General features: G+C 69.6%; 104 protein-coding genes, 5 tRNA genes, 1 other RNA gene and 1 riboswitch (2 of these 111 running past the window's edge). Of the genes, 67 read left to right on the plus strand and 43 right to left on the minus strand.

What is annotated here, in order from left to right:
• The 4 genes from modA to rsmD all read left to right on the plus strand — a co-directional run.
• Positions 1 to 106 carry the final stretch of a molybdate ABC transporter substrate-binding protein gene (modA, locus tag AC4D12_RS05835; protein WP_490948976.1) on the plus strand. 722 nt of this gene lie to the left of the window's left edge, so the window shows 106 of its 828 coding nt (coding positions 723-828); its start codon lies off the left edge, out of view; the stop codon is at positions 104 to 106.
• Positions 107 to 247: 141 nt separating this feature from the next.
• Complete coding sequence (locus AC4D12_RS05840) at positions 248 to 1,075, plus strand: ABC transporter permease (protein WP_490948977.1); 828 nt, start codon at positions 248 to 250, stop codon at positions 1,073 to 1,075.
• On the plus strand, positions 1,072 to 2,247 hold the full coding sequence (locus AC4D12_RS05845) for a sulfate/molybdate ABC transporter ATP-binding protein (RefSeq protein WP_490948978.1): 1,176 nt from the start codon (positions 1,072 to 1,074) through the stop codon (positions 2,245 to 2,247). Before AC4D12_RS05840 ends, AC4D12_RS05845 begins: the two co-directional genes overlap by 4 nt.
• A gap of 9 nt (positions 2,248 to 2,256) precedes the next feature.
• Positions 2,257 to 2,829 (plus strand): 16S rRNA (guanine(966)-N(2))-methyltransferase RsmD, encoded by a 573-nt coding sequence (rsmD, locus tag AC4D12_RS05850; protein WP_490948979.1) that lies wholly within the window; start codon positions 2,257 to 2,259, stop codon positions 2,827 to 2,829.
• Between the two features lie 76 nt (positions 2,830 to 2,905).
• On the opposite strand, the gene AC4D12_RS05855 is transcribed toward rsmD, so the two are convergent.
• From AC4D12_RS05855 to AC4D12_RS05870, 4 genes are all read right to left on the minus strand, one after another.
• Positions 2,906 to 3,652: a YcnI family copper-binding membrane protein gene (locus AC4D12_RS05855; protein ID WP_490948980.1), complete on the minus strand. Its 747-nt coding sequence runs from the start codon at positions 3,650 to 3,652 to the stop codon at positions 2,906 to 2,908.
• A 132-nt stretch (positions 3,653 to 3,784) separates the two neighbouring features.
• A complete protein-coding gene (locus AC4D12_RS05860) occupies positions 3,785 to 4,396 on the minus strand; it encodes a hypothetical protein (protein WP_490948981.1) in 612 nt (203 codons plus the stop codon).
• Between the two features lie 578 nt (positions 4,397 to 4,974).
• A complete protein-coding gene (locus AC4D12_RS05865) occupies positions 4,975 to 5,919 on the minus strand; it encodes a spermidine synthase (RefSeq protein WP_490948982.1) in 945 nt (314 codons plus the stop codon).
• 11 nt (positions 5,920 to 5,930) lie between these two features.
• A complete protein-coding gene (locus tag AC4D12_RS05870; RefSeq protein WP_490948983.1) occupies positions 5,931 to 7,142 on the minus strand; it encodes an aminotransferase class I/II-fold pyridoxal phosphate-dependent enzyme in 1,212 nt (403 codons plus the stop codon).
• A gap of 63 nt (positions 7,143 to 7,205) precedes the next feature.
• On the opposite strand from AC4D12_RS05870, the gene coaD reads away from it, so the two are divergent.
• From coaD to AC4D12_RS05900, 6 genes are all read left to right on the plus strand, one after another.
• The gene (gene coaD, locus AC4D12_RS05875; RefSeq protein ID WP_490948984.1) at positions 7,206 to 7,715 is read left to right on the plus strand and encodes a pantetheine-phosphate adenylyltransferase; all 510 of its coding nucleotides are present in this window, start codon (positions 7,206 to 7,208) and stop codon (positions 7,713 to 7,715) included.
• 102 nt (positions 7,716 to 7,817) lie between these two features.
• Entirely contained in the window at positions 7,818 to 8,339 is a 522-nt protein-coding gene (locus AC4D12_RS05880) for a YceD family protein (RefSeq protein WP_490948985.1), read from the plus strand.
• 2 nt (positions 8,340 to 8,341) lie between these two features.
• Positions 8,342 to 8,545 (plus strand): 50S ribosomal protein L32, encoded by a 204-nt coding sequence (gene rpmF / locus AC4D12_RS05885; RefSeq protein ID WP_043445822.1) that lies wholly within the window; start codon positions 8,342 to 8,344, stop codon positions 8,543 to 8,545.
• A 54-nt stretch (positions 8,546 to 8,599) separates the two neighbouring features.
• Entirely contained in the window at positions 8,600 to 9,409 is an 810-nt protein-coding gene (rnc, locus tag AC4D12_RS05890) for a ribonuclease III (protein ID WP_490948986.1), read from the plus strand.
• Complete coding sequence (gene mutM / locus AC4D12_RS05895) at positions 9,410 to 10,372, plus strand: bifunctional DNA-formamidopyrimidine glycosylase/DNA-(apurinic or apyrimidinic site) lyase (protein WP_490948987.1); 963 nt, start codon at positions 9,410 to 9,412, stop codon at positions 10,370 to 10,372.
• Between the two features lie 114 nt (positions 10,373 to 10,486).
• Positions 10,487 to 10,692, plus strand: a riboswitch (cyclic di-AMP (ydaO/yuaA leader).
• 2 nt (positions 10,693 to 10,694) lie between these two features.
• A complete protein-coding gene (locus AC4D12_RS05900) occupies positions 10,695 to 11,540 on the plus strand; it encodes a C40 family peptidase (protein ID WP_490948988.1) in 846 nt (281 codons plus the stop codon).
• 168 nt (positions 11,541 to 11,708) lie between these two features.
• Here the strand turns inward: AC4D12_RS05900 and AC4D12_RS05905 are convergent, their stop codons facing one another.
• From AC4D12_RS05905 to AC4D12_RS05915, 3 genes are read right to left on the minus strand one after another with little or no spacing between them, the layout of a single operon-like run.
• Positions 11,709 to 12,680 (minus strand): NAD-dependent epimerase/dehydratase family protein, encoded by a 972-nt coding sequence (locus tag AC4D12_RS05905; protein WP_490948989.1) that lies wholly within the window; start codon positions 12,678 to 12,680, stop codon positions 11,709 to 11,711.
• A complete protein-coding gene (locus AC4D12_RS05910; RefSeq protein ID WP_490948990.1) occupies positions 12,677 to 15,370 on the minus strand; it encodes an alpha/beta fold hydrolase in 2,694 nt (897 codons plus the stop codon). The genes AC4D12_RS05905 and AC4D12_RS05910 overlap by 4 nt, the downstream gene beginning before the upstream one ends.
• A complete protein-coding gene (locus AC4D12_RS05915; RefSeq protein ID WP_490948991.1) occupies positions 15,364 to 16,389 on the minus strand; it encodes a 3-oxoacyl-ACP synthase III in 1,026 nt (341 codons plus the stop codon). The genes AC4D12_RS05910 and AC4D12_RS05915 overlap by 7 nt, the downstream gene beginning before the upstream one ends.
• A gap of 318 nt (positions 16,390 to 16,707) precedes the next feature.
• Between AC4D12_RS05915 and AC4D12_RS05920 the strand changes: the two genes are divergently transcribed.
• Positions 16,708 to 20,538, plus strand: a complete 3,831-nt coding sequence (locus AC4D12_RS05920; RefSeq protein ID WP_490948992.1) for an AAA family ATPase — start codon at positions 16,708 to 16,710, stop codon at positions 20,536 to 20,538.
• A 67-nt stretch (positions 20,539 to 20,605) separates the two neighbouring features.
• Here the strand turns inward: AC4D12_RS05920 and AC4D12_RS05925 are convergent, their stop codons facing one another.
• Positions 20,606 to 21,919, minus strand: coding sequence for an MFS transporter (locus tag AC4D12_RS05925; RefSeq protein ID WP_490949493.1), 1,314 nt, complete (start codon positions 21,917 to 21,919; stop codon positions 20,606 to 20,608).
• Positions 21,920 to 22,074: 155 nt separating this feature from the next.
• On the opposite strand from AC4D12_RS05925, the gene ftsY reads away from it, so the two are divergent.
• The 3 genes from ftsY (at position 22,075) to AC4D12_RS05940 (ending at position 25,141) form a co-directional block, all read left to right on the plus strand.
• Positions 22,075 to 23,268: a signal recognition particle-docking protein FtsY gene (ftsY, locus tag AC4D12_RS05930; protein WP_490948993.1), complete on the plus strand. Its 1,194-nt coding sequence runs from the start codon at positions 22,075 to 22,077 to the stop codon at positions 23,266 to 23,268.
• Between the two features lie 200 nt (positions 23,269 to 23,468).
• A complete protein-coding gene (locus tag AC4D12_RS05935; protein ID WP_490948994.1) occupies positions 23,469 to 24,806 on the plus strand; it encodes an ammonium transporter in 1,338 nt (445 codons plus the stop codon).
• On the plus strand, positions 24,803 to 25,141 hold the full coding sequence (locus AC4D12_RS05940; protein ID WP_043445797.1) for a P-II family nitrogen regulator: 339 nt from the start codon (positions 24,803 to 24,805) through the stop codon (positions 25,139 to 25,141). Before AC4D12_RS05935 ends, AC4D12_RS05940 begins: the two co-directional genes overlap by 4 nt.
• 154 nt (positions 25,142 to 25,295) lie before the next feature.
• Here the strand turns inward: AC4D12_RS05940 and AC4D12_RS05945 are convergent, their stop codons facing one another.
• Positions 25,296 to 26,735 (minus strand): glucose-6-phosphate dehydrogenase, encoded by a 1,440-nt coding sequence (locus AC4D12_RS05945; RefSeq protein ID WP_490948995.1) that lies wholly within the window; start codon positions 26,733 to 26,735, stop codon positions 25,296 to 25,298.
• Between the two features lie 203 nt (positions 26,736 to 26,938).
• On the opposite strand from AC4D12_RS05945, the gene ffh reads away from it, so the two are divergent.
• The 18 genes from ffh (at position 26,939) to AC4D12_RS06035 (ending at position 42,406) form a co-directional block, all read left to right on the plus strand.
• Positions 26,939 to 28,522, plus strand: a complete 1,584-nt coding sequence (gene ffh, locus AC4D12_RS05950; RefSeq protein WP_490948996.1) for a signal recognition particle protein — start codon at positions 26,939 to 26,941, stop codon at positions 28,520 to 28,522.
• A 33-nt stretch (positions 28,523 to 28,555) separates the two neighbouring features.
• A complete protein-coding gene (locus tag AC4D12_RS05955; protein WP_490948997.1) occupies positions 28,556 to 29,260 on the plus strand; it encodes an alpha/beta fold hydrolase in 705 nt (234 codons plus the stop codon).
• A gap of 140 nt (positions 29,261 to 29,400) precedes the next feature.
• Positions 29,401 to 30,294 (plus strand): VOC family protein, encoded by an 894-nt coding sequence (locus AC4D12_RS05960; RefSeq protein ID WP_490948998.1) that lies wholly within the window; start codon positions 29,401 to 29,403, stop codon positions 30,292 to 30,294.
• Positions 30,295 to 30,451: 157 nt separating this feature from the next.
• Positions 30,452 to 30,856 carry a 30S ribosomal protein S16 gene (gene rpsP / locus AC4D12_RS05965; RefSeq protein WP_490948999.1) on the plus strand — a complete coding sequence of 135 codons (405 nt, stop codon included), beginning with the start codon at positions 30,452 to 30,454 and terminating at the stop codon, positions 30,854 to 30,856.
• 1 nt (position 30,857) lies between these two features.
• The gene (locus AC4D12_RS05970; protein ID WP_490949000.1) at positions 30,858 to 31,103 is read left to right on the plus strand and encodes an RNA-binding protein; all 246 of its coding nucleotides are present in this window, start codon (positions 30,858 to 30,860) and stop codon (positions 31,101 to 31,103) included.
• Positions 31,104 to 31,209: 106 nt separating this feature from the next.
• The gene (gene rimM, locus AC4D12_RS05975) at positions 31,210 to 31,908 is read left to right on the plus strand and encodes a ribosome maturation factor RimM (RefSeq protein WP_490949001.1); all 699 of its coding nucleotides are present in this window, start codon (positions 31,210 to 31,212) and stop codon (positions 31,906 to 31,908) included.
• Positions 31,908 to 32,741, plus strand: a complete 834-nt coding sequence (trmD, locus tag AC4D12_RS05980; protein ID WP_490949002.1) for a tRNA (guanosine(37)-N1)-methyltransferase TrmD — start codon at positions 31,908 to 31,910, stop codon at positions 32,739 to 32,741. Before rimM ends, trmD begins: the two co-directional genes overlap by 1 nt.
• Before the next feature lie 212 nt (positions 32,742 to 32,953).
• Positions 32,954 to 33,313: a 50S ribosomal protein L19 gene (gene rplS / locus AC4D12_RS05985; protein WP_490949003.1), complete on the plus strand. Its 360-nt coding sequence runs from the start codon at positions 32,954 to 32,956 to the stop codon at positions 33,311 to 33,313.
• A gap of 10 nt (positions 33,314 to 33,323) precedes the next feature.
• Complete coding sequence (lepB, locus tag AC4D12_RS05990; protein ID WP_490949004.1) at positions 33,324 to 34,004, plus strand: signal peptidase I; 681 nt, start codon at positions 33,324 to 33,326, stop codon at positions 34,002 to 34,004.
• 86 nt (positions 34,005 to 34,090) lie between these two features.
• On the plus strand, positions 34,091 to 34,915 hold the full coding sequence (lepB, locus tag AC4D12_RS05995) for a signal peptidase I (RefSeq protein ID WP_490949005.1): 825 nt from the start codon (positions 34,091 to 34,093) through the stop codon (positions 34,913 to 34,915).
• Positions 34,912 to 35,655 carry a ribonuclease HII gene (gene rnhB, locus AC4D12_RS06000; protein WP_490949006.1) on the plus strand — a complete coding sequence of 248 codons (744 nt, stop codon included), beginning with the start codon at positions 34,912 to 34,914 and terminating at the stop codon, positions 35,653 to 35,655. Before lepB (AC4D12_RS05995) ends, rnhB begins: the two co-directional genes overlap by 4 nt.
• Positions 35,656 to 35,662: 7 nt before the next feature.
• Positions 35,663 to 35,989: a DUF2469 domain-containing protein gene (locus AC4D12_RS06005; RefSeq protein ID WP_490949007.1), complete on the plus strand. Its 327-nt coding sequence runs from the start codon at positions 35,663 to 35,665 to the stop codon at positions 35,987 to 35,989.
• Between the two features lie 177 nt (positions 35,990 to 36,166).
• On the plus strand, positions 36,167 to 36,523 hold the full coding sequence (locus tag AC4D12_RS06010) for a YraN family protein (RefSeq protein ID WP_490949008.1): 357 nt from the start codon (positions 36,167 to 36,169) through the stop codon (positions 36,521 to 36,523).
• On the plus strand, positions 36,523 to 38,058 hold the full coding sequence (locus tag AC4D12_RS06015) for a YifB family Mg chelatase-like AAA ATPase (protein ID WP_490949009.1): 1,536 nt from the start codon (positions 36,523 to 36,525) through the stop codon (positions 38,056 to 38,058). The genes AC4D12_RS06010 and AC4D12_RS06015 overlap by 1 nt, the downstream gene beginning before the upstream one ends.
• Positions 38,055 to 39,362: a DNA-processing protein DprA gene (locus tag AC4D12_RS06020; protein WP_490949010.1), complete on the plus strand. Its 1,308-nt coding sequence runs from the start codon at positions 38,055 to 38,057 to the stop codon at positions 39,360 to 39,362. Before AC4D12_RS06015 ends, AC4D12_RS06020 begins: the two co-directional genes overlap by 4 nt.
• Before the next feature lie 133 nt (positions 39,363 to 39,495).
• Positions 39,496 to 40,536 carry a methylated-DNA--[protein]-cysteine S-methyltransferase gene (locus AC4D12_RS06025; protein WP_490949011.1) on the plus strand — a complete coding sequence of 347 codons (1,041 nt, stop codon included), beginning with the start codon at positions 39,496 to 39,498 and terminating at the stop codon, positions 40,534 to 40,536.
• Positions 40,537 to 40,638: 102 nt separating this feature from the next.
• Positions 40,639 to 41,649, plus strand: a complete 1,011-nt coding sequence (locus tag AC4D12_RS06030; RefSeq protein ID WP_490949012.1) for a tyrosine recombinase XerC — start codon at positions 40,639 to 40,641, stop codon at positions 41,647 to 41,649.
• 253 nt (positions 41,650 to 41,902) lie between these two features.
• Complete coding sequence (locus AC4D12_RS06035; protein WP_490949013.1) at positions 41,903 to 42,406, plus strand: DUF3145 domain-containing protein; 504 nt, start codon at positions 41,903 to 41,905, stop codon at positions 42,404 to 42,406.
• Positions 42,407 to 42,570: 164 nt separating this feature from the next.
• On the opposite strand, the gene fabF is transcribed toward AC4D12_RS06035, so the two are convergent.
• From fabF to aceE, 6 genes are all read right to left on the minus strand, one after another.
• Positions 42,571 to 43,806, minus strand: coding sequence for a beta-ketoacyl-ACP synthase II (gene fabF, locus AC4D12_RS06040; RefSeq protein WP_490949014.1), 1,236 nt, complete (start codon positions 43,804 to 43,806; stop codon positions 42,571 to 42,573).
• A gap of 115 nt (positions 43,807 to 43,921) precedes the next feature.
• The gene (locus tag AC4D12_RS06045; protein ID WP_026552001.1) at positions 43,922 to 44,167 is read right to left on the minus strand and encodes an acyl carrier protein; all 246 of its coding nucleotides are present in this window, start codon (positions 44,165 to 44,167) and stop codon (positions 43,922 to 43,924) included.
• A 74-nt stretch (positions 44,168 to 44,241) separates the two neighbouring features.
• Positions 44,242 to 45,303, minus strand: coding sequence for a beta-ketoacyl-ACP synthase III (locus AC4D12_RS06050; RefSeq protein WP_490949015.1), 1,062 nt, complete (start codon positions 45,301 to 45,303; stop codon positions 44,242 to 44,244).
• Positions 45,300 to 46,265 carry an ACP S-malonyltransferase gene (locus tag AC4D12_RS06055; RefSeq protein WP_490949016.1) on the minus strand — a complete coding sequence of 322 codons (966 nt, stop codon included), beginning with the start codon at positions 46,263 to 46,265 and terminating at the stop codon, positions 45,300 to 45,302. The genes AC4D12_RS06050 and AC4D12_RS06055 overlap by 4 nt, the downstream gene beginning before the upstream one ends.
• Positions 46,266 to 46,343: 78 nt before the next feature.
• Positions 46,344 to 47,615, minus strand: coding sequence for a PucR family transcriptional regulator (locus AC4D12_RS06060; protein ID WP_490949494.1), 1,272 nt, complete (start codon positions 47,613 to 47,615; stop codon positions 46,344 to 46,346).
• A gap of 174 nt (positions 47,616 to 47,789) precedes the next feature.
• A complete protein-coding gene (gene aceE, locus AC4D12_RS06065) occupies positions 47,790 to 50,543 on the minus strand; it encodes a pyruvate dehydrogenase (acetyl-transferring), homodimeric type (protein ID WP_490949017.1) in 2,754 nt (917 codons plus the stop codon).
• 407 nt (positions 50,544 to 50,950) lie between these two features.
• On the opposite strand from aceE, the gene AC4D12_RS06070 reads away from it, so the two are divergent.
• From AC4D12_RS06070 to AC4D12_RS06080, 3 genes are all read left to right on the plus strand, one after another.
• The gene (locus AC4D12_RS06070; RefSeq protein WP_490949018.1) at positions 50,951 to 51,370 is read left to right on the plus strand and encodes a DUF3052 domain-containing protein; all 420 of its coding nucleotides are present in this window, start codon (positions 50,951 to 50,953) and stop codon (positions 51,368 to 51,370) included.
• A gap of 4 nt (positions 51,371 to 51,374) precedes the next feature.
• On the plus strand, positions 51,375 to 51,839 hold the full coding sequence (locus tag AC4D12_RS06075; protein WP_490949019.1) for a redoxin domain-containing protein: 465 nt from the start codon (positions 51,375 to 51,377) through the stop codon (positions 51,837 to 51,839).
• A gap of 107 nt (positions 51,840 to 51,946) precedes the next feature.
• On the plus strand, positions 51,947 to 52,810 hold the full coding sequence (locus AC4D12_RS06080) for an NAD-dependent protein deacetylase (RefSeq protein ID WP_490949495.1): 864 nt from the start codon (positions 51,947 to 51,949) through the stop codon (positions 52,808 to 52,810).
• 77 nt (positions 52,811 to 52,887) lie between these two features.
• Here AC4D12_RS06080 and AC4D12_RS06085 read toward each other — a convergent pair.
• Positions 52,888 to 52,960 (minus strand) — tRNA-Val (locus AC4D12_RS06085).
• 109 nt (positions 52,961 to 53,069) lie between these two features.
• Positions 53,070 to 54,296 carry a dual-specificity RNA methyltransferase RlmN gene (gene rlmN / locus AC4D12_RS06090; RefSeq protein ID WP_490949020.1) on the minus strand — a complete coding sequence of 409 codons (1,227 nt, stop codon included), beginning with the start codon at positions 54,294 to 54,296 and terminating at the stop codon, positions 53,070 to 53,072.
• Positions 54,297 to 54,540: 244 nt separating this feature from the next.
• Here rlmN and gnd point away from each other — a divergent pair, with 244 nt between their 5' ends.
• A complete protein-coding gene (gnd, locus tag AC4D12_RS06095; protein ID WP_490949021.1) occupies positions 54,541 to 55,980 on the plus strand; it encodes an NADP-dependent phosphogluconate dehydrogenase in 1,440 nt (479 codons plus the stop codon).
• A 64-nt stretch (positions 55,981 to 56,044) separates the two neighbouring features.
• Here gnd and epsC read toward each other — a convergent pair whose 3' ends face one another.
• The 3 genes from epsC to msrA form a co-directional block, all read right to left on the minus strand.
• Entirely contained in the window at positions 56,045 to 56,632 is a 588-nt protein-coding gene (gene epsC, locus AC4D12_RS06100) for a serine O-acetyltransferase EpsC (RefSeq protein WP_490949022.1), read from the minus strand.
• Between the two features lie 65 nt (positions 56,633 to 56,697).
• The gene (cysK, locus tag AC4D12_RS06105; protein WP_490949023.1) at positions 56,698 to 57,633 is read right to left on the minus strand and encodes a cysteine synthase A; all 936 of its coding nucleotides are present in this window, start codon (positions 57,631 to 57,633) and stop codon (positions 56,698 to 56,700) included.
• Between the two features lie 105 nt (positions 57,634 to 57,738).
• Positions 57,739 to 58,263: a peptide-methionine (S)-S-oxide reductase MsrA gene (msrA, locus tag AC4D12_RS06110; protein ID WP_490949024.1), complete on the minus strand. Its 525-nt coding sequence runs from the start codon at positions 58,261 to 58,263 to the stop codon at positions 57,739 to 57,741.
• Positions 58,264 to 58,377: 114 nt separating this feature from the next.
• On the opposite strand from msrA, the gene AC4D12_RS06115 reads away from it, so the two are divergent.
• From AC4D12_RS06115 to AC4D12_RS06125, 3 genes are all read left to right on the plus strand, one after another.
• Positions 58,378 to 59,256 carry a Nif3-like dinuclear metal center hexameric protein gene (locus tag AC4D12_RS06115; protein ID WP_490949025.1) on the plus strand — a complete coding sequence of 293 codons (879 nt, stop codon included), beginning with the start codon at positions 58,378 to 58,380 and terminating at the stop codon, positions 59,254 to 59,256.
• Between the two features lie 87 nt (positions 59,257 to 59,343).
• Positions 59,344 to 60,090 carry a zinc ribbon domain-containing protein gene (locus AC4D12_RS06120; protein ID WP_490949026.1) on the plus strand — a complete coding sequence of 249 codons (747 nt, stop codon included), beginning with the start codon at positions 59,344 to 59,346 and terminating at the stop codon, positions 60,088 to 60,090.
• Between the two features lie 11 nt (positions 60,091 to 60,101).
• Positions 60,102 to 61,094 (plus strand): reverse transcriptase-like protein, encoded by a 993-nt coding sequence (locus AC4D12_RS06125; RefSeq protein WP_490949496.1) that lies wholly within the window; start codon positions 60,102 to 60,104, stop codon positions 61,092 to 61,094.
• 15 nt (positions 61,095 to 61,109) lie between these two features.
• Here the strand turns inward: AC4D12_RS06125 and AC4D12_RS06130 are convergent, their stop codons facing one another.
• Positions 61,110 to 61,871: a YaaA family protein gene (locus AC4D12_RS06130; protein WP_490949027.1), complete on the minus strand. Its 762-nt coding sequence runs from the start codon at positions 61,869 to 61,871 to the stop codon at positions 61,110 to 61,112.
• A gap of 83 nt (positions 61,872 to 61,954) precedes the next feature.
• Between AC4D12_RS06130 and rnpB the strand changes: the two genes are divergently transcribed.
• Together rnpB and AC4D12_RS06140 are read left to right on the plus strand one after the other, a co-directional pair.
• Positions 61,955 to 62,348: RNase P RNA component class A (rnpB, locus tag AC4D12_RS06135), an RNA gene on the plus strand.
• A gap of 144 nt (positions 62,349 to 62,492) precedes the next feature.
• The gene (locus tag AC4D12_RS06140; RefSeq protein WP_490949028.1) at positions 62,493 to 63,785 is read left to right on the plus strand and encodes an MFS transporter; all 1,293 of its coding nucleotides are present in this window, start codon (positions 62,493 to 62,495) and stop codon (positions 63,783 to 63,785) included.
• 75 nt (positions 63,786 to 63,860) lie between these two features.
• Here AC4D12_RS06140 and def read toward each other — a convergent pair whose 3' ends face one another.
• The 4 genes from def to orn all read right to left on the minus strand — a co-directional run bounded on the left by def (position 63,861) and on the right by orn (position 66,551).
• Positions 63,861 to 64,433: a peptide deformylase gene (def, locus tag AC4D12_RS06145; RefSeq protein ID WP_490949029.1), complete on the minus strand. Its 573-nt coding sequence runs from the start codon at positions 64,431 to 64,433 to the stop codon at positions 63,861 to 63,863.
• 5 nt (positions 64,434 to 64,438) lie between these two features.
• Positions 64,439 to 65,611 (minus strand): acyl-CoA dehydrogenase family protein, encoded by a 1,173-nt coding sequence (locus AC4D12_RS06150; RefSeq protein ID WP_490949030.1) that lies wholly within the window; start codon positions 65,609 to 65,611, stop codon positions 64,439 to 64,441.
• 144 nt (positions 65,612 to 65,755) lie between these two features.
• Positions 65,756 to 65,828 (minus strand) — tRNA-His (locus AC4D12_RS06155).
• 120 nt (positions 65,829 to 65,948) lie between these two features.
• Positions 65,949 to 66,551 carry an oligoribonuclease gene (gene orn / locus AC4D12_RS06160; protein WP_490949031.1) on the minus strand — a complete coding sequence of 201 codons (603 nt, stop codon included), beginning with the start codon at positions 66,549 to 66,551 and terminating at the stop codon, positions 65,949 to 65,951.
• Positions 66,552 to 66,823: 272 nt separating this feature from the next.
• Here orn and mptB point away from each other — a divergent pair, with 272 nt between their 5' ends.
• The 6 genes from mptB to ettA all read left to right on the plus strand — a co-directional run bounded on the left by mptB (position 66,824) and on the right by ettA (position 72,296).
• Positions 66,824 to 68,344: a polyprenol phosphomannose-dependent alpha 1,6 mannosyltransferase MptB gene (mptB, locus tag AC4D12_RS06165; protein WP_490949032.1), complete on the plus strand. Its 1,521-nt coding sequence runs from the start codon at positions 66,824 to 66,826 to the stop codon at positions 68,342 to 68,344.
• 108 nt (positions 68,345 to 68,452) lie between these two features.
• Positions 68,453 to 68,869, plus strand: a complete 417-nt coding sequence (locus AC4D12_RS06170) for a DUF3224 domain-containing protein (protein ID WP_490949033.1) — start codon at positions 68,453 to 68,455, stop codon at positions 68,867 to 68,869.
• Between the two features lie 51 nt (positions 68,870 to 68,920).
• Positions 68,921 to 68,993, plus strand: a tRNA-Arg gene (locus AC4D12_RS06175).
• Between the two features lie 224 nt (positions 68,994 to 69,217).
• Complete coding sequence (locus AC4D12_RS06180; protein ID WP_490949034.1) at positions 69,218 to 69,805, plus strand: single-stranded DNA-binding protein; 588 nt, start codon at positions 69,218 to 69,220, stop codon at positions 69,803 to 69,805.
• A 104-nt stretch (positions 69,806 to 69,909) separates the two neighbouring features.
• A complete protein-coding gene (locus AC4D12_RS06185; RefSeq protein ID WP_490949035.1) occupies positions 69,910 to 70,500 on the plus strand; it encodes a DUF6993 domain-containing protein in 591 nt (196 codons plus the stop codon).
• Between the two features lie 113 nt (positions 70,501 to 70,613).
• Positions 70,614 to 72,296: an energy-dependent translational throttle protein EttA gene (ettA, locus tag AC4D12_RS06190; RefSeq protein WP_490949036.1), complete on the plus strand. Its 1,683-nt coding sequence runs from the start codon at positions 70,614 to 70,616 to the stop codon at positions 72,294 to 72,296.
• Positions 72,297 to 72,486: 190 nt separating this feature from the next.
• Here ettA and tesB read toward each other — a convergent pair whose 3' ends face one another.
• Entirely contained in the window at positions 72,487 to 73,413 is a 927-nt protein-coding gene (gene tesB, locus AC4D12_RS06195; RefSeq protein ID WP_490949037.1) for an acyl-CoA thioesterase II, read from the minus strand.
• A 319-nt stretch (positions 73,414 to 73,732) separates the two neighbouring features.
• Between tesB and AC4D12_RS06200 the strand changes: the two genes are divergently transcribed.
• Positions 73,733 to 74,203: an acyl-CoA thioesterase gene (locus AC4D12_RS06200; protein WP_490949038.1), complete on the plus strand. Its 471-nt coding sequence runs from the start codon at positions 73,733 to 73,735 to the stop codon at positions 74,201 to 74,203.
• The gene (locus AC4D12_RS06205; protein ID WP_490949039.1) at positions 74,152 to 74,856 is read left to right on the plus strand and encodes a DUF8185 domain-containing protein; all 705 of its coding nucleotides are present in this window, start codon (positions 74,152 to 74,154) and stop codon (positions 74,854 to 74,856) included. The genes AC4D12_RS06200 and AC4D12_RS06205 overlap by 52 nt, the downstream gene beginning before the upstream one ends.
• 83 nt (positions 74,857 to 74,939) lie before the next feature.
• Here the strand turns inward: AC4D12_RS06205 and AC4D12_RS06210 are convergent, their stop codons facing one another.
• From AC4D12_RS06210 to pepN, 4 genes are all read right to left on the minus strand, one after another.
• Positions 74,940 to 75,362, minus strand: a complete 423-nt coding sequence (locus AC4D12_RS06210; protein ID WP_490949497.1) for a globin — start codon at positions 75,360 to 75,362, stop codon at positions 74,940 to 74,942.
• Between the two features lie 137 nt (positions 75,363 to 75,499).
• Complete coding sequence (locus tag AC4D12_RS06215) at positions 75,500 to 76,195, minus strand: mechanosensitive ion channel family protein (RefSeq protein ID WP_490949040.1); 696 nt, start codon at positions 76,193 to 76,195, stop codon at positions 75,500 to 75,502.
• Between the two features lie 218 nt (positions 76,196 to 76,413).
• Positions 76,414 to 76,896, minus strand: coding sequence for an OsmC family protein (locus AC4D12_RS06220; RefSeq protein ID WP_490949498.1), 483 nt, complete (start codon positions 76,894 to 76,896; stop codon positions 76,414 to 76,416).
• Between the two features lie 6 nt (positions 76,897 to 76,902).
• A complete protein-coding gene (gene pepN / locus AC4D12_RS06225; protein WP_490949499.1) occupies positions 76,903 to 79,455 on the minus strand; it encodes an aminopeptidase N in 2,553 nt (850 codons plus the stop codon).
• Positions 79,456 to 79,638: 183 nt separating this feature from the next.
• Here pepN and AC4D12_RS06230 point away from each other — a divergent pair, with 183 nt between their 5' ends.
• Positions 79,639 to 80,109, plus strand: coding sequence for a ribose-5-phosphate isomerase (locus AC4D12_RS06230; RefSeq protein ID WP_490949041.1), 471 nt, complete (start codon positions 79,639 to 79,641; stop codon positions 80,107 to 80,109).
• A complete protein-coding gene (locus AC4D12_RS06235; protein WP_490949042.1) occupies positions 80,102 to 80,983 on the plus strand; it encodes an Fpg/Nei family DNA glycosylase in 882 nt (293 codons plus the stop codon). Before AC4D12_RS06230 ends, AC4D12_RS06235 begins: the two co-directional genes overlap by 8 nt.
• Before the next feature lie 78 nt (positions 80,984 to 81,061).
• On the opposite strand, the gene AC4D12_RS06240 is transcribed toward AC4D12_RS06235, so the two are convergent.
• Positions 81,062 to 81,132, minus strand: a tRNA-Gly gene (locus tag AC4D12_RS06240).
• Positions 81,133 to 81,244: 112 nt separating this feature from the next.
• Here AC4D12_RS06240 and AC4D12_RS06245 point away from each other — a divergent pair.
• The 5 genes from AC4D12_RS06245 to clpX all read left to right on the plus strand — a co-directional run bounded on the left by AC4D12_RS06245 (position 81,245) and on the right by clpX (position 86,036).
• Positions 81,245 to 81,318: transfer RNA gene (locus AC4D12_RS06245), tRNA-Pro, on the plus strand.
• A gap of 68 nt (positions 81,319 to 81,386) precedes the next feature.
• Positions 81,387 to 82,928, plus strand: a complete 1,542-nt coding sequence (gene tig, locus AC4D12_RS06250; protein WP_490949043.1) for a trigger factor — start codon at positions 81,387 to 81,389, stop codon at positions 82,926 to 82,928.
• Between the two features lie 343 nt (positions 82,929 to 83,271).
• On the plus strand, positions 83,272 to 83,898 hold the full coding sequence (locus AC4D12_RS06255; protein WP_490949044.1) for an ATP-dependent Clp protease proteolytic subunit: 627 nt from the start codon (positions 83,272 to 83,274) through the stop codon (positions 83,896 to 83,898).
• A gap of 46 nt (positions 83,899 to 83,944) precedes the next feature.
• Positions 83,945 to 84,619: an ATP-dependent Clp protease proteolytic subunit gene (locus tag AC4D12_RS06260; protein ID WP_490949045.1), complete on the plus strand. Its 675-nt coding sequence runs from the start codon at positions 83,945 to 83,947 to the stop codon at positions 84,617 to 84,619.
• A gap of 124 nt (positions 84,620 to 84,743) precedes the next feature.
• Entirely contained in the window at positions 84,744 to 86,036 is a 1,293-nt protein-coding gene (clpX, locus tag AC4D12_RS06265) for an ATP-dependent Clp protease ATP-binding subunit ClpX (protein ID WP_490949046.1), read from the plus strand.
• A 58-nt stretch (positions 86,037 to 86,094) separates the two neighbouring features.
• Here the strand turns inward: clpX and AC4D12_RS06270 are convergent, their stop codons facing one another.
• Positions 86,095 to 87,558, minus strand: coding sequence for a glyceraldehyde-3-phosphate dehydrogenase (locus AC4D12_RS06270; protein ID WP_490949047.1), 1,464 nt, complete (start codon positions 87,556 to 87,558; stop codon positions 86,095 to 86,097).
• 246 nt (positions 87,559 to 87,804) lie between these two features.
• On the opposite strand from AC4D12_RS06270, the gene AC4D12_RS06275 reads away from it, so the two are divergent.
• Positions 87,805 to 88,431, plus strand: a complete 627-nt coding sequence (locus AC4D12_RS06275; protein WP_490949048.1) for a mycothiol-dependent nitroreductase Rv2466c family protein — start codon at positions 87,805 to 87,807, stop codon at positions 88,429 to 88,431.
• Positions 88,432 to 88,500: 69 nt separating this feature from the next.
• On the opposite strand, the gene valS is transcribed toward AC4D12_RS06275, so the two are convergent.
• Both valS and AC4D12_RS06285 read right to left on the minus strand, forming a co-directional pair.
• Positions 88,501 to 91,131 carry a valine--tRNA ligase gene (gene valS / locus AC4D12_RS06280; RefSeq protein WP_490949049.1) on the minus strand — a complete coding sequence of 877 codons (2,631 nt, stop codon included), beginning with the start codon at positions 91,129 to 91,131 and terminating at the stop codon, positions 88,501 to 88,503.
• 98 nt (positions 91,132 to 91,229) lie between these two features.
• Positions 91,230 to 91,871 carry a class I SAM-dependent methyltransferase gene (locus AC4D12_RS06285; protein WP_490949050.1) on the minus strand — a complete coding sequence of 214 codons (642 nt, stop codon included), beginning with the start codon at positions 91,869 to 91,871 and terminating at the stop codon, positions 91,230 to 91,232.
• A 71-nt stretch (positions 91,872 to 91,942) separates the two neighbouring features.
• Between AC4D12_RS06285 and AC4D12_RS06290 the strand changes: the two genes are divergently transcribed.
• The 4 genes from AC4D12_RS06290 to AC4D12_RS06305 all read left to right on the plus strand — a co-directional run bounded on the left by AC4D12_RS06290 (position 91,943) and on the right by AC4D12_RS06305 (position 94,599).
• Positions 91,943 to 92,734 (plus strand): SDR family oxidoreductase, encoded by a 792-nt coding sequence (locus AC4D12_RS06290; RefSeq protein WP_490949051.1) that lies wholly within the window; start codon positions 91,943 to 91,945, stop codon positions 92,732 to 92,734.
• 34 nt (positions 92,735 to 92,768) lie between these two features.
• Complete coding sequence (locus AC4D12_RS06295) at positions 92,769 to 93,761, plus strand: diacylglycerol/lipid kinase family protein (RefSeq protein WP_490949052.1); 993 nt, start codon at positions 92,769 to 92,771, stop codon at positions 93,759 to 93,761.
• Positions 93,762 to 93,838: 77 nt separating this feature from the next.
• On the plus strand, positions 93,839 to 94,288 hold the full coding sequence (locus AC4D12_RS06300; protein ID WP_490949053.1) for a hypothetical protein: 450 nt from the start codon (positions 93,839 to 93,841) through the stop codon (positions 94,286 to 94,288).
• Complete coding sequence (locus AC4D12_RS06305; RefSeq protein ID WP_334210184.1) at positions 94,285 to 94,599, plus strand: winged helix-turn-helix domain-containing protein; 315 nt, start codon at positions 94,285 to 94,287, stop codon at positions 94,597 to 94,599. Before AC4D12_RS06300 ends, AC4D12_RS06305 begins: the two co-directional genes overlap by 4 nt.
• A 4-nt stretch (positions 94,600 to 94,603) precedes the next feature.
• On the opposite strand, the gene AC4D12_RS06310 is transcribed toward AC4D12_RS06305, so the two are convergent.
• Positions 94,604 to 95,932, minus strand: a complete 1,329-nt coding sequence (locus tag AC4D12_RS06310) for a cytochrome P450 (protein ID WP_490949054.1) — start codon at positions 95,930 to 95,932, stop codon at positions 94,604 to 94,606.
• Between the two features lie 216 nt (positions 95,933 to 96,148).
• Positions 96,149 to 96,343, minus strand: a complete 195-nt coding sequence (locus AC4D12_RS06315; RefSeq protein ID WP_490949055.1) for a hypothetical protein — start codon at positions 96,341 to 96,343, stop codon at positions 96,149 to 96,151.
• Here AC4D12_RS06315 and ileS point away from each other — a divergent pair.
• The 6 genes from ileS to AC4D12_RS06345 all read left to right on the plus strand — a co-directional run bounded on the left by ileS (position 96,342) and on the right by AC4D12_RS06345 (position 105,356).
• On the plus strand, positions 96,342 to 99,638 hold the full coding sequence (ileS, locus tag AC4D12_RS06320) for an isoleucine--tRNA ligase (RefSeq protein ID WP_490949056.1): 3,297 nt from the start codon (positions 96,342 to 96,344) through the stop codon (positions 99,636 to 99,638). The two genes, AC4D12_RS06315 and ileS, sit on opposite strands and share 2 nt — an antisense overlap.
• Before the next feature lie 73 nt (positions 99,639 to 99,711).
• A complete protein-coding gene (locus AC4D12_RS06325; RefSeq protein ID WP_490949500.1) occupies positions 99,712 to 101,115 on the plus strand; it encodes a bifunctional folylpolyglutamate synthase/dihydrofolate synthase in 1,404 nt (467 codons plus the stop codon).
• 9 nt (positions 101,116 to 101,124) lie between these two features.
• Entirely contained in the window at positions 101,125 to 101,568 is a 444-nt protein-coding gene (locus AC4D12_RS06330) for a DUF4233 domain-containing protein (RefSeq protein WP_490949057.1), read from the plus strand.
• An 82-nt stretch (positions 101,569 to 101,650) separates the two neighbouring features.
• Positions 101,651 to 102,067 (plus strand): nucleoside-diphosphate kinase, encoded by a 417-nt coding sequence (ndk, locus tag AC4D12_RS06335; protein ID WP_490949058.1) that lies wholly within the window; start codon positions 101,651 to 101,653, stop codon positions 102,065 to 102,067.
• Between the two features lie 72 nt (positions 102,068 to 102,139).
• Entirely contained in the window at positions 102,140 to 103,105 is a 966-nt protein-coding gene (locus AC4D12_RS06340) for an aldo/keto reductase (RefSeq protein ID WP_490949059.1), read from the plus strand.
• Between the two features lie 214 nt (positions 103,106 to 103,319).
• Entirely contained in the window at positions 103,320 to 105,356 is a 2,037-nt protein-coding gene (locus AC4D12_RS06345; protein ID WP_490949060.1) for a putative bifunctional diguanylate cyclase/phosphodiesterase, read from the plus strand.
• 37 nt (positions 105,357 to 105,393) lie between these two features.
• Here AC4D12_RS06345 and AC4D12_RS06350 read toward each other — a convergent pair whose 3' ends face one another.
• From AC4D12_RS06350 to AC4D12_RS06380, 7 genes are all read right to left on the minus strand, one after another.
• Positions 105,394 to 107,541, minus strand: coding sequence for a 3-hydroxyacyl-CoA dehydrogenase NAD-binding domain-containing protein (locus AC4D12_RS06350; protein ID WP_490949061.1), 2,148 nt, complete (start codon positions 107,539 to 107,541; stop codon positions 105,394 to 105,396).
• A complete protein-coding gene (locus tag AC4D12_RS06355; RefSeq protein WP_490949062.1) occupies positions 107,538 to 108,788 on the minus strand; it encodes a thiolase family protein in 1,251 nt (416 codons plus the stop codon). The genes AC4D12_RS06350 and AC4D12_RS06355 overlap by 4 nt, the downstream gene beginning before the upstream one ends.
• Before the next feature lie 88 nt (positions 108,789 to 108,876).
• Positions 108,877 to 110,226, minus strand: a complete 1,350-nt coding sequence (locus AC4D12_RS06360; protein WP_490949063.1) for an HRDC domain-containing protein — start codon at positions 110,224 to 110,226, stop codon at positions 108,877 to 108,879.
• A gap of 120 nt (positions 110,227 to 110,346) precedes the next feature.
• Complete coding sequence (locus AC4D12_RS06365; RefSeq protein ID WP_490949064.1) at positions 110,347 to 110,979, minus strand: DUF3000 domain-containing protein; 633 nt, start codon at positions 110,977 to 110,979, stop codon at positions 110,347 to 110,349.
• 122 nt (positions 110,980 to 111,101) lie between these two features.
• Positions 111,102 to 112,190 (minus strand): threonine aldolase family protein, encoded by a 1,089-nt coding sequence (locus tag AC4D12_RS06370; RefSeq protein WP_490949065.1) that lies wholly within the window; start codon positions 112,188 to 112,190, stop codon positions 111,102 to 111,104.
• 7 nt (positions 112,191 to 112,197) lie between these two features.
• Entirely contained in the window at positions 112,198 to 112,947 is a 750-nt protein-coding gene (locus tag AC4D12_RS06375; RefSeq protein WP_490949066.1) for an SDR family NAD(P)-dependent oxidoreductase, read from the minus strand.
• Positions 112,944 to 113,862, minus strand: partial view of a DUF6421 family protein gene (locus AC4D12_RS06380; protein ID WP_490949067.1) — the 3' portion only. 446 nt of this gene lie beyond the right edge of the window; only the last 919 of its 1,365 coding nucleotides appear in the window; the start codon falls outside the window, past its right edge; its stop codon occupies positions 112,944 to 112,946. The genes AC4D12_RS06375 and AC4D12_RS06380 overlap by 4 nt, the downstream gene beginning before the upstream one ends.

The raw sequence follows: 113,862 nt of genomic DNA on the forward strand, positions 1-113,862 counted from the left end.
GCTCGCGGACAGCGACGAGGCACGGACCGCGCAGGCATTCGTCGAGTTCGTGGCGGGGCTGGACGGCCGTGCCGTGCTCGAGGAAGCAGGGTTCGGTGCTCCGTGACGACGCGGTGGAGCACCGACTGCGGAAGCTGACGCGGGTGTCGACGCGGCTAGTGGCGCGGGGGCGGCTCCTCCTGTGAACCCTGCCGTCAGCTCCGCCGCGCCTCCCACTGCTGCTCCCGCCGGGCCTTCCGTGCCTTCCGTGCGGAGGTCGGGGAACCGTGCCCCCGACGGCGCACGGCTTCCGCGCTGGGTCCCGGCCGTCGCCGTCGTGGGTGGTCTGTTCGTCGTGCTGCCGCTGGTGGCCATGGCCCTCCGGGTCGACTGGCCGCGGTTCGTCCCCCTCGTCACGTCCGAGGGTGCCACGGCGGCACTGCTCCTCAGCCTGCGGACGTCCGTGACCGCCACCGCGCTCTGCGTGCTCTTCGGGGTACCGATGGCGCTGGTGCTCGCGCGGACGAGGTTCCGTGGTCAGCAGATCCTCCGCTCCCTCGTCCTGCTCCCGCTGGTCCTGCCGCCCGTGGTCGGCGGTATCGCGCTGCTCTACACGTTCGGGCGCCGGGGGCTCCTCGGCGAAAGTCTTGCCACGCTGGGTATCGACGTCGCGTTCTCGACCACCGCGGTGGTGATGTCGCAGACCTTCGTGGCGCTGCCGTTCCTCGTCCTCAGCCTCGAGGGTGCGCTCCGTACGGTCGGGACGCGCTACGAGGCGGTGGGAGCCACGCTCGGGGCCGGGCGGTGGACGGTGCTCCGGCGCATCACCCTGCCCCTCGTGCTGCCGGCGCTGGTCTCCGGCGCCGTGCTGTCCTTCGCGCGGGCGCTGGGCGAGTTCGGCGCCACGCTCACCTTCGCCGGCAGCCTCCAGGGCACCACGAGGACGCTGCCGCTCGAGGTGTACCTCCAGCGCGAGACCGATCCGGACGCCGCCGTGGCGCTGTCCCTCGTGCTCGTGGTCGTCGCGATCGCCGTCGTAGGGGTGGCGCACCGGGTGCGGCCGCTCGGCGGGGCGAGGGCGGGATTCCCTCGATGACCGGCCTCCGCTTCACGGCCGCCCTCCCCGACCGCGGATTCGACGTCTCCTTCGAGCTCGCGCCGGGCGAGACCCTCGCGGTCCTCGGACCGAACGGGGCCGGGAAGTCGACGCTGCTCGCACTCGTCGCGGGGCTCCTCGCCCCCCGCGAGGGCCAGGCGGAGCTCGACGGACGCGTGCTCTTCGACGTCGGGCCGGATCGGAGAAGGCTCACCGAAGCGAGACGGCGCGGTGTGGCGCTGCTCGCGCAGGAGGCCCTCCTGTTCCCGCACCTCAGCGTGCTCGAGAACGTGGCGTTCGGCCCGCGCAGCCGCGGCGTGGGGCGGGCGGACGCGCGGTCGACGGCGCTCGGCTGGCTCGAGCGCGCCGGCGCGAAGGATCTCGCGGAGCGGCGGCCCGGTCAGCTCTCCGGCGGGCAGGCGCAGCGGGTCGCGGTCGCCCGCGCGCTCGCGGCGGAGCCGTCGCTGCTCCTGCTCGACGAACCGCTCTCCGCGCTCGACGTGACGGTCGCCCCGGCTCTCCGTGCCCTGCTCCGGGAGGTCCTCGCCGAGCGCATGGCCATCATCGTGACGCACGACCCCCTCGATGCGTACCTCCTCGCCGACCGCGTGCTGCTCCTCGACGCGGGACGGGTGGTCGAAGCCGGACCCACCGGAGAGGTGCTCACACACCCTGTCAGCGAGTTCGGCGCGCGGCTCGCAGGGCTCAACCTGCTGCGGGGGCGGCGCACGAGCGAGGGTTTCGTCGCCGAGAACGGGCTGACGGTGCCCATGCGCGCCGAGCACGACGCGTCCGGGAGTCAGGCCGGGCAGGACCACCCCGCCGACACCGGCCGACCGGCCCCGGGGGCCCTGCCGTCGGCGGGCGCCGCCGATTCCTCCGGTGCCGCGTCGCTCCGCCTCGTGGTCCGTCCGGGGCGGGTGGGTGTGTCGCGCGTGCCGGTGTCCTCGCCGGGGACGGCATGCATCCCAGTGATCGTCAGCGACGTCGAGCACCGCGGTGACCTGGTGAGGGTCCACGCAGCGGGCATGGCCGCGGACGTGGCGCCGACGGACGTCGTCGCCCTGGGGCTCGAGCCGGGCCTCCCGGTCTTCCTGACGGTCCACCATGCGCATGCGGACGTCTACGCGGTACCCGGGAACGGTGGAGCGCGCCCTGACACCGGGCGATAGAGTCGGAGCATGACGCGCATCATCGCCGGAGCGGCGGGCGGTTCCACTCTCACCAGCGTCGACGGGAACGGCACGCGACCCACCACGGACAGGGTCAAGGAGGCATTGTTCTCCCGCCTCGAGTCCTACGGCATCCTCCACGGGGCACACGTCCTGGACCTCTACGCGGGCTCGGGATCGCTCGGCGTGGAGAGCGCCAGCCGCGGCGCAGCCACCGTGGACCTCGTGGAATCCGCGGAGCGGGCCGCCGCGGTGGCACAGCGCAACGCGGACCTCGTGAACCGTGTGCTGGGCTGGACCGCCGTCCGCGTGCACCGCTCGAAGGTGGAGACCTACCTCGAGCGGGTGGCCCCGGAGCTCACCTGGGATCTCGTCCTCATGGATCCGCCCTACACGGTCGACGCCGAGGGGGTGCTCGCCGTGCTGGCGGCGCTCGAGACCCGGCTCGCGGACGGCGCGGTGGTGGTGGTCGAGCGGTCCGCCCGGACCCCGGAACCAGCGTGGCCCGCATGGCTCGAGAGATTCTCGGACAAGAAGTACGGCGAGACGCGCCTGTGGTTCCTCGAACCTGCCGTCGACTGACGGCTGGAGCGGGTCAGGGCTCTCGCGGGGGCGCGGTGCCGGCTCGCACACCGGCACCGCGCCGGTATCGCGGGAGCTACGCCGTGGGTCGCGTCCGGGCCAGGGCGACGACGCCGGCCACGAGGCCGAGCAGCCCGGCGATCAGCCCGGCCCAGCCCGCGGCCGAGGACGAGCCGGTGTCCGTAGCCGTGGCCGCCTGCTCGGCGTCGATCGCCTCGGGGGTCTCGGCGGCGGTGTGCGAGCCCCCGTGGGAGTCCTCACCCTCGACGGCCGCGGTGGTCACGAACGACGGCGCGGGCTTGTCCGGCTCCTCGGCGCCCTCGACGGTCTCCTGGTCCCAGGCGACAACCTCGCCGTCGGTGTAGGACTGCGTCGCGGGGAGCATGACGGTCGCGCCGGCCTCGGGGAGGCGGCCCACGCTGATCGAGAACGTCTGGTACTCCTGCTGCGAGATCTCCGACCCCGCCTCGGCGGTCCAGACGACCGAGAGGGGTCCCTCGGTGAGCGTGGCGCCGTCGGCCGTCGTGACGGGCTCCGGGAAGGTGCCGGTGACGACCTCCGCCGTCCAGCCGTCCACGGGCTTGACCCGCACGGAGGTGAAGGGCTGCTCGATGGGGAGTTGCACCTCGAGCTTGTTGGTGGCGGCCGTCTCCGACTCGTTGGGGACGCTGAACGTGAGCTGCGAGTACCCGTTCTCGGTGGTGGACGCGGGCGCCACGGTGACGTGGGCGCTGGCCGCTCCGAGTCCGAGGCCCATCAGGCCGGCGGTGGTGAGGGCGACTGCGCCCGTGGTGAGGGCGTGCTTGCGGTGGAACGAGGTCATGGGAATGCCTTTCAGGGTGCTCCGCCCGCGGTGCGGGACGTCAGGGAGCAGGGGGTGTCGGTCATGAGGTTCGTGATCGCCGGGCGGCGAGGGGACCGTTCCGCACGGACCCGCCCCTGGAAGGAGTGCGGGTCAGGCGGGCAGCAGGAGGAGCTGCGGCGGACCGCGGAGTGTCGGGACGACGGCGTGGACCGACACCGGCGCTGCCGGAGCGGGTACCGCGACGACGGTGCGCCGGGGGGATGCCGGGAGGGTCACGGCGACGGGCAGGGAGACGAGAGGGGCCAGCCAGGCCCGCAGGAGAGCTCCGGCTTCCTCGCTCTTCGCCACCATCGCGGCGAGGAGCAGTGTGGCCAGCGTGTGGAGGAGGACCATCGCGAGGCCACCCGTCGCCGCTCCCATGGGCTCCTGGGCCACCGGTGAGCAGGCGAGCTCGAAGGCCGCGTGATGTCCGGGCATCGCGGACGAGCTCTGGCAGACGGCGGGCACGGCCGTGAGCTCGAACAGGGAGTGCATCGCGATCTGGCCCGCTCCCATCAGGGCGACGGCGGAGCGGAACGTCACCCGCCGGCGTCCGAGGAGCACCATCGGCGCGAGCAGGAGGACACCCAGCAGGAGTATCACGCCGAGGTGAGGCAGGTGACCGGCGGCGAGGACGTGCGAGGCGGATGAGACCGAGAGGACGAGGGACACGAGCACGATCGACCGCAGGTACGGCAGACAGGGGAGCCCTGACCGTGTCATGACCCTCCTTCTGTGCTGTCGTGGCCCGCGCGGCGCCGGGTCCGAGCCGTGATCCCAGGTGGCCCGGAGGCGCTGGGCCCGCAGGGACCCGGGGACTGTCGACGACGTCACGGCCGGTGCCCCGCACCGGCGACGCGTGGTGGTGTCGCTGGTGTCAGGGTACAGCGCGGGCAGCGCTCGCCGCCTGCCCGTAGTTCGGGCTGCATACCCTCCCGGATGGGCGCTGCCGCCGACGAGCGTACCGGACTGCGCCGCCCGTCAGCCGATCACCCTCCTGCCCCGCCGTCGGGCGTGGAGGCTCGCCACGAGGGCGACGGCCACGGCCGCGACGATCAGGCACCGTAGGCCCCGTGGAGGTCGATGTCCAGCCGGACGATGACGTGCAGTGTGTGGTTCATGGTGGGTGTCCCCCGGGGAATGACGAGTGTCCTTGCCCGACTTCTCAAGCTCTCTCAGGCCAGGAGCGCCCGGAACCCCATCGGTCAGCGAGAAGCCCTTGGCCCTTGCCTGGAATCTGTGATCGGGGACGGTTGCGCGCGCAGCCCTGCCCGATGGAACCGAGCGCCCAGCCCCGCGGTTCAGCCCTGCTCGGTGCTCGCGAACCGTTCGAAGGCCACGCGGTCCGCGCCGACGAGAACGGCCGCCGGGTGCGGCCCGGCGAGTTCCAGAGCGCCGGTCCACGCCTCGGGCCACGGCTGCCGGCGGGCGACGACGATCACGTTGCCGGCGTGCCCGCCGTTGACCATGCCCGCCTCCGTCAGGACGGCGGTCGACGCGGCGAGCGAGGAGAAGCGGCGGCTCTGCTCCCGTGCGAAGAGCAGCGGCGGGTCATCGCCCACGTTGACCAGGACCACGCCGTCCTCGGCGCAGACCCGCAGGAGATGTGCCGCGAAGTCCGGGGAGGTCAGGTGGGCGGGCGCGTCCGCTCCGGCGAAGATGTCCAGCACCACGACGTCGAAGGAGCCGTCGGGCTGCTCGAGTACGGCGTCGGCGGCATCCGCGGCGATGAGCTCGCAGAGGGTCCCCGCCGGCAGCGGCATGGTCTCGAGGACGAAGGAGAGGAGGTCGGCCTCGAGGTCGACGGCGACCTGACGGGAGCGGGGCCGGGTGGCTTCGATGTACCGCACGAGCGTGAGCGCTCCCGCCCCGAGGTGCAGGGCACGCAGCGGGGCCCCCGGTTCACCGACCAGGTCGACGACGTTCGCGACGCGCTGCAGGTACTCGTAGAACACCCGCTCGGGGTGCAGCACGTCGACGTGCGACTGCTGACTGCCGCCGATGCTGAGGATCAGGGCGCCGTCGATGAACGCGTCCTCGTCGAGTTCCGCGTAGGCCCCCGTGAAGGGGAGCCACCGCGTGGGGACGCCGGCGTCCTCGCCGTCGGGCTCGGGATACCGCCCGTCCGGCCCCGGGGCCGAGCCGTCCCTTGCACCGTCCGTGGCATCCTCCATGGCACCGTCCGTGCCGCCGTTCACGTGGACGCCGGTGTGGTCGTCGGTGGTCGAGTCCTGGTCACCGTCCATGGTCGCCCCGCTCATACCCGCTGCCGCAGCATGGAGAGCCGTCGGGCGCCCTCCTCGATGACGTCGAACTTCTTGCAGAAGGCGAAGCGGAGCAGGGAGCGCGTGCGTTCGGCGCCGTCGGCGTGGCAGAACATGGCGACGGGGATCGCCGCCACCCCGATGAGTTCCGGCAGACGCCGCGCCAGGTCCGTGGCGTCATCGATCCCGAGGGGTGCGGCATCCACCATCGTGAAGAAGGTTCCCCGGGGCTCGACGACGTCGAAGCCCGCGGCGCGCAGTCCCTCACCGAGGAGATCCCGCTTGCGGCGCAGGGTCTCCGCCGCTGAGGCGAAGAAGGAGTCCGGCAGCCCCAGCCCGAGTGCGACGGCGTGCTGGAAGGGGGTACCCGAGGTGTAGGTGAGGAAGGTCTTGACGGTGCGCACCTGCGCCACGAGATCTGCCGGCCCGGTCAGCCAGCCGACCTTCCACCCCGTGACGGAGAACGTCTTCCCCGCCGAACTGGCGGTGAGGGTCCTCGCGGCGGCTCCGGGGAGTGAGGCGAGGGGAAGGTGTGCCTGCCCGAACGTCTGGTGCTCGTACACCTCGTCCGTCACGATGACGGCGCCGTACCGCTCCGCGAGCGTGACGATCAGCTCCAGTGCGCTGCGGTCGAACACGGTGCCGGTGGGATTGTGCGGGTTGTTGACCACCACGATCCGCGTGCGCTCGCTGAACGCGGCCTCGAGGAGCGCGGCGTCGGGCTGGTAGTCGGGCGCGAGCAGCGGAGCGGTGGTGTGCGTGGCACCCGAGAGGCCGATCACCGCGCCGTAGGAGTCGTAGAACGGCTCGAAGGTGAGCACCTCGTCGCCGGGGCCCGCGAAGGCGAGGATCGCCGACGCGATCGCCTCGGTGGCACCGGTGCTGACGATCACCTCGGTCTGCGGGTCCACGTCGAGGCCGTAGAAGCGTTGCTGGTGGGCGGCGATCGCGTGCCGGAGCACCGCGAGCCCCTGACCGGGGGCGTACTGGTTGGCGCCGTCGGCGATGGCCGCGCGGGCGGCGTCGAGGATCTCCTGCGGGCCGTCCTCGTCCGGGAAGCCCTGGCCCAGGTTGATCGCCGAGTGGCGCTGCGCGAGTGCGGTGACCTCCTCGAAGATGGTGATCCCGAGCCCTCCGTCGGGGCCAAGCAGGTTCGCGCCTGCTGCCGTCCTCGCCCAGGGGGCGCTTCCTGCCTGCGTCGTCATCCCCCCAGTATCGCGGGCCGATCGCTCACGTGTCGCGGCGCGGACACTGGGTACCGTAGGGGCATGAACCGCGTCGTCTGCCCCGGATCCTTCGACCCGCTCCACAACGGGCACGTCGACATCATCACGAGGGCCTCCACCCTGTTCGACGAGGTGATCGTCGCGGTGTCCACGAATCCGGCGAAGACCTACCGGTTCGACCTCGACACGCGCCTGGGGCTCTGCCGGGAGAGCCTCGCCCATCTCGGCAACGCAAGGGTCCTCCCGATGGGCGGTGGCCTCCTCGCCGAGTTCTGCAGGCAGCACGGCGCGAGCGCACTGGTCAAGGGCCTCCGGTCCGGGCCCGACCTCGAGTACGAGCTGCCCATGGCCACCATGAACCGTCACCTCACCGGTGTGGACACCGTGTTCCTGCCGACGGCGGCGGCCTCGGGGCACGTCTCCTCCTCGCTGCTGAAGGAGGTCTTCGCCCTCGGCGGGGACATCGATCAGTTGGTGCCGGAGCCCGTGCTGCGGGCGCTCGCGGCCGGTGGGGGCCGGCCCGTTTTGGGGGAGGAACCCGCTTCGGGCTAAGATGGCACGTCGGTCACATGTTCTACAGGAGTCACCATCACCAGCGATCTCAGCGCGCCCCTGACGTTCAGTGTCAGGGACCTCGGACGAAGTCCGGGGAGTATGCGGGTACTCGAGGAGAACGTACCGGCGCCGAAGGATTTCGGTGTCGCCCTCGTCGGAGTGCAGGAGGGTTCGCCACTCGAACTCGACCTGCGGCTCGAATCGGTCCACGAGGGAATCCTCGTGTCCGGGACGGCCGGCATGGAAGTGACCGGTGAATGCGGCCGGTGCCTGGAGCCCCTGCGGTTCGACCGCGAGGTCGACATCCAGGAGCTGTTCTTCTACGACGACGCGGAATCGCTGTCGGAGGAGGACGAAGAAGTGCACAGGGTGGAGAACGAGACGATCGACCTGGAGCCCGTTCTGCGGGATGCAGTGGTCACCTCGCTGCCCTTCCAGCCGGTGTGCCGGGAGGATTGCCTGGGATTGTGCTCCGAATGCGGAGCACGCCTGAACGACGATCCCGATCACCACCACGAAGTTCTGGACCCCCGCTGGTCAGCCCTTGCCGGGTTGACGGGCACCGCCGCCGAGCATGACGCGGCACCCAAGTCAGAGTCAGACGAGAGAGAAAAGAGTTAGCCGTGGCTGTCCCGAAGCGGAAAATGTCCCGCGCGAATACCCGCGCACGCCGGTCCCAGTGGAAGGCAACCGCCCCCAAGCTGGTCAAGACCCTCGAGAACGGTCGCGTCACCTACAGCCTCGCCCACCAGGCCAAGGTCGTCACCGACTCGGCCGGCACGCCGCTGTTCCTCGAGTACAAGGGCCGGAAGGTCGCCGACGTCTGATGTCGGATCCGGTCCCTGCCTGGCGAAGGTCCGGCGGGGTCGGCTGAAGCTTTCATGAAGAACACCGCAGAACTCACGAAGCGTCTCGGGGTCGACATCGACTCCGAGACGCTTCGTCTTGCCCTGACACACAGGTCCTACGCCTACGAGCGCGGCGGCATCCCCACGAACGAACGCCTCGAGTTCCTCGGCGACTCCGTGCTCGGGCTGTCGGTCACCGATGCCCTCTACCGGGACAACCCCGACCTGTCCGAGGGTGAGCTCGCCAAGCGCCGCTCGGCGGTCGTGAGCACGAAGGCCCTCGCCGGAGTGGCCCGCAGCCTGGACCTCGGCAGCCACGTGCTGCTCGGGCAGGGCGAGAAACTGACGAACGGCCGTGACAAGGCCTCCATCCTCGCGGACACCATGGAGGCCGTGATCGGCGCCGCGTACCTCACGCACGGCATCGAGACGGCCCGCGCCATGGTCATGCGGCTGATCGCCCCCCTCCTCGCCGACTCCGCCGTCCTGGGTGGCGGCACCGATTGGAAGACACGCATCCAGGAGGCGGCTGCAAGCCGACGCCTGGGGCTCATCGACTACCGGGTCGCAGGCGTGGGCCCCGATCACGCGCGCACCTTCACCGCGCGTCTGGTGATCGGTGGCGTCGAGTACGGCTCCGGTACAGGGCCGTCCAAGAAGGAGGCGGAACAGGCCGCCGCCGCGGAGACCTGGGTGCTGCTGTCGGGCGGCGCGACCGACCCCGACGCGCCGCAGCCCGTCCTGCCGTCGGGCGCCCCGGAAGCCTCGCACCCCTCGGATTCCCACGCACCCCCGTCACTGCCCGGGGCCGTGATGTCCCGCACGCACGACAACGGTTCCTGAGTGCCTGAACTCCCGGAGGTCGAGGTCGTCCGGCGCGGGCTCGCGCGATGGGTGACGGGCCGGACGATCCAGGACGTGGAGGTCGTGGACCCCCGCTCCCTGCGCAGGCACCTCCTGGGCGCCGAGGACTTCCGACAGAACCTCGAGGGTGTCACGGTGCGGGACGTGGTGCGCCGCGGCAAGTTCCTGTGGATGCCCCTCGAGGAGGCGGCCGGCAGCGAGCAGGCGCCGACCGTCGCGCTCATGGCCCATCTCGGCATGAGCGGCCAGCTGCTCATCGAGGAGCCCGGGGCGGCACGGGAGAAGCACCTCAAGGTCCGGCTCGGACTGTCCCCGGCGACCGGACCGGACGGCGAGCGTCTGCCCACGGACCTCCGGTTCGTCGACCAGCGGATCTTCGGCGGCATGTTCCTCGCCGATCTCGACCCCACGGGCGACGGCGGTGCAGGCGGCCTCGGCGCCGAGCAGCTGACGCTGATCCCGAGGCAGGCCGCGCACATCGCCCGCGATCCGCTGGACCCGATCTTCTCCACCGCGACCTTCCACCAGCGGCTGCGTGCCCGCAGGACGGGGCTGAAGCGTGCGCTCCTCGATCAGGGCCTCATCTCCGGCATCGGGAACATCTACGCGGACGAGGCCCTCTGGGCGGCCCGGCTGCACTACGCCCGGCCGACCGACACCATGCGCCGCCCCGACACCGATCGGGTCGTCGACGCCGTGCGTGGGGTCATGGAGCGTGCGCTGGAAGCCGGCGGCACGAGTTTCGACTCGCTCTACGTCAACGTTAACGGTACCTCCGGCTACTTCGCCCGCGAACTGGAGGCCTACGGGCGCGAGGGTGAGCCCTGCCGCCGGTGTGCCGCGGCAGGCCGTGTCACCCTGATGCGACGAGAGTCCTTCATGAACCGTTCGTCCTTCTTCTGCCCCGTCTGCCAGCCGCGTCCGCGGTCGGCGAGATTATAGTCATCAGCGCCGCCGAGGCCAGACTGCGAGGCAGGCGTGATCCGAACGTGACAGGAACGTGATCGCCGCGTACCGTTGTTCCAGCGTCCGCCCACCTCGGGGGGTCGCCCTTCCTCTCTTTGCCTAACCCTGTCGATGAGGACGGACCGTTCGAACAACACATTCGACAGGGGCGGGGGAACCGAAAGCGGGCTTTCTCACAAGTCCTAGGGGTAAAGGCACGCATTGACCGGCACTGGGGCGGCGGTCGATGACATGACGTGTCCGGATGTCCCATCCGAACCCGACAGCTAACTTCGTAGGCATCGGGAAAGGCAACAACATGTCACAGAACCGTCATATCGCGCGCCACCGGGCCGTTCCGTCGCGCACCAACCCTCTCGTCACCGCCTCACGCGCCGTCGGCGCAAGCGCCTCGGCCGCAGGTAAGCCCGCCGTCGTCGTCGTCGCCGCCTCCGGCATCCTCTTGGGAGCAGCGCTCCCGGCCAGTGCCGCGGGCGAGGTGACCGTCGGCACCGCCGCCGCCACCACCGCACCGGTCACCACCGTCGCGGCTCCCGCGGCAGGGACCTACACGGTCCGGTCCGGCGACACGCTCGGCGGCATCGCAGCGGCCCACGGCGTCAGCCTGGACACGCTCTTCGCGGCCAACGGTCTCGGACACGGCTCCGTGATCTACCCGGGGCAGACGATCGCCCTGGGCGGCGCACCGGTTGCGCAGCAGTCGGCGGTCGCGGCTCCCGCAGCCGCTCCTGCTGTCTTCTCGGCGTCCACGTCGACGCAGGGCGCGGGCAACACGACCGGCCTCACCACGCAGTCCGCATCCTCCATCACTCCGATGTCCGGCATCGTCGGAACGGCGATGAGCGGCGAGGGTTCCGGTTACGTCTACGGGGGCACGTCCTTCGGCGCCTGGGACTGCTCCGGCTTCGTGCAGTGGGTGTACGCCCAGCACGGCGTACAGCTGCCCCGTGTGACCTACGCGCAGTTCGACGCGCTGCAGCCGACGACCACCCCGCAGCCGGGAGACCTCGTCAGCCAGAACGGCGGCAGCCACGTGGGAATCTACCTGGGCAACGGGCAGATGATCAGCGCGCTGAACCCCTCGCAGGGAACGCAGGTCCACCCCGTCACGGCGATGGCCGTGGATGGGTACTACACGCGCTAGGCCATTGGCCTGCAGCGCCGGGTACAGCGAAACGAAGGACGGGATGCAGAGCATCCCGTCCTTCGTCATTCCCAGCCGCTACGCGTCATGGCTGTTCTGCAGCGCGGCCGTAGTGCCGGATGATCCGCCGTCCGATGACCGGGGAGCAGACCCGAATGGCCGCGGTCCTCAGACGCCGCCGTAGTGGGCAGCGAGCCTCCGGAAGCCCTCGTCGATACTGACGGACGGGCTCCAGTCGAGCACCTGCCGCGTCCGCCGCTGGTCGAACCAGTGGGCGGTGGAGAGCTGTTCGGCAAGGAACCGGGTCATCGGTGGCTCGTCCTCGCGTCCCAGGCGCATCCACGCGCGTTCGATCACGGCGCCGGCCCCGCGGGCCACACTGCCGGGGATCGACCAGCGTGGAGGTTCCACGCCCCCCGCCCTGCAGATACCTGTGAGGAGTTCGGCGATGGGTCGGGGTTCGCCGTTGGTGACCACGACGGCCCGACCGGCGGCGGCGTCCATCCTGGCGAGGCACGCGACGATCGCCGACGCCGCGTTGTCCACATACGTGGTGTCGATCAGGGATGTGCCGTGGCCGAGCAGCGGGAGCCGCCCACGCCGGGCGCGTTCGATCACCCGCTCCACGAGCTGGGTGTCGCCGGGGCCCCAGACGACGTGCGGCCGGACCGCCGCCACGCGGAGGTCGGTCCCGGACCGACTGAGCGCCAGGACTTCGGCTGCGGCCTTCGTCCGTGCGTAGGTGCCCCGCGCCCGCTCGGGATCGGCGGGTCCGGCGGGTGCGCCCACCAGTGAGGCCCCGAGGTGCGCAACGGAGGGGGAGGAGACGTGGACGACGTCGGCGACACCATGCCGGACCGCGGCGTCGAGGACGTACCGCGTGCCATCGACGTTGATGCGCCGGAAGTCCTCGAGTGCACCCGTGAAGGAGACCTTGGCCGCGAGGTGGATGATCGCGCTGCATCCGCGTGCGGCGTCCTCCACCGCGCCGGCGTCGTCGACGGAACCCAGGACGTCCGTGGCCCCGACCACGTTCGAGGGCCTGCGCTGGAAGCACCGGACGTCCTCGCCGGCCGAGACGAGATGCTCGGCGACGGATCGGCCGAGCATCCCGCTCGCACCCGTGACGAGGACGGTCACGGCGTGCCGGCCCGCCGGCCCGCGAGGAACGTGGCGCTCCAGGCGGCCACCCGGGTGCGGTCGATCTTCGCGTTGTGCCGGACATCCACGGGAAGCGCGGGCACCGTGAGCACGGCGGCCAGCTCGATTCCGCGGGTACGCGCTGCAGCACGGGCAGCCTCGGCCAGGCTCGGTTCAGCCAGTGCGGGGCGCTTCGGGGTGGCGTCCGGCTCGACGACGGCGACGACCGCCTGGGTGCCGACCGGACCCACACCGACGACGGCCGCGAGCCGCACGCCGTCGAGCAGTTCCAGGGCCAGCTCGAGACCCACCGGGGTCACGACACCTCCCGGTGCGGTGATGACGTGCCCGAGACGGCCCTCGACCCAGAGGCGGCCCTCCGCGTCGAGGTGACCGACGTCCCCCGTGCGGTGCCAGGGGCGGGTACGGGAGGACTCCTGCTCCGTCCGCCAGAGCCGGAAGTACCGGTCCTTGACGTGCGGAGCGGCGACGAGGATCTCGCCGGTCACGCCGGGCGCGGTCGCCGGGTCGCCCGTGGCCGTCCCGTCGGCGGCCAGCGCGCTCACGGCCACCCGTGCGCCGCGTACGGGCCGGCCCACGCAGACGCCGTTCCCGGTGCCCTCTGCGCCGGCCTCGGCAGCTGCGGCAGCGCTCCGGATCCCGTCCAGATCGATGTCCGCGACGAGCAGTGATTCCGTCATGCCGTACGGGGTGTGCAGCGACGCCGAGGGTACGAGCTCCTGCACCGCCTCCAGGAGCGGCCGGGGGACGGGAGCGCCGGCGGAGAGCATGAGGGTGATCCGGCCGAGCGCGACCCTCCCGGCATCGTTCAGCCCGTTCGCTGATGCGACGACGTTGCGGAGGGCTGCCGGTGAGGCGAACACCACGGTGGCGTCGATCGCGGCGGCCGCCTGTGCGAGGGCCGTAGCCGTGAGAGTCCTCGGTGCCGTGACGTCCATCGCCGGGGTGACGGACGTCGCGCCCAGAGCCGGTCCCAGCAGTGCGAAGGGCGCGAAGCCCGCGACGAGCGCGCCGCCGGGCCCGAGGCCGATGGTTGATTCGACGGCGTCACGCATGGCGGCGAGTCGGCGATGCGTGTACACGACGCCCTTCGCCGGTCCCGTGCTGCCGGAGGTGAACAGGATGGCGGCGTCGTCGTCGGGCGCGGGCTCATCCACTGTGGACGGACCGGTCGACTCCCGCGCCGCGTCGGGGGAGGAGGCGGCCGGGAGCGAGGGGACGCGCGCCGCGCGCAGATCGCCGAGCGAGGCGTCCACCCCGAGGGCTCGCCGCAGTGTTGGCGTGAGCCGGGTCGCGCTGATGCGCCGTCCGGGCCAGCCGAGGGCTCGCGCGGCGACGAGCGCGCGCTGGATGCCGATCACGACGTCCGGCGAGGAGCCCTTGACGGCGCGGCTCAGACCGCGCGTGCCGAGGCCGGCGTCGGCGACGACGATCACCGCGCCGATGCGGAGGCACGCGTAGATCAGGACGGTCAGGTCCACTCCGGGTGGTACGAGGAGGCTCACCCTGCTGCCACGCCCGTAGCCGAGCGCGGTCAGGCCCGCGGCGACAGCCGTCACGTCGTCATCGAGCTCACGCCAGGTGAGACCGCGAACGCCGCCGTCCTCCAGCATCTCCGCCACGGCTCGTCGCGAGGCCTCGGGGCCGGCAGCCAGCTCGGAGATGCGCCGACCGAGGGGGACATACCCGGCGTCCGTGTCAGCCGGACCGCTCGCGTCGGGTGCGTCGGGTGCGTCGGCAGCGTCGTCGGGCAGGCCGACCCCGCGGACCTCCAGCCACTGGAATGCCGTGGCGGCCGTGTCCGCGTCCTCCTGAACCAGGTGGCCGGCTCGCTCGAAGCGATGGATGTCGGCCTGGGGGAGCCGCCGGGCCAGATCCTCGAGGTACGGGTCCGAGAAGATGGGATCGTGCGGGCCCCACATCATCAGGACGGGCACGTCGAGGGAGCGGATGCCCTCGGCCGTCGCCGTGAGGGTGGCATGGCTCGGATGGCCGGGCTCCGCCGGGATGTCGGAGACGAAGTTCGCGATGCCCTGGCGGTCCGAGGCGGTGCGGTAGGGCAGCCGGAACGCCGCGCGGACGTCGCGGTCGAGCGCCGGTCGCGCGAGGGCCAGGGTGACGTCGAGGAAGGCGCTGGTGGTCCGGGTGCCGAGCGCATGGACCCCGGGCGCCAACGCGAGCCGCAGCGGGGCCGGGATGTGCCGCTCGGGGTCCTGGTGGATCGCGGTGTTCGTCAGGATGACGCCGATGAGCTGCTCTCTGTTCCGTGTGGCGAAGCCCATGCTGACGACTCCGCCCCAGTCGTGCCCGACCGTGACGAGCGGACCGGTGAGGCCGGCCGCCGCCGCGAAGTCCTCGAGATCCGTGATCCGGTGCTCCAGCCGCCGGAAGACACCGGTGCGCGCCGAGAGGCCCATGTCGAGCTGGTCCACCGCGATGACCCTCCAGCCCGCCGCGAGCCCCGCCGCCAGGAAGCCACGCCAGAGGTAGGACCACGTGGGATTCCCGTGCACGCACAGGAGCGTGCCGGTCACAGTGCCGCCGTCCAGTCCCGCCCCGTTGTCGAGGTAGTGCCAGCGGTGCGTGGTCCCCGGTGTGTCGGCGGCACTGGTGGAGGGCACGTCGAGGAACGTCGACCACGAGGGATCGACGCCGGGGAGTGCTACCACGCAATCTCCATCATCGAGGTGTTGAGGCCGGACCCGACGCCGAGGCACAGGACGCGGTCGCCGGGCGCCAGTGACTGGGCCTCCTGCGCGAGCGTCATGGGGAGGGACGCCGGCCCCACGTTGCCCCAGTGAGGGAACGTGATGGGAACGCGCTCGCGCTCCAGGTCCACGGCCTTGATGATCGCGTTCGTGTAGCTGTTGGAGACCTGATGGGTGACGTAGCGGTCCATGGCGTCCCACTTCCAGCCGTCCGTCTGGGCCTCGTGCCAGGCGGTCACCACGAGTTCGAGGCCGCCGTCGAGCAGTCCCTTGGTGTCCGTGTACATGCCGTCGATCCCGCCGACGCACAACTCGTGGTGCTGCGTCCCGGCGCGGGACACGCCCCCGAGGATGCGGTGCGAACCGGGGTGGAGGTCTGCCGGACCGATCACCGCGGCAGCGGCGCCGGACCCGAGTGTCAGCGTCGCGAACTCGCTCAGGAAGTCCTCGCGGGTGGAGTCCTCACGGTTCAGCCGCGTGAAGGTCGCCTCCTGCGTGCGCTGGGCATCCTCGCCCGCGACGATCAGGGCGTACTTGATCTGGCCCGAGTCGATCATGTTCGCCGCGAGGGTCATGCCGTTGACGAAGCCGAGGCAGGCGTTGGCGAGGTCGAAGTTCATGGCGGAGGACGGCAAACCGAGGGAGTGGTGGATCTTGACGGCCACCGAGGGTTCGAGGTTGCGCCGCGTCACCGAGGTGTTGATGAGCAGGCCCACGTCACCCGGCTCGATGCCGGCTTCTGCCATAGCCTTCGCGCCGGCCTCGATGGCGGCGTCGTCGAAATCGGAGCCGGGTGACCACCAGCGCCGCTCCGTCACTCCGGCGACCCGCTCGAGGAGGCGCTTCGAGAGGCGGAGCCTCTTCAGGCTGGGCGCCAGCCGTTCGTCGAACTCTGCGGAACTGACGACGACCGGCGCCTCCACACTCGTGACGGCGAGCAATGCCGTGTTGTCATGTCGGAACGTCGCGTTACCGGTCAAATTTCCTGCCTCGTCAACTGGTCAGCGCCGGTGGGTGGCTGTGAAGGACCCACGGATGGATCGGCCTGGACGCCTCTGGATACTGCTGGATGGTGCTCAAACTTCGGTAAGCCTACTTGGTAGCAAGGAGGCTGGTCACTGCCGACTCCGAGCGGGCGCCGCGGTTCCCCTGCTGCTACGCGAGCGCCGCCCGTCCTGGTGACACGGGCACCGCGGAGGTCCTGGGTGCGTGGTGCCGAGCGGCGACCGGGAAACAGGTGCAGCCGGGACGGTCCAGTAGATTGAGGTCATTCCAACCCATCTGGAGAGCCTGACACCGTGCATCTGAAGAGTCTAACCGTGCGCGGGTTCAAGTCTTTCGCCTCGGCGACCACCTTCGACTTCGAGCCCGGCGTGACCGCCGTCGTCGGCCCCAACGGCTCGGGCAAGTCCAATGTGGTGGACGCCCTCGCCTGGGTGATGGGGGAGCAGGGCGCAAAGACGCTCCGCGGCGGCAAGATGGAGGACGTCATCTTCGCGGGTACCTCGGGGCGTCCGCCGCTCGGTCGGGCGCAGGTGTCGCTGACCATCGACAACGCGGACGGCGCCCTGCCGATCGAGTACACCGAGGTCACCATCTCCCGGACACTGTTCCGCGCGGGTGGCTCCGAGTACGCCATCAACGGCAAGAGCTGTCGCCTGTTGGACATCCAGGAGCTCCTCTCGGACTCCGGGCTCGGCCGCGAGATGCACGTGATCGTCGGCCAGGGGCAACTCGACAAGGTGCTGCACGCCACCCCCGAGGACCGGCGCGGGTTCATCGAGGAGGCCGCGGGCATCCTGAAGCACCGCCGCCGCCGGGAGAAGACCGTGCGGAAGCTCGAGTCGATGCAGGCCAACCTCGCCCGCCTGTCCGACCTCACCGCCGAGCTGCGCCGGCAGCTCACGCCACTCGGGAAACAGGCCGAGGTCGCTCGGCGTGCCCAGCAGGTCCAGTTCGCCGTGCGCGACGCGAGATCGCGCCTGCTCGCCGACGAGCTGGTGACGCTGAGGGAGGGCTTCGAGCGCGACGTCGCGGCGGAGGCCGCGTTGCAGGACCGCCGGGCGGAGGTGGAGCGGGCACTCGCGGCAGGCAGGGGACGTCAGGCCTCGCTCGAGGCTGCAGCCGCCGCGTCCGTCCCGGAACTCAACCGCGCCCGGGAGACCTGGTACTTGGTGTCGAGTGTGCGCGAGAAGCTGCAGGCGCTCGCCGTGCGGGCCGAGGATCGCGCAGCGCTCCTCCGGCAGACGGGCGGCGACGCGGACCAGGGCCGTGACCCCGAGCATCTCGAACGGCAGGCCGAGCGGGTCCGGGCGGACCTCCTCGGGTCGCGCAGCGAGGTCGAGGAGCTGGGTCGCGCCCTCGAGGTGGCACTGGCGGCCCGTGTCGACGCGGAGCAGGCCGCGTCGACGGAGGAAGCGCGTCTCGCGACATCCCTGCGGCTCGCCGCCGATCGACGCGAGGGTGAGGCGCGCATCGCGGGCGCGGTGGGCGCCGCCCGTTCTCGTGTGGAGGCCGCCGTCGCCGAACTCGACCGGCTCCGTTCGTCCATCTCCGCGGCGGAGGAACGACGCCGGACCGCCGAGCGGGAGTTCACGGCCCTGGAGGGCCAGGTCGCGGACACCGAGGAGGGCGAGGAAGGGCTCGACGCCGAGTACGAGGAGGCGTCGGGGATCCTCGCGACACTCGCCGAGGAACGCGTGGAACTGGCGGACGCGGAACGCGCGGCGGAACGGGAGCGCGCCGGTCTGGCCGCCAGAGCGGAGGCCCAGCGCGAGGGCCTGCAGCAGCGTGACGGCTCGGCCGACCTGCTGGCTGCCGGCCTCCCCGGGGTGGCGCGCCCCCTCGCCGAGTTCCTCCGGGTGGAGGCAGGCTTCGAGCGGGCCGTCGCTGCGGCGCTCGGGGCGGAAGCCGACGCGGTGACGGTCGACGACGCCGAGGTGGCGGTGCTGGCGCTCCGACGCCTCAGGAGCGAGGACGCCGGTCAGGTGTCCCTCGTCATCGCCGGGCGCCGCGGGCCTGTGGATGCAGCGGACGCCCCGGACGCCCTGGACGCCTCGGACGCCTCGGACGCCTCGGACGCCTCGGACGCACCGGATACGTCGGTGTCTCCCGGTGCACCGGGCACGCGAGGCGTCGGCGTCGCTGAAGGGGACGGGCACCAGGCACCGGCCGACGGCGTCGTCCCCCTCCTCTCCGTCGTGTCCGTGGCACCAGGCGCCTCCGGTCCGTCCAGCGGCATGGAGCTGTGGGCGGCGCTCCGCGCCCTGCTCGACGGCGTCGTCGTCGTGCCGGATCTGCACGCCGCACGCGCGGTGCTGGCGGACGCCGACGGAGAGGCCAGCGCGCAGGACAGCGCGGACGGCGCGGGCAGCGGCACGGGTCGGCAGAGGGGTACCGGCGCGAGCGTCGTCACGACGGCGGTGACCCGGGAGGGCGACGTCCTCACGCGGCACCTCGCCCGCGGGGGGAGCGCCGGGGCTGCCGGCGTCCTGGAACTCCGCGCGGCCGTCGAGCAGACGGAGGCTGGACTGGCCGACGCCGTCGGCCGCACCGAGCGCCTGCGGTTCGACCTCGCGAGGGTGCGGGCCGCGGAGGATGCGGCGCGGGAGCGGGTCGACGTCGCCCTGGAGCGGCTCCACGAGTCGGACGCCCGCATGGCCGCGGTCGCCGAGAAGCTGGGCCAGCTGAACGCAGGGGCGCGTTCGGCGGCGGGCGAGGCGGAGCGGCTCGCGTCACTCGTGCGGACGGCGGAGACGAATCTCACCCATGAGGAAGGGCGGCTGCAGGAGGCTGCGCAGCGCCTGACGGACCTCCGTGACCAGCCGGTCGAGGCCGAGCCGTCCACGGCGGAGCGCGATGCCCTCCAGCGCGCCGCCGTCGAGGCGCGCCGAGTGGAGATGGAGGCGCGCCTCGCGCTGCGGAGCCGGGAGGAGCAACTCTCCGCCCTCGAGAACCGGGCCGCGTCGCTGGAGCGCGCTGCCCAGTCGGAGCGTCGCGCCCGTGAACAGGCCGCGGAGAAGGCGCGGATCCGCGCGGCGCAGGGTCGGAAGGCGGCAGCCGTGGCCCGAGCCGCCCGCCGCGCCGAGGCGCTGGCCGCGGCATCGGTCACCGCTGCGGCGTCGCTACGCGACGAGGCCGAGCGCCTGCGAGCCGAGCAGGACGCCGAACTGCACGAGGTACGCGCGGCCGCCGCCGACCTCGCCGTCGAACTCGCGCGGCTCACCGATTCCGTGCACCGCGACGAGCTGGCGCGCGCCCAGCAGACGCTGCGCATCGAGGCCCTCGAGAACCGGGCCATCGAGGAGCTGGGCCTGACGCCGGACCACCTCGTCGCCGAGTTCGGTCCGCATCTCCCGGTCCCTGAGGACGCCCCGTCGAAGGACAAGTGGGCGGAACTCCGGGCGCCGGTGGACGACGACGGCGCTCCCGTGTCCCAGGGCATCCCCTTCGTCCGCGCGGAGCAGGAGAAACGGCTGAAGCGCGCGGAGCGCGACCTCGCCGCGCTCGGCAAGGTGAACCCGCTCGCGCTCGAGGAGTTCGCGGCTCTCGAGGAGCGGCACCAGTTCCTGACCACGCAACTGGCGGACCTCAAGGCGACCCGCAAGGACCTGCTCGACATCATCCGGGAGGTCGACGAACGGGTGGAGCAGGTGTTCACCGCCGCCTACCGGGACACGGCGGAGCAGTTCGAGCGCGTGTTCGCCACGCTGTTCCCCGGCGGGGAGGGCAGGCTCGTCCTCACCGACCCGTCGGACATGCTGACCACCGGGATCGAGGTGGAGGCACGCCCTGCCGGGAAGAGGATCAAGAGGCTGTCCCTGCTCTCGGGTGGCGAGCGCTCGCTCACCGCCGTCGCGCTCCTGGTCGCGATCTTCAAGGCCCGGCCCTCGCCGTTCTACGTCATGGACGAGGTGGAGGCAGCGCTCGACGACACGAACCTCGGCCGGCTCATCACGATCTTCCGTGAACTCCGGGAGTCCAGCCAGCTCATCATCATCACGCACCAGAAGCGCACCATGGAGGTCGCGGACGCCCTCTACGGTGTGACGATGAGGGGCGACGGCGTGTCCACCGTCATCAGCCAGCGTCTCGGGGCGGACGTCGAGCGGGTGCTCGACGCCCCCTGAGCGGCTTCGGTCAGACCGTTCGTCAGGCCCGGTCGCTGATCACCGGCTGTCGACTACCGGGTATGCATCACCGGCTCCTGGTGCCGTCGTCCGAGCTACCCGAGCTACCCGAGCTACCCGAGCTGGTCGTGCCATCTGTGTCGTCCTGGGCCGCCGCGCCCGGCAGGGTCTCCCGCGCCCCCAGCCACGCGAGGGCCGCGAGGACCCCGAGCGCACCGGTCACGACGAACGCGAGCGAGTAGGAGCCCACCACGAGGTAGTCGATGATGGCGCCCGCGACGATGGGCCCGAGGATGGCGCCCGCATCCGAGCTCATCTGGAAGGTCGCCAGGACCTTGCCGCCGCTGCGGTCGTTGCCCACGACGTCGGACACGGCGGCCTGCTGCGCGGGGTTCAGCAGCCCTGTCCCCACACCGCCCACCACGCAGATCGCGAGGAACACCACGGTGTTCGGCGAGAAGCCCAGCGCCGCCATCGCCGCGCCGTTGACCAGGAGCCCGGTGATCACCAGAGGACGTCGGCCCACGGAGTCGGCGAGCCGGCCGGAGACGGTGAGCGCCAGGGCGGTACCCGCCGCGAAGAAGGAGAGCGAGATGCCGGCGATCTGCGGTCCGGCCGCGAGCACCGCCGTCGCGAAGAGAGGGACGAGCGCCATGCGGATACCGAACGAGGACCACCCGTTCGTGAAGCTCGAGACCAGCGCCGCCCGGTAGGCGGAATCGCGCACGGCCTGGCGGACCGTGAGCGGCGCCTGCTGCGCCCCGCGGGCCGCCTTGCGGTCGGCGAGGGACGAATCCTTGAGCTGGAAGAAGACGACGGCGGAGGCGAGGAGCAACGCGCCGGCGTAGACGAGGAACGGTACCCGCAGGCCGAAGCCCGCGAGCAGCCCGCCGATGATCGGCCCTCCGATGCTCCCCAGCAGGAACGCTGTGGCATAGGCACCGGACACGCGTCCGCGGATCGAGGGCGGGGCGAGCCGGACGATCAGCCCCATGGCGGAGACCGTGAACAGGGTGGAGCCGATCCCCCCGAGCCCCCTGAACACGAGCAGCTGGCCGTAGGACCCGGCGAAGGCGCACGCGGCGGTGGAGAGGGCCACGATCAGGAGGCCGATGATGTAGACCGGGCGCTCCCCGAGGCGCTCGACCATCCATCCTCCGGCCGGCGCGAAGGCGAGGCGGGTGAACGCGAACGCGCTGACGATGATCGAGGCCGCCGTGACCCCGACGTCGAAGCTCTGCGCGAACTGCGGGAGGACGGGCGCCACGAGCCCGAACCCGATGGCGATCACGAAGGCCGCGGCGATGAGCACCCTGATCTCCTGCGGGATCCGCTGGGGAGGTGCCGCGGACCCGCCGTCGGGACCCGCCGGGCCGTTCATGCCTCTCCGGTTCTTCGTGCGGAGGAGGTCTGCGAGGGGGCGTCTGCGAGCGCGGGGGGAAGCAGCCATGGTTCTCGCATTCTGCCATCGCGGGGCACTCGCCCCTCACCGCGGAGCGCCGGTCGCGCCCCCGGGCTCTGTGAGAAGGTTGATCAGTGAACGAGATCCTGCTTCCCATCGTCTTCGTCGTCCTCGCGATCGCCGTGATCGGCTCGGTCGCCGTCGTTCTGCTCAAGGGCCGCCGTACACCGCCCGGCACGTACCCGACCCTGCGGGATCCCGACGACCAGGCGCCCGCCGCGGCCCACGGCGCCACGTCCACGGACGTCCTCGATCGCCCGGGCGGAACCACGACGGACGTCCTGGTCCCGGACGATCTCAGCACCCTCGACGAGACGCCCGCGACCGACCGCTACGACACGGTGGAACCGGTCCAGGGCAGGCTCGCCCGCCTGCGCGCCCGCCTCGTCCGGTCCAACAACGCTCTCGGGAAGGGGCTCCTCGCCCTGCTCTCGCGCGATCGGATCGACGAGGACGTCTGGGACGAGGTCGAGGAGACGCTCCTCATGGCGGATCTCGGCACCGAGCCCACCATGGAACTGGTCGATGCCCTGCGTGATCGCGTGAAGGTCGCCGGGAGCCGGAACCCTGCCGAGGTCAAGGAGATGCTCCGGGAGGAGCTCGTGAAGCTCGTCGATCCGTCCATGGACCGGAGCCTCGCCACGGCGCGTCATGCCGACCGTCCGGCCATCGTGATGGTGGTGGGCGTGAACGGCGTCGGCAAGACGACCACCGTGGGCAAGCTGGCGCGCGTCCTCGTCGCCGACGACAAGGACGTGCTCCTCGGGGCCGCGGACACGTTCCGCGCCGCCGCGGCCGAGCAGCTGGCCACCTGGGGTGCCCGCGTGGGTGTCCCCACCGTGAAGTCCGACGTCGACGGCGCGGACCCCGCATCCGTTGCCTTCGAGGCGGTGAAGGCCGGGATCGAGCAGGAAGTCGATGTGGTCCTCATCGACACGGCGGGCCGCCTGCAGAACAAGGTGGGGCTCATGGACGAGCTCGGCAAGGTCAAGCGCGTGATCGAGAAGCAGGGCACCGTGGACGAAGTGCTCCTCGTCCTGGACGCGACCACGGGCCAGAACGGGCTCAACCAGGCACGCGTGTTCGCGGAGGTCGTCAATATCAGCGGGATCGTCCTGACCAAGCTGGACGGCACCGCGAAGGGCGGGATCGTCGTCGCGATCCAGCGCAGCCTCGGCGTGCCGGTCAAGCTGATCGGCCTCGGCGAGGGCGCCGACGACCTCGCTCCGTTCGACGCCGAGAGCTTCGTCGACGCACTGCTCTCCTGAGGCCGCGTCCGTCCCGTGTCACGTTCGCTCCATTCAAAGCCGCGTAACGTGCGCGAAACATGCTGGTCACGCGCCTTTTACGACGTCGGATACCACGTAACGTGCGCGAAATGCCGGGCTCCTCAACCCGAAACACGGCCCGCGCATCCTGAAGAGGCAAGGTCGGGAAGTCCCCGTCCTCCTCGGAAGGATCGTGTGTGATGGATCTGACAGCAGGCAACGTCTGGGTGATGGTCTCAGCCGCCCTCGTACTTCTCATGACCCCCGGGCTCGCCTTCTTCTACGGCGGTATGACCCGCGCCAAAGCGGCCCTGAACATGATGATGATGAGCTTCATCGCCGTGGGGCTCGTCGGCGTCGTCTGGGTGCTCTGGGGGTACTCGATGACCAGCGGCGAAGGCGTCGCGCAACTCTTCGGCGATCCGTTCGCCTCCTTCGGCCTGACGGGCCTCATCGGCACCGAGGACCTCATCGGAGCCGGCTACGGCGTCACCTTCGCCATCATCACGGTCGCCCTCATCAGCGGGGCCATCGCCGACCGCGCCAAGTTCGGCGCGTGGACCATCTTCGTACCCATCTGGGTCACCCTCGTCTACTGCCCGCTCGCCTTCATGGTGTGGGGTGGCGGTCTCCTCAGCGAGGAGGGCGCAGTGGGTGCAGCCGTCGGTGAGGCCATCGACTTCGCCGGTGGCACCGTGGTGCACATCAGCGCCGGCGTCGCGGCCCTCGTGCTCGCCCTGATCCTCGGCAAGCGCCAGGGGTTCGGCAAGGACCCGGCGCAGCGCCCGCACAACATCCCGTTCGTCATGCTCGGCGCCGCGCTCCTGTGGTTCGGCTGGTTCGGGTTCAACGGCGGCGCAGCCGGAACGGCCGAGGAGGCCGGGCTCATCTGGGTCAACACGATGGCCGCACCGGCTGCCGCGATGATCGGCTGGCTCATGACCGAGCGCATCCGTGACGGTCGGCCCACCTCGCTCGGAGCGGCCTCCGGCATCGTCGCAGGTCTCGTGGCCATCACGCCGGCCTGCGCCAACGTGAGCCCCATCGGTGCCGTGGGCCTCGGCCTCGTCTCCGGTGCCCTGTGCGCGCTGGCCGTCGGCATCAAGTACCGCCTCGGCTTCGACGACTCGCTCGACGTCGTCGCGGTGCACCTGGTCGCGGGAATCGTCGGGACGCTGGCGCTCGGCTTCATCGCCCTGCCCGTCGACGGCGAGGGTGGCGGCCTGTTCTACGGAGGCGGCCCCGAGCAGCTCGTCGCGCAGATCGTCGCCGCAGCGATTGCCATCGCCCTGTCCGCGATCATGACGGCCGTCATCGGCCTCGCGATCCACAAGACCATCGGCTTCCGTGTCGCCTCCGAGGACGAGGTCTCCGGAGTGGATCTGTCGGAGCACGCCGAGACGGCCTACGAGTTCGGTGGACTCGGCGTGGGCGGATCCTTCCACCCGTTCGCCGAGCAGATGATGTCCCAGAAGAAGACCAGTCAGCACGTTGCGGACACGCCGCAGAAGACCGTCGCAGAGGATGTGCATTCATGAAGCTCGTGACAGCGATCGTTCGTCCGGACAAGCTCGACGGTGTCAGGGGGGCGCTGGAGAATTACGGCGTCCAGGGCCTCACCGTGAGCCAGGCCAGTGGTTACGGCCGTCAGCGGGGCCACACCGAGGTCTATCGGGGCGCCGAGTACACCGTGGACCTCCTGCAGAAGGCCCGGGTGGAGGTGCTCGTCGCCGATGCGTGGGTCACCGACATCGTGGACGTACTCGTCTCCACGGCCAACACCGGCCGCGCCGGTGACGGCAAGGTGTGGGTCATCCCTGTCGAGGAGGCCGTCCGTGTCCGCACGGGGGAGCGCGGCGAAGCCGCCCTCTGACCGAACCACGGTCGGCACCACACAGCAGCACCACACACGAAGGGCCGTCGCGCAGGCGACGGCCCTTCGTGTGTCCGGGGACATCCGTCCCGCTGTCGGTCCGGGGTCACCCCGCGATCAGTCCGCCGTCACGTGCTCGACGGCGGCGAAAGGGTCAGCGTTGGCCGTGCGAGGACGGCCACGCCTGCGGACCGGTGGAGCCCGCGGCGTATTCCTCGAGCGGGACGCGGTTCTCCGACCATGCCGTGAGGACCGGTTCCACGATCCGCCAGCAGTCCTCCGCGGTGTCACCGCGGACCGAGAGTGTCGGATCGCCCGCGAGGACGCCGTCGAGCACCTCGCCGTAGGGGAGGAGATCGGTCTCGTTGAGGTCGGCGCTGAGGGTGGCGCGGTCCAGCGAGAAGATGTCCCCGGGGCCGTTGACGTCGAGTTCGAGCTGCAGCGTGTCCGGACCGAACCCGATGCGCAGCTTCGTGGGGGCGTCCTGCCCGCTGAAGCCCACGGGCAGGTGACTCACGGGCTTGAAGGTGATCACCGCCTCCTTGCGCTTGGCGCCGAGCGCCTTGCCCGAGCGGAGCACGAAGGGCACTCCCGACCAGCGTTCGTTGTTGATCGACACGGTGACCTCCGCGAGCGTCTCGGTACCCCGGGAGGCGTCCACCCCCGGCTCCGCCGTGTAGTCCGGGATCCGGCGTTCGCCGACGGTGCCGGCCGTGTACCTGGCGCGGCGGCTGCTCGACGGATCCGTGAGGTCCACCGAGCTCGCGCGGAGGATGGACCCGATGTGGTCGCGGAGGTCTCGCTCGTGCAGGGTGGACGGCGCGTTGAGGGCCAGCAGCGCCATCACGTGCAGGAGGTGGCTCTGGATCATGTCCCGCAACGCGCCCGCGCCGTCGTAGTAGCGTGCCCTGTTCTCCAGGGCGAGGTCCTCGTCGAAGATGACCTCCACCTTCTCGATGTGCAGGTTGTTCCAGACCGGCTCCAGGATGCGGTTCGCGAAACGCAGGCCGAGGATGTTGAACACGGTCGCCTTGCCGAGGAAGTGGTCCACGCGGTGGATGTTCTGCTCCGGCACCAGCTTCGCCAGCTTCTCGTTGAGCATGTGCGCCGACGCCTGGTCGGTCCCGAAGGGCTTCTCCATGACCAGCCGCGTGCCCGCCGGCAGCGAGTCCGCGCCGAGGGCGCTGCAGGCACGCTGGCTGACCGACGGCGGCAGGGCGAAGTAGATGGCGACGGGTCCCTCGAGGGTCCGTACCAGCTCGCCCAGCCCGTCCTTCGTCACGTCGATGAGGTGGTAGGAGCTGTTGTCGCGGACCTGCTGCAGCGACGCGCGTCCGGCCTCGTCGGCCTTCGCCGCGGCTTCGCGGAACGCGCCGTCGATGCGCTCGCGCCAGTGCTCGTCCGTCCAGTCGTCGGAACCCGCGCCGACGAGCTTGAGTCCGTCGGCGCGGCCGAGGCGGATCAGGCGCGCCAGGCCGGGGAGCAGGAGGCGCCCGGTGAGGTCACCGGAGGCTCCGAGGATGAGCAGCGTCCGCACGCGCACGTCCGCCTCCGCGGGGATGGATCCGTGTTCTGCCAGAGAGTGAGTGTCCACGCCTTCACTGTGCCACTTATCCCCGCAGGTGTCCCGTGCCGATCGGCTGCCGGGCGACCACCGGCCCCGGTACGCGTGACGGGCCCCCTCTGCGGCGCGCGGCGGGGATCGAACCGGCGCCGTGCTCGCCGTCGGGCTCATCCCGCTTGATACCCTTGGGAGTTGAGTCATCAATGCTCCCCGATGAAAGTGGTTCACGGCACGTGTTCAATTCACTCTCCGACCGGCTGACCGCGACCTTCAAGAACCTCCGCGGGAAGGGGCGGCTCACCGAGGCGGACATCGACGCCACGGTGCGCGAGATCCGCCGCGCACTGCTCGACGCCGACGTCGCCGTCCCCGTGGTCCGCGCCTTCACCGCCGCGGTCAAGGAGCGCGCACTGGGCCTCGAGGTCTCGCAGGCCCTCAACCCCGGCCAGCAGATCGTCAAGATCGTCAACGAGGAACTCGTCGGGATCCTCGGCGGCGAGACGCGGCGCATCCGCCTCGCCAAGAACCCGCCCACGGTCATCATGCTCGCGGGCCTGCAGGGCGCCGGAAAGACGACGCTCGCGGGCAAGCTGTCCCTCTGGCTCAAGGGCCAGGGCCACAGCCCGCTGCTGGTCGCGTGCGACCTCCAGCGCCCCAATGCGGTCCGCCAGCTCCAGGTCAACGGTGAACGGGCCGGCGTCCCGGTGTACGCGCCGCACCCCGGGGTGAGCTCCGAGTTCGAGACCGCCACCGGTGATCCCGTGGCCGTCGCACGCCAGGGTGTCGCCGAGGCGCGCGCCCGCCTGCACGACGTCGTCATCGTCGACACCGCTGGCCGGCTCGGCGTTGACGCAGAACTCATGCAGCAGGCCGCGGACATCCGCGCGGCGATCGATCCCGACGAGGTCCTCTTCGTCATCGACGCCATGATCGGCCAGGACGCCGTCAACACGGCCCTCGCCTTCAACGAGGGCGTGGACTTCACCGGCGTCGTCCTCACCAAGCTCGACGGCGACGCGCGCGGCGGTGCGGCGCTCTCGGTCGCCTCGGTCACCGGCAAGCCGGTCATGTTCGCCTCGACCGGTGAGGGCCTGAAGGACTTCGAGCTCTTCCACCCGGACCGCATGGCGTCGCGCATCCTTGATATGGGCGACATCCTCAGTCTGATCGAGCAGGCGGAGCAGTCCTGGGACAAGGACGAAGCCGCCCGCATGGCGAAGAAGTTCGCCGACCAGGAGGACTTCACGCTCGAGGACTTCCTCGCGCAGATGCAGCAGATCCGCAACATGGGCTCCATGAAGAAGATGCTCATGATGATGCCAGGCGCCGCCGGCATGCGGGAGCAGCTGGAGAACTTCGACGAGCGTGAGATCGACCGCGTCGAGGCGATCGTGCGCTCCATGACCCCGCACGAGAGGCTCGCGCCGAAGATCATCAACGGTTCGCGCCGCGCCCGCATCGCGCGAGGCTCCGGCGTGCACGTGTCCGAGGTGAACGGATTGCTCGAGCGCTTCACGCAGGCGCAGAAGATGATGAAGAAGATGGCGTCCGGTGGCGGCATCCCGGGGATGCCCGGCATGGCCGGCCCCGGAGGCTTCGGTGGACCCCGCAAGTCGAAGGCCGTCGCGGCGAAGGGCAAGAAGAAGCCGCGCTCGGGCAACCCCGCGAAGGCTGCCATCGAGGCGAAGGAAGCCGAGGCGAGGCGCGCAGCGGCCCGCACGGCGGCCCCCACCGGTGCGGCGTTCGGAGGCCAGCATGACTTCGACCCGTCGGCGATGAACCTGCCCAAGGGCTTCGAGAAGTTCCTCGGGAAGTAGGCGCGTGCGCCCACCGGCGGGATCGGCGTCATCATGATGCCCGAACGCGTCGTCTTCGTCCACGGCTCCGGCGGCTTCGGAGCGGCGGCGTGGCCACGGCAGCACGGCCTCTCCCGCGAGTACGACTGCCTGTACGTGCGCCGTCACGGGTTCTCGACGGAGGAGGAGCCGCTCGCGACGGATTTCGCCCGCGACCAGGAGATCGTGATCGAGGCCCTCGGCGCGGGAGGTCACGTCGTCGCCCACTCGCAGGGTGCGGTCGCCGCGATGATGGCCGCCGTCGAGCACCCGGAACTCGTTCGGAGCCTGACCCTCGTGGAACCGGCCTGCTTCTCCCTCACGGCGGATCTCCCGGCCACCTCGGCGCACATCGCGCGCATGGGTCCGCTCCTCGACACACGGCAGGAGATGTCCGACGCCGACTACCTCCGGGCCTTCGTGCGGCAGGCGTTCGATGCCGCCGCGCGGATGCCCGTGACCGCTGACGAACGGCGGAACGCCGCGCGCCTGCGGCTTCAGCGCCCGCCGTGGGACGCACCGCTCACCATCGTGCCGGGCGTCCCGACCGTCGTCCTCACGGGGGGCTGGGAACCTCTCTACGAGGAGGTGGCGCAGTACCTCGTCACCACCGGAGCCGTGCATCGTTCCGCTCCCGGTGGTCACCGTCCTCACGACACGGATGAGGGCGCGGCGATCATCCGCGACGCCCTGCGGGCAGGTCCGGTCGCGAGCAGATGACTCCGGTCCACGGGGCTACCGGCAGGTAGCCGCGTTCGGGTCGCCCTTCCGATCCAGGACTGAGAGCCCGGCGTACATCCGGCGGAATAACTTTAAGCTTCAAGTAGTTATGCCGGTACTGCCATGACAAGGAGTGATCGATGCCGGACCTGCTGCCCGACGACACCGCCATGGGAACGCTGACCCTCCGGGTCGGCGACCTCGACGGGATGTCCGCCTACTACCGAACGGCCCTCGGGCTCGCCGTGCTCGTCGACGGCCCGGATGCCGTCGTCCTCGGCCGCGGCGCGAACGCGGTCCTCCGCCTCGAGCATGCTGGCCACCTGCGCCTCCCGGCACCCGGCCAGGCGGGTCTCTTCCACACCGCGCTCCTCTTCGAGGACCGCGCGGACCTCGCCGCCGCCGTCGCCTCCGCCGCGCGCCACCCGCGGAGTGCCTACGTCGGTAGTGCCGACCACCTCGTGAGCGAAGCGTTCTACTTCACGGATCCGGAGGGGAACGGGATCGAGTTGTACGTCGACCGCCCTCGGGACACCTGGAGCTGGACACAGGACGGACGCGGCGAGCGGACGGTGGTGATGGACAGCCTTCCGCTCGCACCGCACGAGTACCTCGAAAGGCACCTGACCGAGGACGCCGTCACGCAGGCCGCGATGCGGAACGCCGGCGTCGGGCACGTGCACCTGCAGGTCGGCGACGTCCCGACCGCGCACCGCTTCTACGTGGACGTGCTCGGCTTCGAACGGACCGCGGGATGGCACGACCAGGCGCTCTTCGTCTCCGCCGGCGGGTACCACCACCACATGGCGATGAACGTCTGGAACAGCAGGGGTGCGGGCCCCCGGCGCGACACCCTCGGTCTGGGGGAGGTGCTCCTCCGTGTCCCGGCGTCCGACGACGTCGCGGCGCTGGCCGACCGCCTCTCAACGGCCGGCATCCCGAGCCTGCACACGGGGGAGGAACTGCGCTTCGAGGACCCGTGGCGGAACAGCTTGCGCGTCGCGGTCCGGGGGGATTCGGCCCGAATCGCCTAAAGCGACGCGGGTCTGGCACAATGGTCAGGTACTCGAGCCGTACGGCCCCTCTCTCCGTGTGCGCTTCGTGTCCTCGAGAACCCCCATGAATGGCCCGCCCCACGGGAGCAGGATGACGGGTTCGCCCCCTTTTCATGTACAAGGAGTGACCACACAAGTGGCCGTAAAGATTCGCCTCAAGCGCATGGGCAAGATCCGCGCACCGTTCTACCGTGTCGTCGTCATGGATGCGCGCTCCAAGCGTGACGGCCGTGCCCTCGAAGAGATCGGCAAGTACAACCCCACCGAGGAGCCCTCGTTCATCGAGATCAAGTCGGATCGCGCGCAGTACTGGCTCGGCGTCGGCGCACAGCCGACCGAGCAGGTCTCCGTGCTGCTGAAGATCACCGGTGACTGGCAGAAGTTCAAGGGACTGAAGGGCCAGGAAGGCACGCTGCGCACCAAGGCTGCCAAGGAGACCTTCGTCGCCCCCGAGAAGGGCTCGGTGATCGTCCCCGAGGCCATCACCCCGAAGGCGAAGAAGACCGACGACGCCGCCGCGGAAGCCACCGAGGCCGAGTAACATGCTGGCCGACGCACTCGAGCATCTCGTCCGCGGCATCGTGGACAACCCCGACGACGTCCGGGTGTCCGCGAAGAACAACCGCCGCGGTGAGACGCTCGAAGTGCGCGTCCACCAGGAGGACCTCGGCCGGGTGATCGGCCGTCAGGGCCGCACGGCTCGCGCCCTGCGCACCGTCGTCGCCGCTCTCGCAGCAGGCGAGCCGGTGCGCGTCGACGTGGTCGACACGGACCGTCGCCGCAGCTGACCACCCGCACCACCGATACGTTCGACCGCCGTCGGCCCCACCGCCAGTACCTGGAGGTGGGGCCGAGTGCGTGAAGGGCCATTCCAACCCCAGCAGGAGCACCAGCATGGACGTACTCGTCGCCAGGATCGGCAAACCCCACGGCATCAAGGGTGAGGTGACGGTCCAGCTCTTCACCGATGCCCCCGAGGATCGCTTCGACGCCGGTGAGGTCTTCCGGGTCGAGGGTGCCGCCGTCACGGAACTGACCGTCGCGAGGGCCCGCTGGAACAAGGACATCCTCATCGTCGGGTTCGAGCAGGTCGCGGACCGGAACCAGGCCGAGACCCTGCGCGGCGCTCAGCTGTTCATCGACACCACCGGTGGCGAGGACGACGAGGACGACGCCTGGTACGAGCACGAACTCGTGGGACTCGACGCGCGCGTCGACGGCGCCTCGGTCGGAACGGTGACCGCGCTGCGCACCATGGCGGTGCAGGATCTCCTTGTCGTCGAGCTCGCCGACGGCCATGAGGCGTTCGTGCCCTTCGTCGGCCACATCGTGCCCGAGGTGAACATCGAGGAAGGCTTCATCCTCATCGCCCCGCCCGCCGGGCTGTTCGACCTGAACACCCCTGGCTCGAACCAGGCGCCCGACGACGGCGACGACCTCGGCGGGGCTCCCGAGACCTCAGATACTTCAGCGGCCGCGTCCGACGCCGCGTACGACGCCGCGTACGACGCAGCGTCCCCTGCCGAGCCGGCCGCCGAGCCCGCCTCCGAGCCCGCTGCCTCCGAAGCGGACGCCGGACGGGCCCGCGACTAGTGCGCATCGACGTCGTCTCCATCTTCCCGGAGTACCTGGCCGCACTCGATCTGTCGTTGATCGGCAAGGCTCGCCAGGACGGCGTCCTGGACGTGCGCGTCCACGACCTCAGGTCCTTCACGACGGATCGCCACCGCACCGTCGACGACACCCCGTACGGCGGCGGCGCCGGCATGGTCATGAAGCCCGAGCCGTGGGCGCAGGCACTCGACGCCGTGCTCGCCGACGTCGCGCATCCTGCAGACCCCGCTGGGGCGGGCGCCACCGGCGCTGCTGGAGACACCTCCCGGCCGACCCTCATCGTCCCGTCGCCCGCGGGCGCGGTCTTCGACCAGGCGATGGCTCACGAGCTGGCCGAACTCGACCACCTCGTGTTCGCCTGCGGCCGGTACGAGGGCATCGACGAGCGCGCCATCGACTGGGCGCGCGGCTCCTTCGACGTCCGGGCCGTCTCGCTGGGCGACTACGTCCTCAACGGCGGGGAGGTCGCGGTCCTGGCGATGGTGGAGGCGGTGGGCCGGCTGATCCCCGGCGTCGTCGGCAATCCGGAGTCACTCGTGGAGGAGTCCCACGCCGACGGACTCCTCGAGTACCCCGTCTACACCAAACCCTCCTCGTGGCGCGGTCACGATGTCCCGGAGGTGCTCCTCAGCGGCAACCACGCCCGGATCGCCCAGTGGCGACGGATGGAGCAGTTCCGGCGCACGGCGTCCCGCCGTCCCGACCTCCTGGCGGACATCGACACCGGCGCCCTCGGTGCAGCGGACGTGCGTGCGCTCCGCGACGCGGGGTTCGACGTCGTCGACGGCCGGTTGACGCGACCACCGCATTAGGGCGGGACCGCTTCGTTGTGGAAGAATGGTGCCTCGTGTCCACTGGGCCGCACCCTGCCACAGGGGGCGTGAGGTCAACAGTTCAGCACACCGGCACCCGGATCACCGGAACGGCCGGAAACCTTCTTCGGCAGCATGGCCCGGACCTAGTGTCCGGTCCCTGGCCGCCGCGACCGACGTGGGTGACCTGTGGCGTCCACCAGGAGCATGACATGCACATTCTCGACTCAGTCGACGCAGCGTCCTTCCGGGACAACGTCCCGGACTTCCGCGCCGGCGACACCGTCAACGTCCACGTGAACATCATCGAGGGCAAGAACACCCGTGTTCAGATCTTCAAGGGCTTCGTGCTCGGGCGCCAGGGCGACGGCATCCGCGAGACCTTCACCGTCCGCAAGGTGAGCTTCGGTGTCGGCGTGGAGCGTACGTTCCCCGTCCACAGCCCCGTCCTCGACAAGATCGAGGTCGTCTCGCGAGGCGACGTCCGTCGCGCCAAGCTGTACTACATGCGCGAACTGCGCGGCAAGGCCGCCAAGATCAAGGAGAAGCGCGACCCGAAGACGGTCAAGTAACTCTCTGGACGTGCACCGCAACTCCGCTTCCCGGCCCCCGGCCGGAGAGCAACCGGAACGCCGGCCCCGCTTCGTGGGCTGGCGTTTCGTGTTATCCGCCGTCGTCGTCGCGGCGCTCGTCACCGGGCTGGTGCGGGCGTTCCTGGTGGATGTGTACTTCATACCCTCCGCATCGATGGAACCTCTGCTCACCCGGGGCGACCGCGTCCTGGTGGACAAGCGGGTCGGTGAAGGGGATGTCGAGCGTGGTGACGTCGTGGTGTTCGATGGTCGCGGGTCACTCGACCCGATCACCGATCCGCGGGGTGTTCCCGAACGTGTCCTCGGTGGGATCGGGCAGTGGCTCGGGGTGACCGGCAGTGACACCGTGTACGTGAAGCGGGTGATCGGCGTCGGGGGTGACCGTGTGGTGTGCTGCTCGGAGGACGGCCGGCTCGAGGTGAACGGAGCGCCGTTCGAGGAACCGTACGTGTTCGCGGGGGACACCCCGAGCGACGTCGCCTTCGACGCGGTGGTGCCCGAGGGCCGGCTGTGGCTGATGGGCGACCACCGGTCGGAGTCGAGGGACTCACGGGCGCTCCTGGGAGCTCCGGGCGGCGGCCTCATCGCCGAGGACCGCATCATCGGGCGTGCCTTTCAGCTACTCTGGCCACTGGACCGGCTCGCGCCGATCGACGAGCCACACACCTGACGACAGCCAGGGAACGGCCGGTGACGCAGTCGCTGCTCGAATCGCGACCGATCCGGCCGACCATCGACGACAGAGGAATTCAACGCATGGCACGGAGCTTCCGCAGGAAGTCGTCCTCGGGAGCAGCGGCGACCGACGCACGGGCCGCAGATTCGACCACGAGTGGTGACGGGACGGCGGACCATCCGGGCGACGCCACGCAGGACGCGAAGAACGCCGACCGCGGCTTCGGCGCGTGGCTGAAGGAGATCGCGACCATCGTCGTGATCGCGCTCGTGCTCTCGTTCCTCATCAAGACCTTCCTGTTCCGCGCCTTCTTCATCCCCTCGGGCTCCATGGAGGAGACCCTCGAGATCGACGACCGCATCTTCGTCAACCAGCTGGTCCCGCAGCCGTTCGACCTGCAGCGGGGCGACGTCGTGGTGTTCCGCGACGCGGACGGATGGCTGCCCCCGCAGGTGGAGCAGAGCGTAGGGTTCGTCAAGGAAGCCCTGATCTTCATCGGACTCGCACCCGACGAGTCCCAGCAGCACCTCGTGAAGCGGGTCATCGGGCTGCCGGGCGACCACGTCATCTGCTGCGACGCCGACGGGCGGATCACCGTGAACGGCGAACCGCTGGACGAGCCCTACCTCTTCCCGGGCGCCAACCCCTCCGACGTCCCGTTCGACGTCATCGTCCCCGAGGACTCGGTCTGGGTCATGGGCGATCACCGCAACGCGTCCGCGGACTCCCGGGCCAACAGGGACAAGCCCGGCGAGGGCTTCGTCGACATCGAGGACATCGAGGGGAAGGCAGCCGTCATCGCCTGGCCGCTCGACCGCATCGGTTTCCTGGGCAGTTATCCGGAGGTCTTCGCGGGGGTACCCGACGCGCGTCCCATCGGCCGCTCCACGCCAGCGGGACCATGACCGCACGCGGCACCCGGGGGTCGAAGGCGCCGACGCTCGCCCTCGAACGATCCTTCTCCGACGCGGGCCATCGGTACGTCGCCGGGTGTGACGAGGTGGGGCGCGGTGCGCTGGCGGGCCCGGTGTCCGTGGGAGTGGTCGTGCTCGATCTCGCAGCGGTCCGGCCGCTGCGCGGGGTCCGCGACAGCAAGCTGCTCTCCGCCGCGGCCCGGGAGGCGCTGGTCCCGCGGATCAGGGCCTGGTCGCTGGCGTCGGCGGTCGGACACGCATCGCCCGCCGAGATCGACGCATGGGGGCTGATGGCCGCGCTGCGGACCGCCGGCGCCCGAGCCTGGCAGGCGGTGCTGCAGTCGGTGACACCCGACGTCGTCATCCTCGACGGCAATCACGACTGGCTGTCGAAGCGTTCCGAGGACCTGCTCTTCGGCCTCGACGACGGCCGTACAGCATCCGTGGAGACGATCGGGTGCACAGCGTCCGTTCAGACGAGGATCAAGGCCGATCTCACGTGCCTGAGCGTCGCGGCCGCCAGCGTGCTCGCCAAGGTCGAACGCGATGCGTTGATGGTGTCCCTCGCGGAGCACCACCCCGCCTTCGGCTGGGAGGTCAACAAGGGCTATGCGACGAGCGCCCACCGGGCTGCGATCGACGTCGTGGGGCCGAGCGAGCACCATCGAAGGACCTGGCGCCTGGGGAGCCTGGAGCGGCCAGAACTGTCACACGCGGAAAGTGGAGGATGATGAGCCGATGAGTGCCGAAGATCTTGAGAACTACGAGACCGACATGGAGTTGCAGCTGTACCGCGAGTACCGCGACGTCGTGGGCCTGTTCAGCTATGTGGTGGAGACCGAGCGGCGCTTCTACCTCGCCAACACCGTGGACCTCCAGGCGCGATCCGCCGACGGCGAGGTCTACTTCGACCTGACGCTGCAGGATGCCTGGGTCTGGGACGTCTACCGGTCCGCCCGCTTCGTGAAGAACGTCCGCGTCATCACGTTCAAGGACGTCAACGTCGAGGAGCTCACCAAGTCCGACGACATGGCTCTGCCGAAGGACGGCCCGCTGGGTACCTGATGCCGGGGCACCGGTCCGGTGCTGCCAAGGGCCGTCCCCTGAGTCGGTGACGCCCGTGCCGGCCGTGCTGTGGAGCGGAGAACGGAAGCAAGGACTGCGCCTCCGGTTGTCCACATAGCGCGATGATCCACCGGCATCATCACGCCCTTCCCCGAGGCTGGGGGAGGAGGTGACGCCATGCTGGCGAAAGATCAATTGGGACGTCGCGGTGAAGCGACGGCAGCTCGGTATCTCGAGCAGGCCGGTCTGAGAATCGTCGACCGGAACTGGCGGTGTCCGTCGGGCGAGATCGACCTCGTGGCCGTCGAGGGCTCCACCCTCGTGATCGTCGAGGTGAAGACCAGGAGCTCGGACGACTTCGGGCAGCCCCTGGAGGCGATCAGCGCGGGCAAGCTGGAGCGGCTCTACGTGCTCGCCTCGAAGTGGGCGAAGGCGCACAACCTTCGCTTCAGCGGATTCCGGATCGATGCCGTCGGCGTGCTGGACGATGGCCGGAGTGCACCGCGTGTCGAACACGTACGGGCCGTGATCTGATGGCGCTCGGGCGTACGTACGCCGTCTCGCTCGTCGGCATGAACGGCTACGTCGTGGAGGTCGAAGCCGACATCGGACAGACCCTGCCCGCCTTCGTCCTGCTCGGCCTGCCGGACGCATCGCTGAACGAGGCGAAGGATCGCATCCGGGCAGCCGCGCGGAACGCAGGCGTGCCGCTGAGCCGACGCAAGATCACGGTCAACCTCATTCCCGCCTCCCTCCCGAAGCGAGGATCGTCCTTCGACCTCGCCATCGTGATGTCGGCCCTCGCCGCGTCGGGGGACGTCCGAGGCTGCGGCAGTGCGGTCTTCATCGCGGAGCTCGGGCTGGACGGGCAACTGCGCCCCGTCCATGGTGTACTCCCCGCGGTCATGGCGGCGGTGGACGCCGGTCATACGAGCATCGTGGTGGCGGAGGAGAACGCTGCGGAAGCCGCTCTCGTCCCCGCCGCCGACGTGCGTGCTTTCCGCACGCTCGCGGAGGTCGCTCTGGCCTACGGAGCGGACGCGTCGCAGGTCCGCCTTCCCGACCCGGACGTGCGGGAGGAGTCCCGTGCGATTGATCCGTCCGTTGCGCCGGTCCTGGATCTATCGGACATCGCGGGCCAGCACGAGGCACGGTTCGCGCTGGAGGTTGCGGCAGCCGGCGCCCACCATCTCCTCATGGTCGGACCGCCCGGCGCCGGGAAGACGATGCTCGCCGAGCGCTTGCCCGGGATCCTGCCCGACCTCACGGACGACCACGCCATGGAGGTCACGGCGGTCCACAGCCTGAGCGGCACGGGGTACTGCACCGAGTTGGTGCGGCGGCCCCCGTTCGAGAGCCCCCACCACACCGCGACCCCGGCGTCGATCATCGGTGGAGGAAGCGGCATTCCGAGGCCGGGTGCTGCATCACGGGCGCACCGCGGCATCCTCTTCCTCGATGAGGCCCCCGAGTACGAGCGGCGCGTGCTCGAGGCCTTGCGTGAGCCGCTGGAGAGCGGTCGGCTCGTGCTGCACAGGGCGTCGGGTACGGCGTCCTATCCGGCACGCTTCCAGCTCGTGCTCGCGCTGAACCCTTGTCCGTGCGGCCTGGCCAGCGGGAAGGGGATCGAGTGTGTCTGCACCGCGCAGCAGCGTCGACGCTACTTCAATCGCCTGTCCGGTCCGCTCCTCGACCGCGTCGACCTCCAGCTCGCCGTGCAGCGTGTGGGCCTCGCCGACTACCTCGGCGGAGCGACCTCCGAACGGTCCGCGGTCGTCGCCGCCCGTGTAGCGGCTGCCCGTGGCGCCCAGCACGAGAGGTTGGGCCGCTGGCATCACTCCACCAATGCCGAGGTGCAGGGTCGCGTGCTGCGCGGCGAACTCGCGCTCCCCAGATCGGTGACCGCATCGCTCGACCGCGCCCTGGAACGGAACCTCGTCAGCGCCCGCGGCTGGGACCGTGTCCTGCGGGTTGCATGGACCATCGCCGATCTCGCCGGTCGGGAGCGCCCCGGAACGGACGACGTCACCACGGCCCTGAGCTTCCGCCTGCAGGAGCGTGCGGCATGAGCGACACCGGGAAGGTACGGATCGCACGGGCGGCGCTCTCACGACTCTTCGAGCCCTCCGACGCCGTCGGTATGGCCCTCGTCGCGCTCATGGGTCCACAGGACGCCCTGCGGCTGGCGAGCGGGCAGGTGAGAACCGGCGCGCAGGAGTCGCGGCTCGTGTGCGAGGCCCTCGGCGCCGACTACGGCCGGAAGGACCTCCTCGGAGAGGGGATGCTCCGCTGGGCGCCCCGTCTGCCCGACCTGGCGCCGGAGCGCGACCTCGCCACCCTCGATCGTCTCGGTGGGCGCCTCGTCGTCCCGGAGTCCCACGAGTGGCCGGCGGCGCTCGATGAGCTGCAGGCCGCGGCGCCCCTGTGTCTGTGGGTCCGGGGCGAGGGCGCCGTGCCGTCGTCGCGCCGACTCGCGGCGATCGTCGGTTCGCGGGACAGCACCTCGTACGGTTCGGCCGTCACGGCCGATCTGGCGTCGGGGCTGACGATGCGCGGTTTCGTCATCGTGTCAGGCGGTGCCTACGGCATCGATGCGCAGGCGCACCGTGCAGCTCTCGCGACCCGAGGTGGCGGTGAACACCGGAGCGGTGCCGACGGCGCCCCGCGCCCGCTGCACTCCGACGGGGCCGACATCGTCCCGCCACCTTCCGCAGGTTCGGGCCCGGCGCCCGACACGGACCGCGAGGACCCGCACGCGACCATCGCCGTCCTCGCCTGCGGTGTCGATCGGTACTACCCGGCCGGGAACGAGGACATGCTGCGTGTCATCGCCGAGCAGGGGCTCCTGATCTCGGAGGTCCCGCCCGGCAGTTCCCCGACGCGGTGGCGGTTCCTTCAGCGCAATCGGATCATCGCCGCGATGAGCGCGGTCACCGTCGTCGTGGAAGCGCGATGGCGCTCAGGGGCACTCAATACGGCGCACCACGCCGCAGGCCTGGGTAGACCGGTCGGAGCGGTTCCCGGTCCGGTGACGTCGGCCAATTCAGCGGGCTGCCACCGGTTGCTGAGGGACGGCACAGCAGTCTGCGTCACCGATGCCGCCGATGTGGCCGAGCTGGCCGGCCCTATCGGGAACGAGGAGTCGGGTGATCGCGCCAAGGAGGAGGCGTCGTACCGCAGGCAGCACGACGGACTCAGCATCCCGGACCTGCTGCTGTTGGACGGGCTCCCGGTTCGGGCGTCCACGACAGTCGACAAGCTCGCGAGAGTCGCAGGCTTGTCCGGTCAGGACGTGATCCGGGGCTTGGCGCGTCTCGAGATCCAGGGCCTTGCCGTGCGCACCGAGGACGGATGGCGACGCGGGAAGGGGTGAGACCTCCCGGCGGACTTTCGGATCCACGGAACAGGGTCTCCACCTGCCGGGCAGGACATTGTTCCCGGCGGCTCGCTCCAGCGAAGGCGCACATGACGACACAACGGATGAACGGATGAACAGGAGCAGTGAGATGAACACCAGCACGACGGACAGCATGGAGCCACAGGTCGGTACAGGCGCGGGTACGGACACCGGCAACACAACGAGCATTGGTGGCACAACGAGCATTGGTGACGGCGCGAGCATTGGTGCAAAGGCGAGCACCACGTCAGACACGAGCAGGCACGCACGTCCGAGCGGCGACGAGGGCACGGGTGCTGATACGGGTGCGAGCGCTGACCTCGGCGTCGCGGGTGCAGGAAGCGCGGTTGGTGGCCGCGTGCACACGGAGGCCGTACCTGAGCCGATGGGGGATGTCGCAGGGCGGCGGCCATCGGCACTGCGGTCCACGTCGTCGGAAGCATCGACAGCGGACGCCCGGCACTATGCAACCGTCCCCTCGCCGCTGGGTGTGTTGCGGATCGTCGTCGCCGGAGGGGTTCTCGTCGGTGTGTATCACCACGAGCACGCCCCCGAACCCTCGCCCGCCCTCCTCGGGTCGTACTGCGCACCCGGCCCGGCAGGCGAAGCCAATCACACGGCGGCGTACCCGACCGGAGCGCATGATGAACTCGGGTCCAGCGGGGGAGCGGGTGGCACGGTGCACGGTGTAAGCGGTGCCTCGGACCCGACCCTGCCCCGCCCGGGCGCGGAGCAGGCAGGTCGACGGAACAGCGCCGTCCTTGACCAAGCCTGCCGCGAGCTGACCGAGTACTTCGACGGTCGCCGCCACGGTTTCGACGTGCCGTTCTCGGCGGAGGGCACCCCCTTCCAGAGAACCGTGTGGGACGTCCTCGGGCAGATCCCGTTCGGGGAGGTCCGGAGGTACGGCGAGGTGGCCACTGCCCTTGGTAACCCGGGTATGGGCCGAGCAATCGGGGCAGCCGTGCGAGCCAATCCGCTGTCCATCGTCATCCCCGGTCACCGCGTCGTGGGTAGCAAGGGCGCGGTCACGGGATACGCCGCCGGGGTGGAAGCGAAGGCGGCGCTCCTCGAGCACGAGCGGCTGTATCTGACCGCGATCACGCCCGGCGACGACGAACAGGAGGACGCGCGTCGAAGCGGCGCGTAGCGGGTTGCTGCGGCGAGCCCCGCGGCACTCGGCAGGTTCGGGTGTCCCGCTTCGCGCACGAGCCCCGGGCGGCCGGGCATACTGGGTCCGATGGAACCGACGATGTCCGAGCGAGCCAAGCCTGCAGGAGAGCTGGCAGCTGAGCTCGAGGACGCCCGGCGCGGATTCGAGCAGTACCTCACGCTCGAGCGGAATCGCTCGGAGCACACTGTTCGTGCCTACCGCACGGACATCGCTCTGTTCCTCGCGCACGCGGCGGGTACAGGGGTCGAACGGCTCGACCAGCTGCAGCTCAAGCACTTCCGCTCATGGCTCGGAGCCCTGGACGCCTCAGGCCTCGCGAGGTCGACCGTGGCGCGTCGTGCCGCCAGCGTCCGGAGCTTCATGGACTGGGCGGTCCGCGAGGACAGGATCCAGGTCAATCCCGCCCTCCGACTGCGGGCGCCCAAACGAGCGCGCTCGCTGCCCACGGTGCTCACCCAGGATCAGGCCCACTCTCTGTTCGCGGGCGCGAAGGAGAATTCCGACCGGGACACAAACACCGACCCGGACGTTCACACTGGCCCTGACACCGGGCCTCACCCCGCCGCCGACGATCCAAACGCTCCTCAGGCACTCCTGACGAGCGCGATGCTCGAGGTGCTGTACGGGACCGGAATCCGGGTGGGCGAGCTGGTGGGACTCGACATCGACGACATCGACCTGGAACGCCGCACGCTGGTGGTCCTCGGCAAGGGGTCGAAGGAGCGGACAGTCCCCTTCGGGGTCCCGGCCGGTCAGGCCCTCGAACGCTGGATGTTCGGCGGCCGGCCCAGGTGGGTCACCGCCCGGAGCGGTGCTGCACTGTTCCTGGGTCGGCGCGGCGGGAGGATCGACCAGCGGGCCGTTCGTACTCAGGTACACGACGCTCTCCAACTCGTGGGGGACACGGCAGCTCGTGGCCCGCACGCCCTGCGCCACAGCGCTGCAACCCATCTGCTTGACGGCGGGGCGGACCTGCGCGCTGTCCAGGAACTCCTGGGGCACGCGAGCCTTGCCACGACACAGCTGTACACGCATGTCTCGGTCGACCGCCTCCGACGGAGTTACGAGCAGGCACACCCGCGCGCCTGACAAACGCCGTCCCAGCTTCCCGGGTCGGACATCACCCGAGCCTGGACTGGGGCTCACCGTCCGGCACGGCTGCCGGCATCACACCTGAGTAGTTACAGTGGCGGAATTCCATGCCCTGGTGCACAATGACAATAGTTCGAAGGAACCCGTACCACGTGCGGGTGGGTCTCAGTAGGTCCCGGTCCGTCGTCGAGCAGAGCATCATCCACTGAAGGTCGTTGGGGAAGACGTACCTACAGCTATGGAGGATGGAATGTCTGTTGTGATGGCGCGCGGTGTCCTGTATGTGCACTCAGCCCCTTCTGCGCTGTGCCCCCACGTCGAGTGGGCCATCGGCTCAGTGCTCGATAAGCGTGTCGACATGGAGTGGACCGCTCAACCCGCCGCGCCCGGAATGCTCCGTGCGGAGATCTCCTGGATCGGTCCGCAGGGCGCAGGTGCGCTTCTGGCGTCGGCACTGCGCGGCTGGGCCCATCTCCGTTACGAGGTGACCGAGGAGCAGAGCGCCGGTGCTGACGGCGGCCGCTGGTCCCACACTCCCGAGCTGGGGATCTTCCACGCCACGACAGATGTCCACGGCAACATCATGGTGACCGAGGATCGCATCCGCTACGCCTACGAGGCGGGCGCAGGTGATCCGGCGGCGGTCTACCACGAGCTCTCACTGGCACTAGGTGAATCGTGGGACGAGGAACTCGAGCCCTTCCGCCACGCCGCCGAGGGCGCTCCTGTGCGGTGGCTGCATCAGGTCGGCTGACCTCCTCGACATTCCTTCCGCACAGGTCGGGGTCGCGGCAGCGATATTCGCCTGGTCCGGACCTGTCACATCTCCGAGCCTGTCAGGCTCGATCGACGCCGATCAGGACGAAGGCGCCGCCCCCGGGGGCGGCGCCTTCGTCGGTCCTGCAGTCGTGCTCCGGATCAGACGCTCCGCAGCACGATCACCGCGTTGTGTCCGCCGAACCCGAACGAGTTGCTGAGCGCGACGATGTCACCCTTCGGCAGGTCCCGGGGTGACGTGACGACGTCGAGCGGGATCTCCGGGTCCTGGTTGTCGAGGTTGATGGTGACAGGGACCTTCCGGTCATGAAGAGCGAGGACCGTCATGACGGCCTCGACCGCACCGGAGGCACCCAGGAGGTGGCCTGTCTGCGATTTCGTCGCCGACACCGCGACCTGGTCGACATGGGCTCCGAGCGCCGACTTGAGGGCCGTGTACTCGGGCTTGTCACCCACCGGGGTGGACGTCGCGTGGGCGTTCACGTGGACGACGTCCTCGGGCTGGGCCCGGGCGTCGAACAGCGCGGCTTTCAGCGCGCGCGTCGCTCCGAGACCCTGCGGGTCCGGGGCGGTGATGTGGTAAGCGTCGGCCGTGACCGATGTGCCGCCGAGCTCGGCGTAGATCCGCGCGCCCCGAGCGAGGGCATGCTCCTCGGCCTCGAGGACCAGGGCGCCGGCGCCTTCACCCATGACGAAGCCGTCGCGGCCCGTGTCGTAGGGGCGTGATGCCAGCTGCGGTTCGTCGTTCCGGCGGGACAACGCGTGCATGGAGGCGAAGGCGGCGATCGGCATGGGATGGATGGCAGCTTCCGCACCGCCGCAGACGACGACGTCGGCCTTACCGGAGCGGATCAGCTCGAGGCCCTGGTGCACTGCCTCGGTTCCCGAGGCACAGGCTGACACGGGGGTATGGGCCCCGGCGCGCGCACCGAGGTCGAGGCTGACGGCGGCGGCGGGGCCGTTCGGCATCAGCATGGGGACCGTCATGGGTAGGACCCTGCGGGGGCCCTTCTCCCGGAGCGTGTCCCACGCGTCGAGCAGCGTCCACACCCCGCCGATACCTGTGGCGAAGGCGACTGCGAGCCTGTCCTTGTCGATGTCCTCGATGCCCGAGTCCCGCCATGCCTCGCGGGAGGCGATGACGGCGAACTGCGTCGACGGGTCCATGCGCTTCGCCTCGACCCGCGAGAGGACCTCGGACGCAGGCACGGAGATCTGCGCGGCGAACGTCACCGGGAGTTCGTACTTCTCCACCCAGTCCGCCTCGATCGTGCGGGCGCCGGACACGCCCTTGAGCGCGTTAGCCCACATGGTGGGAACGTCCCCGCCGATCGGGGTGGTTGCACCGAGTCCGGTGATGACGACTTTGCGTGGCATGGTCACTCTTTCGAAGCTGAGGCGTACACCGGCGGAATCCGGGACGGAGGAACGACGACTACGGCCGCTCACGGCGATGACGCCGGGAGCGGCCGCAGCGCGTGAACGGCAGGAACTAGGCCTGTGCGCCCGAGATGAAGGTGACGGCGTCGCCGACGGTCTTCAGGTTCTTGACCTCTTCGTCCGGGATGCGGACGCCGAACTTCTCCTCGGCGTTCACGACGATGGTCATCATGGAGATGGAGTCGATGTCGAGGTCGTCCGTGAAGGACTTGTCCATCTCGACCGACTCGGGGGCGAGACCGGTCTCTTCGTTCACGATCTCGGCCAGACCGGCCAGGATTTCTTCGTTGCTAGCCATGAGGGCTCCTTTTCTGTTCTGCCGGTGGACCGGCGGGATGATCAGACCGCACTGTCGCGGTCTGGGCTTGGGGGTTAGGGAAGGACCACGACCTGCGCTCCGAAGACGAGGCCCGCGCCGAAGCCGATCTGGAGTGCGAGCTTGCCGCTGAGCGCTGGTTGCTCCTTCAGCGTGCGGTGCATCGCCAGAGGGATCGAGGCCGCGGAGGTGTTACCGGCGTCCACGATGTCCCTCGCGACGTAGACGTGCGCGGGGAGCTTCAACTGCTTCACCATCTCATCGATGATACGGATGTTCGCCTGATGGGGCAGGAAAGCGGCGAGATCGTCGGCGGTGATTCCGGCGGCGTCGAGGGCACGCTGCGCTACCTTCGCCATCTCCCACACGGCCCAGCGGAAGACGGTCGGTCCGTCCTGACGCATCGTCGGCCAGAGGCTCTCACGCCCCGACTCGGCATCCTCCTCACGTTCGGCGTCGGTCGCGACCGAGCCGAGCGAGTAGTCGCGGGTGTCGATCAGGGAGCGCGTCATCCGGATGGCCTCGTGCTTGCTGCCGTCGGAGCCCCAGACCGACGGGCCGATACCCGGCGAGTCGCTGGGTCCGATCACCACCGCTCCGGCGCCGTCCCCGAGGAGGAAGGAGATGGTGCGGTCCGAGTTGTCGATGAAGTCCGAGAGCTTCTCGACGCCGACCACCAGGACGTAGTCCGCGGTACCGGAGTGGACGAGTGAGTCACCCTGCGCGATCCCGTAGCAGTACCCTGCACAGGCGGCCGAGATGTCGAAGGCGGGAGCAGGCGTGGCGCCCAGCCGGTCCGCCACCTGTGCCGCGGCGGAGGGCGTCGCGTAGGGGTGGGTCACCGTCGAGACGAGGACGGCCCCTAGCTGTGAGGCCTCGATCCCCGAAGCGACGAGTGCTTCCTGCGCTGCGGCGACGGCCATGTCGATGACGCTGACGTGGCGGGGAGCCCGGTGGCGCGTGACGATGCCGGTGCGCTGCCGGATCCACTCGTCCGAGGAGTCGATCCACTGGCAGACGTCCTCGTTCGTGACGACGACCTCCGGCCGGTACGCGCCGACGCCGAGGATGCGGGTGTGCTCGCGCAGGGGCGCTTGCTTGAGTGCGGGGGTGCTCACTGACGTCCTTCAGACAGGGGGGACGGATCCTGGTCCGTGGTGCGGGAGTGTTCCTCGACGAACAGTCGAGCGGCGTCGAGGTCCTCGGGTGATTTTACGGCGAGAGCGGCGGTGCCCCGCATCCCGCGCTTGGCGAGCCCGGTGAGGGTGCCCGCGGGGGAGAGCTCGATCATGCCGGACACTCCCATCGACTGCAGCGCCTCCGTACAGAGGTCCCACCGCACTGGTCGCGAGACCTGCGCGATGAGGCTGTCGAGATTCGCCTCGCCGCCGGCGACGGGTGCGCCGTCGTGGTTGGACAGCAGGGTCGCGGACGGTTCGGCGGGTGCGAGAGAGGGGCGGAGGTCCTCGAGGGCCGTGACGGCGGGTGCCATGTGCTTGGTGTGGAAGGCGCCTGCGACCTTGAGGGGGATGATCCGTGCCTTCGCCGGGGGCTCCGCGGTCAGGGCACTCAGCTGCTCGAGCGTCCCGGCGGCGACGACCTGCCCGCCGCCGTTCGCGTTCGCTGCGGTGAGGCCGAGTGCGGAGAGCCGTGTGAGGACCTCCTCCGGGTCCCCGCCGAGCACGGCGCTCATGCCGGTGGGTGTCGTGGCCGCGGCGGCGGCCATCGCGGTCGCACGCACGCGGACGAAGGTCATGGCATCGTCCTCGCCGAGGGCACCCGCGACGGCGGACGCGGTGATCTCCCCGACCGAGTGGCCAGCAAGGACCGTGGAGGCCGTCAGGGTCTGCCCGGCCAGGAGGATCCTGGCGGTGACGAGTCCGGCGGCCACGATGAGCGGCTGGGCAACGGCGGTGTCACGGATGGTGTCCTCGTCCGACACCGTGCCGTGGAGAACGAGGTCGAGCTGTGCGAGCTCGCTCAGCTGGTCGAGATGCTCCCGCACGCCGGGCAGCTCGAGCCAGGGGGCGAGGAAGCCGGGGGTCTGTGACCCTTGTCCGGGGCAGGCGATGGCAAGCACTAGTCCAGCTTTCCAGTCAGGCGAGGTATTCTCGGGTGTTCGGCTGAACCAAGGTGGTTCCGCGGCTTTGTAGAGAGCCTACAAGGAAGCGGGGCCGGGCGGAGACGCTCGTGCGCTCCTCGCCGTCGTCGTCCGTGCGGGCCGCCCGCGTTCGGGAACCGGCGGGCCGCCGGGCGGCGCGGTCGGGGGTGGGGTGGAGAGCCGCCCGACCACGAGGGCCGTCTGCAGCACGTACGCCTCACGCGGCAGCAGGGGGTCCCACCCGGTGACGTCGCAGACGCGACGCAGCCGGTACCGCACTGTGTTGGCGTGCACGAAGAGCTCGCGCGACGTCGCCTCCAGGGAGTGCCCGAGGCTGAGGTAGGCGGACAGCGTCTGCTCGAGTCCATTCGATGCGGCGAGCAGCGGCCTGTAGATCTGGCGGACGAGCGCCCGGCGAGCGGTGTCGTCCCCCGAGATGACCCGCTCCGGCCACAGGTCCTCGGAGCACACCGGGCGGGGAGCGCCCGGCCAGGCCCGGGCGGCGGTCAGGCCCGCGAAGGCCGCCTGGGCCGAGCTGCTGGCACTGACGAGGGACTCCGCCTCGGGCCCGTACACCACGGAACCGGCGCCGAAGAGTTCGCTGAGGCGGGGGTAGGCCTTGTCGGGGTCGCGCACCCCTCCAAGGACGAGGATGAGCCTCTCGCCCTGGATGCCCACGAGGACGTCCTCGGCGAGCCGGGCGGTCACGCGCCGCAGTTCGTTGAGGAACCCGGCGTTGGGCTCTGCCGGCGCGCTGCCGACCATCACGGTGATCGGCGCCTGGGTGGTCCACCCGACGGCCGCGATGCGCGATCGCAGGGCGTCCGAGCTCTCCCCGCGCAGGATCGCGTCGACGACGAGGGCCTCGAGCCGGGTGTCCCATGAGCCACGCGTCTCCGCCGCACGCGCATAGACGTCGGCGGCCGCGAAGGCGACCTCGCGGGAGTACCGGAGGACGGACTCGCGCAGGGCTGCCTGATCCGCGGCGGGTGCCAGGAAGGGCACGTGGTCCTCGACCACCTGCACGACGACGCGGATGAGCTGCAGTGCCTTCTGCAGGCTGATGGAGCGCGTCAGCTCCGTCGGAGCGGTGCCGAAGACGTCGCTGAGGACCCAGGCCGGTGATGCGGGTTTCTGGTACCAGTTCACGAAGGACGCGATGCCCTTCTGGGCCACCAGCCCGAGCGCCGACCGCTCGTCGGGCCGGAGGCCGCGGTACCACGGCAGGTCCGCGTCGAGCTGCTTGAGCGTCGCGGTGGACAGCGAGCCGATCGTGGACCGGAGCTTGTCGACCGTCGCCGGATCGGGAGGGGAGGAGCCCGCGTTCATCGCGGCGGGGCTCCGCGGGCCGTCACCGGCGGAAGCGGCGGTTGTGGACATGGACCGAGCATACGGTCACCCCGCTCGTCGTCCTGAATTTGTGGAGGAGCTACAAAAGGCGACGGCGTGCAGGGCTGTGGAGCCGTGCACGCCGTCGCCCCCGGTGGGAACTACCCGCGAGTCCTAGGCGTCGCCACCGGCGTTGCCCGTGGTGCCCGCGTTGACGTCGAGGAGGCGGTACTTCTCGATGGCCTCCTTGGGCGCATCGGCGTCGACCTCGCCACGGCGGGCGAGCATCTCCAGCGCGCGGACGACGACGGAGTGGCTGTCGATCTTGAAGAACCGGCGCGCCGCAGCCCTGGTGTCGGAGAACCCGAAGCCGTCGGCGCCGAGCGTCGCGAACTCGTTGGGCAGGAACTGACGGATCTGGTCCGGGACCGCCTTCATGAAGTCGGAGACGGCGACGATCGGACCCGTGGCACCTTCGAGCTGGTGGGTGACGAACGGCTTCCGCGCCTCGGCCCCGGGATTGAGGAAGGCCTCCTCCTCGGCGTCGAGGGCGTCACGCCGCAGTTCGTTCCAGGAGGTCACCGACCATACGTCAGCGGACACGCCCCAGTCCTTCGCGAGGATCTTCTGCGCTTCGAGGGCCCACGGCACGGCGACGCCGGACGCCAGCAGCTGCGTGCGCGGACCGTCCACCTTCGCGGGCTTGAGGAGGTAGATCCCCTTCAGCACGCCCTCGACGTCCAGGTCCTCCGGCTCGGCGGGCTGCACGAACGGCTCGTTGTACACGGTGATGTAGTACATGACGTTGCGGTGGGACTCCGGCCGGTCGCCGATGTCGCCGTACATCCTGTTCAGGCCGTCCCGCATGATGTGGCCGATCTCGTACCCGAAGGCGGGATCGTACGTGACGACGGCGGGGTTGGTCGACGCCAGGATCGGTGAGTGACCGTCGGCGTGCTGCAGACCCTCACCGGTCAGGGTGGTACGTCCGGCCGTCGCGCCGATGATGAATCCGCGCGCCATCTGGTCCGCAGCGGCCCAGATCGAGTCGCCCGTGCGCTGGAAGCCGAACATCGAGTAGAAGACGTAGATCGGGATGAGCGGCTGCCCCTGCGTGGCGTAGGCGGTACCCGCGGCGGTGAAGGCCGCCATGGAACCGGCCTCGTTGATGCCCGCGTGCAGGATCTGCCCCTCGATCGACTCCTTGTACGCAAGCACCAGGTCGCGGTCCACCGAGAGGTAGTTCTGTCCGTTGGGGTTGTAGATCTTCGCCGTGGGGAAGAACGAGTCCATGCCGAAGGTCCGTGCCTCGTCCGGGATGATCGGCGCGATGCGCTTGCCGAACTCCTTGTCGCGCATGATGTCCTTCAGGATGCGCACGAAGGCCATGGTGGTGGCCGCCATCTGCTTACCCGACCCGCGCTTGGCCATCTCGTAGGCCTTGTCACCCGGCAGGACGACCTCGGCGTGCTTCGTCCGCCGTTCCGGGACGAATCCGCCCAGTTCGCGGCGACGCTCCATGAGGTACTTGATTTCGGGTGCGTCGGCTCCCGGGTGGTAGTACGGCGCGTTGTAGAGGTCGTCGTCGATCTGCTCGTCGGTGACGGGGATGCGCAGGTGGTCACGGAACGCCTTGAGATCGGCGTTGGTCAGCTTCTTCATCTGGTGGGTCGCGTTGCGCCCCTCGAAGTGCGAGCCGAGCCCGTACCCCTTGACGGTCTTCGCGAGGATGACGGTCGGCTTGCCCTTGAACTCCGTGGCCGCCTTGTACGCGGCGTAGACCTTGCGGTAGTCGTGCCCGCCGCGCTTGAGGTTCCAGATGTCGGCGTCGGAGAGGTCCTCCACCATCGCCTTCGTGGCGGGGGACTTGCCGAAGAAGTGGTCCCGGACAAATCCGCCGGATTCCGCCTTGTACGTCTGGTAGTCGCCGTCGGGCGTCTGGTTCATGATGTCGACGAGCGCGCCGTCGGTGTCCTTGGAGAGCAGGCTGTCCCACTCCCGACCCCAGACGACCTTGATGACGTTCCAGCCGGCGCCGCGGAAGAATGCCTCGAGCTCCTGCATGATCTTGCCGTTGCCGCGCACGGGGCCGTCGAGGCGCTGCAGGTTGCAGTTGATGACGAAGTTCAGGTTGTCGAGGTGCTCGTTCGCCGCGAGCTGCAGCAGACCGCGCGACTCGGGCTCGTCCATCTCACCGTCACCGAGGAACGCCCAGACCTGCTGGTCGGACGTGTCCTTCAGACCGCGGTTGTGCAGGTAGCGGTTCGACTGGGCCTGGTAGATCGCATTCATCGGGCCGATGCCCATCGACACGGTCGGGAATTCCCAGAACTCCGGCATGAGGCGAGGGTGCGGGTAGGAGGAGAGCGCGTGGCCCTCCTTGGACTTCTCCTGGCGGAAGCCGTCGAGGTCCTCCTCCGTCAGGCGTCCCTCGAGATAGGCCCTGGCGTACATACCGGGGGAGGCGTGGCCCTGGAAGAAGATCTGGTCGCCGCCGCTCGGGTGGTCCTTGCCCTTGAAGAAGTGGTTGAAGCCCACCTCGTAGAGCGTCGCCGCTCCGGCGTAGGTCGAGATGTGTCCGCCCACCCCGATCTCGGGGCGCTGCGCGCGGTGCACCATGACGGCGGCGTTCCAGCGCAGCCAGGCACGGTACTTCCGCTCGATCTCCTCGTCACCCGGGAATTCGGGTTCCTGGTCCACGGGAATGGTGTTCACGTAGTCGGTGGTGGTCACCATCGGCACACCGACCGACTGGGCGCCGGCCCTCTGGAGCAGCGAGCGCATGATGTACTGCGCGCGCTCCGTCCCCTGGGAGCGGATGAGCTGGTCGAGGGATTCGATCCACTCCGCGGTCTCCTCCGGATCGGCGTCGGGCTTGCCGACCGTCAGACCGCTGAGGATGTCCGCTGTTCCTTGTTCTGCAGCCACGCGATATCTCTCCACTTCCACGGAGCTTGGTCCGTGTTGCTCGACGCCTGCGCTCGGCTCTTGTGGGCCCGCGCAGCGATCCATGCCCGGTGCAGTCACCGCGCCGTCTACCGACTCACTCTATCGTCGCCGCGGACCCGATGCGTAGCGGGATCAGGGCTGCGCGACCGATTACGCCGAGGGCTTGCTCACTCCGCCCGAGTAGGGTGCGTGTGCCGTCTGGTGGGGTCGCAGGAACCTGGTCCCGCCATGCACCACGTACCCGCCCGGAGCGGCTCCTACGCCCTGGCGCGCCCGGATGCGTCCCCCGGCTTGATGCATGGCGCATAAGGGTGTTGGCTGTAGGCCATGGGTACCCTTAAGCCGGGCGGTTCGTACGACCGCCCCGCCGTTTCAGGAGGAGTCAAGTGAGCGAGGCTGAAGCCGCCACGGCAAGTGAAGTGGCAGGCAAGTTGGGTTTCAAGGAGGGGAGCCTCGTCCAGGAGCTCGGCTACGACGACGACGTCGACTTCGATCTCCGCGACGAACTCGAGGACGGGATCGGTTCCGAGCTGTTCACCGAGGACGACCAGGAGGTCGTCGACGGGGTGATCCTCTGGTGGCGGGCCGGCGACGGCGATCTGGTCGATGCCCTCGTGGACGCCCTGACTTCGCTCGAGGCAGGAGGAGTGATCTGGCTCCTCACCCCCAAGTCCGGACGCCCCGGATATGTCGCCGCCGCCGACGTGCAGGAGTCGGCGCCAACCGCCGGTCTCCACTCGACGTCGTCGGCCGGGGTCTCCAAGGAATGGGCCGCGACGCGGCTCGTCAGTCGCAGGAAGCAGTAGCCGCGTGCCACTCGCCATCGGCTCACTCGCCCCTCCCTTCGCCCTCGCCAACCAGTTCGGGGAGACGGTCGAGAGTTCGTCGCTCGTGGGCGGCTCCGTAATCGTCTTCTTCCCCTTCGCCTTCTCCCGCGTGTGCACCGACGAACTCGGGCAGCTGCGGGACAACCAGGACATCTTCGACGCCGCCGGTGTCTCGCTGGTCGCGGTCTCCGTCGACCACAAGTACACTCTTCGCGCCTTCGCCGATGCCAATGACATCTCCTTCGACCTCCTGGCGGACTTCTGGCCGCACGGGGAGGTCACGCGCGCCTACGAGGCCTTCGACGACAGTCACGGGTACGCCGAGCGGATCAGCTACGTGCTCGACGGGTCCGGGGCGGTCCGTGCCGCCATCTCCTCGCCCCACGGCCAGGGCCGGCCCATCTCCGACTACGCACGCGCATTGAGCTCGGTCGAAGCGGCACTGTGAAGCAACGGGGACCCGAGGGGCGTCCTGACGACGGCTTGCCGGGGCCCGAGACGAATCCTCGCCTCGGTCTGACCGGCTTCGTCAGCGAGAGCCCTGCCTCCGATCTCCTGCCTCTGGCCCCTGCCGAGCAGTCGGCCCTGGCGCAGGCGGTCGAGCTGCTCGCAGGGCGTCGTCTCGCCGTGCTCACGGGCGCGGGCCTGAGTACCGACTCCGGGATCCCCGACTACCGGGGCCCGCAGTCCGTCCCCCGCAACCCCATGACCTACCAGCAGTTCGTCGGCGACGAGGCACTCCGGCGCCGTTACTGGGCCCGGAACCATGTGGGCTGGCGGCATCTGAAACGTGCGGATCCGAACGCGGGCCACGCGGCCATCGCGGTGCTCGAACGCAGGGGACTGCTGTCGGGCCTGATCACGCAGAACGTCGACAAGCTGCACTCGTCGGCAGGCAGCAGGAACGTCATCGACCTGCACGGGACCTTCGACCGCGTGGTGTGCCTGCAATGCGGTACGGCCTTCCCCCGGGCGAGGATCGCCGAGCTGCTCGAGGACCTGAACCCGGGCTACCTCGAACGCGAGTCCGACGCCGGTGACGTGGCGCCCGATGCCGACGCGGACGTGGACGACACGGGCGATTTCGTCATGGCTCCGTGCCCGGTGTGCGGCGGGATGCTCAAGCCGGACTTCGTCTACTTCGGGGAGAACGTCCCCAAGGACCGGGTGGGCGAGGCCTACGCCATGGTGGACGCCGCCGATGCACTGCTGGTCGCCGGTTCCTCACTGACCGTCATGAGTGGCCTGCGCTTCGTCCGGCACGCGTCGAAGGCCGGCAAACCGGTGGTCATCATCAACCGGGGGTGGACCCGCGGGGATGATCTCGCGACCCTGAAGATCGAGGCGGGCGTCTCCGAGGCGCTGACGTTCCTGGCGGACCGGCTGCCGGACCTGCCGTCGGAATCCTCCGGGTCCTGACGGTCGGGACCACGGGGCCGGAACGCAGAAGGACCCCACCGCCCCGCTGTGTGGCGGGAGTGTGAGGTCCTGTTCGGTGGGTCCTACCGGGATCGAACCGATGACATCCACGGTGTAAACGTGGCGCTCTACCAGCTGAGCTAAAGACCCGTGGGGCGTGAGCCCCGGTGCTGCGACCGACGCGTGGTCGGCGTCGTCACGGACATCGACTATACCGGCCGCGCGGAGGGCCGCGCGAATCGGGGTGCCGGGCTGACGGCTACTCGCCCGCGGCGAGCTGCCCGCAGGCGCCGTCGATCTCCTTGCCCCGGGTGTCACGCAGGGTCGTGGGGATGCCCGCTGCACGCAGGCGGTTGATGAACTCGGTGGAGACGCTCTTCTCCGAAGCGGTCCAGATGGAACCCGGCGTGGGGTTGAGCGGGATCGGGTTGACGTGCACCCAGCCGCGGCCACGCTGGTTCAGCTTCTTGGCCAGGAGGTCCGCACGCCAGGCGTGGTCGTTCATGTCCTTGATCAGCGCGTACTCGATGCTCACGCGTCGGCCGGTGGTCCTGTAGTAGTTGTACGCGGCGTCGAGCGCCTCGTCGACCTTCCACTTCGTGTTGACCGGGATGAGCTCGTCGCGGAGCTCGTCGTCGGGCGCGTGGAGGGACAGGGCGAACGTGACCGGCAACGACTCCGCCGCGAGCTTGTTGATCGCGGGGACGAGGCCCACCGTGGAGACAGTGATGTTGCGCGCTGACATCCCGAGGCCCTCGGGGGAGTCGTCGACGAAGCGGTGCAGCGCGGCCATGACGCGCTTGTAGTTGGCGAGCGGCTCACCCATGCCCATGAACACGATGTTCGTGACGCGGTCGGCGTCGTGCCCGCCGTCGGTACGGAGAGCTCCCAGCGCTCCCTCCGCCAGGGCGCGGTTCGCAGCGACCACCTGATCGACGATCTCCGCCGTCGACATGTTGCGGGTGAGCCCCGCCTGACCCGTGGCGCAGAACGGGCAGTTCATGCCGCAACCCGCCTGCGAGGAGACGCAGAGCGTCACGCGGCCGGGGTAGCGCATGAGCACGGACTCGACGAGCGCGCCGTCGAAGAGCCGCCACAGGAACTTGATGGTGTCGCCGTTGTCCGTGGTCAGGCGCTTCACCTCGGTGAGCAGCGGCGGGAACATCGCGGTCACGAGCTCCTCGCGGCCGGCCTTCGGCAGGTCGCTCATCGCGGCGGGATCCGTCGTGAAGTGGGAGAAGTAGTGCGTGGACAGCTGCTTCGCCCGGAAGCCCTGGTGGCCCAGCTCCTTCAAACGGTCCTGCCGCTCGGCGAGCGTGAGGTCGGCGAGGTGGACCGGGGGCTGGCTGACGCGGGGCGATGTGAACTGCAGCAGGGGCCGGCCGTCACTCGCGACGATGGGCTGCGCGCCTTCCACTTCGGGGCGCACCTGAGGGCGCGCTGTGGAGGGGGTGAGGGCGGCGGGGGTAACGGTAACGTCGGACATCACTACCATTCTTTCATGGATGGCGCCAGCGACCCAGCCGGAACGGTTGTCGATCGGGACACACGCGTGATGCGCCGGGGTCCTACCGGCAGGGCGAAACAAGCAGTCCTCACCGGCCGGTGGTGTAGCGGGGGGCGTTCCGACGGTAATAGTGTGAAAGTGACCGGACGACCCCCGCGGAGACGCGCCGAGTGCCGGGACCTGCAGCGCACACGCATGCAGCTGACAAACGACGGAGAACACATTGAGCGCACAGATCGGCGTCACAGGCCTGGCAGTCATGGGAGCCAACCTCGCACGGAACCTCGCCCGCAACGGGTACACCGTGGCCCTGCACAACAGGTCGATCGAGAAGACCGACACCCTGCTGCAGAAGCACGGGGGCGATGGTGACTTCATCCGCACCGAGACCCTGCAGGAGCTGGTCGATTCACTCGAGAAGCCGCGACGCGTGCTCATCATGGTGAAGGCCGGCAAGCCGGTGGACTCCGTCATCGACCAGCTCACGCCGCTGCTGGAGCCGGGCGACATCGTGATCGACGGCGGGAACTCCCACTACGAGGACACCCGCCGCCGCGAGGCCGCCCTGTCGCAGCACGACCTCCACTTCGTGGGCGTCGGTGTCTCCGGCGGTGAGGAGGGCGCACTCCTCGGACCCTCGATCATGCCCGGCGGATCGCGTGAGTCCTACGACTCGCTCGGCCCGATGCTCGAGAAGATCTCCGCGAAGTACGACGGCGAGCCCTGCTGCCGCTGGATCGGCACCGATGGCGCGGGACACTTCGTGAAGATGGTGCACAACGGCATCGAGTACGCCGACATGCAGGTGATCGGCGAGGCCTTCGACCTGCTGCGTTCCGGCGCCGGGATCGAGCCGGCCGACCAGGCGAAGATCTTCACGGACTGGAACTCGGGCACGCTGTCCTCGTTCCTCATCGAGATCACGGCCGAGGTCCTCGGGCACATCGACGAGCGGACGGGCAAGCCCTTCGTGGACGTCGTCGTCGACGCGGCGGGCCAGAAGGGTACCGGTCGCTGGACCGTCGTCTCGGCGCTCGAACTGGGCAGCCCGACGTCGGGCATCGCCGAGTCCGTGTTCGCCCGGGCCTTGTCCTCGCAACTCGACCAGCGCCTTCAGGCGCAGGAGATCCTGCAGGGCCATGAGGGCACGGTGGAACTGCCCGAGTCCTTCGTCGAGGACGTCCGCCTGGCGCTGTACGCCTCCAAGCTCGTCAGCTACGCCCAGGGCATCGACATGCTCACCGCCGCGGCGAAGGAGTACGGCTGGGACCTCAGGCTCGACGAGATCGCGTCCCTGTGGCGCGCGGGCTGCATCATCCGCGCGGAGCTGCTCGACGACATCATGAAGGCCTACGCCGACGCGGACGAGCGCCCGGCGAACCTCCTGCTGGCACCCGCGTTCGCCGAGGCCATCGCAGGAGCCGTTCCCGCATGGCGTCGCGTGGTCTCGACGGCCGTGCAGCTGGGCATCCCCGTGCCGGTCTTCTCGGCGTCGCTCGCCTACTACGACGGACTGCGCCGCACGCGCCTTCCCGCCGCGCTGACGCAGGGACTCCGCGACCTCTTCGGTGCGCACACCTACAACCGGGTGGACTCCGACGGTACGTTCCACACCCTCTGGGGCGAGGACAAGTCGGAGATCGAGGCCGTGGACACGCACTGACGGACCCGAACACGACGGAACCCCCGGACTTCTGTCCGGGGGTTCCGTCGTCCTGCGGTGAGGCCTAGATGTAGATGGCGGGGTCCACGTACTCGGCCGGGTCCACCGCCGGCTGAGTCTCCCGCCGCGAATCGCGGTGCCGGAACGTGGCCGGGATACCGGTCACGATCGAGTCGGGCGGGGTGTCCTTGACGACGACGGCGTTCGCACCGACCGCGCTGCCGGCGCCGATCGTGATGGGACCGAGGATCTTGGCGCCCGCACCCACGGTGACGCGGTCGCCGATGGTCGGGTGGCGCTTGACCTTCTCGAGCGAGCGCCCGCCGAGCGTGACGCCTTGGTACAGCATCACGTCGTCGCCGATCTCCGAGGTGCTGCCGATGACCACGCCCATGCCGTGATCGATGAAGAACCGGCGCCCGATGGTGGCGGCGGGGTGGATCTCCACGCCCGTGAGGACCCGCGCCAGTTGGGAGAGGGCTCGCGCCGGGAAGCGAAGCCCCTCCGTGCGCCACATCCGATGTGTCAGACGATGCACCCAGATCGCGTGGAGGCCCGAGTAGACGACCGTGGTCTCGAGCGACCCGCGGGCGGCGGGGTCGTGGGTGCGCGCGGTCTCGAGATCCTCGCGCAGTCGTTCCAGAAAGCTCACCGGGTACCTTCTCGTGCTGCTAGATGCCCAGCGACAGCTGGATCAGGAAGTCATTCGGGCCAGGATCAGCCGCGGATGTCGTCGAAGAGCACCGTGGAGATGTAGCGCTCGCCGAAGTCGCAGACGATGGCCACGATGAGCTTACCGGCGTTCTCCGGACGCTTCGCGAGCTCCAGCGCGGCCCAGATGATCGCACCCGACGAGATACCGCCGAGGATCCCCTCCTGCGTGCCCAGCGCGCGGGCTACCCGCACGGAGTCCTCCACGGTGGCATCCATGACCTCGTCGTAGATGGTGCGGTCGAGGTTCTCGGGGACGAAGTTCGCGCCGAGTCCCTGGATCTTGTGCGGGCCGGGGGCGCCACCGTTGAGGATGGGGGAGTCCGCGGGCTCGACGACGACGATCTGCACGCCGGGCTTGCGCTCCTTGAGCACCTGCCCGACTCCGGTGATGGTGCCACCGGTGCCGACGCCGGCCACGAAGATGTCCACCTCGCCGTCGGTGTCGTCCCAGATCTCCTCAGCGGTGGTGGCCCTGTGGATGGCCGGGTTCGCGGCGTTGGCGAACTGCTGGGCCCAGATGGCGTTCTCCGTGGTCGCGACGATCTCCTTCGCGCGGTCGACGGCGCCACGCATGCCCTCGGACCCGGGCGTCAGGACGATCTCGGCCCCGTACGCGCGCAGCATGACCCGCCGCTCGGTGGACATGGTCTCGGGCATCGTGAGCACCACCTTGTAGCCGCGGGCGGCTCCGACCATCGCCAGGGCGATCCCCGTGTTCCCGGAAGTGCCCTCGACGATCGTGCCGCCGGGGGCCAGCGCACCCGCCTTCTCCGCGGCGTCGATGATGGCGACCCCGATGCGGTCCTTCACGCTGTTGGCGGGGTTGTAGAACTCGAGCTTCACGGCGACCTGCGCGCCGAGACCCTCGGTCAGGCGGTTGAGCCGGACGAGCGGTGTGCGCCCCACGAGCTGCGTGACGTCGTCGTAGATCTGTGCCATGGGGTGCCTGCCTGATTCGCTGGGTGGTCGGGATGGGGTGGCCGGGACGGACGGGGCGATCCCCGACCGATCGGCGGTCAGCCTAGTGCGGCGGGCGCCAGCCTCCTAGGCGGCGAGCCACTGCGAGTAATATTTCCGCGCCTTCGAGAGCTTGGGATTGATGATCACCTGGCAGTAGCCCTGCTCCGGGTGCTTCGCGTAGTAGTTCTGGTGCCAGTCCTCGGCGACGTGGAATTCGGGCAGCCGGCTGACCTCGGTGACGATCGGGTTCTTCCAGTTCTCCTGGTTTCGGGCGATGGCGTCCTCGAAGAGGGCCTTCTGCTCGGCGTCCTGGTAGTACATGACGCTGCGGTACTGGGTCCCGACGTCGTAGCCCTGACGATTCAGGGTCGTGGGGTCGTGCGAGACGAAGAACATGTCCAGCACGACGTCCTCGGGGATGACCGTCTCGTCGAAGCTGACGGCCACGACCTCCGCGTGACCCGTCATGCCCGAGCAGACGGAATCGTAGTCGGGATGCTTCGTGTGCCCTCCCGTGTAGCCCGAGACGACCTCGGTCACGCCGCGGGTCTTCTGGTACAGGGCATCGAGGCACCAGAAGCAGCCTCCTCCAAGCACGAATGTCTTCATGCCTGTTCCAATGCGTGGCGTGCGTCGAAGATTCCCGGCGCGGGGGAGCGGACGGCTCCGTGGCCGACCCTCCCCGACTTGGAGTGCTCCACGACGGCGGGTATTACTGGACACATGGACGAGAACGAGCACGACGGCGGGTCCCCCGAGGCAGGCCCGCCGCGCGTGGCGGACGTGCTCCTGGCCATCGAGGAGTTGTGGCCGGAGAGCCTCGCCGAGGGGTGGGACGCCGTGGGGCTCGTCGCCGGACGGGCGGACAACGCCGTGGAGCGCATCCTCTTCGCCGTCGACCCCACCGCGGCGGTGCTGGACGAGGCACTCGCCTGGGGTGCGACCATGATCGTCTCCCACCACCCGCTCCTCCTAAAACCCGTCTCGAGCATCGCCGCCACCGGCTTCAAGGGCGACGTGCTGCACCGGCTCATCGAAGCGGGCTGCGCCCTCGTCACGGTGCACACCAACGGGGACAGCGCCGTCGGTGGTGTCTCGGACGTGCTCGCGGACGCCTTCGGCCTGCAGGACGTGGAGCCTCTGGCGCCCGCGGCGGACGGACTGCCCGAGGAGGGGATCGGCCGGGTGGGCCTGCTCGGCGCGGCGACCACCCTCGGCGCCTTCGCCGAAGTGGTGTTCTCGATCCTCCCGGCCGTAGCCGGTGGAGTGCGCGTCGCCGGCGACCGCAACGCCGTCGTGCGCCGTATCGCCGTCTGCGGAGGGGCGGGCGATTCGCTCTTCGACCGCGTACGGGCCGCCCGGGCCGACGTCTACGTGACGGCCGACCTCCGGCATCATCCGGCGTCGGAGGTACGGGAGGCCGCAGCGGGCGGGCCTCCGTTCCTGATCGACGTCTCGCACTTCGGCAGCGAATGGCTGTGGCTGACACCCGCTGCCGACGCCCTGACCAACGTCCTCGCGGATCAGGGCTTCCGCGCCGACATCCGCGTGAGCGGCGTCAACACCGATCCCTGGGACTTCGTCCTGACACCCGGGCGCTGACGACGGCCCACCCGGGTCCCGTGACCTAGGCTTGGACGACGCCCGCGCCCGTCCGTCGCGCACCCCGACCGACCCCTGGAGGCTCACGTGGCCAAGGCCGCTCCCGAGGAACAACGCCGCTTGCTGGACCTGCAGGCGCTCGACTCCGCACTGAACAAACTGACACGGCAGGCCGCCGTCGCGCGGGCCGAGCCGAAGCTCGCGGCCACCGCCGCCCAGGTGGCCGTGGTGGACGCCGAGCTCGTGCGCGCCACGACGGAGCTCGGTGACCTCCAGCGCGAACTCACCCGCGCCGAGGACGAGGTGCAGGCCGTCGTGACGCGTCTCGAGCGCGACGAGAAGAGGCTGAACAGCGGGACGGGGACGTCGAAGGACCTCACCGCGCTGCAGCACGAGATCGTGTCCCTCACCAGGCGCCGCTCCGACCTGGAGGACGTTGAACTCGACGTCATGGAGCGGGTCGAGGCCGCTCGCGAGGCGCAGGCCACCGTGCAGGCGCGGACCAACTCCGTGCGGGCGGAACTCCTCGCCCTCGAGGAGGCGCGCGACGCCGAACTGGCCGACATCGAGGCGCAGCGCACCCGCGTCCAGACGGAGCGCGAGGAACTCGCCGACACCTTCGACCGCGCACTTCTCGCCCTCTACGAGCGGATCCTCGCCAAGCGGGGCGTGGGAGCGGCGAGGCTGTTCCACGGCACGTCGGAGGGCTCGGGCATGCACCTCAGCCCGGGCGACCTCGCGGACATCTCCGCTGCCGCGCCGGACGACATCGTGTTCTGCCCCGATTCGGGCTGCATCCTCGTCCGCTCGGCGGACTGGGGTCAGCCCCAGTGACCGATCCGCACCTGTTCGAGGCGGCCGAGAGCGGCGCACGGGACGCGGGCGGCGACCGTCGGCGACTCGTCGTCGAGGCCGACGGCGGATCGCGGGGGAACCCCGGCCACGCCGGGTACGGGGCCCTCGTGAGGGACCCGGACACCGGGACGATCATCGTCGAGAAGGCCGAGTACATCGGGAAGGCCTCCAACAACGTTGCGGAGTACTCCGGCCTCGTGGCGGGGCTCGAACTGGCCCGCGACCTCGACCCGACGGCCTCCGTCCATGTGAAGATGGACTCGAAGCTCGTGGTGGAGCAGATGTCCGGGCGATGGCAGATCAAGCACGCCGACATGCGTGTCCTCGCGGCGAAGGCGCGGAAGGTCCTCGACCCGCGGCGCGTGAGCTACGAGTGGATCCCGCGCGAGCGCAACAAGGACGCCGACCGGCTGTCCAACGAGGCGATGGACGCCGGTATGGCAGGTGTTCCATGGAAACCCAAGCGGGCAGCGCCGAACGCTGCCGGTTTGCCGGGTACCGCGTCCGTCGCCGTCACCGCGCGGGTCGCCCCTGACTCGCTGGGCACGGCCACCGCGCCGGGCACCTCCGGCACCGTGGGCGATCCGGCGACGCGGCGGCCCGGGACGCTGCACCACGTGGAGGTGTGGACGAAGGACCTGGCCGCTGCGACGTCGAGTCTCGGTTGGCTGCTCGAGCGACTCGGCCTCCCGGTGCGCGAATCCTGGGCCGACGGCGCGAGCTACGGTTCGGACGAGTTCTACGTGGTGCTGGAGGCCGGCCCCGACGTCCGCGACGCACCCGACCGGCGTCGTCCCGGGGTCAATCACCTGGCCTTCCACGCGGGCACCCGCGCCGAGGTGGACCTCCTCGCCCGGCGGGCGGCCAGTCACGGATGGACCCTCCTGTTCCCCGACCGCCACCCCTTCGCCGGCGGACCCGAGCACTATGCGGCCTACCTGGAGAACGCCGAGGGTTTCGAGGTCGAGCTCGTCGCAGGCTGATCGTCCGTCAGGAGGTCAGTCGAGCACGATGGTGAGGCGGGCCGGCTTCCTGTCCGTCGCCGGCTCGAGCTCCGCCGTCCACCTCTCCTGCGCCGCGCGCAGCAGCGCCTCGGGAGTGGCCGGCGCCGCGCCGCGACGGGTGAGGAGGTGGCGGGCCAGCTCACCCCGCGTGTGCTTGGCGAAGTGGGACACCACCGTGCGCTTACCGTTGCGCACCTGCACGACGTCCACGGCCGCCGTCCGGACGGGCGCGGGCGCCCACGCCGCTGCGTAGGTGCTGGAGCGGCAGTCCACCACGAGCCCCTCGCCGGCGTGCCGGGAGAGCGGGTCCGCGAGTCGCGACCGCCAGAACGCGGCGAGGCGGCCGGTACCGGGCAGGTCTACCGACATCGACAGGCGATACGCCGGGATGCGGTCCCCGAGTGCGATGGCGCCCCACAGGCCGGAGACGACGACGCACTGCTCGCGCGCCTTCCGTTTCTGCACCGCCGTCATGTCCCGGAAGCCGAGGGCGTCGTACAGGACGCCGGAGTAGACGTCGTGGGCCGGCGCAGCGGGCGCGACGTCGAGGACGAGGTTGCGCCGCACGTCCTCGGCGAGCGAGGCCCCCACACCGAGAACCGTGTGCGCGTCGGCACCAGCGCTGGCAGCGCGCACCGCTTCGAGGACCGTCAGCCTCGCCGCGGCGAGTTCCGGGAAGTGAAGATCGTGGACGTCGAGCGGCGGGCCGGAGAGGGCCGCCTGTTTGCCTTCGGACGGAGGGAGCAGGATCAGCACCGTCAAACTCTACCGATCCGAGGGGACCCTCCCCGCCCGGCCTCCACAGGAGCTGCCGCTGCCCGCCTACACTGGACGATGGATGGGTCGACCAGGCGGCCGCGTCGGACCTGCTCACGCAGTGTTCCGCCGAGGAACGTCCGGGCTCCGCAGGGCAGGGTGGTGGGTAACGCCCACTCGGGGTAACCCGCAGGCCAGTGCCACAGAAAAGAAACCGCTCCCGGCACGCTCACACGGTCCGGGAGTAAGGGTGAAAAGGCGGTGTAAGAGACCACCAGCATGCCGGGTGACCGGCATGGCTCGGTAAACCCCACCCGGAGCAAGGCCAGACAGTGCGCGTCATCAGGGCTGCCCGCCCGAGTGCACGGGTAGGCCGCTGGAGGTCGTCGGTAACGACGATCGTAGATGGATGGCCGCCTCTCGTGTCCCGGTGACGGGGCACGATGACAGAACCCGGCGTATCGGTCGGCCCATCCCACGACCATCCCACGACTACCCCCGGCGGGACCGTCGGCGAAATTGTCGGTGGGACGGGCGCGTCCGTCAAGGGCTCACCTACTCGTCGGTACGTATGCGCTTCTCGAGCCGAAGCCTGTAGAGGCGCTGGGCTAGGGTGATCTGATGGACTCTGGGGGCACCGGGAGACAGCACCTGGTGCTGCGCAACAGGAATTTCCGTGCCCTGGTCGTCTCCGGGACCGTCGGCGTGTTCGGCAATGCCGTCGCCGCGGTCGCGCTCCCCGTCATCGCCGCCGTCGAACTCCAGGCCAGCAACTTCGAGGTCGCCGCCCTCGCCGGCATGACGTTCCTCCCGTGGCTCCTGTTCGGACTCGTCATCGGTGTCTGGGTGGATCGGCTCCCGCGACGGCCCGTCATGGTCGCAGCCCTGTGCGTGCGCATCGTCATCCTCGCGCTCCTGCCGGTCGGCTACTGGCTCGGCTTCCTCACCACGCCCCTGCTCTTCCTCGCTGCCTTCGTGGCGGGTGTCTCCTCCGTGTTCTTCCAGCTGGCCGATGCCGCACTGGTGCAGCAGGCCGTCAGCCCGGACGAACTGATGGAGGGCAACGGGCTCATCACCGGATCCGGCGCGGCCGCGGACGCCGCCGGCCGGTCGGTGGCCGGGTGGTTGGCCGGAGTGGCGGGCGCCTCGAACACTCTCGTGCTGCAGGTCCTGATGTCGATCATCTCCCTGGTGGCCCTCCAACGGCTGGACGTCCGCGAAGTCACGCAGCCGCCGACCGAGCGTCGGATCCTGCGGGAGATGAACGACGGGCTCCGGTACACCTTCAGCACCGCCCCGCTCCGGGCCATCCTGTTCAACGCAGCGCTCTGGAACCTCGGAGGCAACATCGCGGCGTCGCTGATCGTCCTGCTCGTCCTGAGGACTCTCGGGGAATCGGAGATCTGGCTGGGCGCGCTGCTCGCGTCTGCCTCGATCGGCGGCGCCGTCGGGGGAGTGACCGCCACCGCCATGGGTGAGCGGTTCGGCTCGGGGCCACTCTGGCGCTGGTCCATGGTGCCGGGTGTGGCCGGCTATGCCTCGCTGCTGGTCCTGACCCCCGGCTGGGGCATGCTGTGGGGACTGCTCGGGATGTTCGTGATGGGCGCCGGTGTCTCGTGGAACATCGTGATCGGGGCGAGCTTCCGCCAGCGGGTGTGCCCCCCGGGCATGATGGGCCGGCTCGGAGCGGCGTCACGGATGGTCAGCTGGGGCATGCTGGCTCTGGCGAGTCTCCTCGCCGGCGTGCTGGCGGAGACCGTGGGGATCCGTGAGGCGATCCTGATCGGAGTGATCATCGCATGCCTCGCCCCGATGGTGGCCGTGCTCGGGCCCCTCCGGGGTGTGAGGCGCCTGGAGGACCTCGTGGAGGCCCCGGCGCCGAGCATCAGGACGGCGGACAACCCCTCGTCCTGACACCCCGGCGAGTCTGGGCACCTGCACGACACCTGCGGCATCCTGCGGTACGCCACGACACCGGACCGGGGAGGTTCAGTGACCGAACGGGTCCGGATCGACTCCCGGCATCCAGGTGAGGCCCGGTGCCCCCCACCCGTTGTTCCTGATGGCCTTCGCGGCCTTCCGCCCGTACCGGTTGCTGAGGCGGTCGACGTACAACTTCCCGTCGAGGTGGTCGTACTCGTGCTGCATGCACCGCGCGAACCAGCCCGTGGCCTCGAACTCGACGGGCCGACCATCGCCGTCGACACCGGACACACGAGCCCAGTCAGCCCGTTTGAGTGCGAATGCCTCGCCGGGCACCGACAGGCAGCCCTCCGATTCCTCGTCCGGATCGGGGTCGGAGCCCGGGATCTTCGAGGTGACGAGCGTGGGGTTGACCACCACGCCCCTCGGAGGGGCGTCGTCGTCGTTCTCCATGGCCCAGACGAAGACGCGCAACCCGACGCCGATCTGCGGTGCTGCGAGTCCCACGCCGTTGGCGACGTCCATCGTCTCGAACATGTCGGCGATCAGGGTGCGGAGGTCGTCGTCGAACGACTCGACCTGGGCTGCGCGCCGGTGGAGGACGGGCTCGCCGAGGACGGTGATGGGGTGGACGGTCATGGAACCTACCTGCTCGTGGTGGATCGGCCTGCGATCGAGCGGCCGATGGACTCGCGCATGATCTCGCTCGTGCCGCCGAAGATGGTGAGGAGCCGGGCCGCGAGGAAGGCCTGGGCGACCGGGTACTCGAGGATGTAGCCGTACCCGCCATGCAACTGCAGGCAGCGGTCCGTGACGGACTTCGCCCGCTCGCTCGCCCACAGCTTCGCCTGGGCGGCGTCCGTGGGGGAGAGCGTGCCGGCGTTGAAGGCGAGCACCGCCTGATCGACGAAGGCCTCCGTCACCCTGACCTCCGTGAGGATCTCGGCGAGGGTGTGGCGCGTGGTCTGGAAATCGAGGACGCGTTCCCCGAAGGCATTGCGGTCGGTGACGTACCGGACCGTCTGCTCGTAGGTGGCCCGAGCGAGCGCGGAGGCGGCGACGGCGATACCGAGGCGGCCCTGGGGGATCTGCTCGAGGCTGTACCGCAGGCCCTGCCCCACCTCACCGACGAGGTCCGCACCGGGCACCCGCACGTTGTCGAAGAACAGCTCGGCCGTGTCCGAGGCGCGCAGGCCCATCTTGTCGAGCTGGCGCCCGGGGGTGTAGCCCTCACCCTTCCGCACCATGAAGAGGGAGAAGGCGTCGCTCGACCCGCGGCCCGAGCTGCCGTCCGTGCGCGCCAGCACCAGCGACGCGTCACCGCTGATGCCGTTGCCGATGAAGACCTTCTGGCCCGTCAGCAGCCAGTCGTCCCCGTCGCGCACGGCCTTGGTGCGGATGCCGCGGAGGTCACTGCCCGCTCCCGGTTCGGTCCATGCGCAGGAGGTGACGATCTCGCCGGAGACCATGCCGGGGAGCCAGCGTTCCTTCAGGTCGTCGCTCCCGTGCGCGAGCAGGTGGGGGAGCACGAGGTCGTCGTGGAGGTGGAACGCGAGACCGACGGCGAGATGGTTGCTCCTCGCGAATTCCTCGTCGAGCACCGCGCGGTAGCGGTAGTCGGGCATGCCCGCCCCACCGAACTCCTCGGGCACGGCCAGACCGAGCAGGCCCTGTTCGCCGGCCGCGGTCCACACGGAGCGGTCCATGATGTGCTGCTGGTCCCACGTCGCGTAATGAGGGGCGACCGCCCGCTCGTTGAACTCGCGGGCCATGTCGCGGAAGAGCTCGTGATCTTCGTCGAACACCGTGCGTTCCATGAGGTCCTTCGTTCCTGTCGGTCGCGTCGTCCGGCGGCCGAGGGCTGACGGCGGAAGCGGAGCGATTCCGCCGTGAAAAGGCGTATGCCGTCCCGGAAATCTCCGGAACGGCATACGTGCCAGGAGTCGACCTGACCACTCGAGGGTGAGTAACGGGGGTTGAACCCGCGACCTCCTGGACCACAACCAGGCGCTCTGCCAACTGAGCTATACCCACCATGTGTCTTCGCGCCGCACTCCGTCGGTGAGCCCGGCGGAGCGGCCTGCGAAAGGCAGCGGTCACAAGTTTACACAGATTTCGCCATGCTCCCGACAGCCCGGGAGCGGTGTCCGGTAGTCAGGACGCCACGGAGCGTGCGATGGCCTTGCTGCTGGCCGAATCCGGTCCGGGCGCCGGCACGAAGACGGCTGCGCGGTAGTAGCGGAGCTCGCGGATGGAATCCTCGATGTCCCCCAGGGCTCTGTGCCCGCCCGTCTTCGCCGGCGACTGGAAGTAGGCGCGGGTGTACCACCGACGGGCGAGTTCCTTGATCGTCGAGACGTCGATGATCCGGTAGTGCAGGTGATCGACGACGAGCGGCATGTCCCGCAGGAGGAAGTTGCGGTCGGTCCCGACCGAGTTCCCCGCGAGCTGCGCCTTGCGCGGTTCGGGCACCCAGGTGCGGATGTAGTCGAGCACCTGCTGCTCGGCGTCGGCCATCGTGATGCCGCCGTCCAGTTCCTCGAGCAGACCCGACGTCGTGTGCATCTGCCGCACGAAGTCACCCATCTGATCGAGCGCCTCCGGGGTGGGCTTGATCACCACGTCCACACCGTCACCGAGGATGTTCAGTTCGGAGTCCGTGACGAGGACGGCCACCTCGATCAGCGCGTCGTTCGTGAGATCGAGCCCCGTCATCTCACAGTCGATCCAGACGATGTGTTCATTCGATACAGGCATTCGACCAATCTACCGTCCGTCACCGACGCGCCGACCCGCGCCCATGCACCGTCGGACGTCCGGCTGACCCCGCGTCGTCCCGGGCGTCCGCCGGAGTCCCGATGCTAATATTCGAACAGTTCACTCAGGGTTGCGGGAGATCTGGGAGTCCCTGCGCTCTCCGGCGGAAAGACCGAGCCGAAGGCGCCCTGGCGACCGTCGGCGCACGCCGGTGGTCCTGAGAACGCAGGCGCTCCACGCCGACCCCAGCTCGCCGACGATTGGATGCACGAATGGCCTCCCAGGTCCCGCTCACCGAGGTCGAGACGACGTCGGGTCCGGATCGGCCGAACGTCGCCGTCCTGCAGGGATTCATCGGCGCGGTGCTGATGTGGATGGGGTCGCTGGGGGTCGGCTGGTTGTCGCTGGCCTCGGCCGAGCTCCGGCGCAACCCGGTGATCATCTGGCTGCGCTTCGAACCCGCGGGAGCCGTGCTGGCCGTCCTGCTGCTGGCGGTGGGCGGCATGCTGCTGATCCGGGCGTGGCTGCGTCTCGGCCAGCGCCTCGCCGGGTGGTCCGACGAGACCCGCCCGTTCATCCTCAAGGCCATCGTCGCGTGGACCATCCCGCTGGCGGCCGCGCTCCCGCTGTTCAGCAGGGACGTCTTCGCGTACATCGCTCAGGGCCAGGTGATGATCGCCGGGCTCAATCCCTATGTGGACGGCTACTCGCAGATCTCCAACTACCTGCAGATCGGCGCGGACGATCTCTGGGCGCAGAGCCCCACGCCCTACGGTCCGGTGTTCCTCTGGATCGAGGAGGGCATCGTCAGGATCACCGGAGGCAATCCCGACACCTCGATCATCCTGTTCAGGGTCGTCGCGCTCGTCGGTGTGGCCCTCTGCGTGTACATGGTGCCGAAGCTCGCCGACCTCCATTCGATCAACGCCAACCGGGCGCTCTGGCTCACCGCCGCGAACCCGCTCTTCCTCATCAATTTCGTGGCCGCCATCCACAACGATTCCCTGATGATCGGCCTGGCGCTCGCAGGTCTGTACCTGGCGGCGGTCAAACGGCCGGTCCTCGGCATCCTCCTCATCACGCTCTCGGTGGGGATCAAGCCGATCACGCTGATCTTCCTGCCGTTCGTCGGGCTGATGTGGGCCGGCAGGGGAGCGTCCTGGCCGCGACGCTTCCTCTACTGGTTCCTCACGGCCGGGATGTCCCTCGGCCTCCTGTGGGTGATGGGGATGATCAACACGTTCGGCTTCGGCTGGGTGGGCGCCCTCAGTACGCCGGGCAGCGTGTGGATCTGGTACGCGCCCGTCGGCTTCATGGGCCTCGTCATCGCGACCCTCGGCGACGCCGTCGGGCTCAACGGCTGGGACATCACCAACGTCTTCAATACCCTCGCCCGCGTCGCCTCGCTGGCGATCATCGCGCTGCAGATCTTCCGCGGGGATCACAGCAGGCTGGTGCGACGCCTCGCCTTCGCCTTCGCGGCCATCGTGCTGCTGTCGCCGATGATCCAGTCGTGGTACGTGGTGTGGCTGATCCCGCTCTTCGCGGTCACCGGCATCCGCGACGACTGGCAGGTGAAGTCCCTGTACTTCACCGTCGCCTTCTTCATGGTCTACGCCATCACGGACCAGCTCGACATCTTCCCGTACTTCGACTTCAGCCTGATGATGGCGCGGCAGGTGGCGGCCGTCGTCGCCCTGGGTTTCGCCCTCTACCTGGTGTTCCTCGACCCGCACACCAAGCTGCTGTTCCGTCGGCGCTACCAGCCGCTCGCTCCCGGTCAGCTGCACTGATCAGCCCGCACCCGGCTCCGGTGAGCGGGTCCGGCGGAGTCCCGAACAGCCGCTGTGGCGGCCGAGGGATCAGGTGCGGGGCCGACGGCGAGCGACGATACTGGGTCGATGACCGATACAACGACGACGACGTACACCGGTGAGTTCGAGATCACCGCGTGGGAACCGCAGACCTACTCCGCATCGGGCAGCCACAGCGAACTCTCGCGGGTGAGTGCCACGAAGGTCTTCGAGGGGGAGATCAGCGGCAGGAGTACCGCAGAGCTCCTGATGGCCGGCAACGACGTCGGAGCCGGGTACGTGGCGTCCGAGGAGTTCACGGGTTCGATCGGGGACCGCTCCGGGACTATGGTGGTGCAGCACTGGGGTGTGGCGGAAGGATCCGAGGCCGCGAGCTCGGGGCACGTGGTGCCGGGATCCGGGACAGGCGGGCTCGAGGGCATCTCCGGGAAGGCCGTGTACTCGCAGGACCCCGACGGCCAGCACCGCCTCGAAGTGCGAGTGGTCTTCGCGGACGTCGAATGAGGCAGCGGCCGGCACCCTGCACGGCGGCCCATAGTAAACTCGACGGAGTCCGCCTCCGTAGCTCAGGGGATAGAGCAGGGGCCTTCTAATCCTCTGGTCGCAGGTTCGAATCCTGCCGGGGGCACGTGCAAAGGGCCGGGCGTCGATCGCCCGGCCCTTTCGCGTCCCGAACCCGTCGAGTCCCTACCGCAGTCGATGACGTGCATGCACGCCCTGCCGGCCCAGGAGTCCTCGACGACCCCTGTTATCCACATAGTCATACCGCGTCCGTCAGCGTCCGGGCAGCCCGCCGAGACTGGTTGCAGCCGGCGGACGACGTCGGTGACAGTGACTACGGAAGGACAGATCATGACCGACATCATCACCGTGCGGGGCTACGTCGCCACGGACGTCCGACTCACCCTGGCCCAGAGCGGGCTGCCGATCGCAGGCTTCCGCATGTGCTCCACCGAGCGTCGATTCGACAGGGAGACGAACGCCTGGGTGGACGGACACACCAACTGGTACTCGGTGTCGATGTTCCGGCAACTCGCCACGAACGCGGGAGCGAGCATCAAGAAGGGCGACCGCGTCATCATCACCGGGCGCCTGAAGGTGCGTCCCTGGATCAACGCTGACGGGCGAACCGGCACCGCCGTCGAGATCGACGCCGAGTCCGCCGGTCACGACCTCATGTGGGGCACGGCCAACTTCCGCAGGACGACGCCGGACCGCGCAGAGACGCAGAATGCCGCGACCCACGACGACCTCGATGCCACCGAGGTGCACGAGGAACTGCCCGAGGGCGTTGACGGCGTCGATGCCGCGACGGGCGAGCTGTTCGAGACGCCGCCGTCGGTCGTGGAAGACGCCGAGGGCATCTCCTCCGAGGACGAGGCCCACACCGGTAGCGCCCGGCGCAGCAAGAAGCAGGAGCCGGAGCCCGTACCGTTCTGAGCCCGCGCTGGGTGTTCCGTCGAGGAGCTGTCGCGCCGGAGCCCGGCGGCGCTCGCGGGAGGGTGTACGCCGATTGCCGAGTGCGGGCGTGGCAGGATGATGCCGTGATCACTGCCAGCGGGAGCTGGTCTGCCCCGCGCGCAGGCCGTCGTCCCTTCACCCTGCTTCCCGTCGCAGCTGCTCTTCTCCTCCTCTGCTCCTGCACCACCGGATCCGGTACCACGTCCGAACCCGGCGCGACGGTTGCCTCGAGCGGCGGAACGGGCGCCCCGGCCACCGCCGAGGGCGACGACGGTCCGACTGCGACCGGGGCCGCGACGCCCGCGGCAGGACAACCGGGGGAGGGGACGCCGCCCGCGACGACGCCGGCAGGAGGCCCCGCGGCACCGGACTCGTCGTCGATCCGGACTTCGGTCGACGCCGCGTTGCGCTCGTTGGCCGTCGACCAGGATTCGGTCACGAGTGATCAGGTGCGTTCGGCGATCGAGCAGGGGTTCACCGATGTGGGCGTGGTGCCGGAAGCCGTCGAGGTGTCGATCGACAGCACCCCCACGGGTCTCGACGTGGATGCGATTCAGGGTGCCGGCCGGTCTGCCGGCGAGTGCATCATCGGGGAGATCCGTGAGGGGGTGGTGTCGGTGACGGTGCTTCCCGTCCTCGGCTCCGGGATGTGCTTCGTCGGTGACCAGCGGTAATCAGCGGTGACCAGCGGTGACCAGCGGTGATCACCGGTGCCGGCGCTCCTTCCCGGTCCCGGCCGTGGTCCCGCGAATGGGAGAACCGGGTTGTCACGCACTAGCCTTGCAGCATGGCGGAATTCATCTACACAATGTCCAAGGCCCGCAAGGCCGTCGGCGACAAAGTCATCCTCGATGACGTCAGCATGTCCTTCTTTCCCGGGGCGAAGATCGGCGTCGTCGGACCCAACGGATCCGGTAAATCCACCATCCTGAAGATCATGGCGGGGATGGACACGCCCTCCAACGGCGAGGCCCGGCTCAGCGCCGGTTACACCGTCGGGATCCTCCTCCAGGAGCCTCCCCTCAACGAGGAGAAGACGGTCCTCGGCAACGTCCAGGAGGGCGTCGGCGAGATCTACGGCAAGATCCAGCGATTCAACGAGATCTCCGAGGAGATGGCGAATCCCGACGCGGACTACGACACCCTCCTCGACGAGATGGGCAAGCTTCAGGAGGCCATCGACGCCGCCGATGCCTGGGATCTCGATTCCCAGCTCGAGCAGGCCATGGACGCACTCCGGTGCCCGCCGCCGGACGCCGATGTGACCGTCCTGTCCGGTGGTGAGCGCCGCCGCGTAGCTCTCTGCAAGCTCCTGCTCCAGAAGCCGGACCTGCTGCTCCTCGACGAGCCCACCAACCACCTCGACGCCGAGAGCGTGCTGTGGCTCGAGCAGCACCTCAAGTCCTACGCCGGCGCAGTGCTCGCGGTCACCCACGACCGGTACTTCCTCGACCACGTGGCCGAGTGGATCGCTGAGGTGGACCGGGGTCACCTCTACCCCTACGAGGGCAACTACTCGACCTATCTCGAGAAGAAGCGCGCACGGCTCGAGGTGCAGGGCAAGAAGGACCAGAAGCTCTCGAAGCGCCTCACGGAGGAGCTCGAATGGGTGCGGTCCAACGCCAAGGGTCGCCAGACGAAGTCCAAGGCGCGCCTGGGCCGCTACGAGGAGATGGCCGCTGAGGCGGACCGCACGCGCAAGCTCGACTTCGAGGAGATCCAGATCCCGCCCGGCCCGAGGCTCGGTAGCCAGGTCATCGAGGCCCGCAACCTCAAGAAGGGCTATGACGAGAGGATCCTGATCGACGGGCTGTCGTTCTCGCTTCCGCGCAACGGCATCGTCGGTGTCATCGGCCCGAACGGCGTCGGTAAGACGACGCTGTTCAAGACGATCGTCGGCCTCGAGCCGCTGGACGGGGGAGAGCTGCGGATCGGTGATTCGGTCAAGATCTCCTACGTCGACCAGTCGCGCGGCGGTATCGATCCCAACAAGAGCCTCTGGGAGGTCGTGTCCGACGGTCTCGACCACATGAAGGTGGGACAGATCGAGATGCCCTCCCGTGCCTACGTCTCGGCGTTCGGCTTCAAGGGGCCGGACCAGCAGAAGAAGGCCGGAGTGCTCTCCGGCGGTGAGCGGAACCGGCTGAACCTCGCCATGACGCTCAAGCAGGGCGGGAACCTGCTGCTCCTCGACGAGCCCACCAACGACCTCGACGTCGAGACGCTCTCGAGCCTCGAGAACGCGCTGCTCGAGTTCCCCGGGTGTGCCGTGGTGGTCTCGCACGACCGGTGGTTCCTCGACCGCATCGCGACGCACATCCTGTCCTACGAGGGCACGGAGGAAGACCCCGACAACTGGTACTGGTTCGAGGGAAACTTCGACGCGTACGAGCAGAACAAGGTGGAGCGTCTCGGGGCCGACGCCGCGAAGCCGCACCGCGTGACCCACCGCAGGCTCACCCGCGACTGATACGCGGCGGAGTCCGTGCACGACGGGTAGCTCACGAAGTGCCTGCTATGAGGAAGGGACCCGGCCGAGGCCGGGTCCCTTCCTCGTGCCGCCCCGATCCTTCTCGGCCGAGTCCGCCTCCGGCGTGCGCAGATCGGGCGCACACGGAGCTCATCGAGCTCGGTCCGACCAGAACCCCGGGATCGTCGTCCTACCGTGATGAGCCGGGTAACGGGATCCTGATCATGCCCTCCTGCGCCACGCTGGCCACCAGCTCTCCGTCCCGCGTGTAGATGCGCCCGGACGCGAGCCCCCGCGCCCCGGACGCACTGGCCGAGCTCTGGACGTAGAGCAGCCACTCGTCCACCCTGACCGGGCGATGCCACCACATCGCATGGTCGAGGCTCGCGACGCTCATGCCCTTGTGGGTCCAGCTCAGCCCGTGGGGGCGGAGGATCGACTCGAGCAACGTGTAGTCGCTCGCATAGGCGAGAGCGGCCCGGTGCAGGTTCGGATCGTCGGGGAGCTGCCCATGACAGCGCATCCACACGGCATTGCGCGGTTCCCGCTCGCCGTCGTTGGAGAGGTAGAGCGGAGCGTCGACGTGCCGGATGTCGAAGGGGCGCTCATAGGCCCAGGCCCGGGCGACAGGGTGATCCACGCTGCCGAGCAGATCAGCCGTGCTGGGCAGACTCTCGGGGTCGGGCATGCCGGCCGGCATGGGGTCCTGGTGCGAGATACCGTCGTCGGGCTCCTGGAAGGACGCGATCATCGACAGGATGGGAACACCGTTCTGGTAGGCGTGTGTCCGGCGGGCCGAGAAGGATCGGCCGTCGCGCAGGCGCTGGACACCGAAGGTGATGGGGGCATCGGCGTCGCCGGCGCGGAGGAAGTAGGCATGCATCGAGTGGACGTCGCGCCCGTGCTCGACGGTTCGCATCGCGGCGACGAGGGACTGTGCCAGGACCTGCCCGCCGAAGACCCTGCGGCTGGGCTGTCGCGCCGATGACCCGACGAAGATCTCCTCGTCGGTCTGCGCGCCCTCGGCGCTGCTGAGGTCGAGCAGCGCGAGGAGCGCGGCTGTCGGCTCGAGCGGGTGCTCCGCGGGTCGTCCGTGTGCCGACGCGTCGTCTGCCATGGCGGTGGTGTCTCCTCGGGGAGCGTGGTGGCGGGGTCCCGACTCGCCGAGCGGCCGGTCCCTCCTGACAGTAGACGGACTGCCCCGGCAGCCTCAACACGGCTGCAGGTCCGCTCGAGCGCGGCAGTACACCACCGACCGACCGAGTTCCGTGCCCTGCCCGGAAGGCTGACACACGACCGGACGTCGCGACAGGGAGCGGAACGTCCGCGCTCGCGTCGGTCGGCGTACTGCGCCGAGGACCAACGTCGCCCATCGGGCGTGGGAACGGGTCGGCGCCGAATGGCTCCGGCGGTCCATCGTCTGACAGGATGGTCGGATGCCTGAGCTGTACACCATGCCTCTCCATCTGCGGTTCGGCGACGAGGATTCCTACGGGCACGTCAACAACGTCCGGTACTTCCAGTTCCTCGAGGACGCCAGGGTCAGGATGATGAGCGAAGCGCAGGCCGGAGGGTCGCTCCTGGACTTGATCGATCCCGACCACTACACGCTCGTGGGTCGGCAGGAGATCGAGTACCTCTCACCCCTGACCTTCAGCGTGCGCCCGGCAGCAGTGGACCTCTGGACCACGGCCCTGGGCGGCTCGAGCTTCGACCTCGGGTACGCGGTGCGCGATCGCGTGGAGCAGGAGGGCAGCGTGACGAGCGCGATCGCCGCCACCACGATGGTGCTGGTCAGCAGGAGCACCGGCCGGCCCGTGCGGCTGTCCGCGGAGCAGCGCGACGCGCTCGCCCGATGGAGCGGACCGTCCGTACCCTTCCGGCGCGCGCGCACGGCACGCCCGTGACGTCCTCCGTCCTGCGCTTCGCGGACCCGCAGACCGCTGCCGATCTCCGTACCCTCACCGCCCGCGCGCGTGCCAACGACGACGGCGGCATGCGACTGGTCGCCTCCGGTCGCGTCCTCGCGGCGTACGTGAGCACCCTCCGCCCGACGGTCCTGGGGGAGGCGGTACCCACGGTGCTGGGTCTGCGCACCATGGCACTCGCGCAGGACGCCTACGCGGATGTGACCGTGTCCCTCGGCTCGATCCTCGATCGCCTGGCGCGGATGACCGGCGACGACGTCGACTTCCAGCTCCCCACGACCACCGTGAACGAGCCGTGGGCGGGTGTGCTCCCACCGCGTTCGGGCTGGATGCTGCTCGGCTCCGTACCGTGCGACCAGCTGGACGACGCCGCTCGTGAGGGAATCGGAGCTGTGGCGCGCAGTCTTCCGGAGCGCCCCGGTGCGCCCGTGGTCAGCAGCGCACGGACGGCCGTCTGGGGCAGACCCCTGCCGGACGTGCCCGGCGCCGTCCCTGCCGGAGCGGCCTTCGGTGCCTTCAGCCTCGGGTTCCTCGAAGCGGGCGGGCCGGCGACCGTCCACGCGGCCAATCGCTGGTACCGCGTGAGTACGTCGCGCGGCCACGTGCTCGTCCGCGCCGCCGCGGTCCTGTAGAAGGGTGGAGCGCCCCGTCGGGGCGGTCGTTCAGTCGCGCGCGCCGTCCTCCAGGGGTGTGGACAGCCCGGCTACGGGACGAGTCAATCGGCCGCGTTCACCATCGAGTGGGCTGCCCGTTCGAGGTAGTCCCAGAGCGTGGCTTCATACAGGGGTGCGAGGTCCAGGGTGTCGACGGCGGCGCGCATGTGCTGCAGCCAGCGGTCGCGGGCCCCGGGCCCCACGCGGAACGGCATGTGCCGCATGCGCAGCCGCGGGTGTCCGCGCTGCTCGCCGTAGGTCTTCGGGCCGCCCCAGTACTGCTCGAGGAACAGCAGCAGGCGTTCCTTGGCGGGCCCGAGATCCCGCTCCGGGTACATGGGGCGGAGCACCTCGTCCTCGGCGACGCCCTCGTAGAAGGCGTCGACCAGTCGCACGAACGTAGGGTGCCCGCCGATGGACTCGTAGAAGTTGTCGGTGTACTGCGGCTGGCTGAACTGCTGGCCTGCGGCCACGAGACGCTCCACCGGAAGCGCTTCGCGCCCACCGACGGGGTCCGTGGGGGTGCCGAGAGGTAGTCGTATCGGCGGGTCGGGCGGAGAGTCGGAGCCCTGCGTGGTGCTCCGCGGAGGGACGGAGGAGTCCTCGGGTGGGTGCGTCATGACTAGTTCTTCGGGGTCGAGGTGGCGGTGGCACCGGCAGCACCGGCTGCATCGACGGCGCCGGCGAGGGTCGACGATGCGGTCTGCACGAGCACCACCGGCGTCGGCTCCGGTTGTGGCGCGGAGTACTCGCCCTGCGAGCGGTTGCCCACCTTCGTGATGTCGCCGTTCCGGACGTACCAGATGGTGCCGTGCTCGTCGACCATGCGCGTGATCCGGAGCCCCAGCGACTGGACCACCCCGACGGTGTCCCCGACCTCGATCGTGTCACCGATGCCGTACTGGTCCTCGATGGTGATGAAGAAGCCGAGGAACGCATCGCGGATCACCTCGCGGGCGCCGAAACCGATGGCGATGCCGACGATCCCGACGCTCGCGAGGATCGGACCGATGTTGAAGCCGAGCGCACTGATCGCCATGAGGAGGGCGACGATCGCGATCGTCCCGCCCGCCACGCTGGTCAGCAGCCCGCCGATCGTCTCGGCGCGCTGCACGCGCCGGGCGCTGTCGAAGGGTCGCAGGACGGGCTGGGCCCACTTGAAGTGCGGCTTATTGAACACGGTGTAGCCGTCCTGGACGCGCTTCACCGAGCGCGTGATCAGGAAGCGGACCAGGAGCCACAGGAGCAGCGCTCCGATCAGGATGACCAGGGCGCCGATCACCTGACCGCCGTAGCCGAGCGAGGGGAGGAACGTCACGGATATCACTTTCGTCCTGGTGCAGGGGCGGGCTCCACGGTGGGCGCGGAGCTCGCCTAACAGGTTACAGGCGACACCTCGACGACCCGCACGGGCGGCCGTCCAGGCCCTCGATCGCTCGGGAGTACACGCCGGTCACGCCCCCGGCGCTCCGGTCGCCCGTTCGGTGTCACGCGTCTAGCATCACGCCCCGGCGCCTCGTGCCGGTCGCGCGCCCGTCACACCGCCGCGGGTCCGGACGACGACGGCTCGTGCGTCACCGGGAAGGCGAGCGAACGGGCGATGAAGCACAGCGCGTTCGCCTGCCGGTGCAGGGAGTCCGCCAGCTCCGTCTGCGATGGGTCCTCGATCTCGACCTCCGGCCGCAGCAGGATGCCCGTGAACTCCCCACTGCCGTCGCGGTTGAGCCGCAGCGTGCCCTCGGCGGTGTCGCGGTACGCCGTCACCACGACACCCGCCTTCACGGCCACGTGCAGGTAGGACAGCATGTGGCACTGCGCGACGGCGACCAGCAGCAGCTGCTCGGGGTTCCACCGGTCCTTCGAGCCGTGGAACGTGGGATCGGCGGTGCCGAGGAGCATCCCCGGCCCCTCGACGTCCACGCGGTGATCGCGGCTGTAGGACTTGTACGCCGCCGTCCCCACGCCGAGATTGCCCGTCCACACGACCGTTGCCGAGTAGCTGTGCTGCTGCAGGTTCACCATCGGCTAGCGGTCCACCGCCTGCGCGGCCAGCGCCCGCACCACGCCGTCGCGGCTCTCGAGGAGCAGACGCCGGAGGGACGGCGAGGTGTCGCCGAGATCGGCCAGGAAGGCGTCGGTCCTGTCGAGGGTGTCCTGCGTGGTCAGGAGGGAGGGGTAGAGCCCTACGATGATCTGCTGCGCGATCTCGTGCGTCCGGCTCTCCCACACGCCCCGGATGGACGCGAAGTACCGGTCGACGAAGGGCTCCAGGAGGGAGCGGTCGTTCACCCTCGTGAAGCCTCCGATCATGGCCCGCTGGGTGGCGTTGGGCAGGTCGTCGGACTCCACGAGCGCCGACCACGCATCGGCCTTCGCCGTCGCCGTCGGGAGCGCCGCTCGGGCGGCGGCAGCGGCGAGTTCCCCCGTCGCCGTCGCGTCGCGACCGAGTTCGGCCACGATCTCCGACTCCCCGGCGCGCCCTCCGGCCACGAGGCTCGTGAGCATCTCCCAGCGGAGATCCTGATCCACCGCCAGCCCGTCGGGCACCCGCTCGCCGTCCAGCAGGCCCGCCACGGCGTCGAGGTGCGGCGCGGTCCGGGCGTGGGAGGCGAACGCGCGCACGAACTGGAGCTGCGCGTCCGAGCCCGGCTCCGCGGCCAGTGCGAGGTCCAGCAGGCTGTCCGCGGCGGCGTCGGTCATCGCCTCCCGGTCCTCCGGCCTGACGTAGAAGGCGAGCGTGGAGGCGAGCTGCCGGAGCAGCACGAGGACCACCGAGGAGTCCGACTCGGAACCGATGTTCTGCAGCACCAGCTCCACGTAGTCGCGGGCGGGAGTCTCGCCGTCGCGCGCTGCATCCCACGCCGAGGCGAGCACGAGCGTGCGGGGGAGCGAGTCCCGGAAGTCCTTCACGTGCCGCACGGACGTCCTGAGCGACGCCGGGTCGAGGCGGATCTTCGCGTAGGCGAGGTCGTCGTCGTTCAGCAGCACGAGTGCGGGCTGCGCCAGGCCCACCAGGCCCGGGACGTCCGTCCGCTCGCCGTCGACGTCCAGTTCGAGGCGGTGCACGCGGGCGAGCTTGCCGTCGTCGTCGTGGTCGTAGAACCCCACCGCGAGCCGGTGCGGCCGGATGGTCGGGTACTCCTCGATGGCCGACTGGAGGATCGCGAAGGAGGTGATGGAGCCGTCGTCGTCGGTCGTGAACTCGGGACGGAGCGTGTTGACGCCCGCGGTCTCGAGCCAGAGGGCGGACCATTCCTTGAGATCGCGTCCGCTGGAGGCCTCCAGCTCGGAGAGGAGATCCACGAGCTCGGTGTTCTTCCAGGCGTGCTTCGCGAAGTACTGCCGCACCCCCTGCATGAACTCCTCCTGACCCACCCAGGCCACCAGCTGCTTGAGCACGGAGGCGCCCTTCGCATAGGTGATGCCGTCGAAGTTGACCTGGACGTCCTCGAGGTCGTCGATCTGCGCCACGATCGGGTGGGTGGAGGGCAGCTGGTCCTGCCGGTACGCCCAGCCCTTCTCGAGGATGGCGAAGGTGGTCCAGGCCTGCTCGAACTCGGTGGCCTCGGCGGCCGCGAGGGTGGACATGAACTCGGCGAAGGACTCGTTGAGCCAGAGATCGTTCCACCAGCGCATGGTCACGAGGTCGCCGAACCACATGTGCGCCAGCTCGTGGAGGATCGTGATGGCACGGCGCTCGATCGTCGCGTCGGGAACGCGCGAACGGAACACGTAGGTCTCGAGGAAGGTGACCGCGCCGGCGTTCTCCATGGCACCGGCGTTGAACTCGGGGACGAACAGCTGATCGTACTTCTCGAACGGGTACGGGGCGCCGAACTGCTCCTCGTAGAACGCGAAACCCTGCCGCGTCAACGCGAAGATGTTCTCCGCGTCCATGTACTGCATCAGCGACTTCCGGGCGAACACCCCCAGCGGGATGGTGCGCCCGTCGGAGCTCGTGAGCTCGCTGCGGATCGACTGGTAGGGGCCGGCGATGAGCGCGGTCACGTAGGAGGACATCACGGGGGTCGGCTCGAAGTACCAGGTCGAGGCCGCTCCGCCGTCGGCGTCCGAGGACGCCTGGACGGGCTCCGGTGTGGCGCTGTTGGAGATGACGTCCCAGTGCGACGGCGCGGTCACGCTGAAGCGGAAGGTCGCCTTGGGGTCCGGCTGCTCGAACACCGCGAACACGCGGCGGGAGTCCGGCACCTCGAACTGGGTGTAGAGGTACACCTCGCCGTCCACGGGGTCGGTGAAGCGGTGCAGGCCCTCGCCGGTGTTCATGTAGGGCATGTCGGCCTCGACCACGAGGGTGTTGCTCGCCGCGAGCGTGGGCAGCTGGATCCGGACGCCGTCGGCGACCTCGGCGGGATCGAGCCTCACGCCGTTCAGCTCCACGCGGTGGACGGTGTCGGTGACGGCGTCGATGAAGGTGGACGTGCCCGGCTCGGCGTCGAAGGTCACCACGGTGATGGACCGGAACACGCGGTCACCGCGCATGAGGTCGAGCGTGACGTCGTACGCATGGACGGTGAGCAGGTCGGCGCGCGTGCGTGCTTCGTCGCGCGTCAGGTTCAGACCGGGCAAGGGAGGCCTCCAGGAGGGTTCGGGTACGGCGCCTGTGCTGCGGGGTCGCGGCGCTTCGTATTCTCTCACCGCCGGTCCGCGTCCACCGCCCGTGGACGCATGCCCGTCCGACTACGCTGGAACCGTCCGCCGTGCCCGGCGGACGGGAACCTTCCGGACCAGGAGTACGAAGCCATGCGCGTCCACCTCGCCACCGACCATGCCGGCATGGAGCTGAGCGCCCACCTCCTCGCGCACCTCACGCAGGCCGGGCACGACGTCGTCGACCACGGCCCCTCGTCCTACGATCCCGAGGACGACTACCCCTCCTTCTGCATCGACGCGGCGACGGCCGTCGTCGCGGACCAGGCCGCCGGCGTCGAGGCCCTCGGGATCGTGCTCGGCGGGTCCGGCAATGGAGAGCAGATCGCCGCCAACAAGGTGCGTGGCGTCCGCGCCGCGCTCGCCTGGAACCTCGACACCGCCCGGCTCGCCCGGCAGCACAACGACGCGAACGTCGTCGCGGTGGGCGGCCGTCAGCATTCCGTGGAGGAAGCGACGGCGATCATCGAGGCGTTCCTCGCCGAGCCCTTCAGCGGGGCGGAGCGCCACAGCCGCCGGATCGCGCAGATCGCCCGCTTCGAGGAGGCCGGCACCCTTGCCTGAGGGCCACTCGGTCCACCGCCTCGCCCGCCAGTTCGCCGCGGTCTTCACGGGTGAGCGCCTGGCGGTGTCGAGTCCGCAGGGCCGCTTCGCGGCGGGAGCCGATCAGCTCGACGGCGCGACGCTCGTCAGCACCCTCGCGCACGGGAAGCAGATGTTCCTCCGCTTCGACAACGACCGCGTGCTGCGGGTGCACCTCGGGTTGTACGGGAAGTGGACCTTCGGCGGCGACGCCGACTTCCGCGCGGCGTCCACCATGAGGAGTCCGCGGCGGGCGCCGGTGCCCGACGAGGTACGGCACGACGACGGGACGGTCCAGTATGTCGGACCGCCAGATCCGGTGGGCGCGGTGCGGGTGCGCTTCGTGTCCGATCATGCCTGGGCGGACCTGAGGGGTCCGACGGCGTGCGAGGTCATCACCGCGGCGGAGGAGACGACGGCGCGGGCCAAGCTCGGACCGGATCCGCTCCAGCCCCGCCCGGACGGTTCGGCGTTCGTGAGGAAGGTGACCTCCAGCATCACGCCCGTCGGGGTGCAGCTGATGAACCAGGCCGTGATCGCGGGGATCGGCAACATCTACCGCGCCGAGGTGCTGTTCCTCCAGGGCATCAATCCGTGGCGGCCCGGGAAGCAGCTCCGCGAGGACGAGGCCGAGGGGATCTGGGCGGACACCGTGCGCCTGATGAGGGACGGCGTCAGGGAGGGCAAGATCATCACGACGACGGCCGAGGCGCGCAACGGCCGGCCGAAGAGGGCTGCACCCAATTACGTGTACAAGCGCACGGGCCTGCCGTGCCGTCGGTGCGGGACGAGCGTGGTGACCGCGGTGATGGCCGCCCGCAACGTGTTCTGGTGCCCGCAGTGCCAGGCGGACTGACCCGCTCGTCGCTCGCCCGGCGTCGACGCCTCGAACGAACGAACCACCCGGCATGCGCCGGGTGGTTCGGGGTATTCGAGGGGCTGACGAGAATCGAACTCGCATCATCTGTTTGGAAGACAGAGGCTTTACCACTAAGCTACAGCCCCGTGGTGGCGCGCTGATGGCACCACCGGAACGTCTCCAACTACATCACAGCAGCCGAGCTTTTCCCAAATGTGCGTGCCCGCAGCAAAGGTGCGTAGACTGGCGTTCGCACTTCGGGGTGTAGCTCAGCTTGGTAGAGCGCCTGCTTTGGGAGCAGGAAGTCGCAGGTTCAACTCCTGTCACCCCGACTCTGTCATGTGTCGGGGAAAGTGCCACTGCTGCAGAACCGATCCCAATCATCCAGGAGTCCTACGCTGTGAAGAGCGCTGTTGAAACCCTTACCCCCACCCGGGTGAAGCTGAACGTCGAGGTCCCCTTCGAGGAACTGAAGCCCAGCATCGACGAGGCCTACAAGACCATCGCCACCCAGGTCCAGGTGCCGGGCTTCCGCAAGGGGAAGGTGCCCCAGCAGCTCATCGACCAGCGCGTGGGACGCGGCTACGTCATCGAGACGGCGATCAACGACGGGCTCAACGGCTTCTACCAGAGCGCCGTGCAGGAGACGGGGATCCGCCCGCTCAGCCGGCCCGAGGTCGAGATCACCGAGGTCCCTGACCCCGCCGGCAAGGACGGTCGCCTGACCTTCTCCGTCGAGCTGGACATCCGGCCCGAGATCGAGCTGCCCGAGTACAAGGGCCTCGAGGTCACCGTGGAGCCCGTCGAGGCATCGGACGAGGACGTCCAGAAGGCCATGGACGAACTCCGCGGCCGCTTCGGCACCCTCACCGCCGTCGACCGCCCCGCCAAGGACGGCGACTTCCTCACGATCGACCTGAAGGCGACCGTGGACGGTGAGGAGGTCGACTCCGCACAGGACCTCTCCTACCAGATCGGCTCCGGCACCATGCTCGAGGGCATGGACGAGGCCGTCACGGGCCTCTCGGTCGACGAGGACGCCACCTTCGAGACCACGCTCGCCGGCGGTGAGCACGCCGGTGCCGCCGCGCAGGTCACGGTGGTCGTGAAGGCCGTCAAGGACCGCGAGCTCCCCGAGGTGGACGACGACTTCGCCCAGCTCGCCTCCGAGTTCGACACCGCGGAGGAGCTCCGCGCCGACCTCGCCAAGCAGGCCGGCGAGTCGAAGCTCATGGACCAGGGCGTCGAGGCCCGCGACAAGGTCCTGGACCTCCTCGTCGAGCTCGTCGCCGTGCCCGTGCCGGGCAGTGTCGTCGAGGAGCAGCTCGAGCAGCACTTCAACGGCGAGAACGCCCACACGGCCGGTGCGGACCACGACACCGAGGAGCACCGCGCGGAGGTGCGCGCCAACACGGAGCGCGCGTTCCAGAACGAGGTCATCCTCGACGCCGTCGCCGAGAAGGAGGAGGTCGGCGTCAGCCAGAGCGAGCTGATCGACTACATCGTCTCGACGGCCGGCCAGTACGGCATGGAGCCGAACCAGTTCGCGCAGATGCTTGACCAGAGCGGCCAGGTGCCGATGATCGTCGGCGAGGTCCGCCGACGCAAGGCCCTCGCGAAGGTCCTCGAGTACGCGACGGTGACCGACACGAACGGCACTGTCATCGACCTCTCCGAGTTCGTCCGCCCCGCGGGCGAGGAGGGCGAGGCCCTGGACGCCGGTACCTCCGAGCAGGAGGCCGCAGAGGACATCGAGGCGAGCACCACGCAGGCGGAGCAGTCAGGCGAGTCGGTCGTGAGTGACGCCGACGAGGCCGAGCCCACCGAGCCCGTCGCGGACGCCCCGGTCGAGGCCGAGACCGTCGCGGACGCCCCGGTCGAGCAGGAGGCCGAGGCCAAGCCGAAGAAGAAGGCAGCGAAGAAGAAGGCCGGCGCCGAGTAGGTCCGCCGACCGCAGGGAGCAGTACGACCAGCAGGACCGACAGCGGTGCCGCAGCCCGAGGGCAGCGGCACCGCTGTCGTTTCCGGTGGGGGAGAACGAGGTCCCGGCCGCCCCGGGCGCGAAAGCGGAGGGCAGGCTGTCGGGCAGTGTCGGCGCTCCTTCCCGGCACTCTCTGACGGCGTGCACTGCGGTGCATGACGGCCTCCCGCGGACCGTGCGCCGTCAGCGAACAGTTCCGACAGCGGGAGCAATTCGGGTGGCGACCGGGTTAGTGTCCAGAGAGAGACAAACGGACGGGACGGCCGATCGAAGGGCGTTCCGCCAGAGTGAGAGGTCAACTCCAATGGCAACCGAACCAAGCACCCCGAGCATGGCAGGCCCCGAGATGGGCGGCCGTGACGAGTACATCTACACGCGGCTCCTCAAGGAGCGCATCATCTGGCTCGGTTCCGAGGTCCGTGACGACAACGCGAACGCGATCTGCTCGCAGCTGCTCCTGCTGTCCGCGGAGGACCCGGAGCGCGACATCTACCTCTACATCAACTCGCCCGGCGGCTCCGTCACGGCGGGCATGGCGATCTACGACACCATGCAGTTCATCCCGAACGACGTCGTCACGGTCGCGACCGGCCTCGCGGCGTCCATGGGTCAGTTCCTGCTCTCCTCGGGCACCAAGGGCAAGCGCTACGCCACGCCCCACGCGCGCATCCTGATGCACCAGCCCTCGGGTGGTATCGGCGGTACCGCGACCGATATCCGCATCCAGGCCGAGCTGATCCTGCACATGAAGCGCGTCATGGCCGAGCTGACCGCCGAGCAGACCGGACAGACGGTCGAGACCATCCTGAAGGACAACGACCGCGACAAGTGGTTCACGGCGCAGGAGGCCCTCGACTACGGCTTCTTCGACCACATCTCCGCGCACTCCGGCTCCGTCTCCGGCGGCGGCGGCACCGACCAGGCGTCCTAGTCCGCGCGCAGCTTCTCTATCGACCAGTCGTCCCACAGGAGACACCATGAATCACGAGTTCCACGCAGCCGCGGGTTCCACGGCGAACAACCTTCCCACCAGCCGCTACATCCTTCCCCAGTTCGAGGAGCGCACGCCCTACGGCTTCAAGCGCCAGGACCCGTACACCAAGCTGTTCGAGGACCGCATCATCTTCCTCGGCACCCAGGTGGACGACGCCTCCGCAGATGACGTCATGGCTCAGCTGCTCGTCCTCGAGTCGACCGATCCGGAGCGCGACATCACGCTCTACATCAACTCGCCGGGTGGATCCTTCACGGCCATGACGGCCATCTACGACACCATGCAGTTCATCCGCCCCGAAGTGCAGACCGTGTGCCTCGGCCAGGCCGCCAGCGCGGCGGCGGTCCTGCTCGCCGCGGGTGCGCCGGGCAAGCGCCTGGCGCTGCCGAACGCCCGTGTCCTGATCCACCAGCCCGCGCTCTCCGGCGGTCAGGGTGGTCAGGCCTCGGACCTCGAGATCCAGGCCAACGAGGTCATGCGCATGCGCACCTGGCTCGAGGACACGCTGGCCCTGCACTCGGGCCGCGAGTCGTCGCAGGTCAGCCTCGACATCGAGCGCGACAAGATCCTCACCGCCGCCGACGCCGTGGCCTACGGCCTGGTCGACGAGGTGCTGAACTCGCGCAAGATCTCCCCGCCGAAGATCAACACGCCGTAGGGGTCGAGCCCGACCGACATGCCCGTGGTGCCGCTCGGCACCACGGGCATTTTGATACTGGCCACGCGGGGCAGGTGGCCTAGAGTAGATGTAGCAATCGCGTAATACCTAAGGGGATTGATCCATGGCTCGCATCGGTGAGAGCACTGATCTGCTCAAGTGCTCCTTCTGCGGGAAGAGCCAGAAGCAGGTTCGCAAGTTGATTGCCGGTCCCGGTGTCTACATCTGCGACGAGTGCATCGACCTGTGCAACGAGATCATCGAGGAGGAACTCTCCGAGGTCGCTGATCTCGGGACGTTCGAACTCCCGAAGCCCCGTGAGATCTTCGACTTCCTCCAGGAGTACGTCGTGGGTCAGGAGCCGGCGAAGCGCTCGCTCGCGGTCGCCGTCTACAACCACTACAAGCGTATCCAGTCGGGTCACGGCCCGCGCACGTCCGGGACCCTGGCCGATGCCGCGGAGTCCGAGGACGTCGAGATCGCGAAGTCGAACATCCTCCTCATCGGGCCCACGGGGTGCGGTAAGACCTACCTCGCCCAGACCCTGGCGCGTCGGCTGAACGTACCGTTCGCCGTCGCGGATGCCACGGCGCTCACGGAGGCCGGCTACGTCGGCGAGGACGTCGAGAACATCCTGCTCAAGCTCATCCAGGCCGCGGACTACGACGTCAAGAAGGCCGAGCAGGGCATCATCTACATCGACGAGATCGACAAGATCTCCCGCAAGAGCGAGAACCCGTCGATCACGCGTGACGTCTCCGGTGAGGGAGTGCAGCAGGCGCTCCTGAAGATCCTCGAGGGAACGGTGGCGTCCGTGCCGCCGCAGGGCGGACGGAAGCACCCTCACCAGGAGTTCATCCAGATCGACACCACGAACGTCCTGTTCATCGTTGCAGGCGCTTTCGCGGGTCTCGAGGAGATCATCGGGTCCCGTGCGGGGCGGAAGGGCATCGGGTTCGGTGCGCCGCTCAGCTCGCTCAAGAACGAGGAGGTGAGCTACGGCGACGTGATGCCGGAGGACCTGCTGAAGTTCGGTCTCATCCCGGAGTTCATCGGTCGTCTGCCCGTGATCACCACCGTGACGCATCTGGACCGGGCCGCGCTCATGCAGATCCTCACGGAACCCAAGAACGCGCTGATGAAGCAGTACCAGAAGATGTTCATGATCGACGGCGTGGAGCTCGAGTTCGAGCCCCGGGCCCTCGAGGCGATCGCGGACCTCGCGCTCGAGCGCGGCACGGGCGCCCGCGGCCTCCGGGCCATCATGGAGGAAGTACTCCTCCCGGTGATGTTCGACCTCCCGAGCCGCGAGGACGTCGCCACCGTGGTGATCACGGACGACGTCGTGGCGAAGCGCGCCGAACCGACGCTCATCTCGCACGAAGTGGTTGCCAAGCGCCGGACGAAGTCCGCCTGACACGCTGCAGGACGATGGCCCGGCCGGAAGGCCGGGCCATTTTCATGCCCCGTGCGGATCAGCCGATCGCGTCCGTCGTCGCCGGCGGGTAGGACGGCGGGTGGACCGCCGCCATCTCCTCCATGACCCGGACCACCTGGCAGCTGTACCCGAACTCGTTGTCGTACCAGACGTACAGCACCAGGTGCAGGCCGTCGGCGATGGTCGCGAGCCCGTCCACGATCCCTGCGCGGCGGGAGCCGACGAAGTCGGTCGAGACGACCTCCGGGCTGTCGATGTAGTCCACCTGCTTGCGCATGTCCGAGTGCAGCGAGATCTCCCGGAGGTAGGTGTTGACCTCCTCCTTCGTGGTCGCCGTGTCCAGCGTGAGGTTGAGGATCGCGATCGAGACGTCCGGCGTCGGGACGCGGATGGAACTGCCGGTGAGCTTGCCGGCCAGCTCCGGGAGGGCCTTCGCGACGGCCGTCGCGGCACCCGTCTCGGTGAGCACCATGTTCAGGGCAGCCGAGCGCCCGCGCCGGTCGCCGCGATGGAAGTTGTCGATCAGGTTCTGGTCGTTGGTGAAGGAGTGCACGGTCTCCACGTGGCCGTGGACGACACCGAAGCGGTCGTTGATCGCCTTCAGGACGGGCGTGATGGCGTTGGTGGTGCACGAGGCGGCCGTGATGATGCGGTCCTCGGCGTCGATGGAGCGGTGGTTGATGCCGTGCACGATGTTCTTCAGGGCGCCCTTGCCCGGGGCGGTCAGCAGCACCTTCGCGACGCCGGGGCTCTGCAGGTGGCGCGACAGGCCTTCCTCGTCACGCCAGCGGCCGGTGTTGTCCACCACGAGGGCGTCGTGGATGCCGTAGGAGGTGTAGTCCACGGTGGCGGGATCATCCGAGTAGATGACCTGGATGCGGATGCCGTTCGCCGTGATCGTGTTCGACTCCTCGTCCACCCGGATGGTCCCCTCGAAGGGGCCGTGGACGGAGTCGCGGCGGAGCAGGCTCGCGCGCTTGGCGAGGTCGTTGTCGGAACCCCTGCGCACCACGACCGCCCGCAGGCGCAGGCCGTGCCCACCGCCCGCCTTCTCGATGAGCAGCCGGGCCACCAGGCGCCCGATGCGCCCGAATCCGTACAGCACTACATCGGTGCTGCTGCGCGGGTCGCGGCCGCCCTGTCCCACGATGTCCGCGAGCTCCTCGCGGAGGAAGTCCTCGAGGCTGCGGCCGTCCGCCGCGCGATCGTAGGCGAGGCGCAAGCGCCCGATGTCGATGGCGGCGGCTCCGAGGTCCAGCTCGTTCAGGATCCGCAGCATGGGGGCGGTGTCTTCGAGGCGGAGCTCCTCGGTGGTGATACGACGGGCGAAGCGGTGCGCCTTGAGGATGTTCATGGTCGACTTGTTGATGAGGCTGCGCCCGTGGATGCTGGTCACCACGTTGTTGGTGCGGTACAGGCGCCCGATCAGCGGGATCATGCCCTCCGCGAGCTCCTCGCGTTCGAGCCAGTGCTCGTGTGTCTCGGTCCCATGGTGCTGCACGGCGGCGCCCCTTCCAGCGCCTCGTGGGCGCTCTGTCGGTCAGCCGGGCATGACGCAGGATGCGCCAGGCGTCATCGGCTGGTCGTGTGCTCCCATTACATCGTGTCGTCGAGCCGCGGACCAATCCGAGTCCCCGCTCGGAGCCGACGGGAATCGCGGCGCGACGTGATCGGACGGAATAGGACCGCGATGTGACGGGTTGCACGGGGAAGTCACCCCGACCGTCCCACGAAGAAGGAGCACCGTATGAGCGAGTCCACCGCCGCACGTCCGACCGAGAAGGCCGATTTCTGGTTCGACCCCCTGTGCCCCTTCGCGTGGATCACCTCGCGCTGGATCGGCGAGGTGGAGCAGGTCCGCAACATCACCGTGGACTGGCATGTCATGAGCCTGTCCGTCCTCAACGAGGGCCGCGACCTGCCCGAGGAGTACCAGGCGGTCATGCAGAAGGGCTGGGGCCCGGTCCGCGTCATCATCGCGGCGAGTGAGCTCCACGGGTCCGACGTGATCAAGAAGCTGTACGACGCCATGGGCACGCGGATCCACGTCCGTCAGAACAAGGACTTCGACGTCGTCATCCGCGAGTCCCTCGAGGAGGTGGGGCTGCCCGCCGAGCTCGCCGCCCACGCGCACTCGGACGAGTACGACACCCAGCTGCGCGCCTCGCACCAGGACGGCATCGACCGTGTCGGCGACGAGGTGGGCACGCCTGTCGTCGCCTTCAACGGCACGGCGTTCTTCGGGCCGGTCCTGACGAGGATCCCGCGCGGCGAGGAGGCGGGTCGTATCTTCGATGGCGCCGTCCTGCTGGCCGAGTTCCCCGACTTCTTCGAGCTGAAGCGTTCGAGGACCAAGAGCCCGTCCTTCGACTGAGCCCTGCCCGCTGACAGCGAAGGGACCCGCCGGCTGGCGGGTCCCTTCGTCGTTCATGGATCGATTCGGTTATTCCACGGGCTGCGGCACCAGGTCCACCGCCGACACCGCCAGCGGGCCCTCGCCCTCGTCGAGGCGGAGGTCGCGGGTGTTCCCGGCGGCGAGGAGGTCGGCGAGACCTGCGCGGAGCTGCGCCACCTGTGCGGGGGAGGCAGTGACGACGGCGGTCCTCACCTCGGTCCGCTGCTTGACCTTCGCCTCCGACTTCGCCTTCCGGATCCCTCCCAGAGCCAGCGCCACCGAGGTCAGGACCTCGGGGTCGGCCGCGCCGGACAGCGCCGCCAACCCGTCCGACGTCGGCCACGCGGCCTGGTGCACGGAATCCTCGCGCCACCAGCTCCAGACCTCCTCGGTCGCGAACGGGAGGAACGGTGCGAAGAGGCGCAGGAGGGCGTCGAGCGTCATCGCGAGCGTGGTCTGCACGGACTCGGTGCCGGCGTCGTCCGCGGCCCCGTAGGCGCGGTCCTTCACGAGCTCCACGTAGTCGTCCGTGAACGTCCAGAAGAAGGATTCCGTGAGCTGCAGGGCGCGCGCGTAGTCGTACTTCTCGAACGCGGCGGTGGCCTGCTCGGTGACCGTGCGGAGCTGCGCGAGGAGTGACAGGTCGAGGGCATCGGCGACGCGGTCGAGCGACCCCTCACCGATCGATGCCTCCGTGACGCCGAGGTTCAGCACGAACTTCGACGCGTTGAGGAGCTTGATCGCGAGCCGGCGCCCGATCTTCATCTGGTTGACCTCGTACGCGGTGTCCGCGCCGAGCTTCGCCGAGGCCGCCCAGTAGCGGACGGCGTCCGCCCCGAACTGCTCGAGGACGTCCGTGGGGACCACCACGTTGCCCTTCGACTTCGACATCTTCTTGCGGTCCGGATCGAGGATCCAGCCCGAGAGCGCGGCGTGCTTCCACGGAATCGAGTCCTGGAGCGCATCGGCGCGGACCGCGGTGGAGAACAGCCAGGTGCGGATGATGTCGTGGCCCTGGGGGCGGAGGTCGAACGGGAAGACCTTGCCGAACAGGTCCTCGTCCCGCGCCCAGCCGCCCACGATCTGCGGGGTCAGGGACGAGGTGGCCCACGTGTCGAGCACGTCGGCGTCGCCGATGAACCCGCCGGGCTGGTTGCGTGAGGACTCCTCGAAGCCGGGCGCCGGATCGGCCGCGGGGTCCACCGGGAGGGTCTCGAGGGCGGGGACGATCGGCGTGTCGTACTCGGGCTCGCCGTCGGCGTCGAGCCGGTACCAGACCGGCACGGGCACACCGAAGAACCGCTGCCGGGAGACGAGCCAGTCGCCGTTGAGGCCCTCGATCCAGTTCTCGTAGCGCGAGCGCATGAAGGCGGGGTGGAACTGGATCTCGCGGCCGCGCTCGATCAGCGCCTGCCGCTTGCCGGCGTCGCGCCCGCCGTTGCGGATGTACCACTGGCGGCTCGTGACCACCTCGAGGGGCTTGTCGCCCTTCTCGTAGAAGTTGACCGGGTGCATGATCTTCTTCGGTTCGCCGTCGAGGTCGCCGCTCTCGCGGAGCAGCGTGACGACGGCCTCCTTGGCACTGAAGATGGTCTTGCCCGCGAGCTGCGCGTAGTTCTCGCGTGCTCGATCCGTGGCGATCCACTCCGGGTTCTCCGAGCGGAGGCGTCCGTCGCGGCCCACGACCGCGCGGGTGGGCAGCTGCAACTCGCGCCACCAGATGACGTCGGTGAGGTCGCCGAACGTGCAGATCATCGCGATCCCGCTGCCCTTGTCCGGCTTCGCGAGCGGGTGCGCCATGACCTCGACCTCGACGTCGAACAGCGGCGAGTGCACTGTGGCGCCGAACAGCGGCTTGTAGCGCTCGTCGTCGGGGTGCGCCACGAGGGCCACGCAGGCGGGCAGGAGCTCGGGCCGCGTGGTCTCGATATGGACGAGGCGGCCGTCCGCTCCGTGGAACGCGATGCGGTGGTAGGCGCCGGGCTGCTCGCGGTCCTCGAGCTCTGCCTGGGCGACGGCGGTCCTGAAGGTGACGTCCCACAGCGTGGGGGCCTCGGCGAGGTACGCGTCACCGGCGGCGAGGTTCTCGAGGAAGGCGCGCTGCGAGACGGCGCGTGAGGTGTCGTCGATGGTGCGGTAGGTCAGGTCCCAGTCGACGGAGAGCCCGAGCGTGCTGAAGAGGTTCTCGAAGACCCTCTCGTCCTCGACCGCGAGCTCCTCGCAGAGCTCGATGAAGTTCTTGCGTGAGACGGCGTCGAAATCGCGCTGGTTCTTGGCGGGCTCCGCCGGGGGCCGGTAGTCGGCGTCGTAGGGGACCGAGGGATCGCAGCGGACACCGTAGTAGTTCTGCACGCGGCGCTCGGTGGGCAGGCCGTTGTCGTCCCAGCCCATCGGGTAGAAGACGTTGGCACCCTGCATGCGCTTGAAGCGGGCCATCACGTCGGTCTGCGTGTAGGAGAACATGTGCCCCACGTGGAGCGAGCCGGAGGCCGTGGGCGGGGGAGTGTCGATCGAGTACACCTGCTCGCGTGTGGTGTCGCGGTCGAAGGTGTAGGTCCCGTGCTCACGCCACTGCCGTGAGAGCCGGTCCTCGAGGCCCTCGAGAGCCGGCTTGTCGGGAACGGAGACGGGACGGGAGGAGGGTGAGGGCGTGTCTGTGCCCTGGAAGGTGTCAGCCATGGCTCCATTGTTCCCTACGCCGGAGGTGGGGGAGTGTTCCGTGCGGAACGCGGAGGACGTGCACCGACGACGCCGTCAGCTCGCCGGGAGGGCAGGCCTCAGGGACGCCGTCCGGCCCGGATCTGCAGATGTCCGCCCCGGGCGGAGGAGGACAGCACGTCGGTGCACTCCTGCTCGACGGCGTCCCACGGGTGGGCGGAGATGTCGGCCCCGCCGAGCCGGCAGGCCAGGCGGGCGGCCGGTAGCGCCCAGCGGTAGGGCGCGTCGGGGTCCTTCATGTCGACGACGCCCACGGTCCCACCGGGCGCCGTCAGTTCCAGCATCGCGTCCCACGCAGCCCGCCACGGCGTCATGAGCGAGAGCGTGTAGGTGGCGAGGGCGGCGTCGCACCGTGTACGCCCACCGCGGTCCCTGATGAGCTGCCGAACCTCGGCACCATCCAGCGCCGTGGCGTCCGCCTCGATCAGGACCACGTTGTGCCAGCCCTGGCGGTCGGCGCGACGCCGGGCCCGCAGCAGCATCTGAGGGCTGCGGTCGATGCCGATGATCAGCCCGTCCCGCCCGACGTCACGTTGGATCAGCGGGAAGTTCAGGCCGGTGCCGCATCCGAGGTCGAGGACCTGCTGGCCGGGACGGAGCCCGAGGGCTGCCACCCCGCGCAGCCGCCCGGCGCGGTACACGGGATACTCACCCGACACGAGGTCGTAGAACGGTGCGATCCCGGCGTACCTGTCCGTCATGGTCCCCAGCCTAGGCGAGGGCAGGAGTGAGGATCCTGCCCGTCCGGTGCGCCTGTGGCTACAGTGGCCCCATGAGCCAGACGCACCCCCTCGGAGCCCCTGCCCACCCCGCACCCGAGCGGCTGCGCGCCGTCGTGACCGGCGCGAGTTCCGGTATCGGTGCCGCCACCGTCCGCGCCCTCCGCCGTAGCGGCTGGGACGTCGTCGCCGCGGCCCGTCGGATGGACAGGCTGCAGGCGCTCGCCGAGGAGACCGGGGCCACGCCCATGGTGCTCGACGTGACGGACCAGTCATCGGTCGACACCTTCGTGGCGGAGGTCGTGGCGGCAAGACCCGTGCACGCGCTGGTGAACAATGCCGGGGGCGCGTTCGGCGCTGACCGAGTCGCCGACGGCGTCACCGCCGACTGGCAGTGGATGTACGACGTCAACGTGGTCGGATCGCTGCGCATGACCCGGGCGCTGCTGCCGGCGCTGCGGGGCGGTGGCCAGGGCAGCGTGCTGTTCCTGACCTCGACGGCCGCCATGGCCGCCTACGAGGGCGGGGCGGGGTACTGCGGCGTCAAGGCGGCGCAGCAGTCCATGGCGCGGTCCCTCCGGCTCGAGGAGGCGGAGCACAACATCCGCGTGATCGAGGTGTCCCCGGGCATGGTGCGAACCGAGGAGTTCTCGCTCAATCGCCTGGGCGGTGACAAGGGGGCCGCCGACAAGGTGTACGAGGGTGTCGAGTACCCGCTGACCGCGGATGACGTCGCCGAGGCCGTCGCGTTCACGCTCAACGCCCCGCACCACATGAACATCGACCAGTTGGTGCTCCGGCCGCTCGCGCAGGCGGCCAACCACAAGGTCCTTCGCTCGAGCTGACGTGCGCGTCCGCCGATCGCGACGGGCAGCCGGCATGTCCGTCCCAGCCGGCACAGCCGCCCCAGACGTCCCAGCCGCCGGCGGCCCGGCCGAGCCCGGTGCTTCCCGCGCGTCCCCTTCCGAGGCACTGCTCGCCCCCGGTCGGCGGGCCCTCCTGCTCGTCAACCCGTCGGCCGGCCGCGGACGAGCAGCGCGCCTGGGTCCGGCCGCCGAGCGCGCGCTGCGTCGTCCGGGCGTCGACGTCTCGGTCGTCGTCACGCACTCACTCGATGAGGCACAGGAGCGGGCCGGGGCCGCTCCCGCCGGGAGCCTCGTCGCCGCCCTCGGCGGTGACGGTTTCCTCGGCGCCGCCGCTGCGGGGGCCCACCGGTCCGGAGCCGTGCTCCTGCCCTTGGCGGGGGGACGGGGCAACGACACCGTGAGGCGCCTCGGGCTGCCCCTGAGCCCGGTACGGGCGATCGGGCAGGTGCTGGACTACGGAGTCATCGACATCGACCTCGGCATGGTCGACGGGCGCGTGTTCCTCGGCGTGGCCCATGTGGGACTCGACGCCCTCGCGAACGAGTACGGGAACTCGGCCCGTGTGGGTCTCGGCCCCTTCGTCTACCTGTACGGCGGGCTGAAGGCGCTCCGCGCGTGGCGGGACGTGACCTTCACCCTCGACGTCGACGGCGATGTGCGCTCCTTCCCGGGTTGGGCCGTCGCCGTGGGGAACACGGGTCAGTACGGCGGCGGGCTGCGGATCTGTCCCGACGCGAGGGTCGACGACGGTCTGCTCGACGTCGTCGCGCTCGGGGAGTCCTCCGCTGCGCGCGTCGTGGCGACCTTCCTGCGCGCCTACCGGGGCGCCCATCTCGGCGTCGGCACCGTGCACGCCTCACGCGCGCGGCGCGTCGCCCTCGCCGCCGACAGGCCCTTGAACGTCTACGCGGACGGCGAGCTGGTCGGTCCGCTACCGGCCGTGGTGACGCTGCTGCCGAAGGCGCTGAAGGTCCTCCTACCCGTAGGTTCCGCCGCGCTGCGATAACTCTGAGAAAGTACTTGCCAAAGTGGAAAGTAGTTGCAAGAGTGGAGGCACCGGTTCCTCCTACGAAAGGCTTCCCCATGAGCGAGACGACGAACACCAGCGGACTCGGTGCGAGCGAGGCGCGCGCACTGCTCGACCAGGCGGATCAGGTCGGTGCCAGTGTGCGGTCCGGCGCGGGCTGGCCGCAGATCGCGACGTTGCTCGGACTCGGTGCAGTCTCCTCCGTCGGTGTCATCGCCCTGACCCTCGCCGCGCGGGTACCCGGCACGCCGATGGTCCTGCCGATCGTCGCGATGATGGCGTGGATCATCATCTTCTCCACGATGGGCCTGGTGTTCGGCCGGACCAGCAAGCGGGGCTTCGGAGCGCGCTGGGGGCTGTACATCGGCGCGTGGGCCGTGCTCTGGACCGTCGCGATGCTCGTCGGCGGAACCTACTTCCAGGGCGACCTCTGGTTCGCCGGGGTCATGGCGGCGCTGCTCACGGTCACGACGACGGCGGGTGCCTGGTACGAGGCACGGCGATGAGTGCGCAGGACACCCCGGCCCACCCCCGCCACCAGCTCGACGACACGCTGGGCCATCCGGTGAGGTTCTCCCTGATGGCTGCCCTCGCGCAGACCGATGAGATCGACTTCGCCACCCTGAGGGACCACCTGCAGGTCTCCGACTCCGTCCTCAGCAAGCAGGTGACCGCCCTCGAGGCGGTCGGCTACGTGAGGGTCCGCAAGGGCTTCATCGGCAAGCGTCCGCGGACCTGGCTCAAGCCGACGAAGGAGGGCGGGACGGCGTGGCGCAGCCACCTGGCCGCGCTGCGCGAGATCGCCGGGGACTTCTGAGCGGTCAGGGTCTCGGCGACACGGCCAGCGTCACGCCGTAGTTGTCCATGGTGCCGGGTAGCGGAGCGTCGGGATGGAGCGGCTGCCCCTTCTCGATGGTGAAGTCGTGGCCGTCAACGAGCGCGGCGAGAGCAGCACTCGTCACGAGTAGCACCAACTGCTTCCCCGGACAGACGACCGGCCCGCCGCTGAACGGGACCAGCGGCCAGCCGTCGTCCTCGTTCGTCATCCACCGCTCCGGCGCCCATGCATGGGCGGCCCGCAGCGAGCGGTCGTCCCGGTGGAAGTAGGGCGCGTAGAGCAGGACGCCGCAGTCGGCGGGCATCGTCCCGTGGGGCCACTCCACCGGACGGGTCGTCTGACGCAGGATCATCGGGGTGGTGGGCCAGAGCCGCAGCGCTTCGAGGATCGATGCGCGGAGGTAGGGCAGGAAGCGGCCGCCCGACGTGTCGGCGTCGAGTTCGGCCCGCGCGGTGGCCATCGCCTCCGGGTGCGTGGCGAGCACGGTCAGGGCGCGGAAGGTCGCCATGCCCGCGGGGTCGAAGGCGAAGAGCCACTGCGGCACCTGGTTCGCGGGCTCGACGCCGTCGGCCTTCGGGGCGGCCGCCATGACGGCGGCGAGGCTCCCCGGCTCCGCGTGAGCGAGCTCCTCGGCGATCCTGTGCAGGAACCGGGCGCGCGTCCTGGAGCGCACCGGCTTCAGGAAGGCCCAGTTGCCGTCCTTCCGCAGCCGGATCACCATCGCGGTGAGTTCCTTGTCGTCCCGCGCATGGTCGCCGAAGACCACGCGCCGCACCACGCGGTACCACGCGTCGAGGAAGTCGCCCCAGGGCAGCGCTCCCGTGTGCGAGGCATCCGCGAGGAGCTGCTGCATCTCCTCCTCCACCACCGGCAGGAAACGGTCCGCGAGGTGGTGCACGGGGTGGTCGGTGTCGAGGACCTGTTCCTGCAGGGCGCGCCGGACCGTCCTGACGGGCCCACGGCTGATCAGGACGTTGTGGGGCTGGAAGTGCGAGAGCGCGGCCTTCTTCTCGCTACTGGTCGGCGAGAAGGGTTCCGGCGACTGGTCCAGCACGGTGTTCGCGTCCCCGGGCGCGAGCACGATCGCCTGTTTCCGCACCGGCAGCTTCAGCATCAGCGGCCCCTCCGGGTACTTCGCGTGCACCTTCTTCACGATGCCGACGGCCTTCGTGTCGAGTTCGAGGCGTGCCACGAGTCCGACCGCCCACGGGCGCCGGATGATCGGCCCCTTCGCGATGGTCGGCAGCATGACCCCCAGGAGGAGGCGGGCGGTGTCCAGCGACGAGGCGGTGGGAAGAGTCGAGGTCTGCATGCTCCCCACCCTTCCGCGTGGATGCCGCCACCACAACGGCACGCCCGGCCACCTCCCCGCGCCCCGGGCGGACGCCCGATGTGCAACCGGCACTTTTCGACAACCGTTTCGGGGCGGGGATAGACTGCAGGCACCAGCGTGGACCCGGCCATCACCGGTGAGCTTCCGGAAGAACGTCCGTCCCGGCGGACCAGTAGAACCGGACGGGGAGGCCCGTCACAGCCTGCGAACGAGCGGCAGCCCCGCCCCGACCGCGACGAGCGGTACGGCGGCGACGGCGGCAAGTGAGGTGGTACCGCGGGTCCAGGACCTCCGCGACCGGACAGGCAACCGGTCGGGGTGGAACAGGTACCCGTCCTCACGGCAGGACTCCTGCACCACCCACGCCGCCGCACACAGGATGAGAACCATGCCGCAGATCTACCCCCGAGCCACGTCCGACGACGCCGCGACGCCGTCACAGGGCGCCACCGCCTCCCCCCGCTTCCCCGAGCTCGAGGAGCGCGTGCTCCGCTACTGGCAGCAGGACGGCACCTTCCAGGCCTCCATCGACCAGCGGGACGCCGGCACGGACGGCTCCAACGAGTTCGTCTTCTACGACGGCCCCCCGTTCGCCAACGGCCTCCCGCACTACGGTCACCTCCTCACCGGATACGCCAAGGACCTCGTGGGGCGCTACCAGACCCAGCGCGGCCGCCGCGTGGAGCGCCGCTTCGGGTGGGACACCCACGGGCTGCCCGCCGAACTCGAGGCGATGAAGCAGCTGGGGATGACCGACAAGCAGCAGATCGTCGCCATGGGCATCGACGCCTTCAACGACGCCGCACGCGCCTCCGTCATGAAGTACGCGGGGGAGTGGCGGGACTACGTGACCCGCCAGGCACGCTGGGTGGACTTCGACAACGACTACAAGACGCTGAACCCCGAGTACATGGAGTCCGTCCTCTGGGCGTTCAAGACGCTCCACGAGAAGGGCCTCACCTACAACGGCTACCGCGTGCTGCCGTACTGCTGGAACGACGAGACCCCGCTGTCCAACCACGAGCTGCGCATGGACGAGGACGTCTACCAGGACCGTCAGGACCAGACCGTCACCGTGACCTTCCCGCTCCTCGCGGGCGAATCAGCCCTGTCGCAGCAGCTCGCCGGCGTCCAGGCGCTCGCCTGGACCACCACGCCGTGGACCCTGCCCACCAACGCGGCGCTCGCCGTCGGGCCCCACATCACCTACGCCGTCGTCGAGGGCGAGCGTGACTCGGTGAGCGAGCGGTACCTGATCGCCGAGAACCTGCTCGGGAACTACGCCAAGGACCTCGGGTTCGCCGACGCTGCCGCGGCACGGGACGCCGTCGTCTCCCGCCACCCCGGCAGCGAGCTGGAAGGGCTCACCTACGAGCCCCTCTGGGACTACCTCGCCGATCCGGAGGAGGGCGGCTACCGCAACGCCTTCCGGATCCTCGTGGCGGACTACGTCACGACGACGGACGGCACCGGGCTGGTGCACCAGGCGCCCGCCTACGGCGAGGAGGACCAGAAGGTCTGCGAGGACGCCGGCATCCAGGTGATCCTCTCCGTCGACGAGGGCGCGAAGTTCCTGCCCGTGTTCGGCCGCGGACCGCTGGCCGAGATCGTGGGCCTGCAGGTCTTCGAGGCCAACAGGATCATCACGCGCGTCCTGAAGTCCGAGGGCCGTCTTGTCCGCCAGGCCAGCTACGTGCACAGCTACCCGCACTGCTGGCGCTGCCGCAACCCGCTGATCTACCGCGCCGTGTCCTCCTGGTACGTCGAGGTGACGAAGATCCGGGACCGCATGGTCGAGCTCAACCAGGACATCACCTGGATCCCCGGCAACGTCAAGGACGGCCAGTTCGGCACCTGGCTCTCGAACGCACGCGACTGGTCCATCAGCCGCAACCGTTTCTGGGGCAGCCCCATCCCGGTGTGGCAGTCGGACGACCCCGAGTACCCGCGCACCGACGTGTACGGCTCGCTGGCCGAGCTGAAGGCCGACTTCGGCCGCCTGCCGGTGAACAAGCAGGGCGAAGTGGACCTCCACCGCCCCTTCATCGACGAGCTCACGCGCCCCAACCCGGACGACCCCACGGGCCGGTCCACCATGCGCCGCGTCGAGGACGTCCTGGACGTCTGGTTCGACTCCGGTTCCATGCCCTACGGCCAGGTGCACTACCCGTTCGAGAACGAGCAGTGGTTCGACACCCACAATCCCGCTGATTTCATCGTCGAGTACATCGGGCAGACACGCGGCTGGTTCTACATGCTGCACATCCTGTCCACGGCGCTCTTCGACCGGCCGGCGTTCCGCAACGTCATCAGCCACGGGATCGTGCTCGGCTCGGACGGGCAGAAGATGTCCAAGAGCCTCCGCAACTACCCGGACGTGTCCGAGGTGTTCGATCGCGACGGCTCCGACGCCATGCGCTGGTTCCTCATGGCCTCGCCGATCCTCCGCGGCGGGAACCTCGTGGTCACCGAGCAGGGTATCCGTGACGGCGTACGCCAGGTCATCCTGCCCCTGTGGAACGTCTGGCACTTCTTCGGCCTGTACACCAACGCGGCGAACGGCGGGCAGGGGTACGAGGCGAAGACGGTCACGGCCGAGGCCGCGGCACAGCTCCCCGAACCGATCGACCGCTACATCCTCGCCAACACGGGCAACCTGGTGCGTGACCTCACGGTGTCCTTGGACGCCTTCACCATCAGCGACGCCTGCGAATCGCTGCGCCGCTACCTGGACACGCTCACCAACTGGTACGTCCGGCGGAGCCGCCAGCGGTTCTTCGAGGAGGACACGGACGCGTTCGACGTCCTCTACACGTGCCTCGAGGCCGTCTGCCGCGTCGCCGCACCGCTGCTGCCGCTCGTGACCGAGGAGATCTGGCGCGGCCTGACCGGCGGCCGATCGGTGCACCTCACCGACTGGCCGGACACGTCGTCGTTCCCGGCAGCCCCCGAGCTCGTGGAGCAGATGGACCGCACCCGCCAGGTGTGCTCGGTCGGATCGAGCCTGCGGAAGGCCGCGAACCTGCGGGTGCGCCTGCCGCTGCGCGAGCTCACCGTCGTCGCGCCCGGTGTCGAGGGCCTCGCGGGCCAGTTCCAGGCGATCATCGCCGACGAGCTGAACCTGAAGGGCGTGCGCCTCGTGGACTCGGCCGATGCCGAGCCCGCCGAGTTCGGCATCTCCCAGCGGCTCGTGGTCAACGCACGCGCCGCCGGTCCGCGCCTCGGGAAGACCGTGCAGGCCGCCATCAAGGCCGCCAAGTCGGGGGACTGGCGGGTCGACGACGACGGCGGCGTGACCGCGGGCGGCCTCGCCCTCGAGCCGCACGAGTACACGCTCGATACCGTGGTGGAGGGCAACGACGCCGCGTCGAAGGCCGTGACCGTCCTGCCGGGCGGCGGCTTCCTGGTGCTCGACACCGAGGTCACCCCCGAGCTCGCGGCCGAAGGAACGGCCAGGGACGCGATCCGTGCGATCCAGCAGGCCCGCCGGGACGCCGATCTCGACATCAGCGACCGCATCGTCACGCACGTCGTCGCCACGCCCGACCAGGCTGCCGCCCTCGATGCGAACACCGGTCTCATCAACGCCGAGACGCTGACGGTGGAGCTCTCCATCGAGGCCGTCGAGGGAACCGACAGGGACTTCAGCATCACCGTCCGGAAGCAGGAGCAGCAGCATGGATGACAGGAACGACCACGAGGACACGGACGACATGGACGGCACCGAGGACATGGACGGCATGGACGACACCGGAACCATGGACGGGGCCGCAGGGAGCGATTCCGAGCCCGAGTCGTCGTACGTCCCCCGCGTGGACCCCTTCGCCGTCGAGAGCGTCTACGCCGAGCTGCTGAGCCGCGCGCCGGAGCACCGGATGGAGCCGCGCATGGCGCCGCTGCGCCGCGTCATGGAGATCCTCGGGGAGCCCAACAGGGCGTTCCCGATCATCCACATCACCGGGACCAACGGCAAGACGTCCACGGCGCGCATGATCGAGAGCATCCTGCTGGCGCACGACCTCCGGACCGGGCGCTTCACCAGCCCGCACCTCTCCAAGGTCACCGAACGCATCAGCATCGACGGCGAGCCGGTCACCGACGCGACCTTCGTGCGGGTCTGGGACGAGATCAAGCCCTACCTCGACATCGTCGACGGCGAGCTGCTCGTGGCCGGCGAACCGCGCCTGACCTACTTCGAGTGCCTGACCATCCTCGCCTTCGCGATCTTCGCCGACGAGCCGATCGACGTCGGGGTCATCGAGGTGGGACTGGGCGGCATCACCGACGCCACGAACGTCGGGGACGGGCAGGTCGCCGTCGTCACGCCCATCAGCCTCGACCACACGGAGCTGCTCGGCGACACCGTCGAGGACATCGCCCTCGAGAAGGCGGGGATCATCAAGCCGGGCGCCTTCCTGGTCAGCGCCATCCAGCCCCGTGACGCCGCGCAGGTGTTGCTCGAGCGCGCGCGTGAGGTCGGTGCCGAGTTCCGCTTCGAAGGTGTCGAGTTCGGCGTCGAGTCGCGGACGGTCGCCGTCGGCGGGCAGGTCGTGTCGCTGACGGGCCTCGCCGGCCGGTACGGGGAGCTGCTCGTGCCGCTGCACGGCGAGCATCAGGCGGAGAACGCGGCCCTCGCCGTGGCCGCCGTCGAGGCGTTCCTCGGGGGCGGGGAGCGGGAGCTGGACACGACGCTCGTCCGTAACGGACTGCGCGCCGTGACCTCGCCCGGCCGCCTGGAAGTGGTGCGCACAGCCCCGAGCATCATCGTCGACGCCGCCCACAACCCTGCCGGGGCCCGCGCCGCCGCGCGCGGCATCTCCGAGGCCTTCGACTTCACGCGGCTCGTCCTCGTGGTCGGCGCCCTGCAGGACAAGGACGCCGCGGGCATGCTCGCCGAGCTGCACGAGGAACTCGGCGGCATCCTGTCCGACGTCTGCCTGACGCAGTCCACCTCGCCGCGGTCCGTCCCCGCCGCCGATCTCCTGCAGGCCGCCCTGTCCGCGGGCTTCGCGGAGGAGAACATCACCATCCTCCCCGGACTCGACGACGCGCTCGAGTGGGCGGTCATGAAGGCCGAGGAGAACAATGACCTCGCGGGCGGCATCCTCGTCACGGGCTCCATCACGGTGGTCGGGGAAGCCCGCACGCTCCTAGGGAAGTAGGCGGTCACGATGGCACGCAAGGAACGACGCCTCACGAAGGCGCAGCGTGAGTGGAGGCCGGGGATGCCGAAGAAGCGCCGGTCCACGAAGGTGATGTTCGCCTCCACGGTCCTGCTGCTCGAAGCGTTCGTCGTCTTCTTCGCCACCCTGACCGTGTTCGGTCTGCGGCGGGACGAGATCGACCCCGCCCTCATCCTCACGTGCGGTCTCGTGCTGAGCGTGGTGCTGGTCCTCACCTGCGCCGTCGTCACCAAGCCCTGGGGGATCGGCCTCGGGTGGGTGCTGCAGCTCGTGATCATCGCCGGCGGGTTCCTCGAACCGGCCATGTTCGTCGTCGGGCTCGCATTCGCGATCACCTGGTTCTACGGCATCCGGCAGGGCATGCGCGTGGACCGCGAGAACGTGGAGCGGGACCGCCTGCAGGCGGAGTGGGAGAAGGCGAACCCCGAGTAGCGGCGGTTTAGTAGAGTCGGAGGCGAGACCACCCGTCACGATCACGCGCCGCCCACGGCGGCGCCCACCCCAGGAGCACCCCATGAGCGTTGAGCGCACCCTTGTCCTCGTCAAGCCCGACGGCGTGTCCCGCGGCCTGACCGGCACCATCCTGTCGCGCATCGAGGCGAAGGGCTACACCCTCGCCGAGCTGCAGCGGGTGCACGCCACCCGCGAGGTGCTGGAGCAGCACTACGCTGAGCACGTGGGCAAGCCGTTCTTCGAGCCGCTCGTCGAGTTCATGCTCAGCGGACCGATCGTCGCCGCGGTCTTCGAGGGCCAGCGCGTCATCGAGGGATTCCGCTCGCTCGCGGGAACCACGGAGCCGACGACGGCGGCACCCGGCACCATCCGCGGGGACTTCGGCCGCGACTGGGGCGTCACGGTGCAGCAGAACCTGGTGCACGGTTCCGACTCGGCCGAGTCGGCTGAGCGCGAGATCGGCATCTGGTTCGTCTGATCGCGCCACCCGTTCGCTGCTTCTTCCTGCCAGCCGTGTGCCCCGGGCAACTGTTTTGGTAGGGTCAGGCGCATGATGACCTACCGCAGACTGGGCGCTTCCGGCCTCAGCGTCTCCACCGTCGGGCTCGGCTGCAACAACCTCGGCCGGGCCGGCACCACCTCCGAGTCCCAGGAGGGCACCGACGCCGTCGTCCACGCGGCCCTCGACGCCGGGATCACCCTCTTCGACGTGGCCGACATGTACGGCAAGGCTCCGGGTGTCAGTGAGACGCAGTTGGGCGCCGCGCTCGGTGCCCGACGCGAGGACGTGGTCCTGGCCACGAAGTTCGGTCTGGACATGGGTGGCGTCAACGGCCCCGACTGGAACGCCCGGGGGTCGCGGCGCTACATCGTCCGGGCCGCCGAGGCATCCCTCCGGCGTCTGGGCACCGACTGGATCGACCTGTACCAGTACCACGCCCCCGATGCCCTGACGCCCATCGAGGAGACGCTCGCTGCCCTGGACGACCTCGTCACGAGCGGCAAGGTGCGGTACCTCGGGCACTCGAACTTCGCGGGCTGGCAGATCGCCGAGGCGGAGTTCACTGCCCGTAGCGGCGGGTACACCCCGTTCATCTCGGCACAGAACCCCTACAGCCTGCTCGACCGGCGGCTCGAGCGCGAGGTGGTGCCCGCCGTCGAGGCCTACGGCCTCGGCGTGCTGCCCTACTTCCCGCTCGCGAACGGCCTCCTCACGGGCAAGTACCGGCGTGACGAGGTTCCCGCCGGGAGCCGCCTGACGCACTCACGGCAGAACGTGCTGGAGACCGCCGACTGGGACCAGCTGGAGGCCTACTCGGCGTTCGCTGCCGAGCGAGGCGTCTCGGAAGTTCAGGTGGCGTTCTCCTGGCTCGCGGCCCAGCCGTCGGTCGGGTCCGTGATCGCCGGAGCGACGACGCCGGAGCAGGTCCGGCAGAATGCCGCTGCCGCGGAGTGGGTACCCACCGACGAGGACCTCGCCGAGCTCGACCGGATCTTCCCGCAACCCGCCGCGTAGGAACGCGCGCATCGGGCGCCGACACTGCGCTTGAGTGATGCTGACCGGTGATGTTGCGCAGGAACTGTGCAGGATTGAGCGGTACCAGCGGCTGGAGGGTGTCCACTTCGTACAGCGGGAACATCTTCCTTGTAGTCTCGGCCACAGGCCAGCACAGACGCTGCGTCCGTCACAGTGCTCGACGCCCATGGTGGGATGTCGACGGAGGGGAACGATGAACTCGTCGACGGAAGAGGAGTTCCTTGATGGCCGGCACGACGCCGGGGAACAGGTGGCCGACGACGTCATCAGGGCGGCCATGCTGGCCGCTGCGGACGTCGCGCTGATCACCGACGCCGATCAGTGGATCACGTACGTCTCGCCCTCGTTCACGGCCATGACCGGCTACGAACAGGTGGACCTGCTCGGAATGAACTGTCAGGTCCTGCAGGGACCGGGCACCGATCCTGGGACGCGACGTCAGATGCGGGAGACCATCGCCTCCGGTGGGGTCTTCGAGGGGCAGGTGCTGAACTACCGGAAGGACGGTTCGGCGCTCTGGACCGCCCTGAAGATCATTCCGGTGCGGGCCGGCGCAGATCACTCGATCACGCACTATGTCAGCGTTCAGCGCGACATCACCAATAAGGTCGCCGACGTGCAGCAGCTACGGAACCAGGCTCTGCATGATCACATGACAGGTCTGCCGAACCGGATCACCGCTGAACAGGCCATCGATGACGCCATGAGAGTCGCCACCAGCCGATCGGAGACCGCAGCGATCTGCTTGATCGACCTCGATGACTTCCGTCTGGTCAACAACAGCCACGGGCATGCGGCCGGTGATGCAGTGTTGCAGCAATGGTCCACACGCGTGCTTGCCCGCCTACGGGACGGCGACGTCCTGGCCAGGATGGGCGGTGACGAGTTCATCCTCATCCTCAGGGATATCGACCGGGGAACAGCGCACCACAATCTACGGGAGCTGCTCGCCCCGATTCACGAGGCGGTGGAGAAACCCTTCAGGGTGGAGGACCAGGAGCTCCGGATCGGGATGAGCATGGGTATCGCATTGGTGCCGGTGGGTGGGATCGCGACCCGCTCCATCCTTCGATCCGCTGATGAGGCTCTCTACAGGGCGAAGGGACGACACGGCCAGGACGGCGACTCATGGTGGGAGGTTGCCGACGAGGGCGAGCACGGCGATGTGCCGGCCGGGCCGGTGGAACGCATCGGCGTCCTGTCGGGTGCTGACTCCCGCGGGCTGCACCGTGCAGGTGAATCCTGGGACACCCTGACCCCCCTGAAGACCGTGGTCCATTACCAGCCCCTCGTCAATCTTCGCGATGGGTCCGTGGAGTTGTTCGAGGCCTTGGCTCGGCTCGAGCTACCCAGCGGCCGGTTGGTCGCTCCTGACGAGTTCCTCCCGCACCTCGGGGTGGCGGAGCTTCACGGATTGTTCGAGGATGTCCTGGAGCAGGCCTTGAGCTTCATCGCCCACTGGGACCGACCTGGTGTCCGGCCCAATGTGGCGGTGAACCTGCCGCCGGAACTCCTGAAGGACCCCACTGTGCCTGCGCTCGTCGAACAGTTGCTCCTGAAGCACGGCATCGAGCCGGGCGGACTCGGCCTCGAGCTCCTGGAGTCGACGAGCATGGGGTTGGAGGCACAACGCTCGGCCCTGCAGGACCTCGCAGGACTCGGCGTCCGTCTCGCCATGGACGATCTCGGGTCCGGATACAGCAGCCTGCAGCGCTTGTCATCCTTTCCCTTCAGTGCGATCAAGCTCGACCGCGGACTGTTCGAGCACGTGGGTGATCGCCCACTGGAGACGCTCAGCGTCATGGCGACCCTCCTGCAGATGGGCAGGGACCTGGGGATGACGGTCGTCATCGAAGGACTCGAGGACCAGTCGATCACGGAAGCGGCGATCATCCTCGGGGCGCCGCTCGGGCAGGGATACTACCTCGCCAAGCCGATGGCTCCTGCGGACTGCCTGGAGTGGTTTGACTCGTTCGAACTGGTACTCCACCGATCCCCGATCCAGACCTTCCTCGGAGCTCTCGCCTATCACTGGCAGTTCTCCCGACTGGCTGCCCCGCACCCTCTCGACCCCGAGATGTGCCCGCTCACCCGCTTCCTCGCGGTCAATGACGCGCCAGCCGAGGTGAAGACCCTGCATGAGCGCGAACACTCCACACCTGGCAGGCACCATGCGTCGAGTCGCCTGCTCACGCGCTGGTTCACGGACCACCTCCGGACCCGCTCCTGAAAGAAGCACTGCGCGGACCGGAGCGCCGTCAGGGACGCTACTCGGGGAGCACAACGCCTCGATCCCGGTGGAACGTCGATCCGTTGACCCGCTCGGAGGCGCCCACCCGATCGAGGTACGGCGTGATGCCACCGAGGTGCATGGGCCAGCCCGCGCCCATGATCATGCACAGGTCGATGTCCTCGGGGGCCGCGACGACACCCTCGGCGAGCATGCGCCCGATCTCGTCGGCGAGGGCGTCCTGCGTCCGGCGCAGAACCTGGTCCGCGGAGGACGGCGAGTCACCGCGCTGCATGAGCGCGAGAGTTGCGTCGGACACGATCTCCGAGCCGTCCGCCTGCTTCTCCCACAAACCCTTCACGCCGGCGTCGATGAGTTTCTGCTGGTTCTCCGAGACGTGGAACCTCTCGCCGAAGGCTGCGTGCAGCGATTCCTGGACGTGCTGGCCCACGGGCAGCCCCACGAGGGCGAGCAACCTGAAGGGTGTCATCGGCAGGCCCATGGGACGGAGCGCGTTGTCGGCCGTCTCCGCGTCCGTCCCCTCGTCGAACACGGCGGTGATCTCACCGAACATGCGGCCGAGGATCCGGTTGACCACGAAGGCGGGGGCGTCCTGCACGAGCACCGCGTTCTTCTTGAGCCCCTTGGCGAGCACGAAGGCCGTGGCGAGGACGGCGTCGTCCGTCCTCGGTGCTCGCACCACCTCGAGCAGGGGCATCGCGGCCACGGGGTTGAAGAAGTGGAAGCCCACCACGCGTTCCGGGTGACGCAGGTCGGCGGCCATCTCGGCCACGGACAACGAGGAGGTGTTCGTCGCGAGGATGCACTCGTCGGAGACGACGGCCTCGACCTCTGCGAAGACCTGCTTCTTGACCGACAGCTCCTCGAACACGGCCTCGATCACGAAGTCTGCGTCCGCGAAGACGTCCTTGGACACGGACCCGGTGACGAGGGCCTTCGTCCGGTTCGCGGCGTCCTGCGTGAGCCGTTTCCGGCCGAGCATCTTCTCGATCTCCGCGTGCACGTACGCCACGCCCTTGTCCACGCGGGTCTGGTCGATGTCCGTCATCACGACGGGCACCTTCAGCTGCCGGGCGAACAGTAGGGCGAGCTGGCTCGCCATGAGTCCGGCGCCCACCACCCCGACCTTCGACACGGGCCGCGCGAGCTTCTTGTCCGGCGCTCCGGCCGGTCGCTTCCCGCGCTTCTGTACGAGGTCGAGGAACGCGTACACCGTGGCGTGGAACTCGGGCGTCTGCATGAGCTCGGCCAGGGCCGTGCATTCCGCTGCCGCCGATTCCTTCTGGGTGAGCGTCAACCCGGCCTCGAGGAGGTCGAGCACGCGCGATGGCGCGGGGGCGGCGTTCGAGGTCTTCGCCGCGACGAACGCTCGTCCCGCAGCGACGGCACCTCTCCAGGCGTCGTCGTCGTACGCTCCGGTGGACGCGCGGCGCTCGGCGACGGCGTCCGCTGCGGCCGGGTCCCGGAGGATCCTCGCTGCCCACAGCAGTGACTGCTCGAGGTAGTCGGCGGGCTCGAACAGGGCGTCCGCGATGCCGAGCCGGTACGCGGCCGAGCCGTCGAGGCTGCGGTTGTTGCTGAGCGGGTTCTCGATCATCACCTTCACGGCGTTGGCGGGGCCGATCAGGCGCGGAAGCCGGTAGACGCCACCCCAGCCGGGTACGAGGCCGATGAACGCCTCGGGCAGACCGATGCCGTTCGCGCCCGTGGAGACCGTGCGGTAGGTCGCCGCGAGGGCGATCTCCAGGCCGCCACCGAGCGCCACGCCGTTGATGAACGCGAAGCTGGGCACGCCCATGTCCGCGAGCAGGTCGTAGGCCTCGTGGCCGAGTTCCGCCATGAGCCGGCCGAGGTGTTCCGACTTCACACTCTTGACGGTGCTGAGGTCGGCGCCGGCGACGAGGAAGTAGGGCTTGCCGGTCACCGCGACGGCGGCGATCTCGCCGCGCGCCGCGCGTTCCTTGAGGCCCTCGAGGGTGCGGCCGAACTCGATCAGCGTGGTGGGCCCGAGGGTGGTGGGCTTCGCGTGGTCGAGGTCGTTGTCGAGGGTGATCAGCGCGAGGACACCGGCGTCCTGCGGCAGATCGATGTCCTGGACGTAGGAGTGGGTGACGATCTCGGTCGGCACCAACGCCGCCAGTTCGTCGTAGCGTTCGAAGCTCATGCTGCGTCCTGTCCGTAGTGCTCGTGGTGGGGGTTCTCCCAGATGACGGTGGCACCCATGCCGAGGCCGATGCACATGGTGGTCATGCCGTAGCGCACCGCCGGGTCCTCCTCGAACTGTCGGGCGAGCTGGTTCATGAGACGGACCCCGGAGGACGCCAGCGGGTGCCCGACGGCGATCGCGCCGCCGTAGCGGTTGACGCGGGGATCCTCGTCCTCGATGCCGAAGTGGTCGAGGAAGCTCAGCACCTGCACGGCGAAGGCCTCGTTGATCTCGAACAGTCCGATGTCCTCGATGCCCAGCCCTGCCTGTCGCAGTGCCTTCTCGGTCGCGGGAACGGGTCCGATGCCCATGACCTCGGGTTCGACGCCGGCGAAGGCGTACGCGACGAGGCGCATGCGGGCGGGCAGGCCGAGTTCGACGGCGGCATCGGCCGAGGCGAGGAGCGCGGCGGTCGCGCCGTCGTTCAGTCCGGCGGCGTTGCCCGCCGTGACCCGGCCGTGGGCGCGGAAGGGCGTGCGCAGTGACGCCAGGTCCTCCAGCGTGGTGCCGGGTCGGGGCGGCTCGTCGACGGTGTTGAGGGTCCAGCCGGCGCCCGGCTTCCTGCCCGAGACCGGGACGAGGTCCGGCTGGATCTGTCCGGCCGCGTAGGCAGCGGCGAGCTTCTGCTGACTGCGGACGGCGTACGCGTCGGTGCGGTCCTTCGTGATCGCGGGGAAGCGGTCGTGCAGGTTCTCCGCGGTGTTGCCCATGTTCAGCGCAGCGGGGTCCACGATCCGCTCGGACATGAAGCGCGGGTTGGGGTCGGCACCGGAGCCCATGGGGTGGTTCCCCATGTGCTCCACTCCTCCCGCGATGACGACGTCGTACGCCCCGAACGCGATGCCCGAGGCCGTCGTGGTCACCGCGGTCATGGCGCCCGCGCACATGCGGTCGATGGCGAAGCCGGGGACCGTCCGGGGGAGGCCCGCGAGGAGGGCGGCCGTGCGACCGATCGTGAGCCCCTGGTCGCCGGTCTGGGTCGTGGCGGCGATCGCCACGTCGTCGATGCGCTCGGGGGGCAGCGTGGGGTTGCGGCGGAGGAGGTCGCGGATGCACTTGACCACGAGGTCGTCGGCGCGCAGCCCGGCATAGATGCCCTTCTCGCCGGCCTTGCCGAACGGAGTGCGGACTCCGTCGACGAAGACGACGTCACGGACGGCTCGTGACGCACTGCGGGTTGACGCGGTGCCGGTCGGTTGGCTCACGGGTGTGCTCCTCTTCGGGGTTGTCGATCCGGCGCAATGTTACTGGCGGGTAACATGGCGCGCAACCGACCCGCCGAGCGGTGTCGGCTCACTCGGCCGGAGGGCTGTCCTGCCCCTGCTGGTTGCGGGCGGGCAGGGGGTCGGGATCGAGGAACGCGACCGTGATGACCGCCGCCACCTGCTCGATCTGCCAGGGCCGCGCCCCCAGCTCCGCGAGGGCGGTCGAGACGGAGTCGAGCGTGATGTCCGCGGGCGGACGCCAGGCGATGCGCCTGAGGTAGTCCGGAGTGAGGAGGTTCTCCACGGGCATGCCGAGGGCGTCCGCGCGCTGGGCGATCCGGGGCCGGGCCGTCTGGAGGCGCGCAGCCGCCTCCGGGTCCTTCTCGGACCAGATGCGCGGAGGGGGCGGCGCGTTCGTGGAGATGTGCAGCGGCGGGAGGTCCGTGGCCTTCCGGGCGTCGGCGATGCATCGGAGCCAGCGCGGTGCCTCCTTCTGGGCTGCACGGCCGTGGAAGCCCTTCGTGGCGAGCAGCTGCGGCACGGTCGCGGGCATGGCCCTGGCCGCCGCGATGATCGCCGAGTCGGGGATGAGGCGACCCGGGGCGACGTCGCGCCGTTGCGCGAGCTCCTCACGCTCCGTCCACATCTCGCGGACGGCCGCCAACTGCCGGCGGTCGCGCAGCTGATGGAGACCGGAGGTCCTGCGCCAGGGGTCGATCCTGGGCTCTGCCGGCGGCGTCCGACGGATGTGCTCGAACTCCTCCTCGGCGATGGCGAGTTTGCCGTCCTGCTTTAGCAGGGCGGCGAGCTTGTCCCGCAGCTCGGTCAGCACTTCGACATCGAGCGCCGCGTACCGGAGCCACGGCTCGGGCAGGGGCCGCTTCGACCAGTCGGCCGCGGAGTGCTCCTTCGCGAGGCTGAAGCCCAGCTGCGACTCGATGACGGCTGCGAGTCCCACGCGGGGCAGCCCGGCGAGGCGCGCGGCGAGTTCGGTGTCGAACAGCCTGTCCGGCCACATGCGCAGCTCGGACAGGCACGGCAGGTCCTGGCTGGCGGCGTGCAGGATCCACTCGACACCCTCGAGGGCGTCGTCGATGATCTGCAGGTCCTCGAAGGGCTCGGGGTCGATGAGCCACGTTCCCGCACCTTCACGGCGGATCTGCACGAGGAACGCCCGTTGTCCGTACCTGAAGCCGGACGCCCTCTCGGCGTCCACGCCCGCGGGTCCCGAGCCTGCCGCGAGGGCTGCTGCCGCCCGCTCCAGGCCCGCCATCGTGTCGATGACCAATGGCACGCCGTCGCGCGGTTCGGTGAGGACGGTGAGGGCTTCGGGGGTGTCGATCGTCTCTGGATCACCGGGTATGCCGGGTGCATCGGTGGCGTCGTCGACAGGAGAGGAGGCGGTGGCGCTCTCCGTGTGTTCGGAGGTGTCGGTCATGGTCCCTGCAGTCTATCCCCGCGCCGGGGGGCGAGGACGGAGCAGAACGGGTGGTCCCCGTGCCTGTCGGAGGGTGACGACGGCGGAATCAGGAATGTCCGGACGGCCGCGGGATCGCGGTCAGGACCGGCGGTGCGGCAGGTGCGCCACGCCCTGGGGGAGCGGCGGGAGTCCCGCGAAGGTGCACACCATCTCCGACCAGGCCTCGAGGTGGGGCCTCGCGTCGGAGGAGCCGGGTGACCAGGACGCACGCAGCTCGATGTCGATGGTGTCCGCGCGGTCCTCGAGCGTGCCGTAGCTCTCCGACAGGATGCGCGTGGTGGTGCCGCCCGTGCTGTGGTGCCGCGCCCCGTGGTTGTCGAGTGCCTCCACGAGCCAGGTCCAGGCGACGGAACCGAGCATGGCGTCATTGCCCATGTCCGGTTCGAGCTGCGCGCGGATGTACGTGACGATGCGGAAGCGTCCGTTCCACACTGCGGAGCCAGCGGGATCGTAGAGGAGGATGAACCGGCCGGTTGCGAGTTCCTGCGCCTCCGGCGGCGGCAGGAGGGCGCGGGCCGGCCCGTGGAGCGGCGGCGGCACCGGCGTCGTGTCGAAGACCTCCGCGCCGAGGGCGACGGCGAAGGGCGCGAGGCGCGCGGGCGCCGGGATCTCGTCGAGGCGGACCTCACTGCGCCGACGCGCGGAACGCAAGCCGTCGAGGGCGTCGGAGAACTCCGAGGGAAGTTGCGACACACCACCGAGAGCACTCATTCCCGCAGATTATGCCCATCCGAGGAGGCCATGTGGGCGGCGCGCCGACACCGCTCCCGCCGCTGGAACCCCGGCCGTCCCCACCCGGCACCGCTGAGGTGCAGGGATGGGCGGTCACGTCCTCAGGCCGCGGTCTCCCGCCGGATGGCCTCGACGAAGGCGTCGACGTCCTCCTCCGTGGTGTCGAACGAGCACATCCAGCGCACCTCGCCCGTGGCCTGGTCCCAGTCGTAGAACCTGAAGCTCTCGCGGATGCGATCGGCCGCTCCAGGAGGGAGGATCGCGAAGACGGCGTTCGCAGCCGTCTCCTGCGTGAGCGTGACGCCCTCGATCCCGCGTACCTTCTCGGTCAGTCGTGCCGCCATGGCGTTCGCGTGCTGGGCGGACCGCAGCCAGAGATCGCCCTCGAGCAGGGCGATCAGCTGCGCCGAGACGAACCGCATCTTCGACGCCAGCTGCATGTTGAGCTTCCGCAGGTAGTCGAGTCCGGTCGAGGCCTCCTGGTTCAGCACGACGACGCACTCGCCGAACATGAGGCCGTTCTTGGTCCCGCCGAAGGACAGAATGTCGACGCCGGCGTCGCGTGTGAAGGCCCGCAGCGGCTGTCCGAGTGCTGCGGCGGCGTTGGCCAGGCGTGCTCCGTCCATGTGGACGCGCATCCCGCGGGCGTGGCAGTGGTCGGCGATGGCCCTGATCTCGGCGACGGAGTACAGCGTGCCGAGCTCGGTGGTCTGGGTGATCGAGACGGCGAGGGGCTGCGCACGGTGCTGGTCCCCCCAGCCCCACGCCTCGCGGTCGATCAGCTCGGGCGTGAGCTTGCCGTCGGGGGTGGGGACGGTGAGCAGCTTGATGCCACCCACGCGTTCCGGGGCCGCGTTCTCGTCGACGTTGATGTGGGCGGTCTGCGGACACACGACGGCGCCCCACCTCGGCAGGATCGACTGCAGCGACAACACATTGGCGCCGGTTCCGTTGAACACGGGGAAGATCGAGATGCCGGTGCCGAAGTGGTGTTCCATGACCTCGAGCAGGCGGGCCGTGTACTGGTCGTCCCCATAGGCCACCTGGTGGCCCTCGTTGGCGGCCGCCAGCGCGGTCAGGATCTCCGGGTGCACGCCGGAGTAGTTGTCGGACGCGAAGCTGCGCACGGAGCGATCGTGCAGGGGCGCGGGCGTCGAGGGGTCGAGCGCGGGGAGCAGGGTGTCGGTCACGGTTCCATTATCCCCGAGCGGGCGGTGTTGCCTCGCGCGGCCGGGAGGGAGGGACGGCGTCGAGCCGAGCGCCGTTCACCTCGGCCGCCGCGCGGCCGGGAAGGGACGCGAGGACGCGGGCGAGCTCGTCGACGTGCGTGAAGCCGGGGAAGGAGCGTTCCGGGTGCGCGGCGCGCAGGTCGTCGTCCAGGAGGGCCTTGACGACCACGGCGGTGGCCGCCGCCGGGGTGCCGTCCTTCGCGAATCCCTGGGCGACGGCCTGGAGCCAGGCGTCGACGGAGGCCTTCACGGCCGCGTAGGAGGCGTTGGCCGCGGTCGGGGCGGCGACCGCGGTGGCGGTCACGGCCGCGAGGCGACCCCCCTGCTCGGCCAGCTGGTCGTAGAACGCCCGGCTGGTCATGAAGAGAGTGAGGAACACCGAGCGGTGCAGGGCCTCGTGGTCGGCCAGGGACTGCGTGGTGATCCCCGCGGCCCCACGCCAGCCGCCCACCAGGTGGTACACCGCCGTGGCGCCCCCGTGGACGGACGCCACGTGGCCGGCAAGCGCGGCCACGGCGTCCTCGTCGCCGAGGTCGCACACCTGCAGGTCCACGCCCTCCCACCCGTCGAAGGCCGCGTCGAGGCGATCGCGGTCGGACCCGACGGCGACGACGGCGTGCCCGTCGGCGATCAGGCGCCGGGTCAGGGCCCGCCCCGAAGCACCGGCCGCCCCGGCGACCACGGCGGCACCGGACCGCTCCCGGGTCACCTGGGTCACGCTGACGCCCCGGTGATCCCGGCCGTGGACTCGATCACCGGCTTCATCTTCTTCTCCAGCGCCTCGAAGAACATGGAGAGCGGGAACTCGTCGTCGAGCACGGCATCGGTGAGCCCTCGCGGCGGCCCCATCAGGTCCAGGGCCTCGGGCCCCCTCGCCCACACGGACGCCGGGTGCGGCGTGACGGTCGCGGACACCAGCGCGTACGCCGCCAGCCAGTGCGCGGTCTTGGGTCGGTCGATCGAACGCCAGTACAGCTGCTCGATCTGCTCCCCAAGTGCAACGACGACGTCGGCCGCCTCGTCCCAGTCGATGGTCAGCTTGGTGTCCGTCCAGTGCAGGACATGGTGCTGGTGCATCCATGCGAAGAGCAGCTGACCGCCGAGGCCGTCGTAGTTGCGCACGCGGTTACCGGTGATGCTGAACCGGAAGATGCGGTCGAAGATGACGGCGTACTGCACCAGCTTCGCGTGACGCCGCGCGTCGGGGGAGGCGTCGTCGTCCTGCGCTATGCGGACGGACTCGCGGAACGCGGTGAGGTCGCACCGGAGCTCCTCGAGCGAGTACAGGAAGAACGGCATGCGCTGCTTGATCATGAACGGGTCGAAGGGCAGGTCACCGCGCATGTGGGTGCGGTCGTGGATGAGGTCCCACATCACGAAGGTCTCCTCCGTGAGCTGCTGGTCCTCGAGCAGGTCGAGGGCGTCACCCGGCAGGTCGAGGCGGGTGATGTCGGCGGCGGCGCGGACGACCTTCCGGAACCGTGCTGCCTCGCGGTCGGCGAAGATGGCTCCCCACGTGAAGGTGGGCGTCGAGCTCACGGCCACGGTCTCGGGGAACAGCACGGCGGAGTTCGTGTCGTAGCCGTCGGTGAAGTCGAGGAAGCGGATGGGGACGAAGAGTGCGTTCGAGTAG

The sequence above is a fragment of the Arthrobacter sp. TJ-266 genome (assembly GCF_058269115.1).

Bases quoted from the DNA above. Each gene is read 5' to 3' on its own strand.
- AC4D12_RS06025 (WP_490949011.1), top strand. From the start codon at position 39,496: ATGAACACCAGCACGACGGACAGCATGGAGCCACAGGTCGGTACAGGC.
- msrA (WP_490949024.1), bottom strand. From the start codon at position 58,263: ATGAAGACATTCGTGCTTGGAGGAGGCTGCTTCTGGTGCCTCGATGCC.
- AC4D12_RS06365 (WP_490949064.1), bottom strand. From the start codon at position 110,979: ATGAGTGCTCTCGGTGGTGTGTCGCAACTTCCCTCGGAGTTCTCCGAC.
- AC4D12_RS06140 (WP_490949028.1), top strand. From the start codon at position 62,493: ATGGACTCTGGGGGCACCGGGAGACAGCACCTGGTGCTGCGCAACAGG.
- AC4D12_RS06295 (WP_490949052.1), top strand. From the start codon at position 92,769: ATGTCCGTCCCAGCCGGCACAGCCGCCCCAGACGTCCCAGCCGCCGGC.
- rimM (WP_490949001.1), top strand. From the start codon at position 31,210: ATGGACGTACTCGTCGCCAGGATCGGCAAACCCCACGGCATCAAGGGT.
- AC4D12_RS06205 (WP_490949039.1), top strand. From the start codon at position 74,152: ATGGAGCGGACCGTCCGTACCCTTCCGGCGCGCGCGCACGGCACGCCC.
- AC4D12_RS06200 (WP_490949038.1), top strand. From the start codon at position 73,733: ATGCCTGAGCTGTACACCATGCCTCTCCATCTGCGGTTCGGCGACGAG.
- AC4D12_RS05880 (WP_490948985.1), top strand. From the start codon at position 7,818: ATGCGGGTACTCGAGGAGAACGTACCGGCGCCGAAGGATTTCGGTGTC.
- AC4D12_RS06230 (WP_490949041.1), top strand. From the start codon at position 79,639: ATGCGCGTCCACCTCGCCACCGACCATGCCGGCATGGAGCTGAGCGCC.
- AC4D12_RS05925 (WP_490949493.1), bottom strand. From the start codon at position 21,919: ATGAACGGCCCGGCGGGTCCCGACGGCGGGTCCGCGGCACCTCCCCAG.
- rnc (WP_490948986.1), top strand. From the start codon at position 8,600: ATGAAGAACACCGCAGAACTCACGAAGCGTCTCGGGGTCGACATCGAC.
- AC4D12_RS06150 (WP_490949030.1), bottom strand. From the start codon at position 65,611: ATGGAACGCACGGTGTTCGACGAAGATCACGAGCTCTTCCGCGACATG.
- tesB (WP_490949037.1), bottom strand. From the start codon at position 73,413: ATGGCAGACGACGCGTCGGCACACGGACGACCCGCGGAGCACCCGCTC.
- AC4D12_RS06170 (WP_490949033.1), top strand. From the start codon at position 68,453: ATGACCGATACAACGACGACGACGTACACCGGTGAGTTCGAGATCACC.
- AC4D12_RS05900 (WP_490948988.1), top strand. From the start codon at position 10,695: ATGTCACAGAACCGTCATATCGCGCGCCACCGGGCCGTTCCGTCGCGC.
- AC4D12_RS06060 (WP_490949494.1), bottom strand. From the start codon at position 47,615: ATGAACGCGGGCTCCTCCCCTCCCGATCCGGCGACGGTCGACAAGCTC.
- AC4D12_RS06305 (WP_334210184.1), top strand. From the start codon at position 94,285: ATGAGTGCGCAGGACACCCCGGCCCACCCCCGCCACCAGCTCGACGAC.
- orn (WP_490949031.1), bottom strand. From the start codon at position 66,551: ATGCCTGTATCGAATGAACACATCGTCTGGATCGACTGTGAGATGACG.
- ileS (WP_490949056.1), top strand. From the start codon at position 96,342: ATGCCGCAGATCTACCCCCGAGCCACGTCCGACGACGCCGCGACGCCG.
- fabF (WP_490949014.1), bottom strand. From the start codon at position 43,806: ATGCCACGCAAAGTCGTCATCACCGGACTCGGTGCAACCACCCCGATC.
- AC4D12_RS05940 (WP_043445797.1), top strand. From the start codon at position 24,803: ATGAAGCTCGTGACAGCGATCGTTCGTCCGGACAAGCTCGACGGTGTC.
- AC4D12_RS06005 (WP_490949007.1), top strand. From the start codon at position 35,663: ATGAGTGCCGAAGATCTTGAGAACTACGAGACCGACATGGAGTTGCAG.
- rplS (WP_490949003.1), top strand. From the start codon at position 32,954: ATGCACATTCTCGACTCAGTCGACGCAGCGTCCTTCCGGGACAACGTC.
- AC4D12_RS05855 (WP_490948980.1), bottom strand. From the start codon at position 3,652: ATGACCTCGTTCCACCGCAAGCACGCCCTCACCACGGGCGCAGTCGCC.
- AC4D12_RS06255 (WP_490949044.1), top strand. From the start codon at position 83,272: ATGGCAACCGAACCAAGCACCCCGAGCATGGCAGGCCCCGAGATGGGC.
- AC4D12_RS06015 (WP_490949009.1), top strand. From the start codon at position 36,523: ATGGCGCTCGGGCGTACGTACGCCGTCTCGCTCGTCGGCATGAACGGC.
- rsmD (WP_490948979.1), top strand. From the start codon at position 2,257: ATGACGCGCATCATCGCCGGAGCGGCGGGCGGTTCCACTCTCACCAGC.
- AC4D12_RS06035 (WP_490949013.1), top strand. From the start codon at position 41,903: ATGTCTGTTGTGATGGCGCGCGGTGTCCTGTATGTGCACTCAGCCCCT.
- AC4D12_RS06345 (WP_490949060.1), top strand. From the start codon at position 103,320: ATGAACTCGTCGACGGAAGAGGAGTTCCTTGATGGCCGGCACGACGCC.
- cysK (WP_490949023.1), bottom strand. From the start codon at position 57,633: ATGGCACAGATCTACGACGACGTCACGCAGCTCGTGGGGCGCACACCG.
- AC4D12_RS05960 (WP_490948998.1), top strand. From the start codon at position 29,401: ATGCCGGACCTGCTGCCCGACGACACCGCCATGGGAACGCTGACCCTC.
- AC4D12_RS05870 (WP_490948983.1), bottom strand. From the start codon at position 7,142: ATGACGACGCAGGCAGGAAGCGCCCCCTGGGCGAGGACGGCAGCAGGC.
- valS (WP_490949049.1), bottom strand. From the start codon at position 91,131: ATGGCTGACACCTTCCAGGGCACAGACACGCCCTCACCCTCCTCCCGT.
- AC4D12_RS06010 (WP_490949008.1), top strand. From the start codon at position 36,167: ATGCTGGCGAAAGATCAATTGGGACGTCGCGGTGAAGCGACGGCAGCT.
- AC4D12_RS05860 (WP_490948981.1), bottom strand. From the start codon at position 4,396: ATGACACGGTCAGGGCTCCCCTGTCTGCCGTACCTGCGGTCGATCGTG.
- AC4D12_RS06030 (WP_490949012.1), top strand. From the start codon at position 40,639: ATGTCCGAGCGAGCCAAGCCTGCAGGAGAGCTGGCAGCTGAGCTCGAG.
- AC4D12_RS06045 (WP_026552001.1), bottom strand. From the start codon at position 44,167: ATGGCTAGCAACGAAGAAATCCTGGCCGGTCTGGCCGAGATCGTGAAC.
- AC4D12_RS06290 (WP_490949051.1), top strand. From the start codon at position 91,943: ATGAGCCAGACGCACCCCCTCGGAGCCCCTGCCCACCCCGCACCCGAG.
- AC4D12_RS06330 (WP_490949057.1), top strand. From the start codon at position 101,125: ATGGCACGCAAGGAACGACGCCTCACGAAGGCGCAGCGTGAGTGGAGG.
- AC4D12_RS05935 (WP_490948994.1), top strand. From the start codon at position 23,469: ATGGATCTGACAGCAGGCAACGTCTGGGTGATGGTCTCAGCCGCCCTC.
- AC4D12_RS06340 (WP_490949059.1), top strand. From the start codon at position 102,140: ATGATGACCTACCGCAGACTGGGCGCTTCCGGCCTCAGCGTCTCCACC.
- AC4D12_RS05955 (WP_490948997.1), top strand. From the start codon at position 28,556: ATGATGCCCGAACGCGTCGTCTTCGTCCACGGCTCCGGCGGCTTCGGA.
- AC4D12_RS06275 (WP_490949048.1), top strand. From the start codon at position 87,805: ATGAGCGAGTCCACCGCCGCACGTCCGACCGAGAAGGCCGATTTCTGG.
- AC4D12_RS06300 (WP_490949053.1), top strand. From the start codon at position 93,839: ATGAGCGAGACGACGAACACCAGCGGACTCGGTGCGAGCGAGGCGCGC.
- AC4D12_RS05845 (WP_490948978.1), top strand. From the start codon at position 1,072: ATGACCGGCCTCCGCTTCACGGCCGCCCTCCCCGACCGCGGATTCGAC.
- clpX (WP_490949046.1), top strand. From the start codon at position 84,744: ATGGCTCGCATCGGTGAGAGCACTGATCTGCTCAAGTGCTCCTTCTGC.
- ndk (WP_490949058.1), top strand. From the start codon at position 101,651: ATGAGCGTTGAGCGCACCCTTGTCCTCGTCAAGCCCGACGGCGTGTCC.
- AC4D12_RS06115 (WP_490949025.1), top strand. From the start codon at position 58,378: ATGGACGAGAACGAGCACGACGGCGGGTCCCCCGAGGCAGGCCCGCCG.
- AC4D12_RS06260 (WP_490949045.1), top strand. From the start codon at position 83,945: ATGAATCACGAGTTCCACGCAGCCGCGGGTTCCACGGCGAACAACCTT.
- mptB (WP_490949032.1), top strand. From the start codon at position 66,824: ATGGCCTCCCAGGTCCCGCTCACCGAGGTCGAGACGACGTCGGGTCCG.
- AC4D12_RS06285 (WP_490949050.1), bottom strand. From the start codon at position 91,871: ATGACGGACAGGTACGCCGGGATCGCACCGTTCTACGACCTCGTGTCG.
- AC4D12_RS06360 (WP_490949063.1), bottom strand. From the start codon at position 110,226: ATGACCGACACCTCCGAACACACGGAGAGCGCCACCGCCTCCTCTCCT.
- rnhB (WP_490949006.1), top strand. From the start codon at position 34,912: ATGACCGCACGCGGCACCCGGGGGTCGAAGGCGCCGACGCTCGCCCTC.
- def (WP_490949029.1), bottom strand. From the start codon at position 64,433: ATGACCGTCCACCCCATCACCGTCCTCGGCGAGCCCGTCCTCCACCGG.
- coaD (WP_490948984.1), top strand. From the start codon at position 7,206: ATGAACCGCGTCGTCTGCCCCGGATCCTTCGACCCGCTCCACAACGGG.
- lepB (WP_490949005.1), top strand. From the start codon at position 34,091: ATGGCACGGAGCTTCCGCAGGAAGTCGTCCTCGGGAGCAGCGGCGACC.
- rlmN (WP_490949020.1), bottom strand. From the start codon at position 54,296: ATGTCCGACGTTACCGTTACCCCCGCCGCCCTCACCCCCTCCACAGCG.
- AC4D12_RS06180 (WP_490949034.1), top strand. From the start codon at position 69,218: ATGACCGACATCATCACCGTGCGGGGCTACGTCGCCACGGACGTCCGA.
- AC4D12_RS05970 (WP_490949000.1), top strand. From the start codon at position 30,858: ATGCTGGCCGACGCACTCGAGCATCTCGTCCGCGGCATCGTGGACAAC.
- AC4D12_RS06020 (WP_490949010.1), top strand. From the start codon at position 38,055: ATGAGCGACACCGGGAAGGTACGGATCGCACGGGCGGCGCTCTCACGA.
- ettA (WP_490949036.1), top strand. From the start codon at position 70,614: ATGGCGGAATTCATCTACACAATGTCCAAGGCCCGCAAGGCCGTCGGC.
- AC4D12_RS06315 (WP_490949055.1), bottom strand. From the start codon at position 96,343: ATGGTTCTCATCCTGTGTGCGGCGGCGTGGGTGGTGCAGGAGTCCTGC.
- AC4D12_RS06310 (WP_490949054.1), bottom strand. From the start codon at position 95,932: ATGCAGACCTCGACTCTTCCCACCGCCTCGTCGCTGGACACCGCCCGC.
- AC4D12_RS06350 (WP_490949061.1), bottom strand. From the start codon at position 107,541: ATGAGCTTCGAACGCTACGACGAACTGGCGGCGTTGGTGCCGACCGAG.
- AC4D12_RS05865 (WP_490948982.1), bottom strand. From the start codon at position 5,919: ATGGACGGTGACCAGGACTCGACCACCGACGACCACACCGGCGTCCAC.
- AC4D12_RS06325 (WP_490949500.1), top strand. From the start codon at position 99,712: ATGGACGGGGCCGCAGGGAGCGATTCCGAGCCCGAGTCGTCGTACGTC.